The 110,379-nt window shown below is 63.2% G+C and carries 107 protein-coding genes, 1 other RNA gene and 4 pseudogenes (2 of these 112 running past the window's edge); 51 read left to right on the top strand and 61 right to left on the bottom strand.

Going from position 1 to position 110,379, the window contains the following annotated elements:
• The 3 genes from Q6A48_RS02280 to Q6A48_RS02270 form a co-directional block, all read left to right on the top strand.
• Nucleotides 1-20, top strand: partial view of a cell division protein ZapA gene (locus Q6A48_RS02280; protein WP_039590276.1) — the final stretch only. 298 nt of this gene lie to the left of the window's left edge; 20 of the gene's 318 nt are visible here — the last part of the coding sequence; its start codon lies beyond the left edge, outside the window; it ends in the stop codon at nt 18-20.
• Nucleotides 21-50: 30 nt separating this feature from the next.
• Nucleotides 51-230: non-coding RNA, 6S RNA (ssrS, locus tag Q6A48_RS02275), on the top strand.
• Between the two features lie 115 nt (nt 231-345).
• The gene (locus tag Q6A48_RS02270) at nt 346-951 is read left to right on the top strand and encodes a 5-formyltetrahydrofolate cyclo-ligase (RefSeq protein WP_304551639.1); all 606 of its coding nucleotides are present in this window, start codon (nt 346-348) and stop codon (nt 949-951) included.
• A 35-nt stretch (nt 952-986) separates the two neighbouring features.
• Here Q6A48_RS02270 and Q6A48_RS02265 read toward each other — a convergent pair whose 3' ends face one another.
• Nucleotides 987-1,133: a hypothetical protein gene (locus Q6A48_RS02265; protein WP_304551637.1), complete on the bottom strand. Its 147-nt coding sequence runs from the start codon at nt 1,131-1,133 to the stop codon at nt 987-989.
• Between the two features lie 195 nt (nt 1,134-1,328).
• On the opposite strand from Q6A48_RS02265, the gene Q6A48_RS02260 reads away from it, so the two are divergent.
• Nucleotides 1,329-1,781, top strand: a complete 453-nt coding sequence (locus Q6A48_RS02260; RefSeq protein WP_304551636.1) for an EVE domain-containing protein — start codon at nt 1,329-1,331, stop codon at nt 1,779-1,781.
• A gap of 123 nt (nt 1,782-1,904) precedes the next feature.
• On the opposite strand, the gene Q6A48_RS02255 is transcribed toward Q6A48_RS02260, so the two are convergent.
• Nucleotides 1,905-2,321 (bottom strand): flagellar basal body-associated protein FliL, encoded by a 417-nt coding sequence (locus Q6A48_RS02255; RefSeq protein ID WP_304551634.1) that lies wholly within the window; start codon nt 2,319-2,321, stop codon nt 1,905-1,907.
• 150 nt (nt 2,322-2,471) lie between these two features.
• Here Q6A48_RS02255 and Q6A48_RS02250 point away from each other — a divergent pair, with 150 nt between their 5' ends.
• Both Q6A48_RS02250 and glpT read left to right on the top strand, forming a co-directional pair.
• Nucleotides 2,472-3,449 (top strand): NADPH:quinone oxidoreductase family protein, encoded by a 978-nt coding sequence (locus Q6A48_RS02250; protein ID WP_304551632.1) that lies wholly within the window; start codon nt 2,472-2,474, stop codon nt 3,447-3,449.
• A gap of 259 nt (nt 3,450-3,708) precedes the next feature.
• Entirely contained in the window at nt 3,709-5,058 is a 1,350-nt protein-coding gene (gene glpT, locus Q6A48_RS02245; protein ID WP_304551631.1) for a glycerol-3-phosphate transporter, read from the top strand.
• Here the strand turns inward: glpT and Q6A48_RS02240 are convergent.
• From Q6A48_RS02240 to trxA, 6 genes are all read right to left on the bottom strand, one after another.
• The gene (locus Q6A48_RS02240) at nt 5,034-5,702 is read right to left on the bottom strand and encodes a gamma-glutamylcyclotransferase (protein ID WP_304551630.1); all 669 of its coding nucleotides are present in this window, start codon (nt 5,700-5,702) and stop codon (nt 5,034-5,036) included. The two genes, glpT and Q6A48_RS02240, sit on opposite strands and share 25 nt — an antisense overlap.
• A gap of 216 nt (nt 5,703-5,918) precedes the next feature.
• A complete protein-coding gene (locus Q6A48_RS02235; protein ID WP_304551628.1) occupies nt 5,919-6,887 on the bottom strand; it encodes a CDP-6-deoxy-delta-3,4-glucoseen reductase in 969 nt (322 codons plus the stop codon).
• Nucleotides 6,887-8,353, bottom strand: coding sequence for a 4-hydroxy-3-polyprenylbenzoate decarboxylase (gene ubiD / locus Q6A48_RS02230; RefSeq protein WP_304551627.1), 1,467 nt, complete (start codon nt 8,351-8,353; stop codon nt 6,887-6,889). The genes Q6A48_RS02235 and ubiD overlap by 1 nt, the downstream gene beginning before the upstream one ends.
• An 81-nt stretch (nt 8,354-8,434) precedes the next feature.
• Nucleotides 8,435-10,387, bottom strand: coding sequence for an acyltransferase family protein (locus Q6A48_RS02225; protein WP_304551626.1), 1,953 nt, complete (start codon nt 10,385-10,387; stop codon nt 8,435-8,437).
• Nucleotides 10,388-10,537: 150 nt separating this feature from the next.
• Complete coding sequence (gene rho / locus Q6A48_RS02220; protein WP_003206716.1) at nt 10,538-11,797, bottom strand: transcription termination factor Rho; 1,260 nt, start codon at nt 11,795-11,797, stop codon at nt 10,538-10,540.
• Between the two features lie 241 nt (nt 11,798-12,038).
• A complete protein-coding gene (trxA, locus tag Q6A48_RS02215) occupies nt 12,039-12,368 on the bottom strand; it encodes a thioredoxin TrxA (RefSeq protein WP_304551612.1) in 330 nt (109 codons plus the stop codon).
• 401 nt (nt 12,369-12,769) lie between these two features.
• Here trxA and Q6A48_RS02210 point away from each other — a divergent pair, with 401 nt between their 5' ends.
• From Q6A48_RS02210 to Q6A48_RS02195, 4 genes are read left to right on the top strand one after another with little or no spacing between them, the layout of a single operon-like run.
• Nucleotides 12,770-13,555, top strand: coding sequence for a transporter substrate-binding domain-containing protein (locus Q6A48_RS02210; protein WP_304551611.1), 786 nt, complete (start codon nt 12,770-12,772; stop codon nt 13,553-13,555).
• A 21-nt stretch (nt 13,556-13,576) separates the two neighbouring features.
• Nucleotides 13,577-14,248 (top strand): amino acid ABC transporter permease, encoded by a 672-nt coding sequence (locus tag Q6A48_RS02205; RefSeq protein WP_304551609.1) that lies wholly within the window; start codon nt 13,577-13,579, stop codon nt 14,246-14,248.
• Nucleotides 14,241-14,891 (top strand): amino acid ABC transporter permease, encoded by a 651-nt coding sequence (locus Q6A48_RS02200; protein WP_304551608.1) that lies wholly within the window; start codon nt 14,241-14,243, stop codon nt 14,889-14,891. Before Q6A48_RS02205 ends, Q6A48_RS02200 begins: the two co-directional genes overlap by 8 nt.
• Nucleotides 14,878-15,615, top strand: a complete 738-nt coding sequence (locus Q6A48_RS02195; protein WP_304551607.1) for an amino acid ABC transporter ATP-binding protein — start codon at nt 14,878-14,880, stop codon at nt 15,613-15,615. Before Q6A48_RS02200 ends, Q6A48_RS02195 begins: the two co-directional genes overlap by 14 nt.
• A gap of 3 nt (nt 15,616-15,618) precedes the next feature.
• Here the strand turns inward: Q6A48_RS02195 and Q6A48_RS02190 are convergent, their stop codons facing one another.
• From Q6A48_RS02190 to Q6A48_RS02170, 5 genes are all read right to left on the bottom strand, one after another.
• Nucleotides 15,619-16,143, bottom strand: a complete 525-nt coding sequence (locus tag Q6A48_RS02190; RefSeq protein ID WP_304551606.1) for a DUF1120 domain-containing protein — start codon at nt 16,141-16,143, stop codon at nt 15,619-15,621.
• Complete coding sequence (locus Q6A48_RS02185; protein WP_304551605.1) at nt 16,094-18,700, bottom strand: fimbria/pilus outer membrane usher protein; 2,607 nt, start codon at nt 18,698-18,700, stop codon at nt 16,094-16,096. The genes Q6A48_RS02190 and Q6A48_RS02185 overlap by 50 nt, the downstream gene beginning before the upstream one ends.
• On the bottom strand, nt 18,697-19,395 hold the full coding sequence (locus Q6A48_RS02180; protein WP_369811650.1) for a fimbria/pilus chaperone family protein: 699 nt from the start codon (nt 19,393-19,395) through the stop codon (nt 18,697-18,699). Before Q6A48_RS02180 ends, Q6A48_RS02185 begins: the two co-directional genes overlap by 4 nt.
• A 185-nt stretch (nt 19,396-19,580) precedes the next feature.
• Nucleotides 19,581-20,276 (bottom strand): DUF1120 domain-containing protein, encoded by a 696-nt coding sequence (locus tag Q6A48_RS02175; protein ID WP_304551604.1) that lies wholly within the window; start codon nt 20,274-20,276, stop codon nt 19,581-19,583.
• A gap of 390 nt (nt 20,277-20,666) precedes the next feature.
• Entirely contained in the window at nt 20,667-21,314 is a 648-nt protein-coding gene (locus tag Q6A48_RS02170) for a DUF1120 domain-containing protein (protein ID WP_304551603.1), read from the bottom strand.
• Between the two features lie 356 nt (nt 21,315-21,670).
• On the opposite strand from Q6A48_RS02170, the gene ppx reads away from it, so the two are divergent.
• Entirely contained in the window at nt 21,671-23,173 is a 1,503-nt protein-coding gene (gene ppx, locus Q6A48_RS02165; protein ID WP_304551601.1) for an exopolyphosphatase, read from the top strand.
• A 196-nt stretch (nt 23,174-23,369) separates the two neighbouring features.
• On the opposite strand, the gene ppk1 is transcribed toward ppx, so the two are convergent.
• On the bottom strand, nt 23,370-25,583 hold the full coding sequence (gene ppk1 / locus Q6A48_RS02160; protein ID WP_304551599.1) for a polyphosphate kinase 1: 2,214 nt from the start codon (nt 25,581-25,583) through the stop codon (nt 23,370-23,372).
• Between the two features lie 17 nt (nt 25,584-25,600).
• Nucleotides 25,601-26,614: a porphobilinogen synthase gene (hemB, locus tag Q6A48_RS02155; RefSeq protein ID WP_304551597.1), complete on the bottom strand. Its 1,014-nt coding sequence runs from the start codon at nt 26,612-26,614 to the stop codon at nt 25,601-25,603.
• A 203-nt stretch (nt 26,615-26,817) separates the two neighbouring features.
• On the opposite strand from hemB, the gene Q6A48_RS02150 reads away from it, so the two are divergent.
• A complete protein-coding gene (locus tag Q6A48_RS02150; protein WP_304551596.1) occupies nt 26,818-27,441 on the top strand; it encodes a DedA family protein in 624 nt (207 codons plus the stop codon).
• Here the strand turns inward: Q6A48_RS02150 and Q6A48_RS02145 are convergent.
• Nucleotides 27,422-28,657 carry a sterol desaturase family protein gene (locus Q6A48_RS02145; protein WP_304551594.1) on the bottom strand — a complete coding sequence of 412 codons (1,236 nt, stop codon included), beginning with the start codon at nt 28,655-28,657 and terminating at the stop codon, nt 27,422-27,424. The two genes, Q6A48_RS02150 and Q6A48_RS02145, sit on opposite strands and share 20 nt — an antisense overlap.
• Nucleotides 28,658-28,780: 123 nt before the next feature.
• Here Q6A48_RS02145 and elbB point away from each other — a divergent pair, with 123 nt between their 5' ends.
• Nucleotides 28,781-29,449: an isoprenoid biosynthesis glyoxalase ElbB gene (gene elbB, locus Q6A48_RS02140; protein WP_304551592.1), complete on the top strand. Its 669-nt coding sequence runs from the start codon at nt 28,781-28,783 to the stop codon at nt 29,447-29,449.
• A 115-nt stretch (nt 29,450-29,564) separates the two neighbouring features.
• On the opposite strand, the gene Q6A48_RS02135 is transcribed toward elbB, so the two are convergent.
• Both Q6A48_RS02135 and Q6A48_RS02130 read right to left on the bottom strand, forming a co-directional pair.
• The gene (locus tag Q6A48_RS02135) at nt 29,565-30,020 is read right to left on the bottom strand and encodes a YaiI/YqxD family protein (RefSeq protein ID WP_304551590.1); all 456 of its coding nucleotides are present in this window, start codon (nt 30,018-30,020) and stop codon (nt 29,565-29,567) included.
• Complete coding sequence (locus Q6A48_RS02130) at nt 30,020-31,918, bottom strand: cytochrome c/FTR1 family iron permease (RefSeq protein WP_304551588.1); 1,899 nt, start codon at nt 31,916-31,918, stop codon at nt 30,020-30,022. Before Q6A48_RS02130 ends, Q6A48_RS02135 begins: the two co-directional genes overlap by 1 nt.
• Nucleotides 31,919-32,234: 316 nt before the next feature.
• Here Q6A48_RS02130 and Q6A48_RS02125 point away from each other — a divergent pair, with 316 nt between their 5' ends.
• The 4 genes from Q6A48_RS02125 (at nt 32,235) to Q6A48_RS02110 (ending at nt 35,499) form a co-directional block, all read left to right on the top strand.
• Entirely contained in the window at nt 32,235-33,632 is a 1,398-nt protein-coding gene (locus Q6A48_RS02125; RefSeq protein ID WP_304551587.1) for a COG3014 family protein, read from the top strand.
• Nucleotides 33,633-33,651: 19 nt separating this feature from the next.
• Complete coding sequence (locus Q6A48_RS02120; protein WP_304551585.1) at nt 33,652-34,023, top strand: YcfL family putative periplasmic lipoprotein; 372 nt, start codon at nt 33,652-33,654, stop codon at nt 34,021-34,023.
• Nucleotides 34,024-34,164: 141 nt separating this feature from the next.
• The gene (gene lpoB, locus Q6A48_RS02115; protein WP_304551584.1) at nt 34,165-34,752 is read left to right on the top strand and encodes a penicillin-binding protein activator LpoB; all 588 of its coding nucleotides are present in this window, start codon (nt 34,165-34,167) and stop codon (nt 34,750-34,752) included.
• Between the two features lie 3 nt (nt 34,753-34,755).
• Complete coding sequence (locus Q6A48_RS02110) at nt 34,756-35,499, top strand: penicillin-binding protein activator LpoB (RefSeq protein WP_304551583.1); 744 nt, start codon at nt 34,756-34,758, stop codon at nt 35,497-35,499.
• Nucleotides 35,500-35,651: 152 nt separating this feature from the next.
• Here the strand turns inward: Q6A48_RS02110 and rhtB are convergent, their stop codons facing one another.
• The 3 genes from rhtB to abc-f form a co-directional block, all read right to left on the bottom strand.
• Complete coding sequence (gene rhtB, locus Q6A48_RS02105) at nt 35,652-36,284, bottom strand: homoserine/homoserine lactone efflux protein (protein WP_304551582.1); 633 nt, start codon at nt 36,282-36,284, stop codon at nt 35,652-35,654.
• Between the two features lie 102 nt (nt 36,285-36,386).
• Nucleotides 36,387-36,968 (bottom strand): mechanosensitive ion channel family protein, encoded by a 582-nt coding sequence (locus Q6A48_RS02100; protein WP_304551581.1) that lies wholly within the window; start codon nt 36,966-36,968, stop codon nt 36,387-36,389.
• Nucleotides 36,968-38,878: a ribosomal protection-like ABC-F family protein gene (gene abc-f, locus Q6A48_RS02095; protein WP_304551580.1), complete on the bottom strand. Its 1,911-nt coding sequence runs from the start codon at nt 38,876-38,878 to the stop codon at nt 36,968-36,970. The genes Q6A48_RS02100 and abc-f overlap by 1 nt, the downstream gene beginning before the upstream one ends.
• 50 nt (nt 38,879-38,928) lie before the next feature.
• Between abc-f and Q6A48_RS02090 the strand changes: the two genes are divergently transcribed.
• The gene (locus Q6A48_RS02090) at nt 38,929-39,393 is read left to right on the top strand and encodes a TIGR02444 family protein (protein ID WP_304551579.1); all 465 of its coding nucleotides are present in this window, start codon (nt 38,929-38,931) and stop codon (nt 39,391-39,393) included.
• Here the strand turns inward: Q6A48_RS02090 and Q6A48_RS02085 are convergent.
• A complete protein-coding gene (locus Q6A48_RS02085; RefSeq protein WP_304551578.1) occupies nt 39,390-40,550 on the bottom strand; it encodes an AlgP family protein in 1,161 nt (386 codons plus the stop codon). The genes Q6A48_RS02090 and Q6A48_RS02085 overlap by 4 nt on opposite strands.
• A 191-nt stretch (nt 40,551-40,741) precedes the next feature.
• On the opposite strand from Q6A48_RS02085, the gene Q6A48_RS02080 reads away from it, so the two are divergent.
• Nucleotides 40,742-41,407, top strand: coding sequence for an FKBP-type peptidyl-prolyl cis-trans isomerase (locus Q6A48_RS02080; protein ID WP_304551577.1), 666 nt, complete (start codon nt 40,742-40,744; stop codon nt 41,405-41,407).
• A gap of 60 nt (nt 41,408-41,467) precedes the next feature.
• On the opposite strand, the gene rsd is transcribed toward Q6A48_RS02080, so the two are convergent.
• The 8 genes and pseudogenes from rsd to Q6A48_RS02040 form a co-directional block, all read right to left on the bottom strand.
• On the bottom strand, nt 41,468-41,926 hold the full coding sequence (gene rsd / locus Q6A48_RS02075) for a sigma D regulator (RefSeq protein WP_245139466.1): 459 nt from the start codon (nt 41,924-41,926) through the stop codon (nt 41,468-41,470).
• A gap of 175 nt (nt 41,927-42,101) precedes the next feature.
• Entirely contained in the window at nt 42,102-42,644 is a 543-nt protein-coding gene (locus tag Q6A48_RS02070) for a disulfide bond formation protein B (protein WP_304551576.1), read from the bottom strand.
• A gap of 255 nt (nt 42,645-42,899) precedes the next feature.
• The gene (locus Q6A48_RS02065) at nt 42,900-44,147 is read right to left on the bottom strand and encodes a heme biosynthesis protein HemY (protein WP_304551575.1); all 1,248 of its coding nucleotides are present in this window, start codon (nt 44,145-44,147) and stop codon (nt 42,900-42,902) included.
• Nucleotides 44,144-45,277, bottom strand: a complete 1,134-nt coding sequence (locus tag Q6A48_RS02060; RefSeq protein WP_304551869.1) for a uroporphyrinogen-III C-methyltransferase — start codon at nt 45,275-45,277, stop codon at nt 44,144-44,146. Before Q6A48_RS02060 ends, Q6A48_RS02065 begins: the two co-directional genes overlap by 4 nt.
• 36 nt (nt 45,278-45,313) lie before the next feature.
• Nucleotides 45,314-46,060 (bottom strand): annotated as a pseudogene (locus tag Q6A48_RS02055) (uroporphyrinogen-III synthase); the annotation flags it as partial.
• Entirely contained in the window at nt 46,057-46,998 is a 942-nt protein-coding gene (gene hemC, locus Q6A48_RS02050; RefSeq protein WP_304551574.1) for a hydroxymethylbilane synthase, read from the bottom strand. The pseudogene Q6A48_RS02055 and the gene hemC, both read right to left, overlap by 4 nt.
• A 137-nt stretch (nt 46,999-47,135) precedes the next feature.
• The gene (locus Q6A48_RS02045; protein ID WP_304551573.1) at nt 47,136-47,882 is read right to left on the bottom strand and encodes a LytR/AlgR family response regulator transcription factor; all 747 of its coding nucleotides are present in this window, start codon (nt 47,880-47,882) and stop codon (nt 47,136-47,138) included.
• Nucleotides 47,879-48,073: pseudogene (locus Q6A48_RS02040) on the bottom strand (sensor histidine kinase); the annotation flags it as partial. The pseudogene Q6A48_RS02040 and the gene Q6A48_RS02045, both read right to left, overlap by 4 nt.
• Nucleotides 48,074-48,349: 276 nt before the next feature.
• Here Q6A48_RS02040 and argH point away from each other — a divergent pair.
• Nucleotides 48,350-49,744 carry an argininosuccinate lyase gene (gene argH, locus Q6A48_RS02035; RefSeq protein WP_304551572.1) on the top strand — a complete coding sequence of 465 codons (1,395 nt, stop codon included), beginning with the start codon at nt 48,350-48,352 and terminating at the stop codon, nt 49,742-49,744.
• Nucleotides 49,745-49,870: 126 nt separating this feature from the next.
• Here the strand turns inward: argH and Q6A48_RS02030 are convergent, their stop codons facing one another.
• Nucleotides 49,871-50,530, bottom strand: coding sequence for a glutathione S-transferase family protein (locus Q6A48_RS02030; RefSeq protein ID WP_304551571.1), 660 nt, complete (start codon nt 50,528-50,530; stop codon nt 49,871-49,873).
• Nucleotides 50,531-50,654: 124 nt separating this feature from the next.
• On the opposite strand from Q6A48_RS02030, the gene Q6A48_RS02025 reads away from it, so the two are divergent.
• The 3 genes from Q6A48_RS02025 (at nt 50,655) to Q6A48_RS02015 (ending at nt 54,482) form a co-directional block, all read left to right on the top strand.
• The gene (locus tag Q6A48_RS02025) at nt 50,655-50,939 is read left to right on the top strand and encodes a hypothetical protein (protein WP_304551570.1); all 285 of its coding nucleotides are present in this window, start codon (nt 50,655-50,657) and stop codon (nt 50,937-50,939) included.
• A gap of 280 nt (nt 50,940-51,219) precedes the next feature.
• Entirely contained in the window at nt 51,220-51,465 is a 246-nt protein-coding gene (locus Q6A48_RS02020) for a TIGR02647 family protein (protein WP_041022651.1), read from the top strand.
• Between the two features lie 173 nt (nt 51,466-51,638).
• A complete protein-coding gene (locus Q6A48_RS02015) occupies nt 51,639-54,482 on the top strand; it encodes a class I adenylate cyclase (RefSeq protein ID WP_304551569.1) in 2,844 nt (947 codons plus the stop codon).
• 13 nt (nt 54,483-54,495) lie between these two features.
• Here the strand turns inward: Q6A48_RS02015 and rnk are convergent, their stop codons facing one another.
• The 3 genes from rnk to cyaY form a co-directional block, all read right to left on the bottom strand.
• Nucleotides 54,496-54,906 carry a nucleoside diphosphate kinase regulator gene (rnk, locus tag Q6A48_RS02010; RefSeq protein WP_304551568.1) on the bottom strand — a complete coding sequence of 137 codons (411 nt, stop codon included), beginning with the start codon at nt 54,904-54,906 and terminating at the stop codon, nt 54,496-54,498.
• A gap of 301 nt (nt 54,907-55,207) precedes the next feature.
• On the bottom strand, nt 55,208-55,426 hold the full coding sequence (locus Q6A48_RS02005; protein ID WP_304551567.1) for a DUF1289 domain-containing protein: 219 nt from the start codon (nt 55,424-55,426) through the stop codon (nt 55,208-55,210).
• Between the two features lie 4 nt (nt 55,427-55,430).
• On the bottom strand, nt 55,431-55,763 hold the full coding sequence (cyaY, locus tag Q6A48_RS02000; RefSeq protein ID WP_304551566.1) for an iron donor protein CyaY: 333 nt from the start codon (nt 55,761-55,763) through the stop codon (nt 55,431-55,433).
• Between the two features lie 184 nt (nt 55,764-55,947).
• On the opposite strand from cyaY, the gene lptM reads away from it, so the two are divergent.
• Genes lptM through Q6A48_RS01970 form a run of 6 tightly spaced genes read left to right on the top strand, consistent with a single transcriptional unit; the run spans nt 55,948 to nt 60,556 of the window.
• Nucleotides 55,948-56,121: an LPS translocon maturation chaperone LptM gene (lptM, locus tag Q6A48_RS01995; RefSeq protein WP_304551565.1), complete on the top strand. Its 174-nt coding sequence runs from the start codon at nt 55,948-55,950 to the stop codon at nt 56,119-56,121.
• Between the two features lie 9 nt (nt 56,122-56,130).
• A complete protein-coding gene (gene lysA / locus Q6A48_RS01990) occupies nt 56,131-57,378 on the top strand; it encodes a diaminopimelate decarboxylase (protein ID WP_304551564.1) in 1,248 nt (415 codons plus the stop codon).
• Between the two features lie 4 nt (nt 57,379-57,382).
• A complete protein-coding gene (gene dapF / locus Q6A48_RS01985) occupies nt 57,383-58,213 on the top strand; it encodes a diaminopimelate epimerase (protein WP_304551563.1) in 831 nt (276 codons plus the stop codon).
• A 14-nt stretch (nt 58,214-58,227) separates the two neighbouring features.
• Nucleotides 58,228-58,953: a DUF484 family protein gene (locus Q6A48_RS01980; RefSeq protein ID WP_304551562.1), complete on the top strand. Its 726-nt coding sequence runs from the start codon at nt 58,228-58,230 to the stop codon at nt 58,951-58,953.
• A gap of 2 nt (nt 58,954-58,955) precedes the next feature.
• Nucleotides 58,956-59,855 carry a tyrosine recombinase XerC gene (gene xerC, locus Q6A48_RS01975; RefSeq protein WP_304551561.1) on the top strand — a complete coding sequence of 300 codons (900 nt, stop codon included), beginning with the start codon at nt 58,956-58,958 and terminating at the stop codon, nt 59,853-59,855.
• Nucleotides 59,852-60,556, top strand: a complete 705-nt coding sequence (locus tag Q6A48_RS01970) for an HAD family hydrolase (protein ID WP_304551560.1) — start codon at nt 59,852-59,854, stop codon at nt 60,554-60,556. Before xerC ends, Q6A48_RS01970 begins: the two co-directional genes overlap by 4 nt.
• Nucleotides 60,557-60,754: 198 nt before the next feature.
• On the opposite strand, the gene sutA is transcribed toward Q6A48_RS01970, so the two are convergent.
• The 4 genes from sutA to glnK all read right to left on the bottom strand — a co-directional run bounded on the left by sutA (nt 60,755) and on the right by glnK (nt 63,524).
• Entirely contained in the window at nt 60,755-61,078 is a 324-nt protein-coding gene (gene sutA, locus Q6A48_RS01965) for a dormancy-specific transcriptional regulator SutA (protein WP_304551559.1), read from the bottom strand.
• Between the two features lie 101 nt (nt 61,079-61,179).
• A complete protein-coding gene (locus Q6A48_RS01960; protein ID WP_304551558.1) occupies nt 61,180-61,605 on the bottom strand; it encodes a secondary thiamine-phosphate synthase enzyme YjbQ in 426 nt (141 codons plus the stop codon).
• 212 nt (nt 61,606-61,817) lie between these two features.
• Nucleotides 61,818-63,152 carry an ammonium transporter gene (locus Q6A48_RS01955; protein WP_304551557.1) on the bottom strand — a complete coding sequence of 445 codons (1,335 nt, stop codon included), beginning with the start codon at nt 63,150-63,152 and terminating at the stop codon, nt 61,818-61,820.
• A gap of 33 nt (nt 63,153-63,185) precedes the next feature.
• Complete coding sequence (gene glnK / locus Q6A48_RS01950; protein WP_002555808.1) at nt 63,186-63,524, bottom strand: P-II family nitrogen regulator; 339 nt, start codon at nt 63,522-63,524, stop codon at nt 63,186-63,188.
• Between the two features lie 413 nt (nt 63,525-63,937).
• Between glnK and Q6A48_RS01945 the strand changes: the two genes are divergently transcribed.
• Both Q6A48_RS01945 and Q6A48_RS01940 read left to right on the top strand, forming a co-directional pair.
• Nucleotides 63,938-64,198, top strand: a complete 261-nt coding sequence (locus Q6A48_RS01945) for an accessory factor UbiK family protein (RefSeq protein ID WP_304551556.1) — start codon at nt 63,938-63,940, stop codon at nt 64,196-64,198.
• A 355-nt stretch (nt 64,199-64,553) separates the two neighbouring features.
• Nucleotides 64,554-66,047, top strand: a complete 1,494-nt coding sequence (locus Q6A48_RS01940; RefSeq protein WP_304551555.1) for a YifB family Mg chelatase-like AAA ATPase — start codon at nt 64,554-64,556, stop codon at nt 66,045-66,047.
• A gap of 6 nt (nt 66,048-66,053) precedes the next feature.
• Here Q6A48_RS01940 and Q6A48_RS01935 read toward each other — a convergent pair whose 3' ends face one another.
• The 4 genes and pseudogenes from Q6A48_RS01935 to Q6A48_RS01925 form a co-directional block, all read right to left on the bottom strand.
• On the bottom strand, nt 66,054-67,268 hold the full coding sequence (locus Q6A48_RS01935; protein WP_304551554.1) for an aldose 1-epimerase family protein: 1,215 nt from the start codon (nt 67,266-67,268) through the stop codon (nt 66,054-66,056).
• Between the two features lie 443 nt (nt 67,269-67,711).
• On the bottom strand, nt 67,712-68,434 hold the full coding sequence (locus Q6A48_RS25940; protein ID WP_369811651.1) for a methyl-accepting chemotaxis protein: 723 nt from the start codon (nt 68,432-68,434) through the stop codon (nt 67,712-67,714).
• A gap of 180 nt (nt 68,435-68,614) precedes the next feature.
• Nucleotides 68,615-69,529 (bottom strand): annotated as a pseudogene (locus Q6A48_RS25935) (Cache 3/Cache 2 fusion domain-containing protein); the annotation flags it as partial.
• Nucleotides 69,530-69,875: 346 nt separating this feature from the next.
• Nucleotides 69,876-70,796 (bottom strand): LysR substrate-binding domain-containing protein, encoded by a 921-nt coding sequence (locus Q6A48_RS01925; RefSeq protein WP_304551552.1) that lies wholly within the window; start codon nt 70,794-70,796, stop codon nt 69,876-69,878.
• Nucleotides 70,797-70,945: 149 nt separating this feature from the next.
• Here Q6A48_RS01925 and Q6A48_RS01920 point away from each other — a divergent pair, with 149 nt between their 5' ends.
• On the top strand, nt 70,946-72,346 hold the full coding sequence (locus tag Q6A48_RS01920; RefSeq protein WP_304551551.1) for a NorM family multidrug efflux MATE transporter: 1,401 nt from the start codon (nt 70,946-70,948) through the stop codon (nt 72,344-72,346).
• Between the two features lie 109 nt (nt 72,347-72,455).
• On the opposite strand, the gene Q6A48_RS01915 is transcribed toward Q6A48_RS01920, so the two are convergent.
• A complete protein-coding gene (locus Q6A48_RS01915) occupies nt 72,456-74,126 on the bottom strand; it encodes a putative bifunctional diguanylate cyclase/phosphodiesterase (protein WP_304551550.1) in 1,671 nt (556 codons plus the stop codon).
• Between the two features lie 275 nt (nt 74,127-74,401).
• Here Q6A48_RS01915 and rep point away from each other — a divergent pair, with 275 nt between their 5' ends.
• On the top strand, nt 74,402-76,411 hold the full coding sequence (rep, locus tag Q6A48_RS01910) for a DNA helicase Rep (RefSeq protein ID WP_304551549.1): 2,010 nt from the start codon (nt 74,402-74,404) through the stop codon (nt 76,409-76,411).
• A 55-nt stretch (nt 76,412-76,466) separates the two neighbouring features.
• Nucleotides 76,467-77,039, top strand: coding sequence for a xanthine phosphoribosyltransferase (locus Q6A48_RS01905; RefSeq protein WP_122567547.1), 573 nt, complete (start codon nt 76,467-76,469; stop codon nt 77,037-77,039).
• A 210-nt stretch (nt 77,040-77,249) separates the two neighbouring features.
• On the opposite strand, the gene Q6A48_RS01900 is transcribed toward Q6A48_RS01905, so the two are convergent.
• The 7 genes from Q6A48_RS01900 to dadA form a co-directional block, all read right to left on the bottom strand.
• The gene (locus Q6A48_RS01900; protein WP_304551878.1) at nt 77,250-77,489 is read right to left on the bottom strand and encodes a hypothetical protein; all 240 of its coding nucleotides are present in this window, start codon (nt 77,487-77,489) and stop codon (nt 77,250-77,252) included.
• 273 nt (nt 77,490-77,762) lie between these two features.
• Nucleotides 77,763-79,697, bottom strand: a complete 1,935-nt coding sequence (locus tag Q6A48_RS01895) for an acetyl-CoA hydrolase/transferase C-terminal domain-containing protein (RefSeq protein WP_304551548.1) — start codon at nt 79,695-79,697, stop codon at nt 77,763-77,765.
• Between the two features lie 139 nt (nt 79,698-79,836).
• Entirely contained in the window at nt 79,837-80,250 is a 414-nt protein-coding gene (locus Q6A48_RS01890; RefSeq protein WP_304551868.1) for a c-type cytochrome, read from the bottom strand.
• 183 nt (nt 80,251-80,433) lie between these two features.
• A complete protein-coding gene (locus Q6A48_RS01885; RefSeq protein ID WP_106575843.1) occupies nt 80,434-80,982 on the bottom strand; it encodes a cupin domain-containing protein in 549 nt (182 codons plus the stop codon).
• 128 nt (nt 80,983-81,110) lie between these two features.
• Nucleotides 81,111-82,184, bottom strand: a complete 1,074-nt coding sequence (gene alr, locus Q6A48_RS01880; protein ID WP_304551545.1) for an alanine racemase — start codon at nt 82,182-82,184, stop codon at nt 81,111-81,113.
• A gap of 101 nt (nt 82,185-82,285) precedes the next feature.
• Nucleotides 82,286-82,639 (bottom strand): RidA family protein, encoded by a 354-nt coding sequence (locus Q6A48_RS01875; RefSeq protein WP_304551544.1) that lies wholly within the window; start codon nt 82,637-82,639, stop codon nt 82,286-82,288.
• Complete coding sequence (dadA, locus tag Q6A48_RS01870) at nt 82,611-83,915, bottom strand: D-amino acid dehydrogenase (protein WP_304551543.1); 1,305 nt, start codon at nt 83,913-83,915, stop codon at nt 82,611-82,613. Before dadA ends, Q6A48_RS01875 begins: the two co-directional genes overlap by 29 nt.
• A gap of 156 nt (nt 83,916-84,071) precedes the next feature.
• Here dadA and Q6A48_RS01865 point away from each other — a divergent pair, with 156 nt between their 5' ends.
• Nucleotides 84,072-84,560, top strand: coding sequence for an Lrp/AsnC ligand binding domain-containing protein (locus Q6A48_RS01865; RefSeq protein WP_003177284.1), 489 nt, complete (start codon nt 84,072-84,074; stop codon nt 84,558-84,560).
• A 63-nt stretch (nt 84,561-84,623) separates the two neighbouring features.
• Here the strand turns inward: Q6A48_RS01865 and Q6A48_RS01860 are convergent, their stop codons facing one another.
• Nucleotides 84,624-84,977, bottom strand: coding sequence for a YkgJ family cysteine cluster protein (locus Q6A48_RS01860; RefSeq protein ID WP_304551541.1), 354 nt, complete (start codon nt 84,975-84,977; stop codon nt 84,624-84,626).
• A gap of 146 nt (nt 84,978-85,123) precedes the next feature.
• On the opposite strand from Q6A48_RS01860, the gene Q6A48_RS01855 reads away from it, so the two are divergent.
• The gene (locus Q6A48_RS01855; protein ID WP_304551539.1) at nt 85,124-86,437 is read left to right on the top strand and encodes an NAD(P)/FAD-dependent oxidoreductase; all 1,314 of its coding nucleotides are present in this window, start codon (nt 85,124-85,126) and stop codon (nt 86,435-86,437) included.
• A gap of 112 nt (nt 86,438-86,549) precedes the next feature.
• Here Q6A48_RS01855 and Q6A48_RS01850 read toward each other — a convergent pair whose 3' ends face one another.
• On the bottom strand, nt 86,550-86,795 hold the full coding sequence (locus tag Q6A48_RS01850; RefSeq protein ID WP_304551537.1) for a DUF1127 domain-containing protein: 246 nt from the start codon (nt 86,793-86,795) through the stop codon (nt 86,550-86,552).
• A 179-nt stretch (nt 86,796-86,974) separates the two neighbouring features.
• Here Q6A48_RS01850 and Q6A48_RS01845 point away from each other — a divergent pair, with 179 nt between their 5' ends.
• Nucleotides 86,975-88,408, top strand: a complete 1,434-nt coding sequence (locus tag Q6A48_RS01845) for an aminotransferase-like domain-containing protein (RefSeq protein WP_304551535.1) — start codon at nt 86,975-86,977, stop codon at nt 88,406-88,408.
• Nucleotides 88,409-88,469: 61 nt separating this feature from the next.
• Nucleotides 88,470-90,035 (top strand): phospholipase D family protein, encoded by a 1,566-nt coding sequence (locus Q6A48_RS01840; protein WP_304551534.1) that lies wholly within the window; start codon nt 88,470-88,472, stop codon nt 90,033-90,035.
• A 24-nt stretch (nt 90,036-90,059) separates the two neighbouring features.
• Here the strand turns inward: Q6A48_RS01840 and Q6A48_RS01835 are convergent, their stop codons facing one another.
• Both Q6A48_RS01835 and Q6A48_RS01830 read right to left on the bottom strand, forming a co-directional pair.
• A complete protein-coding gene (locus Q6A48_RS01835; RefSeq protein ID WP_304551532.1) occupies nt 90,060-91,202 on the bottom strand; it encodes an MFS transporter in 1,143 nt (380 codons plus the stop codon).
• Nucleotides 91,203-91,351: 149 nt separating this feature from the next.
• Complete coding sequence (locus Q6A48_RS01830; protein ID WP_304551531.1) at nt 91,352-92,845, bottom strand: aldehyde dehydrogenase; 1,494 nt, start codon at nt 92,843-92,845, stop codon at nt 91,352-91,354.
• Between the two features lie 240 nt (nt 92,846-93,085).
• Here Q6A48_RS01830 and Q6A48_RS01825 point away from each other — a divergent pair, with 240 nt between their 5' ends.
• Entirely contained in the window at nt 93,086-93,448 is a 363-nt protein-coding gene (locus Q6A48_RS01825; RefSeq protein WP_042728985.1) for a cupin domain-containing protein, read from the top strand.
• 116 nt (nt 93,449-93,564) lie between these two features.
• On the opposite strand, the gene rpmG is transcribed toward Q6A48_RS01825, so the two are convergent.
• The gene (gene rpmG, locus Q6A48_RS01820) at nt 93,565-93,720 is read right to left on the bottom strand and encodes a 50S ribosomal protein L33 (RefSeq protein WP_003177274.1); all 156 of its coding nucleotides are present in this window, start codon (nt 93,718-93,720) and stop codon (nt 93,565-93,567) included.
• An 11-nt stretch (nt 93,721-93,731) separates the two neighbouring features.
• Entirely contained in the window at nt 93,732-93,965 is a 234-nt protein-coding gene (gene rpmB / locus Q6A48_RS01815) for a 50S ribosomal protein L28 (protein WP_007921114.1), read from the bottom strand.
• 436 nt (nt 93,966-94,401) lie between these two features.
• On the opposite strand from rpmB, the gene Q6A48_RS01810 reads away from it, so the two are divergent.
• Nucleotides 94,402-95,988: an ABC transporter substrate-binding protein gene (locus Q6A48_RS01810; protein WP_304551511.1), complete on the top strand. Its 1,587-nt coding sequence runs from the start codon at nt 94,402-94,404 to the stop codon at nt 95,986-95,988.
• Nucleotides 95,989-96,135: 147 nt separating this feature from the next.
• Here Q6A48_RS01810 and radC read toward each other — a convergent pair whose 3' ends face one another.
• Complete coding sequence (gene radC / locus Q6A48_RS01805) at nt 96,136-96,810, bottom strand: RadC family protein (protein WP_304551509.1); 675 nt, start codon at nt 96,808-96,810, stop codon at nt 96,136-96,138.
• Nucleotides 96,811-96,955: 145 nt separating this feature from the next.
• On the opposite strand from radC, the gene coaBC reads away from it, so the two are divergent.
• The 4 genes and pseudogenes from coaBC to argB all read left to right on the top strand — a co-directional run bounded on the left by coaBC (nt 96,956) and on the right by argB (nt 101,213).
• Nucleotides 96,956-98,164, top strand: a complete 1,209-nt coding sequence (gene coaBC / locus Q6A48_RS01800) for a bifunctional phosphopantothenoylcysteine decarboxylase/phosphopantothenate--cysteine ligase CoaBC (RefSeq protein WP_304551508.1) — start codon at nt 96,956-96,958, stop codon at nt 98,162-98,164.
• Nucleotides 98,165-98,170: 6 nt separating this feature from the next.
• Nucleotides 98,171-98,626 (top strand): dUTP diphosphatase, encoded by a 456-nt coding sequence (dut, locus tag Q6A48_RS01795; protein ID WP_304551507.1) that lies wholly within the window; start codon nt 98,171-98,173, stop codon nt 98,624-98,626.
• A 251-nt stretch (nt 98,627-98,877) separates the two neighbouring features.
• Nucleotides 98,878-100,281: pseudogene (locus Q6A48_RS01790) on the top strand (phosphomannomutase/phosphoglucomutase); the annotation flags it as partial.
• Between the two features lie 26 nt (nt 100,282-100,307).
• The gene (argB, locus tag Q6A48_RS01785; protein WP_053150277.1) at nt 100,308-101,213 is read left to right on the top strand and encodes an acetylglutamate kinase; all 906 of its coding nucleotides are present in this window, start codon (nt 100,308-100,310) and stop codon (nt 101,211-101,213) included.
• Nucleotides 101,214-101,381: 168 nt separating this feature from the next.
• Here argB and pyrE read toward each other — a convergent pair whose 3' ends face one another.
• Nucleotides 101,382-102,026, bottom strand: a complete 645-nt coding sequence (gene pyrE, locus Q6A48_RS01780; RefSeq protein WP_304551504.1) for an orotate phosphoribosyltransferase — start codon at nt 102,024-102,026, stop codon at nt 101,382-101,384.
• Nucleotides 102,027-102,108: 82 nt separating this feature from the next.
• Between pyrE and crc the strand changes: the two genes are divergently transcribed.
• Nucleotides 102,109-102,888, top strand: a complete 780-nt coding sequence (crc, locus tag Q6A48_RS01775; RefSeq protein WP_042731262.1) for a catabolite repression control protein Crc — start codon at nt 102,109-102,111, stop codon at nt 102,886-102,888.
• A gap of 92 nt (nt 102,889-102,980) precedes the next feature.
• On the opposite strand, the gene Q6A48_RS01770 is transcribed toward crc, so the two are convergent.
• Together Q6A48_RS01770 and rph are read right to left on the bottom strand one after the other, a co-directional pair.
• Nucleotides 102,981-103,349, bottom strand: coding sequence for a DUF4870 domain-containing protein (locus Q6A48_RS01770; protein WP_304551502.1), 369 nt, complete (start codon nt 103,347-103,349; stop codon nt 102,981-102,983).
• A gap of 30 nt (nt 103,350-103,379) precedes the next feature.
• The gene (gene rph / locus Q6A48_RS01765) at nt 103,380-104,102 is read right to left on the bottom strand and encodes a ribonuclease PH (protein WP_304551501.1); all 723 of its coding nucleotides are present in this window, start codon (nt 104,100-104,102) and stop codon (nt 103,380-103,382) included.
• A gap of 262 nt (nt 104,103-104,364) precedes the next feature.
• On the opposite strand from rph, the gene Q6A48_RS01760 reads away from it, so the two are divergent.
• The 6 genes from Q6A48_RS01760 (at nt 104,365) to Q6A48_RS01735 (ending at nt 109,658) form a co-directional block, all read left to right on the top strand.
• Nucleotides 104,365-105,228 (top strand): YicC/YloC family endoribonuclease, encoded by an 864-nt coding sequence (locus Q6A48_RS01760; protein WP_304551498.1) that lies wholly within the window; start codon nt 104,365-104,367, stop codon nt 105,226-105,228.
• 12 nt (nt 105,229-105,240) lie between these two features.
• A complete protein-coding gene (gmk, locus tag Q6A48_RS01755; RefSeq protein ID WP_047735756.1) occupies nt 105,241-105,861 on the top strand; it encodes a guanylate kinase in 621 nt (206 codons plus the stop codon).
• A gap of 166 nt (nt 105,862-106,027) precedes the next feature.
• Nucleotides 106,028-106,291: a DNA-directed RNA polymerase subunit omega gene (gene rpoZ, locus Q6A48_RS01750; RefSeq protein ID WP_003177259.1), complete on the top strand. Its 264-nt coding sequence runs from the start codon at nt 106,028-106,030 to the stop codon at nt 106,289-106,291.
• A gap of 60 nt (nt 106,292-106,351) precedes the next feature.
• The gene (spoT, locus tag Q6A48_RS01745) at nt 106,352-108,457 is read left to right on the top strand and encodes a bifunctional GTP diphosphokinase/guanosine-3',5'-bis pyrophosphate 3'-pyrophosphohydrolase (protein WP_304551491.1); all 2,106 of its coding nucleotides are present in this window, start codon (nt 106,352-106,354) and stop codon (nt 108,455-108,457) included.
• A gap of 24 nt (nt 108,458-108,481) precedes the next feature.
• On the top strand, nt 108,482-108,862 hold the full coding sequence (gene ridA / locus Q6A48_RS01740; protein ID WP_014340863.1) for a RidA family protein: 381 nt from the start codon (nt 108,482-108,484) through the stop codon (nt 108,860-108,862).
• A gap of 55 nt (nt 108,863-108,917) precedes the next feature.
• Nucleotides 108,918-109,658, top strand: a complete 741-nt coding sequence (locus Q6A48_RS01735) for a hypothetical protein (protein ID WP_304551485.1) — start codon at nt 108,918-108,920, stop codon at nt 109,656-109,658.
• Nucleotides 109,659-109,792: 134 nt separating this feature from the next.
• Here Q6A48_RS01735 and Q6A48_RS01730 read toward each other — a convergent pair whose 3' ends face one another.
• On the bottom strand, nt 109,793-110,379 hold the 3' portion of the coding sequence (locus tag Q6A48_RS01730; protein WP_304551484.1) for an NAD-dependent epimerase/dehydratase family protein. It continues 268 nt past the right edge of the window; only the last 587 of its 855 coding nucleotides appear in the window; the start codon falls outside the window, past its right edge; it ends in the stop codon at nt 109,793-109,795.

Here is a 110,379-nt window from a genome sequence, read left to right as displayed (position 1 = left end):
CGGACGTCAGCAAGGGCTGATTCGCGAGGCTGCCTGGGGTATACTCGCGTCACTCCCTGGGGTGCTTGCCAGTTGGTGATGTCCCTGAGCCGATACGCACAACCACGGGGGTTGCACGTTGGGGCCGGTGTGCATGTCCGCTTGACGGAAAGCCTTAACGCCTCCTGCAACTTCCACCTTGAACTTTCGGGTTCAAGGGCTAAGCCGACAGCGGTTCATCCGGGGAGCCTGATTCCAGACGATGCCAGTCCAAGCGGACTGGCATCGTCGTTTCCGGCCCGGGCATTTATGAGCGTGCCGCTTTGCGGTTACGCTGTGCCATCGCCGCCTCCGTGAACACTCGACATGACCGAACCCGCGCTGCTGCCCCGCCCGCAACTCCGACGCCTGCTGCGCCAGGCCCGTCGCGCCCTGACGCCCGCCCAGCAGCGCCAGGCGGCCCACGGGCTGTACAAGCAATTGGCCCAGCACCGGCTGTTTCGCCGTGCCCGGCACATCGCCCTGTACCTGCCCAACGACGGCGAGATCGATCCGCGCCTGCTGCTGCGCGCCGCCCAGCGCCGGGGCAAGGCCACCTACCTGCCGGTGCTCAGCCCGTGGCCGCGGACCAAGATGGTTTTCCAACGCATCCGCCCCGGCGAACAACTGCACCCCAATCGTTTTCGTATTCTCGAACCGCGGATCGACATGGCCCGGCAACGCAAGGTCTGGGCGCTGGACCTGGTGTTATTGCCGCTGGTGGGATTCGACGATGCCGGAGGACGGCTGGGCATGGGCGGCGGCTTCTATGACCGCAGCCTCGCTTACCTCTCGCGGCGCCGGCAGTGGCGCAAACCGACGCTGCTGGGGCTGGCCCATGAATGCCAGAAAGTCGAACGGTTGGCACAGGCAAGCTGGGACGTACCGCTACAGGGCACGGTCAGCGACAGGCGTTGGTATATTGCGCGATAGGCGCCGCGACAATCAGCGACGCCTGGGAGACGGGCTCAGCGCTTGAACGTGGGCGCGGGCTGGGTAATGTCCACCGGCGCCTCGGTCTTGTTGGCCCACAGGCTCTGTGCGTAACCCGTGGTCACGACACCCAGACCGAACAGAATGACCAGAATCCACAACAAATCCGGTTTGCGTTTCATCGATTGCCCCCCTCAAGGCATATCACACACGATGACAGCAGCGGTTTTCTTATTGGCCGTGCAGCAGCGTCAAGCTTGGAAGGCCGGCATTTTGCGGCAACCTGGATCGACACGCAAACTCTGGCGTCAACCGACTGTCGGTTTGTCATAAAATCGCTGAACTATTTTCATGCACACCGCCCAGGAGTAGAAATCATGGCCTATTGGCTGATGAAATCCGAGCCCGACGAGCTCTCCATCCAAGGCCTGGAAAAGCTCGGCCAGGCGCGCTGGGACGGGGTCCGCAACTACCAGGCGCGCAATTTCCTGCGAGCCATGGCCGTCGGCGATGGGTTTTTCTTCTACCACTCCAGTTGCCCGGAGCCTGGCATTGCCGGGATCGGGCGGATCGTCCGGGCGGCCTACCCCGACCCGACGGCACTGGAACCCGACAGCCACTACCATGACCCCAAGGCCAGCCCGGACAAGAACCCCTGGAGCGCCATCGACGTGGCGCACGTCGAGACATTCCCCCGGGTCCTGAAGCTCGACTACCTCAAGCAACAGAGCGCATTGGCCGAGATGCCGCTGGTGCAGAAAGGCTCGCGGCTGTCGGTGATGCCGGTAACGGCCGAGCAGTGGGCGGCGGTGGTTGCGCTCAAGCCTTGAGTGACTCACTGCCCCACAGGCCGTTTTCGCGAGCAGGCTCGCTCCCACGGGTGTCTTGTGATCGACGCAAATTCCCCGTGGGAGCGAGCCTGCTCGCCAATGGCTCGCCCGCATCTCCAGGCCTTACTGGATGATCAGGTTGTTGAACAACAGATCTTCCACCATCGGCTTGCCGGTCTCGTCGTTCAGCACTTGCTGGGTCTGCTTCAACGCTTCCTGGCGCAGCTTTTCCTTGGCTTCGAGGCTATTCATGGTCTCGACGCTCTGCTGGGCAAACAACGCCACCAACTGGTTGCGAATCAGCGGTTCATTCGCCTTCACCGCCGCCGCGGCGGCGTCGCCGGTGACCCGCAGCGCCACGTCGGCCTTGTAGACCTTCAGCTTCGCCGTACCATCCAGACCGTAGTTGCCCACGAAGGGCGGGCTGAGGGTGATGTAGCTGACCTTCGGCGCCTCGCCTTCCTTCGCTTCCTTGGCTTCTTCGGCCATCACTGCCGCAGGCAGCGACAGGGCCAGCATCCACACGATCCACGCTTTCACATTCGACTCCTCATCCGGTTTGCGGCCCAGCATACCGACCCGCCGCTCAAGCACAAGCTTATGGCCGGCTATCAGGGCGGGGCATGCTCGTTGACCCGTTGACTCTCACACCTACACTTATCGGCCATCACTCCCAAAGGAATAGCCCTGATGAAAGCCGTGCTGTGCAAAGAATTCGGCCCTGCCGAATCGCTGGTGCTGGAAGACGTCGCCAGCCCCGTTGCGAAGAAGAATGAAATCCTGCTGGACGTGCACGCCGCCGGGGTGAATTTCCCTGACACGCTGATCATCGAGGGCAAATATCAGTTCAAGCCGCCGTTCCCGTTTTCCCCGGGCGGCGAAGCGGCGGGCGTGGTCAGTGCCGTGGGCGAGAAGGTCAGCCACTTGAAGGTCGGTGACCGGGTGATGGCGCTGACCGGCTGGGGCAGCTTCGCCGAGCAGGTCGCGGTTGCCGGCTACAACGTGCTGCCGATTCCGCCGGCCATGGACTTCAACACCGCCGCCGCCTTCAGCATGACCTACGGCACTTCGATGCACGCCCTCAAGCAACGGGCCGACCTGCAACCGGGCGAGACCCTGCTGGTGCTGGGCGCCTCCGGTGGTGTCGGCCTGGCCGCAGTGGAAATTGGCAAGGCCATGGGCGCCCGGGTGATCGCCGCCGCCAGCAGCGCCGAGAAGCTCGCCGTGGCAAAGGCCGCCGGTGCCGACGAGTTGATCAACTACAGCGAAACCAGCCTGAAGGAAGAGATCAAGCGCCTCACCGACGGCCAGGGCGCCGACGTGATCTACGACCCGGTGGGCGGCGACCTGTTCGACCAGGCCATCCGCGCCATCGCCTGGAATGGCCGGCTGCTGGTGGTGGGCTTTGCCAGCGGACGCATACCCGAATTGCCGGTAAACCTGGCCCTGCTCAAGGGCGCCGCCGTCATGGGCGTATTCTGGGGCGCCTTCGCCCAGCGCCAGCCCCAGGACAACGCCGCCAACTTCCAGCAATTGTTTGGCTGGTTCACCGAAGGCAAGCTCAAGCCACTGGTCTCGCAGGTGTACCCACTGGACAACGCCGCCCAGGCCATCAATGACCTGGCGCAACGCAAGGCGGTCGGAAAGGTCGTCGTGCAGGTGCGTTGACGCTAACAAAACGATCCGGCCCGTGGTGCCGGATCGTCCCCCCTACCCCTACCCCCGCCCTTGCCCCGCCTGAATGCCAACACCTCCTCCATGGATGTTTCCTACAGCGCCCTTCGACTATGTCTGAGCGACATGTTCACTTAAGAACATTCAATATGGAAAATTTCCACTGTTTAAGTGATGAGAAGCAATGCTATTTTCGGTAACGAAACTGTAACATTCACATCCGCAGTCATAACAAGAATCCTGGAGCCCTTGAATGCTTGCTTTCTTTCGCCCTGCCGTACACCAGGCGTCCTTGCCTGAAGAAAAAATAGACAGCACTTATCGACGCCTTCGCTGGCAGATCTTCGCCGGGATTTTCATCGGCTATGCCGGCTACTACCTGCTGCGCAAGAACTTCTCCCTGGCCATGCCCTACCTGATCGACGAAGGCTACAGCCGAGGCGAACTGGGCCTGGCCATGTCGGCCATCGCCATAGCCTACGGCCTGTCCAAATTCCTGATGGGCCTGGTGTCCGACCGCTCCAACCCCCGCTATTTCCTGCCATTCGGCCTGTTGGTGTCGGCGGGGGTGATGTTCATCTTCGGTTTCGCACCCTGGGCGACATCCAGCGTGACCATGATGTTCATCCTGCTGTTCATCAACGGCTGGGCCCAGGGCATGGGCTGGCCGCCCAGCGGACGGACCATGGTGCACTGGTGGTCACAGAAAGAGCGTGGCGGCGTGGTGTCGGTGTGGAACGTGGCGCACAACGTCGGCGGCGGCCTGATCGGCCCGCTGTTCCTGCTGGGCATGGGCTGGTTCAATGACTGGCACGCGGCATTCTACGTACCTGCTGCCGTGGCGCTGGCCGTCGCTGTCTTTGCCTTCGTGACCATGCGCGACACCCCGCAATCGGTGGGCCTGCCGCCGATCGAGCAGTACAAGAACGACTACCCGGAAGGCTACGACGCCAGTCACGAGAACGAATTCAGCGCCAAGGAAATCTTCGTCAAGTACGTGCTGCGCAACAAGATGCTCTGGTACATCGCCATGGCCAACGTGTTCGTCTACCTGCTGCGTTATGGCGTGCTGGACTGGGCGCCGACGTACCTGAAGGAAGCCAAGGGCTTCACGGTGGACAAAAGCTCCTGGGCGTATTTCTTCTACGAGTGGGCGGGCATTCCCGGCACCCTGTTGTGCGGCTGGATGTCGGACAAGATCTTCCGCGGCAACCGCGGCCTGACAGGCATGGTGTTCATGGCCCTGGTGACCGTGGCCACGCTGGTGTACTGGCTGAACCCGGCCGGCAACCCGACCGTCGACATGATCGCCCTGGTCTCCATCGGCTTTCTGATCTACGGCCCGGTCATGCTGATCGGCCTGCAGGCCCTGGAACTGGCCCCCAAGAAAGCCGCCGGCACCGCCGCAGGCTTCACCGGCCTGTTTGGCTACCTGGGCGGCTCGGTCGCGGCCAGTGCCGCCATGGGCTACACCGTGGACCACTTTGGCTGGAACGGCGGCTTTGTGCTGTTGATCGGCGCGTGCCTGCTGGCGATGGCCTTCCTTGCGCCAACCCTGTGGCACAAGCAAGTCGCCAGTCAGAGTCGCGAAGCGGTCGCCTGATCCCGGGTTGATCCGCAGCGCTTGAGCCGCGCCTCCAAATTCCGGTCTGGCATGGCGTGGCTGCGCAGGGCGTGGACGGTCTGCTCGACGTAGTCCCGAGTGGTGCCGTAACGCCCACTGGCGCTTTCGAACACCTGGCTCAGCACATGGTCCGGCAGGTTGCCGGCGTAGCTGGGCAGGTGTCGCTCCAGCACGAACCCAAGGGCCTGCACACGACTGCCATCCTCGAGGCGGCAATTGAGCCAGTGGGGTCGATAGGACGGCACCGGCATCTCGCGCTGCCACAGGGCAAACAGCGAGTCCTCGAGATTCTCCTCCGGCAAGCGATACGCAAAACCGCTGCACGACCCGCCACGATCGAGGCCGAACACCAACCCGGGCAACTCCGGGGTGCCACGATGTTCGTGCGACCACAAGTACAAGCCGCGATGGTAACCATGGACCCGGCCACGGACCCGTTCCACCGCCGTGCATTCGGGTCGCCAGATCAACGAACCGTAGGCGAACAACCAGACCGGACCACCGCGATGGCGACTCATGGTCGATTGCATCGAGGCGAGCAATTGTTCGCGGGTCAGTTGCGCCCCCAGGTCAAGCCGTGGCGGGTAGAGGGCACAGGTAATGGCGGATTCGATCGCGGTCATGGCCGATAACGTCTTTCAAATAATGGGGCTGGCGCTCGTCATGGGGCTGACACTTGCTCGAAACGAGGCAAGTTGGATGCCATCCAGCGCTATATACGTTATCGGTATCCAGGGGCAAAGACTAAATATCGAAACGAAATATAGGGGGTAATAAAGCGGTCACGAGTTCGCCGTCGCGCCGTTCGGCGAGGGCAGGCCCCCTCGCCACGGGGAGGCTCAAGCCCGGGGGGCGTAGGCGAACACGTCGGCGCGCATCTGGTGGGCATCCATCCCGGCTTCCACCAGGGCGTCCAGCGTGGCGTAGATCATGGCCGGCGAGCCGCTGGCATAGACGTGCACGCCGGAAAGATCGCGGATGTCCTCGCACACCGCTTCGTGAAGCATCCCGCAGCGCCCTTCCCAACCGCAGAGGTCGCTGACGACCTTGTGCAGGAACAGGTTCGGCAATTGCTTCCATTCGTCCCAGTGCTCGATTTCATAGAAATCGTCCGGTCGCCGCACGCCCCAGTACAAGTGCACCGGGTGCTTGAAGCCCGTCGCCCGGCAATGCTCGATCAGGCTGTGCATTTGCGCCATGCCCGTCCCGGCGGCGATCAGCACCAGCGGGCCGTCCGGCAGCTCGGACAAGTGCGTGTCGCCAAAAGGCATTTCCACGGCCACGCTGGGATTGCGCTGCAGTTGTCCCAGCAGCGCCTGTGCACTGTTTTCACGCACCAGGACATGCAGTTGCAGATCGCGCCCCGAATGCGGCGCCGAGGCCAGGGAAAACGCCGACTTCTCGCCATTCTCCCGTTCGAGCAGCAGATACTGCCCCGCGTGATAGCGCGGTGGCTTGCCGGCCGGCGCGCGCAGGCGGACGCGCCAGACATCGCCGCCCACTTCGGCGCATTCGATCACCTGGCACACCAGCTTGCGTACCGGCAGCTCACCCGGCGACAACACGCCATCCCACAACACCACGCAATCCTCCAGCGGTTCGGCGATGCAGGTGAAGATCTCACCGTGATCGCGCACCTCGCCAGCCTGCGCCACCCGGCCTTCCACCAGCAACGCACCACAGACATGGCAGTTGCCGTTGCGGCAGCTTTGCGGACATTCGTAGCCCAGGCGCCGCGCGCCATCGAGAATCCGCTCGGCGGGCCGTATGTCCAGCACCGCTCCGGAAGGCTGCAAGGTTACACGCATCAATCTATTCCTAACTGATTCCAGAGGGCATCGATCCGTTGGGTAACGGCTTCATCCTTGACGATCACCCGGCCCCATTCACGATCGGTTTCACCGGGCCATTTGTGCGTGGCATCGAGCCCCATCTTCGAACCCAGGCCGGACACCGGCGAGGCGAAGTCGAGGTAGTCGATCGGCGTATTCTCGATCATCACCGTGTCGCGCTTAGGATCCATGCGCGTGGTGATGGCCCAGATCACGTCGTTCCAGTCCCGCGCGTTGATATCGTCGTCGGTGACGATAACGAACTTGGTGTACATGAACTGTCGCAAAAACGACCAGACCCCCAGCATCACGCGCTTGGCGTGCCCCGGATACGACTTTTTCATCGTCACCACGGCCATGCGGTACGAGCAGCCTTCCGGCGGCAGGTAGAAATCGGTGATTTCCGGGAACTGCTTCTGCAGGATCGGCACGAACACTTCATTGAGCGCCACGCCGAGGATGGCCGGCTCATCCGGCGGCCGGCCGGTGTAGGTGCTGTGGTAGATCGGCTTGATCCGATGGGTGATGCGCTCGACCGTGAAGACCGGGAAGCTGTCGACTTCGTTGTAGTAACCAGTGTGGTCGCCATACGGTCCTTCATCGGCCATTTCGCCGGGATGGATCACGCCTTCGAGGATGATCTCGGCGGTGGCCGGCACTTGCAGGTCGTTGCCCCGGCACTTCACCAGTTCCGTACGGTTGCCCCGCAACAGGCCGGCGAACGCGTATTCGGAGAGGCTGTCGGGCACCGGCGTCACGGCGCCGAGGATGGTCGCCGGATCGGCGCCCAGGGCCACCGCCACGGGAAATGGTTGGCCGGGGTGCTTTTCGCACCACTCACGGTAATCCAGCGCACCGCCGCGATGGCTCAACCAGCGCATGATGACCTTGTTGCGGCCGATCACCTGCTGGCGGTAGATACCCAGGTTCTGGCGGTCCTTGTTCGGGCCCTTGGTAACGGTCAGGCCCCAGGTGATCAGCGGTCCCACGTCGCCCGGCCAGCAGGTTTGCACCGGGAGCATGGCCAGGTCGACATCGTCGCCCTCGATCACCACTTCCTGGCAGATCGCGTCCTTGACGACTTTCGGCGCCATGGAAATGATCTTGCGGAAAATCGGCAATTTGGACCAGGCGTCCTTCAGGCCCTTGGGCGGCTCGGGGGCCTTGAGGAACGCCAGCAGCTTGCCGATCTCGCGCAGCTCGTCGACCGACTCGGCGCCCATGCCCATGGCCACGCGCTCCGGCGTGCCGAACAGGTTGCCCAGCACCGGGATGTCATAGCCCGTTGGGTTCTCGAACAATAACGCCGGGCCCTTGGCCCGCAGCGTGCGGTCGCAGACTTCCGTCATCTCCAGTACCGGAGAGATGGGAACCTGGATGCGTTTCAACTCGCCGCGCTGCTCAAGCTGCTGCACGAAATCCCGAAGATCCTTGAATTTCATTGAGATGCCACCCCGAAAATAGGCGTACATCCTACCTGCTCCAGCGCCCAAACAGCAGCCCGCGCGTGCGCACGGCGCTCATTAATCGGTCGTGCCCAGCAGCACGGGCGCGAACAACGGGCCCAGGCGGGCGCTGCCCATGTCAGACAGATGATCTTCATCCTTGTACTGGGAACGGCCATTGACCTCTATGCGACAGACCTCGTCCGGGCACATCAGCGGCGCCGGGTCGATGATATGCACGCCGGGGTCGGCGGCACTCATCGAGGCGAACAAGGCAGCCAGGGCTCGCTGGCGCGCCAGGTGTTCCTGGAGCGGGCGGCCCAGGCCCTCGGCCGAACGCCCGGTCCGCGCCAGGCTGGTCAACCGGCTGATCGTGCCCAGGCGCTGCAGGGGCACCTCCTTGAACAACCAGACCTGCGCGCCGGTGGCCCTGACCGCCGCCACACGGGCCCGGATCGCGGTCGCCATGCGCGCCTCGGCTGTGGCGCGGTCATCGCGAGGGTCGAGCATGTGCTTTTTGTCGCCGTCCTCGCGCCCGTAGATGTACAGGCTCCAATTGGCCGCCAGCACCACATTCTTGATGTTCAGGCGACGCACCTGCTCCATGGTCCGCTCATTGAAATCCCGACAGCGCGGCGAGACATCGGTACTCAGCACCGGCGGGCAACCGCTCATGCTGTAGAGCCATACCGGACGGCCATCGCGGGTCCCGCTGGTTTCAACCGCTGGCAACAGCGCCGCCGCATGGCTGTCGCCCCAGAACAACCGAGTGGCCGGAAGGTCTTTGTTCGCCCCCAGCAGGCAGGCCTTGTCCGGCTGGGTATCCTTGAAGCCCAGCATGCATTCCATCTGCCCGGCCCGCCAATCCCGCGCCTGTGCATAGTCCAGCGCCTTGCCCGTCAGGCGCTGTGGAAAGCCATCCGCCGAGCGCACCACCACACCGGCCACGGCCAGGACCACCATGGCCACGCCCGCCCCGAGCAACACCGACCGGCGCCCGGCCAGCCAGCGCTTCTCGCGAAACGGAAGCTCGACGAAGCGCCAGCTCAACCAGGCCAGGCCCAGCGCCAGCAGGATCCAGCCCAACGCTTCCCAAGGCTGGATCCCGTCGACGGAAATGGCATTGGCATAGACGTAGACCGGCCAATGCCACAGGTAGAAGGAATAGGACAGCAGGCCGACCCAGACCAGCAGCCGGGTACTCAGCACGCGCGCGGTCCAGGTCGGCCCCTGGGCGCCCGACCAGATCAGCGCCGTGGCGCCGAGCACCGGCAGCAGCGCGGCCCAGCCAGGGAACACCGTGGCTTTGTCGAAGGTGAACACCGCTGCCAGCACGGCGATCAACCCCGCCAGGCCGACCACCTGATAAACCCAGGGACGCACCGCGCGCCGAGGCGCCGGCAGGATGGCGAGCATCGCCCCGCACAACAGCTCCCAGGCCCGCGTGGGCAGCGAAAAGAATGCCAGGTCGGGCTTGCGCTCGACATAACCGACGTTCAGGGCGAACGACCCCAGCAATACGGCAAACAGCATCCAGCGCCAATGACGGACATGGCGCATCAACAGCACCATCAGCAGCGGGAAGAAAATGTAGTACTGCTCCTCGACCGCCAGGGACCAGGTGTGGAGCAACGGCTTGAGGTCCGAGGCCGGTTCGAAATAGCCGTCTTCGCGCATGAACAGGATGTTCGACATGAACATCGACTGATAGCGCACCGCCCTGCCCAACTGCGAAAAGTCCTTGGCTGCCAGCAACCACCCACCCAGGACCAGGGTGAAGAGCATGACCACGCTCAAGGCCGGAAGGATGCGCCGGGCACGCCTTGCCCAGAAATCGACGAAACTGAAACGCTGATTACTGATCTCGCGGAACAGGATGCCGGTGATCAGGAACCCGGAAATGACGAAGAAGACATCGACGCCGACGAAACCACCGCCGAAGGTGCCAAAGCCAAAGTGAAACAGCACGACCGGAATGACGGCCAGGGCCCTCAGCCCGTCGATGTCACGGCGGTTGCCAAATACGTGCATAACGATCCTTGTCGACGAGATACGCAGGTGATGATGGAAAAAGACACCTGCAACCGGCAAAAGTTATCCGCTTCGGTCAACGCGGTCCAGGTCGCGTGCCGCAAAAAAAAAGCGCCCTGTCCAGGGCGCCTTTTGCCAACGCATCGATGGTTACTTGCGCTTCATCGACAGGAAGAACTCATCGTTGGTCTTGGTCGTCTTGAGCTTGTCGACCAGGAACTCGATGGCAGCGACTTCATCCATAGGATGCAGCAGCTTGCGCAGGATCCACATGCGCTGCAGCTCGTCGTCGGCGGTCAGCAACTCTTCGCGGCGGGTGCCGGAACGGTTGATGTTGATGGCCGGGAAGACCCGCTTCTCGGCGATGCGACGGTCCAGGGGCAGTTCCATGTTGCCGGTGCCCTTGAATTCCTCGTAGATCACTTCGTCCATCTTCGAACCGGTTTCCACCAGCGCGGTGGCGATGATGGTCAGCGAGCCGCCTTCCTCGATGTTGCGCGCGGCACCGAAGAAACGCTTCGGTTTTTCCAGGGCGTGGGCATCGACACCACCGGTCAGCACCTTGCCGGAGCTCGGGATCACGGTGTTGTAGGCACGGGCCAGGCGGGTGATGGAGTCGAGCAGGATCACCACGTCCTTCTTGTGCTCGACCAGGCGCTTGGCCTTCTCGATCACCATCTCGGCAACCTGCACGTGGCGGGTCGGCGGCTCGTCGAACGTCGAGGCGACCACTTCGCCGCGCACGGTGCGCTGCATCTCGGTCACTTCTTCCGGACGCTCGTCGATCAGCAATACGATCAGGTGGACTTCGGGGTTGTTACGGGCGATGTTGGCCGCGATGTTCTGCAGCATGATCGTCTTGCCCGCTTTCGGCGGGGCCACGATCAGGCCGCGCTGGCCTTTGCCGATCGGCGCGCACAGGTCGATGACTCGGCCGGTGAGGTCTTCGGTGGAACCGTTGCCGGCTTCCATCTTCATGCGCACGGTCGGGAACAGTGGGGTCAGGTTTTCGAACAGAATCTTGTTCTTCGCGTTTTCCGGGCGGTCGAAGTTGATGGTGTCGACCTTGAGCAGCGCGAAATAACGCTCGCCTTCCTTCGGAGGGCGGATCTTGCCAACGATGGTGTCACCGGTGCGCAGGTTGAAACGACGGATCTGGCTCGGCGAGACGTAGATATCGTCTGGGCCGGCGAGATAGGAAGCATCTGCGGAGCGGAGGAAGCCGAAGCCGTCCTGGAGAATCTCCAGCACGCCATCACCGGAGATTTCCTCGCCGCTTTTAGCGTGCTTCTTGAGCAGGGAGAAAATCACGTCCTGCTTGCGCGAACGGGCCATATTTTCTATGCCCATCTGTTCGGCCAATTCGAGCAGTTCGGTAATCGGCTTTTGCTTGAGTTCAGTCAGATTCATATAGGAATGACGTAATCATTTATGGAGGGGGGAAATTAAGCTTTTGGCTTAATGAGGCCGCGCCGCGGAGAAGGCGACAGGATCGCGTACTTAATCGAAAGGAGAGCGTCGGCGACGGCTTGCAGGGGGCACAGGAGAAACCAGTGCGGGGCCGAATGTAACACCTGGGTTTGCGAGCGTCTAGCCCCGAACAACGAAAAAGCCCCGCGATTTGCGGGGCTTTTTCAACGGCATTCGGCGCTTAGATGTTGGCGTCGAGGAAAGCCGCCAATTGCGACTTCGACAGCGCGCCCACCTTGGTGGCCTCGACGCTGCCGTTCTTGAACAGCATCAGGGTCGGGATACCACGCACGCCGTGCTTGGCCGGAGTCTCCTGGTTTTCGTCGATGTTCAGCTTGGCAACGGTCAGCTTGCCTTTGTACGTCTCGGCAATTTCGTCCAGGACCGGGGCGATCATTTTGCACGGCCCGCACCACTCGGCCCAATAGTCGACCAGTACGGCGCCTTCGGCCTTGAGTACGTCAGCCTCGAAGCTAGCGTCGCTAACGTGTTTGATCAGATCGCTGCTCATGGAAATCTCCGGGGTAATCAGCAAAAAAACGTGGCCCATCATAGCGGCCCTTCCCGGGTTCAGGAAGCCGCAGTTGATTGAGTCTCGCTATGAGCAAAGACGTATTTGGGTATAACTCAAGCCGCACCGCGCCCCATCCGACGAAGCGATCCAGCCGCATCGCTGCGCCGAAATCCCCCAGCGCCCGGTGACGATGCCCGATAACGGTGCGAAACGCGCCCTTGCCTTGTGGGAGCGAGCTTGCTCGCAAAAACGCCCGTACGCCCTTCCCGAGGCCACTTTCGCGAGCAGCCTCGCTCCCACAAGGGGCTGCGTCGGGCCCGGTTTGGGTGCGTTGAAGCCGGCTTGGCATGGCCTGTGCTCTGTCCCCGCACCAATCACCCTTGATTGCGAGATTCGCCATGATCCAGCGTTGCAGCGCTCTGCTCACTGCCTTGTTTGCCAGCCTGATGTTCTGCCAGTTGCCCGCCCACGCCGATGGCCTGGAAGACGTGGTCAAGCGCGGCACCCTCAAGGTCGCCGTGCCCCAGGATTTCCCGCCGTTCGGTTCGGTGGGCCCGGACATGAAGCCCCGCGGCCTGGACATCGACACCGCGAAACTGCTGGCCGACCAGCTCAAGGTCAAGCTGGAACTGACCCCGGTCAACAGCACCAACCGCATTCCGTTCCTGACCACCGGCAAGGTCGACCTGGTGATTTCCAGCCTCGGCAAGAACCCGGAGCGGGAAAAGGTCATCGACTTCTCCAGCGCCTACGCGCCGTTCTACCTGGCGGTGTTCGGCCCACCCGACGCGGCGATCAATGGCCTGGACGACCTCAAGGGCAAGACCATCAGCGTCACCCGTGGCGCTATCGAAGACATCGAGCTGACCAAGGTCGCCCCGCAAGGCACCACCATCAAGCGCTTCGAGGACAACAATTCGACCATCGCCGCCTACCTGGCCGGCCAGGTGGACCTGATCGCCAGCGGCAACGTGGTGATGGTCGCCATCAGCGAACGCAACCCCAAGCGGGTCCCGGCGCTGAAGGTCAAGCTCAAGGACTCTCCGGTGTACGTGGGCGTGAACAAGAACGAGCCGGCGTTGCTGGACAAGGTCAACCAGATCCTCGCCACCGCCAAGGCCGATGGCAGCCTGGAGAAAAATGCCCAGGCCTGGCTCAAGCAGCCACTGCCGGCTGATCTCTGATCGTCGTCCGAGAGCGTGAGCATGGCTTATCAGTTCGATTTTCTGCCGGTGGTGCAAAACACCGAGTTGCTGGTGCGCGGCGCCCTGTTCACCCTGGAGCTGACGGCCATCGGTGCGTTGCTCGGGGTCGGCCTGGGCATCGTCGGGGCCGTGGTGCGGGCGTGGAATATCCGCCCATTCGCGGCGCTCTTCGGCGTGTACGTGGAGTTGATCCGCAATACGCCGTTCCTGGTGCAGTTGTTCTTCATTTTCTTCGGCCTTCCGTCCCTGGGCGTGCAGATTTCCGAATGGCAGGCGGCGGTGCTGGCGATGGTGATCAACCTTGGCGCCTATTCCACCGAGATCATTCGCGCCGGCATCCAGGCCATCCCCCGCGGGCAGCTGGAAGCCGCCGCGGCCCTGGCCATGAGCCGCTTCGAAGCGTTCCGGCACGTGGTGCTGCTGCCAGCCCTGGGCAAGGTCTGGCCGGCCCTGAGCAGCCAGATCATCATCGTGATGCTCGGCTCGGCGGTGTGTTCGCAGATCGCCACCGAAGAGCTGAGCTTCGCTGCCAACTTCATCCAGTCGCGCAACTTTCGCGCCTTCGAAACCTACGCCCTGACGACCCTGGTGTACTTGTGCATGGCACTGATGATCCGCCAGCTCCTGAACTGGGTGGGGCGACGCTACATTGCCAGGAGCACCCATGAGTGACTTCACGTTCTGGGACGTGGTGCGCAACTTGCTCACCGGCCTGCAATGGACCCTGGCGCTATCCCTGGTGGCGTTCATCGGCGGCGGCGTGGTCGGCTTGCTGGTGTTGGTGCTGCGCATCGCCAGGAATACCCTGGCACGAAATGTCGCCCGCACCTACATCGAGCTGTTCCAGGGCACGCCGCTGTTGATGCAACTGTTCCTGGTGTTCTTCGGCGTGGCCCTGGCGGGCGTCGAGATCTCGCCCTGGATGGCGGCGGCGATCGCCCTGACGCTGTTCACCAGTGCCTACCTGGCGGAGATCTGGCGCGGCTGCGTCGAGGCGATTCCCAACGGCCAATGGGAAGCCTCGGCAAGCCTGGCGCTCAACCCGCTGGAACAGTTGCGCCATGTGATCCTGCCCCAGGCCCTGCGCATTGCCGTGGCGCCGACCGTGGGCTTTTCCGTGCAAGTGGTCAAGGGCACGGCCGTGACCTCGATCATCGGCTTCACCGAGCTGACCAAGACCGGCGGCATGCTCGCCAATGCCACGTTCGAGCCGTTCATGGTGTATGGCCTGGTCGCCCTCGGTTATTTCCTGCTCTGCTACCCCCTGTCCCTCAGTGCGCGCTATCTGGAAAGGAGACTGCATGCCTCTGCTTAGAATCACCGCCCTGCATAAGTACTACGGCGATCACCACGTGCTCAAGGGCATCGACCTGAGCGTCGAGGAAGGCCAGGTGGTGGCGATCATCGGCCGCAGCGGCTCGGGCAAATCCACCTTGCTGCGCACCCTCAACGGCCTGGAATCGATCAACGACGGCGTGATCGAAGTGGACGGCGAATACCTCGATGCGGCCCGTGCCGACCTGCGCAGCCTGCGGCAGAAAGTCGGGATGGTGTTCCAGCAATTCAACCTGTTCCCACACCTGACGGTCGGCGAAAACGTGATGCTCGCGCCCCAGGTCGTGCAGAAAGTGCCCAAGGCCAAGGCAGCCGAACTGGCGCGGCAGATGCTCGAACGGGTCGGCCTTGGCGAGAAATTCGATGCCTTTCCGGAACGCCTGTCCGGCGGCCAGCAGCAACGGGTGGCGATCGCCCGCGCCCTGGCGATGTCACCGAAGGTGCTGCTGTGCGACGAGATCACCTCGGCCCTGGACCCGGAACTGGTCAACGAAGTGCTCGGCGTGGTACGCAAATTGGCCCGGGAAGGCATGACGTTGATCATGGTCACCCACGAGATGCGCTTCGCCCGGGAGGTCGGGGACAAACTGGTGTTCATGCACCAGGGCAAGGTGCATGAGGTGGGCGATCCCAAGGTGTTGTTCGCCGCCCCGCGGACAGCGGAGCTGGCGAATTTCATCGGCACCGTGGAACCGGCCGCCTGACCTTCAGGGGTGGGGCACCAGCTCGAAGCGCCCGCGCCCATCGATCACCGTCTCATCGCGGACCCGGGCCGCACTGGCTGGCAAGTAGGTCTCGACCTCGACCTGCGCGGAAAACATTCGCCCCTGGACAGCCGAGCCCCCCTGCCGGGCAACCAGTGTCTGGCCGGGCAACAAGCGGCTGCTGTGCTCCAGGGAACGCGCACGTCCCTGGAACAATTCCACAGCCTGCCCATCCAGCCGCGGCCGCTTGAGGCTCAAGGTGAAACGTCCCTGGGGGCCCAGGCCGAAGGCCTCGGCACCGGCGCCAGGGCCGTCGAAACGCAAGGCGATCGCGGTGGGCTCGGCACAGACCACATTCAGGTTCAAGGTCCGCTTGCCAAGCGTCAGCTCTGCCTGGCCTGGCTGGTCGACCAGCAGCTCGCCCTGATGCAGGCGGCCATAGTCGAGCCGGTCCTGGCTCAGCGACACATGGCATGGCTCAGCCTTCGCTGGGCTCGCCAGTAGCAGGGCCAGGCAACCCAGGCTCATCGGCAGACGCCATGGCCTCGTCGGCCGGGAAGTCGCGACAGACCGCCGAAGCGGTCTCATAAGGAAGATCTTCATCATTGTTTTCCATGAGTTCGAATTGGAGCTGGCACGTCCTGGCCCCCGACAACGCGACTTTCAGGGCCTGCTGCCCGTTGATATCGCTGAGAAAAATCATGCCTTCGCCGGCCACACTGGTGAGGAAATCGTCATTGGCCGTCAGCACCGAGACGCCTTGTGGCAGTGCCTCGCCGCTTTCGTCGCGAGCCTGGAGCAACAGCCTGCGGACGTTGAGCACCGAGAAATCGACGGCATTGAACGAGCCACGCCCGGCGCTCAGCACCTGGGTTCCGTTCTGGATATCGACACGCTTGGGCAGTGACCGGGTGTCCAGCTCGACACGACTGTTGTTATAGGCCGGCAGGCTGGCGATCACCGCACGGCCCTGGGAATCGGTCCACACCGGCCCCTGCGGCGTACTGATCCGCGCCCCGGGAACGCCCTCCACGGAGGCGATGCCGAACGTTTCCTGGACCCTGTACGGAGAAAAGGTCAGCCCCTGCCCATGGGCGACGACGCCTCCCCTGAGGTAGCCGTTGTACTGGGTACTGGAACGGTCCTGGCTGGCCCCGAGCCCGACCTGGGCGAAGCGCGGCAAGGCGTTGACGTTGGCGCGGGTCAGGGATTGCGGGTGGTTCAGCCCTCGCTCATGCCCCAGCTCATAGTTCAGGGCGTCGTTGACACGTTCGCTGTAGGCCGCCGCCAGGGTCGAACGACTGCCCTGGTGCGTCAGCGAAGAACGAGCGCGCCGGTCCCTGCCCAGCGGCACGCTGACCTGCAGGCGTACGGACACGCCCTCGTCGTACGCGCTTGAGGTGCCCATGGCCGAATCCACGTAGGCACCCACGTTCGCGTGCTTGAACGAACGGTTCCACGAGCCGTACAAGCGTGCATAGGTCTGGTTATCGAACTGCGACGACTGCGTGTAGCCCACCGAGAAACCGCCCAGCGCCGGATCGGACCAGCCGAGCCCGGCCGTGTATTGGCTCTTGAAGCGCGACGCGTAGAAATCCTCGCGGTCGAGCTCCTTGTCGACGTAGTGGATCTGCGAGACCTCCCGATAGCCCAGGGTCTGCCGGGTCACGCTGAATGACAGGTCGAGGTCGGCGGCCAGGGAAGTCCCCAGCGACAGACTGCTGCGCCCGCCCGACTGGCCGCTGGCCTTGTCATGGGAGACGTTGCCCCGCACGCCCACCGCGAGGTTGGCCAGGGGGCGGGTATCGAGCCCAAGGCCCGCGGCCTGGTAATTCTGGGCACCGACCAAACCGCTACTGAGCGCCGAGCTGCGCCCGATCCCCCAGGTTGCGCTCCCCATTGCCAGCAAGGGCTGTTCACCGTCGCGCTCTCCCGAGCCACGCGCCTGCCCCAGGGACAGGTAATAGCCGGCTTGAGCGGGTGCCATGCCGCGCAAAGACGCCGCCGGTACGACAAAGCGCTGCTCTGCGCCATTTTCTTCGATCACGCTGACCTCAAGATCGCTGGTGCCGTTGAGCAGCGGTAGATTGCCGAGTGTGAAGGGACCTTCCGGAACCAGCGTCGTATAAATCAACGCACCGGACTGGCGGACTTCCACCCGGGACTGGCTCAAGGCCAACCCCTCCACCATGGGCCCCCGCGCGCCATCCCCGCGCTTTACCCCATCGGGGAACAATTGGAGACCGGAAAACTGCACGCCACCGAACACCGGGCTGTTGCTGGAAAGCTGGCCGGCCTGGAAAGTCGATTGCAACGCCCGCACATCGCGCTGGGCATAGGCGTACAGATGCTCGCTGTCCTGCACGCCATTGATCGAGGTGTAGAGCTGGCGACTGCGCACGATCCAGTCCCCCAGGTTGACGCCGGCTTCCGTGGCCACGGACAGATACCGGTTGCCACCGCCCGAGCGCGATTGGCTGTCCAGGCCCAACACGTCGTAGTTGAGCAACCCTGCCAGGCCGCCCTGGGAAAACGCACCCTCGTTGAACTCCGGTTCTCGTAACGCCTCGCTCGGAACCACCAGCGCCACCTCCTCGCGATTGGGCAGCAGGCTGACGACGGTAGTGGGGAATCGCCCCAGGAAATCATGGCAGGCCTCGCCCTCCCCGCCTCCCGGGTCGGTGATCGCGGCGGGCACCTGTACACCGGCCTTTTCCAGCAGGCTTCGGGTGAAGCACAGCTCGCCGTCCCGATCGAACCGCGCCTCGGTCAAGCCCATGGGGTTGCCGTTGACCCGCAGGCTGACCACGCGCGAGCCCTCATGAAAACGCGGCGCAGTGCGAAAATAGTCGGAAACACCAGGGTCGATCCCCCGGGAAGAAAGAATCGAGGTATCGAACTGGGCAAACGAACGGTCGGCCTGCGCATGCGCCTGGGCGAACACCTGGCTGCCGACGCCACAGCAGATCGCTGCGGACAAGGCCCATTTGTGCGTCCAGGTGCGGCTCCCCATCCCGATGCCGACGCATCGACGGACACCACTGCGCAGGCCCGGATACAGCGCGGCATGAATGCGCTCGCTCATTGATTCACGACCGGCGCATCGAAGTTGCCAATCGCGAACCCATACAACGTCGCGGGCTGGATCGTCACCGACTTGACGGCGGACGCGGGCTCCTGGAGCTCGGCCGTCAGTGTCTCGCCCGGCAGGACGTAAGTGCGCGGCAAGGCCACCCAAGTGCTGGCCGGGTTCAACTGCACCCGCTCGGATAAGCGCACGACGTAGGGGCTGTCGTTCTGGACCGCCAGGTGTCCGTCCGCGACGGTCCACTTCAGCAATTGCCAGGGAGCCTGGTGCCGGGGCAGGCCCTTGGGATGGATGATCAGCGGCAAGTTGTGCCGGATGTTGATGCCGACGGTGGCCCCTCCCTCGGTTTTCTTCTGCGGGATCCCTTCGAAGGTGACACGTTTGTATCGCTGGGTTTTGAGCGGCTCCTTGAATGACCCGACCAAGCGGATCAACTGCGTTTGCCCGGCATCGACGCGCACCACCGGTTGCGTCACGATCACCGAGAGTTCGGGGTCTTCGGGTATGTGTTCGACTTTGGAATGGAGCAGCGTGGGGCCGGCATCCGTATTGGTGAGATTGATACTGGCCTGGCCATCCTCTTCATAGAAAATGACCACCGTGGTTTCCGGTTGCATGCCGGCGGCCAGGGTCGGGGCGCAAACGAAACAACCCAGGTACAGCACTGCGCGCAGGGCCGATCCAGGTTTCAATGAGAAATCCAACACACACGCTCTCCCACCACGAGTCGACGCTCGTGGAGTGACATAGGGTTTGAAATGATCGAGCTCGATGGGCTGCATCCTGACGCCTGGACGGGTCGTCAGCATTCATCGGCAGCACAGAGCCAGGATGCCCGGCAAGGAGCCAGCCCCTGGGTCGGGGCTGGCCGTGCCATTTAGATGTATCTCAACTCCAGCGTCGTGCTGCCATCGATTTGCAGGTCTTCCGTCACGACGAGTTCGGTGGTGTTGTTGATCGCCGCTTGGATCTCCAGCTCACCGGTGACGGTAGTCAAGAGATGCGGAGCAGTAGCGGTATCTGGAGACCACGACAGCATGTAACTGGATTGGCTACGCAGAAAATCTCCTGCGTTAATCCAACCACCCGACCCCACTGCGGACAAGATGGTCTTGAAATCCGTGCCCCCGTCTACAGAATAATTACGCAGATGCACGCTGTAGGCCCCGATCTTGTCGCCATTGGCGTTCGTGCCCAGCCCAAAGCTATTGAGTGGCGCGGCGAGTCCAGGATCGATTACCGCCATGGCCTCATGTTTTTTGCTGGCTGCCCGATTATCCATAGCGGTCAAGCCAACGAGCGTCGGGCCATCACAGGTGATATTGAACGCTGTATTCAGCTTGTTCAGTCCGGTGTAGTTGTCCGGGCTCAAGTCCTTGACGCTGATACGACCGTAGTCGACTGTCAAAGTAGGAATATTCAGCGAACAACTGCCTGGGACAATACTCCCCGTCACTTGCAGGTCAGCCGCCTGTACATGGGTGCCAGCCAAAACCAGAGCAGCGATTGCCGCCAATCCAAATTTGTTCTTCATTTTAGTTCCTTCAAATAGCATCAACTTGATGTCAGCCATGCAGCACCTGGAGAGCCGTCTACACCGACCGCATTAACTACAACTGCGGAACTTCGCCATAAATCTCAACAGGCACAGCGACTTACATCGCGGCAACATTGCCGGGCGAAAGTATCGAGAAAAAGAACCTAAAGATAAGCAGGAAAGATCATCATAAAATGTAGGAAAGTTCTAACGACTACAAAACAACAGAAGCTTTCCTACATAGTTTTCTTATAAAAATAGGTTGCCAACAGATATTCATGCACATCCGTTAACGGACCTGGAGATCGACGGAGTGGCCGCTGTCTGACTCAGGCCCTGTTACTAAGGTATCCATTTCAATCAAGCCAAACCTCCAACGCTCAGTAAGAACCAGCCCCGGGTCCGGGACCGGGACTGGCACCGGCATCAGATGTAGTTCATTACCAACGTAGCACTGCCATCGATCTGGAGATCCTCCCGCACGACAAGCTCTGTCGTGTCATTGATCACCGCTTCAACTTCAAGCTCACCCGTGACCGTAGTCAAGAGATGCGGATCATAGGTTCCAACAGCGCGCCAGGTTAGAGGTGTCAGGTCGTTACGCACGGTATCGTTAGCGCGCAGCCAGCTGTTCTGAATCTTGAGCACGGTTTCGAAATTGGTGTTTCCATCTACAGAATAATTGCGAACATGCATGCTGAACGCGCCGATTTTTGCGCCATCGGCGTTCGTGCCCAACCCGTAGCAATTGACCGGCAAGGCCAGCATGGGATCGACCACCGTCATGACTATGTGTTTCTTGCTGGCGACTCGATTATCCACAGCGGTTAATCCAACCAGCGTCGGGCCGTCGCAGGTAATGTTGAACGGCGTATTCAGCTTGCCCAGACTGGTGTAGCTATCAGGACTCAGGTCATTGACACTGATTCGCCCATAATCGACCGTCAAAGTAGGAATATTCAGCGAGCAACTGCCAGGAACGATACTGCCTGCCACTTGCAGATCAGCCGCCTGCACGTTGGCGCCCGCAAGAACGAGCGCACCGACTGCCATCCATCCAAGATTATTTCTCATTTCCACTTCCTTAAAACCGCATCAACTTGATGTCAATCCTGCAACATCTGGAATTTCCTTATTCCAACCACATTCAAAACACACGCGGCACTTCATCCTGAATTGAAAAGAGGCCACAACCGCATCACGGCGAAATTGCCGGGCGAAAGTATCGAAAAAAAATCCTTAAAAATAAGCAGGAAACATCATCGTAAATCGTAGGAAACCGCCACCCTCTATAAAACAGCAGACACTTTCCTACATAAGTTCCTTGCGAACCCCCGAGAACTGCCAGCGGGCGAAACCCGGCAACATCCGTTGGCGTGAGCGGTCGATCGTGGCAGGATGGCAAGGTTATCGACCGAGACTTTTTGCCCATGCCGCCATCCCAAGCCAAGAATCTGTCCCTGATCGCTGCCATCGACCTGGGCTCCAACAGCTTCCACATGGTCGTCGCCAAAGCCCAGAACGGGGAAATCCGCATTCTTGAGCGGCTCGGCGAGAAGGTCCAACTGGCCGCCGGCATCGACGAAGAGCGCAAGCTGAGCGAAGAATCCATCCAGCGCGGGCTCGATTGCCTCAAGCGCTTTGCCCAACTGATCAACGGCATGCCCCTGGGCGCGGTGCGGATCGTCGGCACCAACGCCCTGCGCGAGGCGCGCAACCGCGGCGAGTTCATCCGCCGCGCCGAAGCGATCCTCGGCCATCCGGTGGAGGTCATTTCCGGCCGGGAGGAAGCCCGCCTGATCTACCTGGGCGTTTCCCACACCCTCGCCGACACCCCGGGCAAGCGCCTGGTGGCCGACATCGGCGGTGGCAGCACTGAATTCATCATCGGCCAACGCTTCGAACCGCTGCTGCGCGAAAGCCTGCAGATGGGCTGCGTCAGCTACACCCAGCGTTATTTCCGCGACGGCAAGATCACCCCGGCCCGCTATGCCCAGGCCTACACGGCGGCGCGCCTGGAAATCATGAGCATCGAGCACGCCCTGCACCGCCTGGCCTGGGACGAGGCCATCGGCTCCTCGGGGACCATCCGCGCCATAGGCCTGGCCCTCAAGGCCGGCGGCCATGGCTCCGGCGAGGTCAATGCCGAAGGCCTGGCCTGGCTCAAGCGCAGGGTGTTCAAGCTCGGCGAGTCGGACAAGATCGATTTCGAAGGCATCAAGCCCGACCGCCGGGCGATTTTCCCGGCGGGCCTGGCGATCCTCGAAGCGATCTTCGACGCCCTCGAACTGCAACGCATGGACCACTGCGAAGGCGCGTTGCGCGAAGGCGTGCTCTACGACCTGCTGGGCCGGCATCATCATGAAGACGTCCGCGAGCGCACCCTGGGCTCGCTGATGGAACGCTACCACGTGGACCAGGAACAGGCCGTGCGGGTCGAGCGCAAGGCGTTGCACGCCTTCGACCAGGTGGCTGACGACTGGGACCTGAACGACGGCGTCTGGCGCGAGCTGCTGGGCTGGGCCGCCAAGGTCCATGAAGTGGGCCTGGACATCGCCCACTATCACTACCACAAGCACGGCGCCTACCTGATCGAGCACTCCGACCTGGCGGGCTTCTCGCGGGAAGACCAGCAGATGCTCGCACTGTTGGTGCGCGGGCACCGGCGCAACATTCCCAAGGATAAGTTCGCCGAATTCGGCGATGACGGCATCAAGCTGATTCGCCTGTGCGTGCTGCTGCGCTTCGCGATCCTGTTCCACCACATCCGTGGCACCCAGGCCATGCCCCAGGTGGCCCTGCGCGCCGATGGCGATCAACTGGACGTGATGTTCCCCGACGGTTGGCTGGAGGAAAACCAGCTGACCCAGGCCGACTTTGCCCAGGAAGCCGAGTGGCTGACGCGGGTGGGGATCGTGTTGAACATCCACTGATCGGCCCCACGAGCCCCGTTGTGGCGAGGGGATTTATCCCCGCCGGGGCGCGAAGCGGCCCCTATCAACTGTCTGACACACCGCAGTATCAGGGCTCTGTCTGAAATGTGTCTGCACTCGCCCATACTGCGTTGAACGGGCCGCTTTGCGACCCAACGGGGATAAATCCCCTCGCCACACCCGACTTGCCTGTTCCTCAACTCACCGTCAGTACCGGGCTGCTCAAGCGCTCCAGCAACGTCGCCTGGGCGCTGCGCGGGTTCTGGTTGCCGGTAGGCGTGTTGCGGATATAGCGGCCGTCCGACTGCAGGCTCCAGCTGTGGGTGTTGTCGGTGAGGTAGCTTTCCAGCTCCTTCTTGACCCGCAGGATGAGCTTCTTGCCTTCCACCGGGAAGCAGGTCTCGACCCGCTTGTCGAGGTTGCGTTCCATCCAGTCGGCGCTGGACAGGAACATCTGTTCCTCGCCGCCGTTGAGGAAGTAGAACACCCGCGTGTGCTCCAAAAAGCGCCCGATGATCGAGCGCACATGGATGTTGTGGGACACCCCCGGGATGCCCGGGCGCAGGCAGCACATGCCGCGCACCACCAGGTCGATGCGCACGCCCGACTGGCTGGCCTTGTACAGCGCGCGGATGATCTTCGGATCGGTCAGCGAGTTGAACTTGGCGATGATGTGGGCCGGCTTGCCGTCCAGGGCGAACTGGGTCTCCCGGGTGATCATGTCGAGCATGCCCTTCTTCAGGGTGAACGGCGCATGCAGCAACTTCTTCATGCGCAGCGTCTTGCCCATGCCGATCAATTGGCTGAACAGCTTGCCGACGTCCTCGCACAGGGCATCGTCAGAGGTCAGCAGGCTGTAGTCGGTGTACAGGCGGGCGTTGGCGGCGTGGTAGTTGCCGGTGCCCAGGTGGGCGTAACGCACGATCTCCCCGGCTTCGCGGCGCAGGATGAGCATCATCTTGGCGTGGGTCTTGAAGCCGACCACGCCGTAGATCACCACCGCGCCCGCCGCTTGCAGGCGGCTGGCCAATTGCAGGTTGGACTCTTCGTCGAACCGTGCGCGCAATTCGATCACCGCAGTGACCTCCTTGCCGTTTCGCGCCGCATCCACCAGGGCGTCGACGATTTCCGAGTTGGCGCCGCTGCGGTACAGGGTCTGGCGCACGGCCAGGACGTGGGGATCCTTGGCCGCCTGGCGCAGCAGGTCGACCACTGGCGTGAACGACTCGAAGGGGTGCAGCAAGAGGATGTCCTGCTTGCTGATCACGCTGAAAATGTTCTCGCTGTTCTGCAGCAGTTTCGGGATCTGCGGCGTGAACGGCAGGTATTGCAGTTCCGGGTGGCTGTCCAGGCCGGTGATGCTGAACAACCGGGTCAGGTTGACCGGACCGTTGACCTGGTACAACTCGGTCTCGTGCAGGTTGAACTGCTTGAGCAGGTAGTCGGACAGGTGTTTCGGGCAAGTGTCGGCCACCTCCAGGCGCACCGCATCGCCGTAGCGACGGGAGAACAGCTCGCCGCGCAGGGCGCGGGCCAGGTCTTCGACGTCTTCGGTGTCCACCGACAGGTCGGCGTTACGGGTCAGGCGGAACTGGTAGCAACCCTTTACCTTCATGCCCTGGAACAGGTCATCGGCGTGGGCATGGATCATCGACGACAGGAACACATAGTTGTCGCCGGTGCCGCCCACGTCTTCCGGCACGCGGATGATCCGCGGCAGCAGGCGCGGTGCGGGAATGATCGCCAGGCCGGAGTCGCGACCGAAGGCGTCGACGCCTTCGAGCTCGACGATGAAGTTCAGGCTCTTGTTCACCAGCAGCGGGAACGGGTGCGTCGGGTCGAGGCCGATCGGGGTGATGATCGGCGCGATCTCGTCGCGGAAATAGCGGCGCACCCAGGTCTTGATCTTGGTGTTCCAGTTGCGCCGACGGATGAAGCGGACCTGGTGCTTCTCCAGCTCCGGCAACAGGATGTCGTTGAGGATGGCGTACTGGCGGTCCACCTGGCCGTGGACCAGCTCGCTGATACGCGCCAGCGCCTGGTGCGGCTGCAAGCCGTCGGCGCCCGCCTGCTCGCGGGCGAAGGTGATCTGTTTCTTCAGGCCGGCGACACGAATCTCGAAGAACTCATCCAGGTTGCTGGAGAAGATCAGCAGGAACTTGAGCCGTTCCAGCAGCGGATAGGACTCGTCCAGCGCCTGCTCCAGCACGCGGATGTTGAACTGCAGTTGCGACAGCTCGCGGTGGATGTACAGGCTGCTGTCATCCAGGTTGGGGATGGCAATCGCCGGGGCCGGGGCGGGCTCGGCCGCCGCGGGAGCGGGCTCCACCTCCGGCGGCGTTTCGGCGATTTGCTCGATCACGGGTTGAGCGTCTTTTACGGCAACTTCGGAGAGTCCTTCGGTATTCATCGCAAGTTCCTGGGAGGCTATTTCTGCTCTCGTAGCAATTGGGCGGCGCGCACGGCGAAGTACGTCAGGATGCCATCGGCGCCTGCGCGCTTGAAGGCGGTCAGCGATTCGAGGATCACCCCTTCGCTCAACCAGCCGTTTTGGATGGCAGCCATGTGCATGGCGTACTCGCCGCTGACCTGGTAAACGAAGGTCGGCACTTTGAATTCGTCTTTGACCCGGCAAAGAATGTCGAGGTAGGGCATGCCTGGCTTGACCATGACCATGTCTGCCCCTTCTGACAAGTCGGCCGCGACTTCGTGCAGGGCTTCATGGCTGTTGGCCGGGTCCATCTGGTAAGAAGCCTTGTTGGCCTTGCCCAGGTTCAGGGCCGAGCCGACCGCATCGCGGAACGGCCCGTAGTAGGCGCTGGCGTATTTGGCCGAGTAGGCCATGATCCGCACGTTGACGTGACCGGCCACTTCGAGGGCTTCGCGAATCGCCTGGATGCGCCCGTCCATCATGTCCGACGGCGCGACCACCTGGGCACCGGCCTCGGCGTGGGACAACGCCTGCCGGACCAGCGCATCGACGGTGATGTCGTTCTGTACGTAGCCGTCTTCGTCGAGAATGCCATCCTGGCCGTGGGTGGTGAACGGGTCCAGCGCCACGTCGGTGATCACCCCCAGCTCGGGAAAACGCTCGCGCAAGGCGCGGGTCGCGCGCTGGGCGATGCCGTCCGGGTTCCACGCCTCGGCGGCGTCCAGGGACTTGAGGCCCGGCGGCGTGACCGGGAACAGTGCCAACGCCGGAATGCCCAGCTCGACCCAGGCGGCGGCTTCTTCGAGCAGCAAGTCGATGGTCAGGCGTTCCACGCCGGGCATCGACGCCACCGCTTCACGACGGTTCTCGCCGTCCAATACGAACACCGGCAGGATCAGGTCATCGGTGGTCAGCACGTTTTCACGCACCAGCCGACGAGAGAACTCATCACGGCGATTGCGACGCAGGCGGGTAGCAGGGAACAGACGATTGGCGGGGGTAAAGCTCACGGCAGACTCCTGAGCCCGCTGACGGGCGAGCGTGACAGTTATAAGCGGCCATTATGACGAACACATGACAGTTGTGCGCACCTGTGACCTGTCGTCGCAGTTATTGTCGTTGTAGGAAATGTTCACGTCGAGACACATTTCGATACTTTCCTGAATGTGCCCGAAGGGTTAGGCTGCGCGTTCATTTCGCCAGCACCCAGACAATGCTCCAGCAATTTCTACATGACTTCGGCTACCTGGCCCTGTTCATCGGCACGTTCTTCGAGGGTGAAACCATCCTTGTGCTCGCAGGTTTCCTGGCGTTCCGCGGCTACATGGACATCAACCTCGTGGTGGTCGTGGCGTTCTGTGGCAGCTACGCCGGCGACCAGCTCTGGTATTTCCTGGGCCGCAAGCACGGGCGCAAGCTGCTGGCGCGCAAGCCGCGCTGGCAATTGATGGGTGATCGCGCGCTGGAACATATCCGCCGGCACCCGGACATCTGGGTCCTGAGCTTCCGCTTCGTCTATGGCTTGCGCACGGTGATGCCGGTGGCGATCGGCCTGTCGGGCTACCCGCCGGGCCGCTACCTGTTGCTCAACGGCATCGGCGCGGCGATCTGGGCCACGGCATTGGCCGCCGCCGCGTATCACTTCGGCGCGGTGCTCGAAGGCATGCTGGGCAGCATCAAGAAGTACGAGTTGTGGGTACTGGGCGCGTTGCTGGTGCTGGGGTTGGGCTTGTGGCTGCGGCGCCGTATCAAGAATGCCCGGCTGGCGAAAAAGACCCTTGAAGCCGAACGCCTGGCGCAGCGCCAGTCCGGCGAACCTACGACGCCAGCCGAGTGAACCGGCTACGGCAGCAGTACAGGCCGATGCCGCTGAGCAGGCCATAGCTGAGCACGCCAACCCAGGCCAAGGGGCCGGCCGGCCATAACCCGGCCATCGGCGCCAACCACACCAGCGGCACGCCCGACGCCAGTCGCAGACACTCCAGCCGCAGCGCCCAGGGGCGATTCTCCAGGGTCGTGCCCAGCACGAACAACCCCAGCGCCACGGCGCTCCAGCCCAGCACCAGCGCGGTGACCGGCAGCTGGGTCTCCAGGTTCATCAAGTAACTGCCCAGGGCAATGTAGACGCAAAACTGCAGCGCCACGTACCACTGCTGGCGCCCGTCCAACGGCACCTCGAACTTCTCGAAGCGGCTCAAGTCCGGCTTGGCCAGCGGATACTTCGCCGCCACGTCCGCCGGCCGCCAACCGGTGGGCATGAACCAGATCCGCAGCTTGTCCCACCAGTGCCCGGCCCGCCGGGCGTCCGCCCACAACTGGGCATAGAACTGCAGGTTGGCCCACAGCGGATTCCAGCTGGCCAGCGGCGTGGTGACCCCAAAGATCACCGGCTCGTTGTCGTCTTCCTCCTGGAAGGTGCCAAACAGACGGTCCCAAATAATGAACACCCCGCCGTAGTTGCGATCCATGTAGAGAGGGTTCTGTGCATGGTGCGCACGATGATTGGACGGCGTGACGAAACACCACTCCAGCCAACCGAGCTTGGGAATGTGCTGGGTGTGGACCCAGAACTGGTACAGCAGATTCAGTGCCGCGACGCTGACGAACACCACCAGCGGCACCCCGACGACCGCCAGCGGCAGGTAGAAGATCCAGCTCAACAGGAAGCCGGTGCTGGTCTGGCGCAACGCGGTGGACAGGTTGTAGTCCTCGCTCTGGTGATGCACCGAATGGGCGGCCCAGAGGATATTGCGTTCATGGCCCATGCGGTGCAGCCAGTAATAGCACAAGTCGTAGAGCACGAAGGCCAGCACCCAGGTCCACGCCTGGTCGCCCGGCAACTGGAACACGGCGAGGTGGTTCAAGGCAAAGGCGTAGGTCACCAGCCCCAGGCCCTTGGTCAACAGCCCGGTGGTGGTGGACAGCACCCCGGTGCTCAGGCTGTTGATCGCGTCCGCGATGCGGTAGTGGCTGACCCCGCGCCAGCGATCGGCGAGCAGCTCGACGGCAATCAGGACGAAGAAGAACGGCACGGCATACAGAATGAAATTCATGATGCGACCCGGGCAAGCGAAGCAGGGAGATAGTCGGCAGATTAGGTGTAGCTGCCGGATAACCCTATGGCAACGAATGACAAATTAGTGGACATTTAACGCCATGAATCTGGAGAAAAACCCATGAGCAAAAAAATTGCAGTGATCCTTTCCGGCTGTGGCGTGTACGACGGCGCCGAAATCCACGAGAGCGTGATCACCTTGCTGCGCCTCGACCAGCGCGGTGCCCAGGTCCAATGTTTCGCCCCCGACATTGCCCAACTGCATGTGATCAACCACCTGACGGGCGAAGAGATGCCCGAGACTCGCAACGTGCTGGTGGAGTCGGCGCGCATCGCCCGGGGTGACGTCAAGGACCTGCGCGAAGCCAGGGCCGAGGATTTCGACGCGCTGATCGTGCCCGGCGGCTTTGGCGCGGCCAAGAACCTCTCCAATTTCGCCGTCGAGGGCGCCGGCTGCACGGTCCAGCCGCAGGTGCTGGCGCTGGCCGAAGCCTTTGCCGAAGCCGGCAAGCCGGTGGGCCTGATCTGCATCTCGCCGGCCCTGGCGGCGAAGATCTACGGCCCCGGCGTGCTCTGCACCATCGGCAACGACGCCGACACGGCAGCGGCCGTGACCCGGATGGGTGGCACCCACGAAGACTGCGCCGTTACCGACATCGTCGAGGACACCGCGCGTCGACTGGTCACCACCCCGGCCTACATGCTGGCCAAGTCCATCAGCGAAGCGGCCTCGGGCATCAACAAGCTGGTGGACCGGGTGCTGGAGCTGACCCACGAGAACGATGCCTGATCCAACCCCTCCTTGTGCGGGCTTGCTCGCGAAGGCGTCGTTTCAGTCGGCTTATTCTGCTGGCTGATACACCGCTTTCGCGAGCAGGCTCGCTCCCACCGGGGGCGGGCAAGGCTCAGGCGCTGCGTGCCAACTGCGTCAGGATCCGATCCAGTGCATTGGCAAACGCCTGCTTGTCCCGCTCGCTGTAGGCGGCCGGGCCACCGCCGACGTGGCCCTGTTCACGCAGGTCGGTGAACAGGTTACGCACCGCCAGCCGCTCGCCCATGTTCTGGGCATCGAATGCCTTGCCCCGGGGGTCCAGGGCCGCGACGCCCTTCTTCACCAATCGATCGGCCAGGGGCACGTCGCTGCAGATCACCAGTTCGCCCGGCTCGGCGTGCTCCACCAGGTAGTCATCTGCCGCGTCGGGGCCGCTGGGCACCACGATCAGTTTCACACACGCCAGGGCTGGCTTGATCTGCGGCTGACCGGCCACCAGCACCACCTCGAACCGGCGCTTCAAGGCGAACTTGACCACCAGTTCCTTCGCCGCCCGGGGGCAGGCGTCGGCGTCGATCCACACGCGCATCAGGAAACCTGCACCCTGCGCTTCTCCGCCACCCAGCTACGACCGTACAGCACGACGATCGCCAGGATCGCCACCACTTGGGCGGCCAGCGAGTAGGCGTCGGCATGAATACCCAGCCAGTCGAAGTCGAAGAACGCCACGGGACGGGTGCCAAAGATCCCGGCTTCCTGCAACGCCTTCACGCCATGGCCGGCGAACACCACCGACAAGGCACACAACAGCGCGGCGTTGATGCTGAAGAACAGGGCCAGCGGCAACTTCGCCGAACCGCGCAAGATCACCCAGGCCAACCCGACCAGCAACACCAGCGCCGTCGCGCCGCCAGCCAGAACCGCGTTATGCCCGGCAGGACCTGCCTGCAACCAGAGGGTTTCGTAGAACAGGATCACTTCGAACAGCTCGCGGTAGACCGAGAAGAACGCCAGGATCGCGAAACCGAACCGGCCGCCACCCCCCACCAGGCTGCTCTTGATGTAGTCCTGCCAGGCCGCGGCATGGCGACGGTCGTGCATCCACACGCCCAGCCACAGCACCATCACGCTGGCGAACAACGCCGTCGCGCCTTCGAGCAATTCGCGCTGGGCACCGCTGACATCGATCACATAGGCCGCCAGCCCCCAGGTCGCCAGGCCGGCCAGCAGCGCCAGGCCCCAGCCGATGTTGACGCTGCGCACCGCCGATTGCTGGCCGGTGTTGCGCAGGAACGCGAGGATCGCCGCCAGCACCAGGATCGCTTCCAACCCTTCGCGCAACAGGATCAACAACCCGGAGATGTAGCTGAGCGACCAGCTCAAGCCATCACCGCCCAACAGATCGGCGGACGCCTTGAGTTTCACCTTGGCCGCGTCCAGGCGCTGGGCAGCCTGGTCCACGGGCAAGCCGTCCTGCAGCGACTGACGGTAGGCCATCAGGGCCTTCTCGGTGTCCTTGCGCACGTTGGCGTCGACGTTGTCCAGCGAGCTCTCCACCAGCTCGAAACCTTCCAGGTAAGCCGCTACCGAGAGGTCGTAGGCCTGGTCATGGTCGCCAGCGCGATAGGCCGCGATGCTTTTGTCCAGGGTCGCTGCGGTGTAGTCGAGCAGTTGCGCCGGGCCACGCTGCACTTGCGGCGGCTGCGCGCGCTGGGCGCGGAAGGTGGCCGCCGCTGCCGGGCCCTGGGCGGCGAGGACTTCGGCTGGGGTCTGGCGCGCGAGATCGGCCAGGTTGTAGGTCTGCTCGCCCTTGGCGGCGGCCGGATCGGCGCTGAAGCTGGCAATGTAGGTGGCCAGGTCCCAGCGTTGACGGTCGTCGAGCTGATCGGCGAAGGCCGGCATGTCGGTGCCTTCGACGCCCATGCCGAGGGTGTTGTAGATCGCATAGAGGCTCAGGCGGTCCAGGCGCTGGCCGTCCCGCAGGTTGGCCGGTGGAGGTTCCAGGCCGACGCCGGCAGGGCCGTCGCCGGCGCCGTTGGCACCGTGGCACACCGAGCAGTTCTGGGCATACAGCGGCGCGCCACGGCTGGGATCCGGGGTGATGACGGGTGCCTGGCTGACTTCATAGGCCACCGCCAGGCGCGCGCCCAACTGCCGCGCCTGGCGGGCGACGTCGCCGCCTTCCTGGCGCTGGGTGATCGCACCGCGCAACGCGCCAATGCCCTCGGTCAGCTCGGCCTTCTCCGGCTTCGCCGGCAGGTCGGCGATGAGGCCCTCCAGCACTTTGACGAATTCCAGTTGCTCACGGTATTCGGCTTCGTCGATGACCTTGCCCGCCTCGACCGTCGCCGGATAATCCGCCCCGATGTAATCCAGCAGGTGCAGCGCCTGGGGGGCGCCTTCGACGGTGTCTGCCAGTAGGTAGGGGCTGCATAGCACCAGCAACGGCACTGCGAGCCAGGCCAGGAAACGAAGCGGGGCAATCATGAATGACTCTCAATTGGTAATAAGAAGTAACACATTGTTCACTTAGGATGGCTTTGACTCAAGGGCCGATGTACTCAAGAGCGCTATTTTCATCGGATTTTCACCTTTGGAGGTGATGTCACAAAAACTGCATTTCGAGATTGAAAAGCCATTACATAGCCGAGCGCCATGTCTATAATCCCGCCGCCTTCTTATTCTTCGACGGCATAAAAGCTCCTCATTCAATGAGGAACCGACAGCGTATCGACGCTCGTCCGTGGGATCGCTCCAGCCCGACCCGCCCCACCCCCGGCTGCTATTCAGGGAAGAAATGTTCATGGCATCCCGTGCCGTTTTCTCGGTCGCCCTCGGGGCGATGACCTTGTTGTCCGGCTGCTCGGCGTTTCGCAACTACGACAGCGAACTGGCCCAGACCAACCAGCAACTGGCTTCCGGCAATGTCGACGCAGCGCTGACCCTGCTGGAAAAAAACAACACCAGCCAGGATAAAGACCTGCTGTATTACTTCGAGAAAGGTGAATTGCTGCGCGCCAAGGGCGACCTGTCCGGCAGCCAGACCGCCTGGAACAGCGCCGACCAGCAGGTCGGCCAGTGGGAAGACGCGGTCAAGCTCGACACCGCCAAGTACGTGGCCCAGTTCGGCAGCTTCCTGGTCAACGACAAAGTCCGTCGCTATGAAGGCTACGATTACGAAAAGGTCATGCTCACCACGCAGATGGCGCTGAACCTGCTGGCCGTGAACGACTTCGATGGCGCGCGGACGCAGATCAAGAAAACCCACGAACGCGAAGCGGTGATCGCCGACCTGCGGGACAAGCAATACCTCAAGCGCGAGGAAGAAGCCGAGCAGCAAGGGGTCAAGACCGAGTACAAGGACCTCCAGGGTTACCCGGTGGCCAGCCTCGACGCCCCGGAAGTGGTCAGCCTGAAAAACAGTTACCAGAGCGCCTTCAGCCATTACCTGGCCGGTTTCGTCTACGAAGCCCTGGGGGAAAAGGACCTGGCCGCACCGGGTTATCGCAAGGCTGCCGAGCTGCGCCCGAACACGCCGTTGCTGGAGCAGGCCCTGCTCAACCTCGACAAGCCGGCCGCCAAGAACGATGACAGCGATATCCTGATCGTGGTGCAGAGCGGCCTGGCGCCGTCCCGGGATTCGGTGCGCATTCCCCTGCCCCTGCCGATCAGCGGCAACCTGGTGATCACACCGTTGTCATTCCCGGTGATCAAGGCGGACACCTCCACGGCCACGTTCAGCCAGATCGGCGTCGACGGTCGCCAGATGGACCTGACGCAACTCAACAGCACCACCGCCATGTCCCGCCGCGCCCTGCGCGACGACATGCCCGGCATCATTCTGCGCACCACCGTGCGTGCGATCACCAAGGGCGTGGCGCAAAAGCAGATCAACGACACCAACCCCCTGGCCGGCCTGGCCATGGGCATCACCTCGGCGGTTCTCGAAGGCGCGGACACCCGCACCTGGCGCACCCTGCCGGACTACACCCAGGTCGTGCGCCTGCGCCTGAAGAAGGGCGAGCACCAGGTCACCCTGCCTAGCGCGGTGGGTGGTTCGATGGTCAAGGTCAACGTGGACCAGCGCTACCAGGTCATCAGCCTGCGGGCGGTGGGCAACCAGGTCTTCACCGGCGGCCTGGCGGCCCAGGTGATCCCGAGTGCCACCCCAAGCGCGGTCGCCAGCCTCAAACAACCTTAAGAACGGAGTCTTTGTTCACATGCGTCTAAAACTGATCGCCGTCGGCGCCCTGGCCTTGCTGGCCGGTTGCGCCACCCCGCCGCCACCGGAGCCGGGCACCGCTGCCAGCAAGGTCGTGGCAATGGGCAAGACCAAGAACATCGTGGTCGGCGCCATGCGCGTGGCCCGGGAAAACGGCTACATGACCGTCAATGTGCAGCTGAGCAACACCAGCTACAACAACAAGACCCTGTACTACCGCTTCGCCTGGTTGGGCCCGGAAGGCTTCCCGATCGCCGAGGAAGAAACCTGGAAGACCCTGGCGATGTATGGCGAGCAGACCAAGTTCCTGCCGGCCATCGCACCGACGCCCAAGGCGGTGGACTTCCGCCTGGAAATCAATACGCCTTAAGACAGATGCACATCCCTGTGGCGAGGGGACTAATCCCCGCTGGGCTGTGTAGCAGCCCCAATTTTTAGCGAGCGCTGCGCACTCGAACGGGGATAAATCCCCTCGCCACAGATCCTTTATTCAGTTTTCGAGAGCCCCCACATGTTCGTACGCATTTCCTCCCTCGCCCTCGCCGTCCTGCTGGTCAGCGGCTGCGCCAACAACTCGCCGGTACTGGGCAACAAGCACATCAGCTATGGCGACACCAAGGCCGTGGAAACCGTCACCAACGAATTCGGTTCCACCGACCTGCAGATGATCGCCGAGTCCATGACCCGCTCCCTGGCCCAGTCCGGCGTGCTGCAGGGTCGCCCAGTGGTCCAGGTCTACGACGTTAAGAACAAGACCAGCGAGTACATCGACACGCGGGAAATCACCACCAGCATCAAGACCCAGCTGATGAAGACCGGGGCGGCGCGTTTCGCCAGCGACAACAACGCCATGGACAGCCAGGTCGACCAGCTCAAGCTGCAGAACCAGAGCGGCCTCTACAAGAAAAGCACCGTGGCCAAGACCGGCAACATGATCGCCGCCAAATACCGTATCGAGGGCTCCATCAGCTCGATCGTCAAGCGCAGCAGCGACTACAAGGACGTCTTCTACAAGTTCAGCCTGCAATTGATCGACGTCGAGAGCGGTCTGGCCGAGTGGATGGACGAGAAAGAAATCCGCAAGACCACGGAGCGTTAAGCCATGCGCACATGGATCGGCATCATGGCCCTGGCCTGCGCGCTCACCGCGCAGGCGGCCCCGAAGGTCGCGGTCACCGACCTGGCGTACCAGGAACGCGTGGAAGAGTACATCCACACCGTTTCGGCCCAGAGCAACTTCCAGGCGAACGCCTACAGCGCCAGCGCTTCGTCGAGCTACGACGAAATGGAAGCCACCAGCAGCTACATCGAGCAGGGTGAGTTGCGCAAATTCACCGGCGACATCAAGGGCGAGATCCTGCGCAGCGGGATGTTCCAACTGGTGCAGGGCACGCCCTACACCGCCTCGTCCAAGGGTGATGTCTACGACGTCATCAAGCGAATCAAGGCCGGGAACTTCAAGGGTGCCGACTACGTGTTGTTCGGCACGGTGTCGGACATCGACTTTACCCGCGACATCAACGAGCTGGCGAACACCAACAGCTACTCGGCGGTGCTGGCCTTGACCCTGGTGGCGGACTTCAGCCTGATCAACACCAAGACCTTCGAGATCACCTCGGCGTTCACCGCCATGGGCGAAGGCCAGGACACCAAGCTGTTGAACCACCGGGACGTGCACATCAGCCTCAATCGCCCGCGGGTGGTGCGTGACGTGTCCAAGGCCCTGGGCGAAGACGTGGCGCGGCAGATGAGCGAACAACTCGGCGGACCGAGCTACGAACAACCCCGCGAAACCGTGCAGCGCAACAACCTGCCGCGGGACACGGCGCCGGTGATTTTGCGTTGAGCCGTGCCACTCGATAAATGTTCAGAGGGTCCTGTGGCGAGGGGATTTATCCCCGCTGGGGTGCGAAGCAGCCCCAAGCATTTTGCGAGCGCTGCGCACTCGAACGGGGATAAATCCCCTCGCCACAGCAATACTCGCCACAGGTTTGACCTTTACACCGCCGCCCTGCGAATCGTCGCCAGCAAACCCGCCGCGCCAATGAACAGCCCGGCAAACGTGCGGTTCATTCGCCGCTGCTGTTTCGGCGTGCGCAGCAGGCGCAGGACTTTCGATGCCAGCCCGGTGTAGCCGGCCATGACGATCAGGTCGACGCAGATCATGGTCGCACCCAGGATCAGGTATTGCTTGACCAGGGGCGCGTGGGGGTCGATGAATTGCGGCAGCACCGCCAGCATGAACACCAGTGCCTTGGGGTTGCTGATGTTCACCAGGAACCCGCGAAACACCAGCGCCATGGGCTTGCCGATAGGCCGCACGGCCGCGTCATCGCTGATGTCGCCGGGAATGGCTCGCCACTGCTTGATGCCCAGGTAGACCAGGTAGGCCACGCCGAACCATTTGATCGCATAGAACGCCGTGGCCGAAGCGGTGAGGATCGCTCCCACGCCGGCCGCCACGATCGCAATCTGCAGCGCCAGGCCCAGTTGCAGGCCCAGGGCATTCCAGTAGCCGCGCCAGAAACCGTATTGCAGGCCGCTGGACATCGATGCAATCGCACCGGCGCCCGGCGAAAGACTGATCACCCAGCAGGCGGCGAAAAACGCCAGCCATGTTTCCAGCACCATTGCACACCTCGGCTCGTATTCGTCGAAACGACTACGCTAATGCGCCGCTGCGCGGTTGACCACTGTTTTTTTGTCCGGGCGGGCCACGCCGCAAAGGCTGCGTTATTCGACGAAACCGCCGACCGGGAATGCCTCGCTGCCACGCCAGCGCCGGACCGACCGCTGGAAGAACAGGCTGTTGGGCACTTGCACCATGGAACTGCCGGTGCCGAGCTCCTCGGGCTCGATCAACGTGGTGTAGAGCAGGTTGATCGCCACCACTCGCCCCTTGATGCCGGGCTTGTCGGTGGCTTCCACCAGCTCGACCACGTCCCCCAGGCGAAACGGGCCGACGGTGTAGATCAGCACGGCACACAGCAGGTTCGACAGCACGCTCCAGATGGCGAAGAAGGCCACCGCCGCCACCGCGACGAAGCCCGACAACGCGGTCCACAGCACCGTGGCCGAGACGCCCAGGCGCTCCAGCACGATCAATACCGCGCTGCCCATGATCAGCCAGCGCAGCACGCCCCGGGAGATGATCAATAACTGCGGCGGGAAGGGATAGCGCTCACCCAGGCGCGTGAGGGCGCGCGCCACGAAGCGCTGGGCGAAGTAACCGACCAGCAGGATCAGCAGCACTTGCACACCGAGCCAGATCGGTTCGATCCACATCACAGGGACAGGCAACGCCAGGGCTTCCATCAGGACAATGCCTCCAGCTCCGCTTGCAAGGTTTCCAGCAACTCCAGCGCTTGCATCCAGGCTTCCTCCAGCTCCGCTTCCCGAACTTTCAGCTTGGCCTGTTCGGCCAGCAGGTCACGCAACTCATCTTTGCGCGCCGCCTCGTAGAGACCGCTGTCGCCCAGGCGGGTTTCGATTTTCTGCAGCGTTTCATGCAGCTTGCCCAACTCGGCTTCGAGCTTGTCGGCCTCGCGCTTGTGGGGCGCCAATTGCTGGCGCAAGGCGGCAGCAGCCTGGCGCTGGGCCTTCTTGTCGGTCTTGTCCGGATTGACCGGCGTGGTGCTGACCGGCGCATTGCGTTGGCGATAGTCCACCAGCCAGCGTGCGTAATCCTCCAGATCGCCGTCGAATTCCTCGACCTTGCCGTCGGCCACCAGGAAGAAGTTATCCGTGGTGCTCTTGAGCAGGTGCCGATCGTGGGACACCACCAGCACCGCGCCACTGAATTCCTGCAAGGCCATGGTCAGGGCCAGGCGCATTTCCAGGTCCAGGTGGTTGGTCGGTTCATCGAGCAGCAGCAGGTTGGGTCGGCCCCAGGCGATCAACGCCAGCGCCAGTCGCGCCTTCTCGCCGCCGGAGAAGTTAAGGACCGGTTCGTCGATGCGCGCGCCACGGAAGTCGAAGCCACCGAGGAAGTCCCGCAGGGTCTGCTCGCGCTCGGTCGGCGCCAGGCGTTGCAGGTGCAACAACGGGCTGGCCTTGGCGTCGAGGGAGTCCAGCTGGTGCTGGGCGAAGTAGCCGACCACGGTGTTCTCGCCACGGGTCAGGCGCCCGCCCAAGGGCTGGAGTTCACCGGAGAGGTTCTTGATCAGGGTCGACTTGCCGGCGCCGTTAGGCCCCAGCAGACCGATCCGCGCACCGGGGGTTAGCTGCAACTTGACCTTCTCCAGCACGGTCTTGTCGCCGTAGCCCAGGCGTGCATCGGACAAGTCGATCAGCGGGCTGGAGATCTTGGTCGATTCACGGAAGACGAAATCGAACGGCGAATCGACGTGGGCCGCCGACAGTTCCTCCATCCGCTCCAGCGCCTTGATCCGGCTCTGGGCCTGGCGGGCCTTGGTGGCCTGGGCCTTGAAGCGGGCGATGTAGCTTTCCATGTGCGCACGCTGCGCCTGCTGCTTCTCGTAGGCCTGCTGTTGCTGGGCCAGGCGCTCGGCGCGGGCGCGCTCGAAGGCGCTGTAGCCGCCCCGGTACAAGGTCAGCTTGCGTTGATCGACATGGGCGACATGGTCGACCACGGCGTCGAGGAAATCGCGGTCGTGGGAAATCAGCAGCAGCGTGCCCGGGTAGCCCTTGAGCCAGTCTTCGAGCCAGATGATCGCATCGAGGTCCAAGTGGTTGGTCGGTTCATCGAGCAACAGCAGGTCCGACGGGCACATCAAGGCTTGCGCCAGGTTCAGGCGCATCCGCCAACCGCCGGAGAAATCGCCGACCTGGCGGTCCATCTGCTCGTTGGTAAACCCCAGGCCCGCGAGCAATTTGCGTGCGCGGGCGTCGGCGGTGTAGCCGTCGGCGCTGTCGAGTTCCGCGTGCAGGCGAGCCTGGGCGGCGCCGTCGTGGGCCGCTTCCGCCGCCGCCAGGTCGCGTTGGACCTGGCGCAGGCGCAGGTCACCGTCGAGCACGTAGTCCACCGCCAGGCGTTCGAGGGTATCGACCTCCTGGCGCATGTGGGCGATACGCCAATCGGCCGGCAGTTGGCAATCGCCCGAGTCCGGGTGCAGCTCGCCGCGCAACAAGGCGAACAGGCTCGATTTGCCGGCGCCATTGGCACCGATGAGGCCGGCTTTGTGGCCGGCGTGCAGGGTCAGCTCGGCGTCTTCTAGCAGACGTTGCGGGCCACGCTGTAAAGTCAGGTTCTGAAGTCGAATCATAATGGCGGCGGAGTCTACCAGCTTCGTTCGCAACTGGCGCGAGTAGCACGATGTCCCCTGATCTTTGGCGTTTCTCCCTGGACCTCTATGCCAAGCCCGGCGTGGAAGCCGCCTGCCTGGCATCGCAGGACGCCGGCCTCAATGTTTGCCTGCTGCTCTGCGGCCTGTGGCTGGACCAGCGCGGCGTGGGCTGCAGCGAACAGCGGCTGCATCGGCTTCGACAGTTGGCCGACGCCTGGGATGCCGAGGTGGTCAAGCCGTTGCGCAGCCTTCGCCGCCAATGGAAAAACGCGGCCCTGCAAGACCCGGAACTCGACACCCTGCGCGAACAGGTCAAGCGCCTGGAACTGGAGGCCGAGCGGCGGCTGTTGGAACGACTGGAAGCGGCGGCCAGGGATTGGCCCGAGGCACGTCACAGGGACTCAGCCCAATGGCTGCAAGCGCTGGCGGCGATTGCCGGACCCGCGAACCACGACGCGCTGCATCAGCTGCGCGTCGCGGTGTCCGGCACTTAGGAAGCGCTGGTTGGGGTGCTGCTTGGCGCCACGGAAGCGGACGGGCTGATTGCCGCGGCCGGGGTGCTGGCGGTTGGCGCAGGCGTCGCTGCCGGCGCAGGCGCTGCGGTGGCCGGCTTGGCAGCAGGCGTAGCAGACGGTTTTGCGGCAGCAGGTTTCTTCGCGACGGGCTTGGCCGCTGGCTTGGCCGCTGTTGGTTTTGCAGCAGCAGGCTTGGCAGCGGCCGGTTTGGCGCTGACTGGCTTGGCGGCAGGTTTTGCCGCAGCGGGTTTGGCCGCCGTTTTGGCGGGAGCCTTGGCAGGCGCTTTGCTCGCGGCAGGCTTGGCAGCGGCTTTTACCGCAGGCTTGGCCGCCGCGGTTTTGGTCGCGGCGGCCTGGGTGGCCGCAGGTTTGGCAGCAGCCGTTTTGGCAGCGGGTTTGGCAGCGGTCTTGGCGACCGGCTTGGCAGCGGGTTTAGCGGCGGCGGTTTTCGTCGCGGCGGGCTTGGCAGCAGCGGTTTTGGCAACCGGTTTGGCGGCAGTTCTTACCGCAGGCTTGGCGGCGGCCGGCTTGGCAGCGGCGGTTTTTACGGCGGGCTTGGCGACAGCTTTAGTGGCTGGTTTCTTGGCCGCGGGTTTGGCAGCGCTGGCGGCGACCGGCTTGCTCGCGGCCTTGGCCGGCGCCTTGGCAGCAGGCTTGGCCACTACCTTGGTCGGCGTTTTCGCCGCGGCAGGTTTAGCCGCTGGTTTCTTGGCCGATACAACAGCAGGCTTGGCAGCACGAAGCGACAGCGCCTTGCTCGCAGCCTCTTGCACACGACCGACACCCTGGGCCAGTTTCAGGCTTTCCTGGGCATCGCGCTTGAGTTGCAGGATGTAGGCGCGGGTCTCGGATTGACGGTCCTTCAAGGCATCGAGCAGGTCTTCGAGTTCTTTCACGCCGTCCTTGGCCTTGGCTTGTGCCTTGGCCTTGCCGGCGGTGGCGGCGTCTTGCAGTTTGGTGCGCGACTTGTGCAGTTTTTCCTGGGCCTTGCCGCGTTGTTTTTCCAGTTTGGCGAGCAGTTTTTCAGCATCAGCCATGGCTTGGGAGCAGGCGTTTTCCAGATGCTCGAGCAAGCTGCCCGAGAGTTGTTGGAGCAAGTGCAACGGAGTGTTTACGGGCTTCTTGGTGGCCGACATGGTTTACCTCCTGACTGACGTGAGTGCGGCTCATACTAGACCTCTGCTGCAACCGCCGCTAGGGCATGTTGACAGTACACAAGACGTTGCGTTGCAAGGCCCGAAAAATCTTCTTCATCGGCGTCAGGGCAATCCACCGCTACACCTGTCGGCACTGGCATAATCCCTCGATTCGAGGCCGGAGATCCCCCATGTTGCGTCACCTGTTTTTGTCCCTGTGCATGCTCTGCTCCATGGCCCAGGCCGCTGAAAAAACCAGCGCGAACGATGCCCATGACCTGGCCTACAGCCTGGGTGCGAGCCTGGGCGAACGCTTGCGCCAGGACGTGCCCGACCTGCAGATACAAGCCCTGGTCGAAGGCCTGCAACAGGCTTACCTGGGCAAGCCGCTGGCACTCCAGGATGAGCGTATCGAACAGATCCTGGCCACGCATCAAGCGCAACTGACGGCACAATCATTGCCGCCCGAGGACGCGAAGGCGTTGAAGACCGAGCGCAAATTCCTCGACGAAGAAAAGAACCGGCCCGGCGTCCAGCAACTCGCGGACGGCATCCTGCTGACCGAACTCAAGCCCGGCAAAGGCGCGAAGGCGAGTCCCCATGGCAAGGTCCAGGTGCTGTACACCGGCCGATTGCCGGACGGCACCGTATTCGACGCCAACCATCAGGCACAGTGGTTCAACCTCGACAGCGTGATTGACGGCTGGCGCAGTGCGTTGCCGCAAATGCCGGTCGGTGCGAAATGGCGACTGGTGATTCCTTCGACCCTGGCCTATGGCGCCGAAGGTGCCGGGGATGTGATCCCGCCGTACACGCCGCTGGTGTTTGAAATCGAGTTGTTGGGCGCGACAGGCTGACGCCAACCCAAACGAAAAACGGTGCGCCATGCGCACCGTTTTTTCATGACCGCGAAGCCCTCAGGCCTGGACCGCGGCTTCTTCCTTGTGGGCGTTGTGCAGCACTTCGATCAGGCAGTCTTCCAGTTCGAAACGCTCGTGCAGCAATCCGCCCAACTCCTTGAATTTTTCAGCGACGCACTTGCCTTCGTCGCACAGGTCGTTGAACGCCAGCAGCTTCTCGGTGATGACATCGATGCGCGGGTAGATCTGCTCGGCGAGCTCCAGGCCGCGCTTGTCATTGAAGGCCTTGGCCTCACCCGTCAGTTGCTCGTAGATCTCGAAATGACCGGCCGATACATAGTCGACCAGCACACCGCAGAACTCCTGCAAGGGCTTGCGACTTTCGCTCAGCGCTTCAGGCTTGTCGCCGAGGGCGTCATAGGACCGAACCAGTTCGTGGCGCTCCTGCAACCAGCGATCGATCAGCAGATGCACCCCACCCCAGCGTTCCTGAGCATTCTGACAACTTTCGAGCATGGTGATTTCTTCCCTTGTGAGTCATGCCCCTCGCAGCCTGCGTACACCTGGATGACCAGTGACAAGCCAGACACAACATGTTCGAGTGGCACGATTCCAATGACACGTGCGGGCCAGATTATGCCCGCACGACTACCGCTTCAAGGTACGCAGGCGATAAAGTTCATACAAGTGTTTAATCCAGCGCCCGGACCAACTGCGACGTATCGCCGCCGAGGGGTCGCGCCAGAGCAGTCCAGGCAAGGCGCAGCAGCAGGTAGGTCATCGCGGCGGACACGGCGAGAAAGAACAACAGGCTCCATTCGGGAATGCTCAGGTCGAACAGCGTCCAGGTGAAATTCGCGCAATCGATGTCGCCATCGAGAACACGACGCAACGCACACCACCAGGATTGCACCCCGGCGGACGGCACGACGCAATCAGCCGGAGACTGCAGCGAATGGCCCTGCAGCAAGACCTGATGCCACGCCAGCGCCATTCCCCCCGACGCGAACACCCACCCCGTCAATCCATAGAAGAAGCTGCCTGCTTGCCCCGGACCATGCACGCATGCCACGAGGCTGTTCACCAGGAACAGCACCAGGCACACCCGCTGCAAGACACACAGGCTGCATGGCGCCAGGCCGACCGAATATTCCAGGTAACTGGCGATGCCCAAAGCCAGGGCCGCGGCAATGGAAGCCATGAGAAACATGAAACGTGAGCAAGCCAAAAACATGGCAGTTCCGTAGCAGAAGAGACAAGTAGTTACGGTAGAGGAAAGCCCGCCGGCCTTTCAAGGCGGGGTCGCGCGGAGACTTCACCAGGGGTGTAGGGAATTCCCGACAGGGACGAGAGGATTTGTTACAGCTCGTTGTAGGACTTCGCCAAGAACGTTGGTGGAGGCCCTCAAGCGACGGCGGATCGTCGCCTGTCACACGCTAGAAACCGGGGCGAGGACCTGGTTCCCTCGCCCCGATGACTCTGGCCATCCTCAGGTCGGCAGGACCTGCGCCGAGACCGGCAGCGGCGCGGCCAGCAGGCGCTCGTCGAGCAGCCCCAACCCTTCCTGGAACAACTGATTGCTGCGCTCGGCATCGCCCAGCTGCGCCAGCAGCCGCGCCAACTCGGCGCAAGCTTCGGGATTGCGCTGGATCCGCAGGCTGCTTTCCAGGTAGTCCCGGGCCTTGCCCCACAAGCTGTTCTGCAGGCAGAGACGCCCCAGGGTCAACAGCAGGCCCGGATCGGCCGGGTGATCCTTGAGCCAGCCTTCGGCGGTTTGCAGCTGGCGCACCGGATCGCTGCCGCGAACCAGCCCGTACAGCCGCGCCAGATGGCTGTCGTAATGCCGCTTGAGGGCGATTCGCAACACCTCTTCGGCTTCGACCTGGGCCCCAAGCTGGCGCAACTGTTCGGCATACGCCAGCACCAGCGCCGGCTCCTGGCGCTGGGCCGAGGTCAATTGTTGCCAGGCCCGGTTCAGCGATTGCAGGCCGACGCTGCCGTCCTCTTCACGGTGGGCCGCCAGGGTGAGGTTCTCGCCCCATGCCCGGCGTTCCAGATCTGCCAGTTCAGCGGCGGGCAAGACCTTGTCCTTGCGCAGCTCGGGCAGCAGCCGGATCACTGCCGACCAGTCACCGCGCTGCTGATGCAGGCGTTGCAACTGGCGCAGGACCTGGGCGTTATGCGGATGGCGTTCGTGCATCGCTTGCAGGGTGTTCAACGCACCCTCGGTGTCGCCGCGGTCGGTCTGCAATTGGGCGTGGGACAGGGCGATGGCCAGCTCAGCCTGGGGCTGACGCTCCAGGGCGCGCTCCAGCAAACTGTCGCTCTGCTCGTACAGCCCTTGTTCATTCGCCGCACGGGCAGCGCCGAGGTAATAGAGCAAGGGCTGGCGCTCGGCTTCGGCGGCGCGATGCAGGTGGCGCTGGGCACTGGCCCAACGTCCTTCGGCCAGGTCCAGTTGGCCGTGCTCGATCGCCACTTGCACACGGCGACTGCGGTTGCGCCGCGACCACGGGTTGACCACGCCACCGGAGGTGGTGACCAGCCCGATCAAGGCCCTCACCGCACGCCACAACAGCCAGAGCACCGCCACCAGCGCCAGGGTGACCCAGAGGCCGGCTTCGTAACGAAAGTTCTTGTACGCCACCAGCACGTAACCCGAATGCTCCGCGATCGCCATGCCCAGCACTGCGGCAACGGCGATGACCACGAACAGAATCACGTAGAGACGCTTCATGGCGTGGCCTCCTGGTCGCCCGCCTTGGGCAGCGGCTTGATCGACTCTTCGGCATTCACGTTGCGCCGTTCAAGGTAGGCCTGGACGCTGCTCAGGGTGCCCGTCAGGTCCGGCGTGACCACCGTCACCGGCTGGCTGGACAGCTCGGCCACGCGCTCGAGCATGACCTTGATCTGCGGGTTGTCCTGGTTGAAGTTGTTCTTCAATACATCCCGCGCCTCGGTCAGCGCCTGGGTGTACACCGGCGCCTGCCCATTGAGGGCCGCCCACTGCGCCTGCTCCAGCGCCAGGCTCAAGGCCAGGCGCACCTGCATCAGGCTTTGCCCGGCGAGGAGCGGACGGACGTTCTCATCGGCGTTGAAGTCGATGCGGATGTAGCGCGAGATCTGGTCCCACCACTGCGCCCAGCGGCTGGCGCCATCGCCATCGGCCGTCAGGCCCAGCAGGGATTCACCGCGATCCTTGTATTCCGGCGCCAGCTCGCTGAGCTGCAACACCTGGTCACGCAGGGCGCCCAGTTGCAGGAACAGCCCGGTGCGATCCGGCTGCTCGGTGCTGCGCAGCGCGGCCAGGGTCTTGGCCAGTTGCTCGCGGGCGGCGAACGAACCGGGGTCGTCCTGCTCGCGCAGGATCTCGTCGGCGCCCTGCACCAGCGCCTGGGCGCTGTTGATGTCCTGCAGGGCGGAAAGACGCAGGCTGGCCAGGCGCAGCAGGTGCTCGGCTTCGGCCAGGCGCCAGTCCTTGCGGCTGGCACCGAGCACGGTTTCCAGGCGCTGGCTCAGGTGCTGCTGGTCACCTTGCAACTGGGCCACCAGGCGACGACGCTCCTCCAGTTCCTCGGCGGCGGGCAACTGGGCCAGCCGCTCGGTCAAGCGCTGCTCGTTGAGCTTGAGACTCTGGGCCTGGTCGTTCAACGCCTGGACCTGGGCGGACTGCTGCTGGTTGTTGGTTTGCAGGTGGCGCACCTGCCATACCCCCCAACCGCCAACCGCGACACCGGCGGCCCCGAGCAACAATGCAAAAATAGCCAGCCCATTGCCGCGACGCGGCGCCACCGGGGCCGGGGTTTCAACCGGCGCGTCGAGCACGGGCTGGTCTTGATCTGCTTTTGGCAAGGCTGTTTCGCTCACGTATCCATCCTTCGCATTAGAAAACGGCACGGAGTGTTCCCGTAACGCCGCCAGCAAAGCCGCGGCGCTGGCGCCACGACAATCCACAACTGTTCGGGCCCCGGCGGCACGCGCCATCTCGGCAACCCTCGGGCTTGGAACAAACAACGGCAACCGTGCCAGCGTCGGCCAGGCATCGCCGGCCAACCGCTGCAGATGCTCCAGGCCCTGCCCACTGCTGACCACCAGTGCGTTCAAGCGTTCCGCTTCGACCCGCGCCGGCAGTTCGCCATCGGCGTAGTGAGGGAGGTGGCGTCGGTACAACTCCAGGTAATCGACACTAGCACCTTGCTCGCGCAAACGCTCTGCCAGCAAGCCGCGCCCGCCTTCGCCGCGCACGATCAGGACCCGCGCATCAGGCCGGCTGACAGCCTGGCGCAACGCGGCGAGTTCGAGCAAGGCTTCGCTGTCGTCACCGTGGTCGGGATAGAAAACCGTGAGGCCGGCGTCGGCGAGGATCTGCCCGGTGGCCGCCCCCACGCTGAACCAAGGTTGATCGGGCGGTTCGGGCCAGAATGGGCGCAGCCGTTCGAGGCACAGGCGTGCGGCGGGCTTGCTGACCACGATCACCGCACGATATTGATCCAGGGCCTGGAGGGTCGCGCGCCCGGCATCCGACAGCGGAATTGGCTCGATCGCCAGCAACGGCAGGCTGCTGCTGAAAATGCCGGCATCGGCCAGGGTCGCCGCCAAGGCCGACGACTCATCCTCCGGCCGCGTGAGCAGCAGCCGCCAGCCCGTCACGCGTGGCCCGCCTCGCCGTAGACCGCCTTGAGAATGTCGGCGGCGCCCTGGCTCAGCAGATCCTCGGCAACCCGCACCCCCAGGGCCTCGGCATCGCGGCGCGGCGCCCGGGCCTCGGCACTGAGCAACCGGCCGCCATTGGGATCGCCCACCAGGCCACGCAACCAGACCTGTTCGCCTTCCAGCACGGCGTAACAGGCGATCGGCACCTGGCAACCGCCGTTCAAATGCTTGTTGAGGGCCCGCTCGGCGAACACCCGGGTGGCGGTGTCCTCGTGGTGCAACGGTGCGAGCAAGGCATGGATGTCGCTGTCGGCGCGGCGGCATTCGATGCCCACGGCACCTTGTCCACCCGCCGGCAGGCTGTCGTCGACGCTGATGGCCGAGGTGATGCGGTCTTCGAATCCCAGGCGGATCAGGCCGGCGGCGGCGAGGATGATCGCGTCGTACTCGCCGGCATCGAGCTTGGCCAGGCGCGTGTTCACGTTGCCCCGCAGGAAACGGATTTGCAGGTCCGGGCGGCGCGTCAGCAATTGCGCCTGGCGACGCAGGCTGGAAGTGCCCACCACGCTGCCGGCAGGCAGTGCCTCGAGGCTGGCGAATGTATTGGACACGAAGGCGTCGCGTGGGTCTTCCCGCTCGCAAATACAAAACAGGCCCAGGCCTTCGGGGAAGTCCATGGGCACGTCTTTCATCGAATGCACGGCGATGTCGGCTTCGTTGTCCAGCAACGCGGTTTCCAGTTCCTTGACGAACAGGCCCTTGCCGCCGATCTTCGACAGGGGTGAGTCGAGCAGCTTGTCGCCGCGACTGACCATGGGCACAAGGGTCACGACCAGCCCGGGATGAGCAGCTTGCAGACGGGCTTTGACGTATTCGGCCTGCCAGAGGGCCAGGGCACTTTTACGGGTGGCGATGCGGATCTCGCGAGGGGACATGGATCAATCCGTACTTAAAAGATACGGCAGATAATAACAGTTCAGTCAGAACCGCTTTGATTTGAATCACGACCCCAAGGCCTCCCTGGCCGCCAATGTCCTGGAAATGAAAGGTCTCGAACGCCCCACGTCCCGGGCTAAAGCTGCTGCATCATCTTGCGCACGCCGGCCACGTGTCGCCGGCTGACGATCAGCGCATCGCCGTTGAGGCCCTTGAGGAAGAGTTGGAAATGCCCCAGGGGGGTGCGTTGCAAGCGCTCGATCCGCTCGCGCGCCACCAGGGCGTTGCGGTGGATGCGGACAAAGCGCTCGCCGAACTCATCCTCGAGGGCCTTGAGCGGCTCGTCCAGCAACACCTCGCCACTTTCATGGCGCAAGGTCACGTACTTGTGGTCGGCAATGAAGTAGACCACCTGGTTCAACGGGATCAACTCGATGCCTTTGCGGGTTCGCGCACTGATGTGGCTGCGCGGGCCGCTGCCGCTTTCGGCGGCCGGCCGGGTCAGCGCCGCCAATTGCACGCGATTGGGTCGCTCGGCCTTGCGCAAGGCATCGGGCAAGGCCTCGGATGCCACCGGCTTGACCAGATGACCCACGGCACTGGCCTGCAGGACCTCGGGCGGGAAGTCCTCCCGGGCGGTACAGAACACCACCGCAGGCGGCGACTCTCGTTCGCACAACTTCGCCGCGACCTGCAGGCCATCCAGGCCAGGCATGCGGATGTCGAGCAGCACGATATCCGGCTTGTGGCTGTCGATAAGGGCCAATGCCTCTTCGCCATTGGTGGCGCTCGGCTCCAGGACACTGTAACCCTCGAGTTCGCCAACCATTCGGCTCAGGCGCTCGCGGGCCAGTGGTTCGTCATCAACGATCAGGACATTCATATTGCGCTGGATTCCTGCGTGAGTCTCGCACAAGGATAGCGTAGACAGGGGAAGTGACATCCGTCACCGCGATCCACGCTAAGACTCGCTCGAGGGCCAAAAAGTGCCGCGAGGCGGTTGCCTATCTTTACCAGCGCTTGCCTACCGATGCTCGAGGCCCGTTGTCGCACGGCGTCGCCGTAGGGATTGTTCGGTTTCGATCTGACCAATATGGAGCACCCCCTGTTTGATCCGGCCTAATCGCCATGCATGGATGAAGAAAAGCAAACACCTATCGTCCACTGTAGACGGTTGCCACGACGATATTGCTCAATCGGAAAATATCGTTGTGCAGAAAACCGCCCCGAGAGCCCGGTCCACGGGCGAAAAACCTGGCGACCAGTGCCAGCGCCAGCCCCGGCAACCCTGTTATCATCCGCCGCAGCCTTCAACCGTTACCTTTTCCACAGCCGATCACGAGCGAATTCATGAGCACTGACAAGACCAATCAGTCCTGGGGCGGCCGCTTCAGTGAACCCGTCGACGCCTTCGTCGCCCGCTTCACCGCCTCCGTCAACTTTGACCAGCGCCTGTATCGCCACGACATCATGGGCTCGATCGCCCACGCCACCATGCTGGCCAAGGTCGGCGTGCTGACCGATGCCGAGCGCGACAGCATCATCGACGGCCTCAAGACCATCCAGGCTGAAATCGAGGCCGGCCAGTTCGACTGGCGCGTCGACCTCGAAGACGTGCACATGAACATCGAAGCGCGCCTGACCGACCGCATCGGCGTGACCGGCAAGAAGCTGCACACCGGCCGCAGCCGCAACGACCAGGTCGCCACCGACATCCGCCTGTGGCTGCGCGACGAGATCGACCTGATCCTGGCCGAGATCACCCGCCTGCAAAAAGGCCTGCTGGAACAGGCCGAACGCGAGGCCGACAGCATCATGCCGGGCTTCACGCACCTGCAGACCGCGCAACCGGTGACCTTCGGGCACCACATGCTGGCCTGGTTCGAGATGCTCAGCCGCGATTACGAGCGCCTGGTCGACTGCCGCAAGCGCGCCAACCGCATGCCCCTGGGCAGCGCCGCGCTGGCCGGCACCACCTACCCGATCGACCGTGCCTACACCGCCCAGCTGCTGGGCTTCGACGCCGTGGGCGGCAACTCGCTGGACAACGTCTCGGACCGCGATTTCGCCATTGAATTCTGCGCCGCCGCGAGCATCGCGATGATGCACCTGTCGCGTTTCTCCGAAGAGCTGGTGCTGTGGACCAGCGCGCAATTCCAGTTCATCGACCTGCCGGATCGCTTCTGCACCGGCAGCTCGATCATGCCGCAAAAGAAGAACCCGGACGTCCCGGAGCTGGTGCGCGGCAAGAGCGGCCGGGTGTTCGGCGCGCTGATGGGCTTGCTGACCCTGATGAAAGGCCAGCCGCTGGCCTACAACAAGGACAACCAGGAAGACAAGGAACCGCTGTTCGACGCCGCCGACACCCTGCGCGACTCGCTGCGGGCCTTCGCCGACATGATCCCGGCCATCAAGCCCAAGCATGCGGTCATGCGCGAAGCGGCCCTGCGTGGCTTCTCGACCGCCACCGACCTGGCCGACTACCTGGTGCGCCGTGGCCTGCCTTTCCGCGACTGCCATGAAATCGTCGGGCACGCGGTCAAGTACGGCGTGGACAGCGGCAAGGACCTGGCGGAGATGAGCCTGGATGAACTGCGCCAGTTCAGCGACCAGATCGAGCAGGACGTGTTCGCGGTGCTGACCCTGGAAGGCTCGGTCAATGCCCGCGACCATATCGGCGGCACCGCGCCGGCTCAGGTCAAGGCGGCGGTCGTGCGCGGCCAGGCGTTGCTCGCCGGCCGCTAAAGCCAAAAGCATCGCGAGCAAGCTCGCTCCCACAGTGGATCTGCAATGGTCACAAGTTTTGTGAACACTGCAGATCCACTGTGGGAGCGAGCTTGCTCGCGATGGCTCACTTCAAACGCAAAAAACTCACTTCTTGGCAGCAATCATCGCCAAAAAGGTCGGCATCTCTGCCTCCCTGTCCGCCGCGATGCGCTGTACGTTGGCGTTCTGCCCCAGGCGCTCCATGAGCGCCCGCGCCGCCGGCATGTCCGCCAGCAAATCGATATCGAAGAGCTTCTTGCCCACTTGCAAGGCCAGCGAAACGCTGTAGTAGAAATACAGGTCGGCGATGCTCAGGCTGTCACCCGCCACAAAGGGCGAGAATTTTCCGTGCCGGCCCAGCGAGGCAAAGCCCAGCAACAATTCGGTCTTGCTCTTTTCCTTGATCGCATCGGGTACCGACTTGCCGAAGAAGGCCTCGGCGTAGCAGGCACGACCCGGCAATTCGATGTACAGCTCGATCTCCCTGCACAGCGCCAGCACCTGGGCGCGCTCGAACGGGTCGGCAGGCAACAGGGCCTTTCCCGGCTGGGTTTGCTCGATGTATTCGAGGATGACACTGGTCTCGTTGATAAAGCCCTGCTCGGTCTTCAGCACCGGCACTTTGCCGCGCGGGCTGATGGCCAGGGTTTCCGGAGTCTGGCTGCCAAAGAACGGCACCTCTTCGAAGGGCAGGCCTTTCTCCAGCAACGCCAGCTTGACCATGTTGTAGTAATTACTGACAGAGAAACCATAAAGCTTGAGCATTACAAAGCCTCCAGGCCGTGCGGGGTTGGCAGCCTAGCGTTATAGACTGCCGTGGTGTTTCTCGCCAGGCGCATCACGCTGCTGAATGCAGGTAGACTGGCAACCTTTCTCCCAGGAGCCGGCCATGAGCGAGCCAACCGATATCGATAACGACGAAGAAGAATTCGTCGAGAACACGCTGATCCAGGCCATCGAAAACCAGATCGAAAGTGATAACCCGCCAGCGGCCAAGGCCACGTTCAACAAATTGACCCTGGTGGGTTATGAGCGCGACGACATTCTCAACCTGATGGCCCACGTGCTGGCGGTGGAAATCGACGCGATCCTGGAAGAAGACCGCCCGTTCAACACCCAGTGGTACGAAGCCGCATTGCGCGCCTTGCCCGAGCTGCCGCCGGAAAAAAACTGAACGACGGGCAAAGTTGCTTCTGTGGCGAGGGGATTTAGCGAAACGTCGCTCCACCCCGCTGGACTGCGCAGCAGGCCCAAAATCGGAATGAGGCCAATTTTTAGGGCCGCTTCGCGCCCAGCGGGGATAAATCCCCTCGCCACAGGGTGTGTTGCCTGACAGAACACTGGCCCCCCTCACCCAAAACAAAAAAAGCATGACACTGAGACTGGACAGCTCGGCCGAGTGCGCTCACCTTAGTGACGCTGTCGACCCAATTCCTAGAAAGTCTGGAGTCCTTATGTCGCTTACCCCTGAGTTGGTTGCCGAACTGGAAATCCTTGCACTCTTCAACCTGGACAGTTCCCAGGAAGGCTTGAAAATCCATCAGACCGCTGCCCCCAAGGCGATTGCCGCCGCCCAACGCCTGTACGAAAAAGAGCTGATCACCCAGCCCGACGGTGGTTACCTGACCAGCCTGGGCCGGGACGCCGCGCAGAATGTCCAAACCGTCCTGACGATCCTCAGCGTTCAAGAAGCCGCCTGATCCCCTGTCGCCCACGGAAATCCGCCTCGTTGGATTTCCGCAGGCGCGGGCGCCTTGTGTGAAAATTCCGACACTCAAATCGACTTTCAGCTTAAGAATTCCCGCCGCCGGACGCTAAACTGCCATCACCCCTGATTTCCCACGTTCGACGCCGCGAGCCGGTTTGAGCCGACATGACCCGCAACCATGAAATACGCCCTGATCTGGACGAGGGAATCGACCGCAAGGTCCTGAGCCAGTTGCGCGCACGTTTTCTCAAGTTCAACAGCGTCCGCATGGAGCGCGCCCTGGAAGGCTTGTCCTCTCGCCAGCAAGGCGTGCTGACGCTGCTGCCGCTGTTCTTCCACGTCAATCATCCGCTGCTGCCCGGCTACGTGTCCGGCAGCACGCCGGCGGGGTTGTCGAACTACGAGCCCGACGCCAGCGTACTCGCCGAGGCCCAGCGGCTGACCCGCTCGTTTTCCTACAAGCCGCGCCATGGCAGCAACCCGCCGCGGCCGATTCTCGGCCTGTTCCTGATGGGCAGCCTCGGCACCCTCGCCCAGGCCGACCAGAGCGACATGGACGTGTGGGTTTGCCATGGGCCGGACCTGAGCGACGACGAACTGGCCGAGTTGCGCAAGAAATGCCAATTGCTCGAAGCCTGGGCGGCGACCCAGGGCGCCGAGGCGCATTTTTTCCTGATCGACCCGGTGCGTTTCGTGCGGGGCGAGCGCGACAACCAGCTCAGCTCCGACGATTGCGGCACGACCCAGCACTACCTGCTGTTGGACGAGTTCTACCGCACCGCGATCTGGCTGGCCGGGCGTACGCCCATCTGGTGGCTGGTGCCGGTCTACGAAGAAGACAACTATGAGCAATACACCCATACGTTGCTCTCCAAGCGTTTCATTCGTGCCGACGAGACACTCGACCTGGGTCATATGGCCTACATCCCGCCGGGCGAATTCATCGGCGCCGGGCTCTGGCAGTTGTTCAAAGGCATCGAATCGCCCTACAAGTCCGTGCTCAAGTTGCTGCTGACCGAGGTCTATGCCAGCGAACACCCGGATGTCCGCTGCCTGAGCCTGCGCTTCAAGCAGGCGGTGTTCGCCAATCGCCTGGACCTGGAAGAGCTGGACCCGTACATGGTGGTCTACCGCCGCCTCGAGGAATACCTCAATGCCCGTGGCGAACCGGAGCGCCTGGAACTGATCCGCCGGGCGCTGTACCTGAAGGTCAACCGCAAGCTCACCGGCCAGGTGCGCAGCGGCGGCTGGCAACGGGTGCTGCTCGAACGCCTGGCCCGGGAATGGGGCTGGGACCAGCGCCAATTGGCGCTGCTGGACAGCCGCAGCCAATGGAAAGTCCGGCAGGTCAGCCATGAGCGGCGGGCGTTGGTCAACGAACTGACCCACAGCTACCGCTTCCTGTCCCAGTTCGCCCGCACCGAGAAAACCGTCAGCCTGATCAACAAGCGTGACCTCAACGTTCTGGGGCGGCGGCTGTACGCGGCGTTCGAGCGCAAGGCCGACAAGGTCGAGTTCATCAACCCCGGCATCGCCCCGGACCTGGCCGAAGACACCCTGACCCTGGTCCAGTCGCCGAACAAGAAAGAGCCCGGGCAAAACCAGTGGGGGCTGTACAACGGCAGCCTCAACGCCCTGGAGTGGGAAAACTTCGCGCCGATCAAGCGCAGCCGCGAGCTGTTGGAACTGCTGACCTGGTGCCATCGCAACGGGGTGATCGACAGCAGCACGCGCCTGGCCCTGCACCCCGGTAGCAGCGACCTGAGCGAGTTCGAGCTGTTCAACCTGCTGGGCAGCCTGCAACAGACCATCGCCCTGCCCCTGGCCACGGTGGATGAAGAGCAGCTCCTGCGCGCCGCCGTACCCAGCGAGGTGCTGATCCTGGTGAACGTCGGTGTCGATCCGCTCAAGCATCACCGCGACCTGAATATCCTCATGACCACCGAGCGCACCGATTCCCTGAGCTACGCCGGGGTCCGGGAAAACCTGGTGCTGACCCTCGACCAGGTCACCCTCAACAGCTGGAATGAAGTGCTGGTCAACCGCTTCGACGGCGAGCACGCGCTGCTCGATTGCCTGCGCGACTACCTCAACGACCTGCCCCTGGCGCGAAGCCAGCCACGCTTGCAGGTGCGCTGCTTCTGCCACAACCGCGCTCAGTTCATCGCACGGCGGGTCGAAGAAGTCTTCGAAACCGCCCAGGCCCTGCTGCTGAGCAGGCTCAACTACCGTTACCTGCTCCAGGTCCAGCAGCATTATCACGTGCTCGAACTGCTGCCCGGCCAGGTCAATCACGTGGCGTTGGCCAGCCAATCGGCGCTGATGGATTACCTGGGCGAAGAACTGAGCGCCTACAGCCCGCTGCACCTGGACCCGATGGCCCTGGAAGACCACGACCTGGCGCTGGTCCTGCCCATGGGGCAGCCCGAATGCATCCAGGTGTTCTACCGGGTCAACGAAGACGATGCCGACCTGTACGTGCTCGATGAGCTCAACGCCCTCTGGCAACAACGCTTGCCATACCACGACGAACACAGCCTGCTGGTGCCGTTGCAGCGTTTCCTGCAATCGGTGCTGTACCGCCGCGACGCCCTGCTGCCGATAGATGCCGCCCAGCCGTTGCCCCTGGAAACCCTGTATTACCAACTCCTGCCGTCAGGCCCTGGCCGGGCGCGGCGGATCGAGTCGCGACAAGCGCCGCAGACACCGCAGAACAAGCCGTTCTATGACGTGCAGGCGATCATCGGCAAGGCCACCCACGGACAGGTGCACGTCACGCTGTACTGCGACCAGCAGGAGTTTTCCGAATTGGAGCATGGCGACCAGCTGTTCCGTGTGGTCGCCAGGGAGATCGTCGAACAGCGTCGCGAAGCCCAGCGCTATCGTTGCTACATCACCGACCTGGACCTCTCGGGGCTGGTGGGTGACGGCGCCTGCTCAAGCAACCTGTACTTGCGCTACAAGGCCGACCTCGAGCGCGCCCTGAACGAGGCGCTGGCCCTGGTCTGACGCGCCCGGGCACTCAGAGGTGGAAATCACCACCGGCCTCGGGCTGGTATTCGACATCCAGCAAGGTCAACTTCAGCGTCTTGCCGCCCGGCGCCGGCCAGTCGATGTGCTGGCCGACCTTCAGGCCCAGCAGGGCGCTGCCCACTGGTGCCAGGATCGAGATCTTGCCTTCGTCGGCATTGGCGTCCTGCGGGTAGACCAGCGTCAGGCGATAGTCCTTGCCGCTGCTTTCTTCACGGCAGTGCACCCGCGAATTCATGGTCACGACATCGGCCGGCACTTCATCGTGGCCCACCAGGGCCTCGGCGCGATCCAGTTCGGTCTGCAGCGCGATGACGCCCGGCAAGGTTTCATCGAGGCTGTCGATCAGGCGCTCCAGACGCTGTACGTCCAGGCGGGTCAGGGTGATGGAAGGTGCGGTCATGATTCAGGCAGACTCCTTTCTTCTGCACGAAAAAAGCAAAACCCCGCCACAGGAAGACGGGGTTTTCACGGGCCTCGAATGAGGTGAGGCATTGCCGGACACTACCACAGCTCAATAAATAAACAAGTCGGGGCGGATATACCCAGGTCTTGGATAGGGCATGCCCTGTGGCGAGGGGATTTATCCCCGCCGGGCCACGAAGCGGCCCTAGAACCTGCTCTCCTGCCTGACAGGCTGATCGTATTCAACGCCTCTTGAGACTGCTTCGCAGTCCGACGGGGATAAATCCCCTCGCCACAAACTATCCTGCAGACTTGCGCCTGAGCGCCTCGGCACAGATCACCCGCCGACGCGCGTCATCGGCCGAGCGCCATTCACGGATGTCTTCCACGTGACGGAAACAGCCGCGACAGACCTTCTGCTCGTCCAGCTTGCACACGCCGGTGCACGGCGACGGCACAGCCGGGCTGACGTTGCTGTAGAGCGGCTTGGGCGGACGGGCCGCGGCGGTCTGGCTCACGCTGTCACAGGCCTTCGAAATCGAGCTTCACGCCGGCCTGCACCTCGACAATGCGCACGAGCATCTCGCCCAGTTGCTCCTCGCTCTTGTCGCAAAGCCAGCGCTCGCTTTCCTGGTCGTAGTCGAAGTGGAAGCCGCCGGACACCGCCGCCAGCCACAACTGGCGCAGCGGCTCCTGGCGGCTGAAGATCAACTGGCTGCCGTTCTCGAACTTGACGGTGAGCACGCCGCCGGAGGTTTCCAGGTCGACGTCCAGCTCACTGTCGTCGAACACATCTTCCAGCGTTTGCTGGGTCGCATCGACCAGATCGTGGAAACGGGCTTCACTCAAACTCATTGCGGCAACCTCGAAAATGTCAGCTCATGCTCAAGCGCCGCAAGATACGGGCGCTGCCTGATGATTGCAAAGGATAACCCATCGCCGACCACCAGCGCCGCCGGACGGGCGCCCCGTTGCATAGGCAAGGCGCCGGGTGGCCGGTATACTCCGGCGCAATTAATGCATTTTCAAGGATTTCGCCATGAAGCGCCTGATCTCTTCCCTTGCTGCGCTCGTCGCGGTTGCCTGCCTTGTAACGGCCTGTGGTCAGAAAGGTCCGCTGTACCTGCCCGACGACAGCAAGTCCCCCGAAGAGCAGGCCAAGTCGTCGCAATCCAAGGCCCACGCGCACGACACCCACACCACCACTTACTAAGGGAACGCCATGGACGCTTTTAACTACCGTGGCGGGGAGCTGTTCGCGGAAGGGGTTGCCCTGTCCGCGATCGCCGAGCGCTTCGGCACGCCGACCTATGTGTATTCCCGTGCCCATATCGAAGCCCAGTACCGGACGTTCGCCGACGCCCTCGCCGGCATGCCGCACCTGGTGTGTTTCGCCGTCAAGGCCAACTCCAACCTGGGCGTACTCAACGTCCTGGCGCGCCTGGGCGCCGGTTTCGACATCGTTTCCGGCGGCGAACTCGAACGCGTACTGGCCGCGGGCGGCAGCGCCGACAAGATCGTCTTCTCCGGCGTCGGCAAGACCCGCGAAGACATGCGCCGCGCCCTGGAAGTGGGGGTGCACTGCTTCAACATCGAATCCACCGACGAACTCGAACGCCTGCAGGTCGTGGCCGCCGAGCTGGGCGTCCGCGCGCCGATCTCCCTGCGCGTGAACCCGGACGTCGACGCCGGCACCCATCCGTACATTTCCACCGGCCTCAAGGAAAACAAGTTCGGCATCGCCATCGCCGACGCCGAGGACGTCTACGTGCGCGCCGCCCAGCTGCCGAACCTGGAAGTGCTGGGCGTCGATTGCCACATCGGCTCTCAACTGACCACCCTGGAGCCCTTCCTCGACGCCCTCGACCGCCTGCTGGCGCTGGTCGACCGCCTCGGCGACTGCGGCATCTACCTGCGCCACATCGACCTCGGTGGCGGTGTCGGCGTGCGCTATCGCGACGAAGAGCCGCCCCAGGTGGCCGACTACATCAAGACCGTGCGCGAGCGCCTCGAAGGCCGTGACCTGGCGCTGATGTTCGAGCCAGGCCGCTACATCGTGGCCAACGCCGGGGTGCTGCTGACCGAGGTCGAATACCTCAAGCACACCGAGCACAAGGATTTCGCCATCGTCGACGCGGCCATGAACGACCTGATCCGCCCGGCGCTGTACCAGGCCTGGATGGACGTGACGGCCGTGCGCCCGCGCGACGGTGCGACCCGCCACTACGACATCGTCGGGCCGATCTGCGAAACCGGTGACTTCCTGGCCAAGGGCCGGGAGCTCGCGCTGGCCGAAGGCGACCTGCTGGCCGTGCATTCGGCCGGCGCCTACGGGTTTGTCATGAGTTCCAACTACAACACCCGCGGCCGCTGTGCCGAGGTGCTGGTGGACGGTGAGCAGGCCTTCGAAGTGCGTCGCCGCGAGACGGTAGCCGAGTTGTTTGCCGGCGAAAGCCTGCTGCCGGAGTAAAACCATGCTGCTGCGTTTTACCAAGATGCACGGCCTGGGCAACGACTTCATGGTCCTCGACCTGGTCAGCCAGCACGCGCACATTTTGCCCAAGCATGCCAAGCAATGGGGCGACCGGCACACCGGTATCGGCTTCGACCAGTTGCTGATCGTCGAGGCGCCGACCAATCCGGACGTGGACTTCCGCTACCGGATCTTCAACGCCGATGGCTCGGAAGTGGAGCAATGCGGCAACGGCGCGCGCTGCTTCGCCCGCTTCGTGCTGGACAAGCGCCTGACCGCCAAGCGGCAGATCCGCGTCGAGACCAAGGGCGGCATCATCGAGCTGGATGTGCGCAACGACGGCCAGATCAGCGTCAACATGGGCGCCCCGCGCCTGGTGCCGGCGGACATTCCGTTCCAGGCACCGACCCAGGCGCTGAGTTACCCGGTGGACGTCGACGGCACCACGGTGGAACTGGCCGCGGTGTCCATGGGCAACCCCCATGCGGTGCTGCGCGTGACCGATATCAACAACGCACCGGTGCATGACCTGGGGCCGAAGATCGAACACCATCCGCGCTTTCCCGCGCGGGTGAACGTCGGGTTCCTGCAAGTCATCGACCGTCACCGCGCGCAATTGCGCGTGTGGGAACGCGGCGTCGGGGAAACCCAGGCCTGCGGCACCGGGGCCTGTGCAGCCGCCGTTGCGGCGATCAGCCAGGGGTGGATGGATTCGCCGTTGCTGATCGACCTGCCTGGCGGACGCCTGTCCATCGAATGGGCGGGCCCTGGCCAGCCGGTGATGATGACCGGCCCGGCAGTGCGCGTATACGAAGGACAAGTTCGTCTTTGAGTGAGCCAACCCCCATGACCGACAAGCCACAGGTTCCAGCCACGCCGCCCACCGATGCGCCGAGCCAGCTCCCGGAAGCCGCGGCGGTGGCCGCCTACCTGGAGGCCCATCCGGACTTCTTCGTCGGGCACGAAGAGTTGCTGGCGACGATGCGCATCCCTCACCGGCGCGGCGACACCGTCTCGCTGGTGGAGCACCAGATGAAGATCCTGCGCGAGCGCAACATCGAAATGCGCCACCGTCTTTCCCACCTGATGGACGTCGCCCGGGACAACGACCGGCTGTTCGACAAGACCCGTCGGCTGATCCTCGCGCTGATGGACGCCAACACCCTCGAAGACCTGGTCATGAGCGTCGAAGACAACTTGCGCCAGGATTTCCAGGTGCCCTTCGTCAGCCTGATCCTGTTCGGCGACAACGCCATGCCAGTGGGTCGCTGGGTGACCCACGCCGAAGCGCAGACCGCCATTGGCGGCCTGCTCACGGAAAACAAGAGTGTCAGTGGCAGCCTGCGCGAACATGAGCTGGACTTCCTGTTCGGCGAAGAGCAGCGCAAGCAGATCGGCTCCACCGCCGTCGTCGCCATCGCCCACCAGGGCGTCCACGGCGTGCTGGCCATCGCCAGCCGCGACCCGCAGCACTACAAGAGCTCGGTGGGCACGCTGTTTTTGAGCTACATCGCCGAAGTCACCGGCCGCGTGCTGCCACGGGTCGCCGGTTCGCTGCGCTCGGTACGCTGACCATGGAACGGCAACTGGACGCCTACTGCGAGCACCTGCGCAGTGAGCGCCAGGTGTCGCCCCACACGCTGGCGGCCTATCGCCGCGACCTGGACAAAGTGCTGGGCTGGTGCCAGAAGCAGAACATCGGCAGCTGGTCTGCGCTGGACATCCAGCGCCTGCGCAGCCTGGTCGCGCGCCTGCATCAACAAGGTCAATCCTCCCGCAGCCTGGCGCGCCTGTTGTCGGCGGTGCGCGGCCTGTACCAGTACCTCAACCGCGAAGGCCTCTGCGATCACGACCCCGCCACCGGCCTGGCGCCGCCCAAGGGCGAACGTCGGCTGCCCAAGACCCTCGACACCGATCGCACCCTGCAATTGCTCGAAGGCGCCGTCGAGGATGACTTCCTGGCGCGGCGGGACCAGGCGATCCTCGAACTGTTCTATTCTTCCGGGCTCAGGCTTTCGGAACTGACCGGGCTGAACCTGGACCAGTTGGACCTCGCCGATGGCATGGTCCAAGTGCTCGGCAAAGGCAGCAAGACCCGCCTGTTGCCCATCGGTCGCAAGGCCCGTGAGGCACTGGAGCAGTGGCTGCCGCTGCGGGCGCTGACCAACCCCGCCGACGACGCGGTATTCGTCAGCCAGCGGGGCCGGCGCCTCGGCCCCCGGGCGATCCAGTTGCGGGTCAAGGCCGCCGGCGAGCGCGAGCTGGGGCAGAACCTGCACCCGCACATGCTCAGGCATTCCTTCGCCAGCCACCTGCTGGAGTCCTCCCAGGACTTGCGTGCCGTCCAGGAACTGCTCGGCCATTCGGACATCAAGACCACACAGATCTATACCCACCTGGACTTCCAGCACCTGGCGACGGTCTATGACAGTGCCCACCCCCGGGCCAAACGCATCAAGGGCGACGAATCATGACCATCAAGCTCATCACTTTCGACCTGGACGACACCCTGTGGGACACCGCCCCGGTGATCGCCAGCGCCGAGGCCGTCCTGCGCCAATGGCTGACCGACCACGCGCCGAGCCTGGGGGGCGTACCGGTGGAGCATCTCTGGGCGATTCGCGAGCAGGTACTGCGTGAAGAACCAGACCTGAAACACCGCATCAGTGCATTGCGCCGGCGGGTGTTGTTCCGTGCGTTGCAGGAAGCCGGGTATGACCAGTGGCAAGCCTCGGAACTGGCGGACCAGGGGTTCGAGACGTTCCTGCACGCCCGCCATCAATTGGAGATCTTTCCCGAGGTGGCGCCCACCCTGGAAATCCTCGCCAATCAGTTCGCCCTCGGCGTGGTCACCAATGGCAATGCCGACGTGCGCCGCCTGGGGCTGGCGGACTACTTCACGTTTGCCCTGTGCGCCGAGGACATCGGCATCGCCAAGCCCGACGCCCGGCTGTTCCACGAAGCCCTGCAACGCGGCGGCGCCACCGCGCAGACCGCCGTGCACGTCGGCGACCACCCCGGCGACGACATCGCCGGCGCCCAACAGGCCGGCCTGCGTGCGGTGTGGTTCAACCCGACAGGCAAGGCTTGGGAGGCCGACCACGCACCGGACGCCGAGATCCGCAGCCTGGGCGAATTGCCAGGGTTGTTGGCGGGCTGGCATGGCCAACGCTGAACCTGCGGGCTCACGGCCGCCTGTGGGAGCAAGCCTGCCCGCGAAGGCGGTTTCATATTCAACAAATGGGCTGACTGATACACCGCCTTCGCGGGCCAGCCCGCTCCCACAAGGGAGGCGCCTGGCCTGAAGACTTTATCGCGCCCATGAAAAAGCCCGCAGCGACGGCGGGCTTTTTCAGCAAGCAAGAAGCAGAACTCAAATAGGGCGGCTGCCGTATTTGTTGTCGGGTTTCTTGGGCGGATCGGCGACCACGTTGGCCTCCACTTCCTGCACCTTTCCACCCCGGGCCAGGAATTCCTCCATGGCCTTGGCGAGTGCGTCACGCTCCTTGTTCTTGGCCTCTACGCTGGGCAACTCGTCGACCGACACCGCGGCCTTGGCCTTGCCTTTGGCGGTTGGGGCCGGGACGTCGACGCCATCGTCATCGGCAACGTCTTCAGCTGCCGCTTCCAGGCCTTCTTCGGTCTCGTCTTCGTCGCCTACTTCGAGGTCGTCGTTTTCCAGATCATCGTCGCTCATGTTCTACCTCATGACTTGCGAAAAGCAGATTAGTTATAGCCCAGCTTTACCCTCTGTTCGAAGGCTGCCAGAAAAAATTCAACATCGCCGTCAACCAGCGGTCATGCCCCTTCACCGTATAGCGTGGCGAGGACTTTACGAGCACCGCCATGATCACGGTGCTCGCCCAGATAAACACCTTGCCAGGTCCCCAGCGCCAGCCGTCCCGCCGTCACCGGCAGGGTGAGCTGGCACCCGAGCACGCTCGCCTTGAAGTGCGCCGGGAGGTCGTCCAGGCCTTCGTCGTTGTGCTCGTAACCGGCGGCTCCTTGTGGGATCAGCCGATTGAAAAATCGTTCGAAGTCTCGACGTACCGCCGGATCGGCGTTCTCGTTGATCGTCAACGAGGCCGAGGTGTGCTGCAGCCACAGATGCAACAGACCGACACGACATGCCTGGAGTTCAGGCAGGCCGGCGAGCAACTCGTCCGTCACCAGGTGAAAGCCCCGGGGCCTGGCCCGCAGGGTAATCAGCGTCTGTTGCCACATACACTTCTCCGCACGCTCGGCGCGCATTCTAGCGCGCTCTGGAAAAAAACAAAGGGCCTAATATTCTTGCCGCTACGTAAGCCTTTGGCGGTAGAAAAATCATGTCGCCTATACAACAAAAGGCGTCGGAAAAACCGGCCGGCCTTATGGGCAATGACAAACGCCAGGCAAAAAAATGCCCGGCGAACCGGGCATTTTTTAACGCGTGTCGCTTACAGGTTGTAGCCACGCTCGTTGTGCTGGGCCAGGTCCAGGCCCACTGCCTCTTCTTCCTCGGAGACACGCAGGCCCATGACGGCGTCCAGGACCTTGAGGATGATGAAGGTGACGATCGCGGTGTAGATCACCGTGAAGCCCACGCCTTTGACTTGAATCCACACTTGCGCGGCAATGTCGGTCACGGTGCCGAAGCCACCCAGGGCCGGGGCGGCGAATACACCGGTCAGGATCGCGCCGAGGATACCGCCGATGCCGTGCACGCCGAAGGCGTCCAGGGAGTCGTCATAGCCGAGCTTGCGCTTGAGGGTGGTGGCGCAGAAGAAGCACAACACGCCCGCCGCCAGGCCGATGACCAGGGCGCCCATCGGGCCCACGGTACCGGCAGCTGGCGTGATCGCCACCAGGCCAGCGACCACGCCCGAGGCGATGCCCAGTGCGCTTGGCTTGCCGTGGGTGATCCACTCGGCAAACATCCAGCCCAGTGCCGCGGCGGCGGTGGCGATCTGGGTGACCAGCATCGCCATGCCGGCGGTGCCGTTGGCGGCGACGGCGGAACCGGCGTTGAAACCGAACCAGCCGACCCACAGCATTGCCGCACCCATCAGGGTGTAACCCAGGTTATGCGGTGCCATCGGCGTGGTCGGGAAGCCTTTGCGCTTGCCCAGTACCAGGCACGCCACCAGGCCCGCGATACCGGCGTTGATGTGCACCACGGTGCCGCCGGCGAAGTCCAGCACGCCCCAGTCCCACAACAGGCCGCCGTTACCGGACCAGACCATGTGCGCGATCGGCGCATAGACCAGGGTGAACCAGATGCCCATGAAGACCAGCATGGCGGAGAACTTCATGCGCTCGGCGAAGGCACCGACGATCAGGGCCGGGGTGATGATGGCGAACGTCATCTGGAAGGTGATGAACACCGCTTCGGGGAACAGCGCCGTCGGACCGGTGATGCTCGCCGGGGTCACGCCCGCCAGGAACGCCTTGCCGAAGCCGCCGACGAAGGAATTGAAGTTGACGACGCCCTGCTCCATGCCGGTGGTGTCGAACGCGATGCTGTAGCCGTAGATGACCCACAACACGCTGATCAGGCCGGTAATGGCAAAGCACTGCATCATCACGGAAAGCAGGTTCTTCGACCGGACCATGCCGCCGTAGAACAGCGCCAGGCCGGGAATGGTCATGAACAGTACAAGAATGGTGGCCGTCAGCATCCAGGCGGTGTCGCCAGAATTGAGGACAGGGGCTGCCGCTTCTTCCGCCATGGCCAGGCCAGGCATTACGAAGGACAACAGGGCTCCTAGCCCTGCGAATTTACGCAGAGTCATATTGTTTTCTCCTGGGGCGTTGGGTTTGGCGGCTTAGATGGCGTCGGTATCGGTTTCGCCGGTACGGATGCGAATAGCCTGTTCCAGATTGACCACGAAGATCTTGCCGTCACCGATCTTGCCGGTGTTGGCGGCCTTGGTGATCGCCTCGATCACTCGGTCCAGGTCCTTGTCGTCAATGGCGACGTCGATCTTCACCTTGGGCAGGAAATCGACCACGTATTCCGCGCCGCGATACAGCTCGGTGTGACCCTTCTGCCGACCGAAGCCTTTGACCTCAGTAACGGTAATGCCCTGCACGCCGATCTCGGACAACGACTCGCGCACGTCGTCCAACTTGAACGGCTTGATGATGGCAGTGACTAGCTTCATGAAACTTTCTCCCGAATTGGTGGACTTGCCCCAGGAAAACAAACCCGACTCAAGTCTAAGCGCAGTGCCTGGCTTTGTAACGCGCCGTCGGCCCAAGTTGCCCGACAGGTGCCAGCTAACCGATCCTGGCGAAGCTCCCCGCTTCGCCTGTTGCACTGCATTCGTCACAGCGACTGCATCAGTGCATGGGTCATCAGCCTCTAAGCAGAAACCTTGCCATCTGTGCGCAAACCCTCTGATTTCAATCCCTTACTCGCCATGCCCGGCGGCGCCAGGTGCCAAACCCCAGCGATACGCACAACAACAGTGCGAAGGTGCCCGTCCTCGTGCGCGAAAAGCGTGCAGCCCGGCCCGGGAAATGACCATGAACACTGCGTGGTACACTGCCCGCCATCGTTTCCAGGACACTTGCCATGCTTGCGCCAAAAGACCTCCTCGACGCCCTGAGCGGCCATGCCGCCCGTCTCATGAGCGGCGACACGCCATTGCCCAAGGGCGAAATCGAAAGCCAGTTCAGGGCCTTGTTGCAAAGCGGGTTCAGCAAACTGGACCTGGTGAGCCGGGAAGAATTCGACAGCCAGATGGTGGTGCTGGCCCGCACCCGGGCACGCCTGGAAAGCCTGGAGGCAAAGGTCGCCGAGCTGGAAGCGCGGTTGACACCGACGCCGGAGTGAATCGCACCGGGCGCAAGCTCGGGCATGCCTGGCTCCCGGCCGGAGTCTGAGACGAAAGCGGCTGACCAGCGTCTTGAAGGAGAGTGCCAGGCTGGACAGCGCCTGGCTCGAGGCATTGGTCTGGTTCGCCCCCGCCGCCATCATTGCCACGTATTGCCAACAATGGACGGCAGCGCATGAGCGTATGGATTTTTCAACGCTCGCGGGTCGAGCCCATGGCCTGCCTTGGGAGACTCATCGTTCTGCAACATCCAGCCAAGATTTACCCTTTCAACAGCCACACCGAAGCGCAGCGACACGACTAGTCTTCAAGGGCCGCAGGAGGCGGCTTCCCTATTCACTCAAGGAACGATTCATGTCGCTCGCCATCGTCCACAGCCGCGCCCAGGTGGGGGTGGCCGCCCCCGCCGTTACCGTTGAAGTTCATCTGGCCAACGGCCTGCCGTCGTTGACGATGGTCGGCCTGCCTGAAGCGGCGGTGAAGGAAAGCAAGGACCGGGTCCGTAGCGCGATCATCAATTCGGGGCTGAATTTCCCGGCCCGGCGCATCACCCTGAACCTGGCCCCGGCAGACCTGCCGAAGGATGGCGGGCGCTTCGACCTGGCCATTGCCCTGGGCATCCTGGCGGCCAGCGTGCAAGTTCCGACGCTGACCCTGGACGATGTGGAATGCCTGGGCGAGCTGGCGCTGTCCGGCGCGGTGCGTCCAGTGCGCGGGGTATTGCCAGCGGCGCTGGCAGCGCGCACGGCCGGACGCACGCTGATGGTGCCCCGGGCGAACGCCGAGGAAGCCTGCCTGGCATCGGGGTTGAAGGTGATCGCCGTGGATCACCTGCTGGAAGCCGTGGCCCACTTCAATGGCCACACCCCGGTGGCGCCTTATGTGTCCAACGGGTTGCTCTCAGCCAGCAAGCCGTATCCCGACCTGAATGAAGTACAAGGCCAGGCCGGGGCCAAGCGCGCCCTGTTGATCGCCGCCGCCGGGGCTCACAACCTGCTGTTCAGCGGGCCACCGGGAACCGGCAAGACCTTGCTCGCGAGCCGCCTGCCCGGCCTGCTGCCGCCGCTGGCCGAGAGCGAAGCCCTGGAAGTCGCGGCGATCCAGTCGGTGGCCAGTTGCGTGCCATTGAGTCATTGGCCGCAGCGCCCGTTTCGCCAGCCCCATCACTCCGCTTCCGGCCCGGCGCTGGTGGGTGGCGGGTCCAAGCCGCAACCCGGGGAAATCACCCTCGCCCACCACGGCGTGCTGTTCCTCGATGAGTTGCCGGAGTTCGACCGCAAGGTCCTGGAGGTCTTGAGGGAGCCGCTGGAGTCAGGGCATATCGTGGTGTCCCGCGCCCGTGACCGGGTGCGCTTTCCCGCGCGTTTCCAATTGGTGGCGGCGATGAATCCCTGCCCCTGCGGCTACCTGGGCGAGCCCAGCGGGCGTTGCGCCTGCACGCCGGACATGGTGCAGCGCTACCGCAACAAGCTCTCCGGCCCGTTGCTGGACCGCATCGACCTGCACCTGACCGTCGCCCGGGAAGCCACGGCCCTGAACCCCAAGCGCGAGTCCGCCGACGACACCGCCAGCGTCGCCCGGCAGGTGGCCCAGGCCCGCGAGCATCAGCACCAGCGCCAAGGTTGTGCGAACGCCTTCCTCGACCTGCCGGCCCTGCGCCGCCATTGCCAGTTATCCAGCACCGATGAAGCCTGGCTGGAAACCGCCTGCGAACGGCTGACCCTGTCGCTGCGGGCTGCCCACCGTTTGCTCAAGGTCGCCCGGACGCTGGCGGATCTTGAACAAGCGGGGAGCATTCGCCGTGAGCACCTGGCCGAAGCCTTGCAATACCGGCCCACGACGGCGTGAACGACCTCAGGACTTGGTCAGATCCACCAGCGGCGTCTCACGCACTTCGGTCTTCTGGCCGTTCTGGATGGCATCGACGCGCTTGAGGGCCTTGTCCACGGCCCCCTTGTCCGCCAGCAGGCTGTAGTGGATCTGGAACTGCCGGTGTTCCTTGGGCCCGATGGTCGGCACCAGGCCCAAGGGGCGTTGATAGTGGCGGTTATAGGAGAAGCTGGTGCCCGGCTCCAACCCGGTCACGTAGCCCTGGCCCTGGGTGTCGGTGTTTTTCCACAGGGAGAATACCGGGAGCGTGGCGGTGTTGAAGCCGACCGAGACACCGAGGCTGCCGGCCTTGTTGTGCAGCACGGTGAGCGTGTCGCCCTTGGCGTCGGCGTAGGGCACGACGTTGTAGACGGTTTCATCGTAATCCTTGGTGGGCGCGCGGTAGGTCTGCCAATCGGCCAGGTCACCCTTGGCCTTGTCGTTGAAGGGCGAGACCTGCTTGACCGGGGCCGCGAACCGCGCGCCCTGCTCCAGGAACGGCGTGCTGAAGTTGCTGTGGTACAGGGCCTGGTATTCCTTCGGATAATCGCCGTTGTTGGTGAGCGTGTCGCTGAGCGCGAACGTCACGCTGCCAGGCTCGGTCACCAGTTCGGTGTGCACCGAGAAGTCGACCTTCTTGAACGCCTGCTCCTTCAACTCACCCCGCAGGGTGATGGCGTAGGGAGGCTTTTCATCGATGTGCAGCGTGACCTTGTTGGCCGGGATGTTGGCGGCACGGCCGTGCAGGGTCAGCAGCTCGCCGTTATCCATGCCGGGATGGCCGACCCATTCGTAGCCACAGCGAGTGACCAACTCGTTGAACCCTTCGAGCCAACCCAGGCCACCGCGGCCATTGAGTTCGATGAACGCAGGGTTGACGACTTCCTTCACGGGCGAATCCCAGCCCATGCGCACATTCCCCACCGAAGCCTGCAGCACGTTCATGCCGCGGGTCGGCACGACCGAGAGCTTCAGGGTGCCGTTGTCGATATCGACCACGCTGACGCCTTCCTGACGACCACCGTGCAGGGTACGCATTGTCACGGAGAAGGGTTTGTCGGTCTTCACACCGAGCTGCTGGCTGGTGACTTGCCAGGGCTGAGCGGCTTTATCGGTGTCCAACAGGACGTAGTCCCACGCCATGGCGTGGGAGGCAGCGCCCAGGGCGCCGAGGGTCGCAAGCAGTTTGAGCGGAGTCATGGACTTGGCCTTTTATTGGAGTTGTGCCGTTTTTATAGACTTGAAGAAACGTTTCAGCAAGCTCAAAAGAGTCAATAATCTAAAAAAAGGAAGCATGCGATGTCGGTTGCCGGACTGGCGCCTTCGCGAGCAAGCTCGCTCCCACAGGGGCCTTTGAGTTGACCGGGAAACAGTGTTTGCCCCGATCTTGTGTGGGAGCGAGCCTGCTCGCGAAAGCGGTGGGTCGGCCGGCGGGAGGTTGGCAGGGATGGCGCCTTCGCGAGCAAGCTCGCTCCCACAGGGGCCTTTGGGTTGATCAGGAAACAGTGTTTGCCCCGATCCTGTGTGGGAGCGAGTCTGCTCGTGAAGCGGTGGGTCGGCTGGCGGAGGTTAGCAGGGATGGCGCCTTCGCGAGCAAGCTCGCTCCCACAGGGGAACGGACCTGCTCGCGACAGTCGTGGGTTTCAGCGGAACCGGTCGACTTCCTGGCGCAGGTCCTGGGCCAGTTTTTCCAATTCCTTGGCGGTGAGGGCCAGGTTGGAGACGACCTGGCGTTGCTCGCTGTTGGCCATGGCGATGCTCTGCAAGTTGCTGCTGAGCAAGGTCGCGGTGCTGCTTTGTTCCTGGGTGGCGGTGGTGATGGCAGCGAATTGCTGGCCGGCCGAGCGGCTCTGTTCATCGATGCGCGCCAAGGCCGAGGCCACATTGGCGTTGCGCGACAGGCCTTCCTGCATCAGCAGGTTGCCTTGTTCCATGGTACTGATGGCGTTGCCGGTTTCCTGCTGGATGCTGTTGATCATCCCGGAAATCTCGTCCGTGGCCTGACGGGTGCGTGACGCCAGGCTGCGGACCTCATCCGCCACAACGGCAAACCCGCGCCCTTGCTCGCCGGCACGGGCGGCTTCGATGGCGGCGTTCAAGGCCAGCAGGTTGGTCTGCTCGGCGATCGAGGTAATCACGCCCACGATGCCGCCGATTTCCTGGGAACGCTGGCCCAGGGTATTGATGACCGTGGCCGTGCTGTTCAGCGCACCGGCGATCTGTTCCAGGGACGACGAGGCTTCATCCATCGAGGTCCGGCCGATCCGCGTCTGCTGGGCGTTTTCCTGGGCCAGGCGCTCGGTATTGCCCATGTTGTCGGCGATGTTCAACGACGTCGCGCTGAACTCTTCCACCGCACCGGCCATGCTGGTGATCTCGCCGGACTGCTGCTCCATCCCCTCATACGCACCGCTGGACAACCCCGACAGGGCCTGGGCACGGCTGTTGACCTCCTCCGCAGCCTTGCGAATGTGCTCGACCATGGTCGACAAGGCCTGGCTCATCTGGTTGAACGCCCGGGCCAGTTGGCCGATTTCGTCATGGCTCGACACGTTCAGGCGCACGCTCAGGTCGCCAGCACCCAGGGCTTCGGCCTGGCGCACCAGGTCACCCAGGGGCGCCAGCTTGCTGCGCAGCAGCCACATCGCCGCGCCAACCGCCAGCAACATCGCCAGCAGGCTGCCGATGGCCAGTTGCGTACCGACGCTCCAGGTCACCTCGCGAATCTCGGCTTTCGGCATGCTCGCCACCACCGCCCACGGCCCGCCCTCGAACGGCACCGCGACGCTGTAGAAGTCTTCGGCGGTGTCGCTCCAGAACACACCCTTGCCCGGCGTTTTCACCAAGCCCACGGCGGTCGTCACGGCGGAATCGAGCGCCTGGACGCCCGCCGGTGGCACCAGCCATTTGTTTTGCTCATCCAGCAGGGCCAGCGAGCCGGTCTTGCCGATGCGGAAACGCCCGAGGTTGTCGAACTGCGCGTTCTGCGCGTCGGTGTAGTCGAAACCCACGTACAGCGCGGCGATGATCTTGCCGCTGCTGTCACGCACCGGGCTGTACTGGGTCATGTAGTAGCGGCCGAACAGCAGGACGCGGCCGATATAGCTTTGCCCACTCATCAAGCGAGCGTAGGCCGGGCTGGCATGGTCGAGCACGGTACCAATGGCCCGCGAACCGTCCTGCTTGGCCACCGAGGTGCTGACGCGGATGAAGTCATCGCCGCTGCGCACGAATATCGTCGCGGTGCCGGCGGTCATCTGCTTGAACTCGTCGACTTCCTTGAAGTTGTTGTTCAGCATTTCGCCGCCCAGGCTCAAGCCCGGCGTCTGCACGCCTGCCACAGCCACCGGTTGGTCCGGGTGCACGTTCAAGCCCGCGCTGAAGCGCTTTTCGAACAGGCCGGCCAAACGCTGCGTGCTCTCGCGCAACGTACCGTGGAACGTATTGAGCTGGTCGGCCATCAGGCGCGCTTCACTGGCCAGGTGTTCTTCACGGGTGGCAAGGTTGGCGCTGTCGAGCGAGCGCAAGGCGAAGACGGTACTGCCGGAGATCACGATCGCCAGTATCACGGCGAGGGCGAGGCCTAGCTGTGAGGCGATCCGGGCATGGGGTTGGGACATGACGGCTCCTGGCCGAGACACTGGATCATCCTGATCAAGTCGCACGCTCGGCATTTATTCGAGAAATAAGGTAGGTGTTTGCCCTTTCTGAACGAGGGTTCCATGTCACGGATTCGGCAGCGCCACCGAATACTTGAGCGGCATGGAAGGAATAATGCCAAGTAGCTATTACTTGGCGTGCATCGTTTCAGCCGAGCCGCTCCACCGCAGGCAATTGCATGGCCTTGACCTCGCCCTGGAGAAAGTCACTGAGCCGGCGCAAACGTTCACCTCCCGGACGGGTTTTCGGCCACACCAGGTAATAGTGCTCGCCGCTGGCGACGGCGGTCGGCCAGGGCAGGCTCAAGCGCCCCTGGGCGACATCCTCGGCCACCATCAGCAGGTCGCCCATGGAGACACCGTACCCGCGCGCCGCGGCAATCATGCCCAGCTCCAGGGTGTCGAACACTTGTCCGCCCTTGAGCGACACCTTGTCGGACAACCCCATGCGCTCCAGCCAACTGCGCCAGTCGCGGCGGTCCGGCGTGGGGTGCAGCAGTTCGGCGTTGGCCAGGCGCTGCACATCCCAGGGCTGATCGTTCAGCAGGTTCGGCGCGCCTACCGGAATCAGTTCCTCGGGAAACAACAAGCTGGCCTCCCAATCCCCGGGGAAATGCCCGTTGCCCAACAACACCGCGCAATCGAACGGCTCGGTGTTGAAGTCCACCGAATCGATGTCCATCCAGGCGCTGGTCAGTTGCACCTCATTGCCGGGCTGCAAATGCCGGAAGCGACTCAAGCGCGCCAACAACCAGCGCATGGTCAGGGTCGAAGGCGCCTTCATCCGCAGGATGCCATCTTCGCCGTGCAAGGTATGGCAAGCCCGCTCCAAGGCCATGAAGCCATCGCGCACGCCCGGCAACAGCAGTCGCGCCGCTTCGGTCAGTTGCAGGTTGCGCCCGCTGCGATGAAACAACCGACAGGCGAAATGCTCTTCCAGCGTACGAATATGCCGGCTGACCGCACTCTGGGTAATCGACAGTTCTTCGGCGGCCCGGGTGAACGAGCTGTACCGCGCCGCCGCTTCGAATGCCCGTAGTGCATAAAGAGGGGGAAGACGACGAGACAAGGGAAACCTCCTGGGGCGATAGGCAAACCCTAGCAGATCTCCGGCCGCATGAGTTTTAATCATGTCAGCGATCGTTTTTATCCTTTTGTGCCGACCGCCGTGAACGCCGAGAATCGTCGCTCTACTGCCTCATTCGAACAAGGAGCGTGATGATCATGCGGCATCCAGTGCGTACCGAACTCGGGGCCATCCTGCGGTTGGCCGGGCCGCTGATTGCCTCGCAGTTGGCGCACATGCTGATGGTGCTCACCGACACCGTGATGATGGCGCGCCTGAGCCCTGAAGCCCTGGCGGGTGGCGGCCTCGGGGCGGCCAGTTATTCGTTCGTGTCGATTTTCTGCATTGGCGTGATCGCAGCGGTGGGGACATTGGTGGCGATCCGCCAAGGCGCGGGCGACATCGAGGGCGCCACCCGCCTGACCCAGGCCGGGCTGTGGCTGGCCTGGCTGATGGCCCTGGTGGCGGGCTTGTTGCTGTGGAACCTCAAGCCGGTGTTGCTGCTGTTCGGCCAGACTGAAACCAACGTGGCGTCCGCCGGCCAGTTCCTGCTGGCGCTGCCGTTCGCCCTGCCCGGCTACCTGAGTTTCATGACCTTGCGCGGTTTCACCAGCGCCATTGGCCGGGCCACGCCGGTCATGGTGATCAGCCTGGGCGGCACGGTGGCCAATTTCCTGCTCAACTATGCCCTCATCACCGGCCTGTTCGGCTTGCCGAAACTGGGCCTGATGGGCATCGGCCTGGTCACGGCGATCGTCGCCAACGGCATGGCCCTGGTATTGGCCTGGCACATCCATCGGCACCCGGCCTATCGCGCCTACCCCCTGCTGGAAGGCCTGTCGCGCCCCAACCGTCATTACCTCAAGGAACTGTGGCGCCTGGGCCTGCCGATCGGCGGCACCTACGCCGTGGAAGTCGGGCTTTTCGCGTTCGCCGCGCTGTGCATGGGTACCATGGGCAGCACGCCGCTGGCCGCCCACCAGATCGCCCTGCAGATCGTCTCGGTGGCGTTCATGGTCCCGGCGGGGATGTCCTACGCGATCACCATGCGTATCGGCCAGCACTACGGCGCCGGGCAGTTGCCCATGGCGCGCCTGGCCGGGCGAGTCGGAATCGGCTTCGGCGCAGCGGTGATGCTGGCGTTCGCCATGGTGTTCTGGCTGCTGCCCAACGCCTTGATCGGCCTGTTCCTGGACCACAACGACCCGGCGTTCGCCGAGGTGATCAACCTGGCGGTGAGCCTGCTGGCCGTGGCGGCGTGGTTCGAGTTGTTCGACGGCACGCAAACCATCGCCATGGGCTGCATTCGCGGGCTCAAGGATGCCAAGACGACCTTCCTGGTCGGCCTGGGCTGCTATTGGCTGATCGGCGCGCCGGCGGCGTGGTGGATGGCCTTCCACCTGCACTGGGGTGCGACCGGTGTCTGGTGGGGCCTGGCACTCGGCCTGGCCTGTGCGGCCGTGAGCCTGACGCTGGCGTTCGAGTGGAAGATGGAGCGGATGATCAAGCGCGAGCCCGGGCAGGGGCGTTTCGAGGTCGTTCAGACTGAATGAGCTTCCCTTGTTGGAGCGAGCCTGCTCGCAAAGGCGATGAGTCAGTCGATGTGTTGCTGGCTGACACACCGCTTTCGCGAGCAAGCCCGCTCCCACACATGGATTTGTGTCAGCTGATTTCCAGTGTGGACCGCTGATCACCTTCGAACGTCAGGTAGTCAACCAGCTCGGGCAGCGGCAACGGCTTGCTGATCAGGAAGCCCTGCACCTGATCGCAGCCAAAGCCCCGGAGCAAATCCAGTTGTTCGCGGGTTTCCACCCCTTCGGCCACCACTTCGAGCTTGAGGTTGTGGGCCAGGTTGATCATGGCGTGGACCAGCTTGCGGTTCTCCTCGCGTTGCTCCATCCCGCCGACGAAACTCTTGTCGATCTTGAGCAAGGCGATGGGCAGGCTGTTGAGGTGCACGAACGAGGAAAAACCGGTGCCGAAGTCGTCCAGGGAGAAGCGCACCCCCAACCGCCCCAGGGCATCCATGGTCTGCTTGACCAGTTCGCTGCGACGCATCACGGCGGTTTCGGTCAGTTCGAATTCCAGCCATTGGGCCTCGACACCCCGTTCGGCGATCAACCGGCTCAGGGTCGGCAGCAACTGGCTGTCCTGGAACTGCCGGAAGGACAGGTTGACCGCCATGTGCAACGGCGCCAGCCCGCGCTCGCGCAGCGCCTGCATATCCCGCAATGCCCGGGAGATCACCCAATAGCCCAGTGGCACGATCAGGCCGCTCTGCTCGGCCAGCGGCACGAACTCGCTCGGCGGCAGCAGGCCACGTTCGCCGTGGCGCCAGCGCACCAGGGCCTCGAGACCGACGATGGTGCCGTCCTCCAGGTTCAGCCGGGGTTGGTAATGCAATTCCAGCTCGTCGCGACGCAATGCCCGGCGCAATTCGCTTTCCAGGTCGGCCAGGCTGCGGGCATTGCGGTTGATTCGCTCGTTGAAGATATGAAAGGTGCAGCCCTGGGTACTCTTGGCCTGCTGCATGGCGATGTGGGCGTGCCACATCAGCGGGTCGGCGCCAGCCTGGGCCCGGGCGTGGGCGATGCCCAGGCTGCAGCCGATCAGCAGGCTTTCACCGTCCACCCAATACGGTTCGGCCATGGCTTCGGTGATGCGCTCGGCCATCCACTCGGCCCGCTGCGGCGCGCGACGGGTGTCGATCAGCAGGGCGAATTCGTCGCTACCCAACCGCGCCAGCCGGTCACCGGCTTCGAGCGCGCCCTTGAGCCGCGACACCACCTGCAGGATCAAGCGGTCGCCGGCCTGGTGGCCGAGGGCGTCGTTGGCGTGGCGAAAGTTGTCCAGGTCCAGGTGCCCGAGGGCCAGGCCACGCCCGTCGTTCTCGGCCAGGCGCGCCGCCAGCAGGGTCTGGAACCCCTGGCGGTTGGCGATGCCGGTCAACGGATCCTGCTCGGCGAGGCGTTGCAGGGTATTTTCCAACACCCCGCGCTCACGCACGTGGCGCAGGCAACGGCGCAGGGTCGCGGTGTCGAGGGCATCGAGCACCAGCCAGTCACTGACGCCGTCGGGGGTGGTCGCGGGCTCATGCTCGAGCAGCAGGACGGTCGGCAGGCGGCAACGACCCGGCGCCGGCTGCAACGGGGCAATCGTCAACAGCACGGCGTTGCGGTTGTCTTCGAACAGGCTGCTGACGGACTCCCAGCTCGGTGCGCTGATCAAGACGACCGAGGGCCCCAGGGGTGCCAGGCACTCGCGCAAGACCGCTGACCACTCAGGCGTTTCGGCCAATAACAGCAAACGCAAGGGTTCGACAGGCGTTGACAAGCTGACTCCCTAGACTCTGCAAGGTGGTTGGCGCGGGGCATTATGACCTGCCAACGGGCAATGACCAATGCTACGGGTTCTCAATGACGCGCCTTTCGTAGAATTTCTTCTACGCGAAGGCGAACGTTAGACGCAAATTCGCCCCATATCCTGCGTGAAAGTGGCAAAAGCGGCAAATGACAATGCTCAGTGCGTCACAAGTCGGACAGAGCAGCACAATTCTCCGAGCCTGTTAAAATGCCGGCCCATTTTGCAAACGACTCCCTGACCCTGTCATGTCCCGACTCAACCCCCGGCAGCAAGAAGCCGTGAACTACGTCGGCGGCCCTCTTTTGGTGCTCGCCGGTGCAGGCTCCGGCAAGACCAGCGTGATCACCCGCAAGATCGCCCACCTGATCCAGAACTGTGGCATCCGCGCCCAGTACATCGTCGCCATGACTTTCACCAACAAGGCCGCCCGGGAAATGAAGGAGCGGGTCGGCACCCTGCTGCGCGCCGGCGAAGGCCGTGGCCTGACGGTCTGCACGTTCCACAACCTGGGCCTGAACATCATCCGCAAGGAACACGCGCGGCTGGGCTACAAGCCGGGCTTCTCGATCTTCGACGAGACCGACGTCAAGGCCCTGATGACCGACATCATGCAGAAGGAATACTCGGGCGACGACGGCGTCGACGAGATCAAGAACATGATCGGCGGCTGGAAGAACGACCTGGTGTTGCCGCCCGAGGCCCTGGAAAACGCCCGCAACCCCAAGGAACAGACCGCCGCCATCGTCTACGCCCACTACCAGCGCACGCTCAAGGCATTCAACGCGGTGGACTTCGACGATCTGATCCTGCTGCCGGTCAAGCTGTTCCAGGACCACGCCGACATCCTCGAGAAATGGCAGAACAAGGTCCGCTACCTGCTGGTGGACGAGTACCAGGACACCAACGCCAGCCAGTACCTGCTGGTGAAGCTGCTGATCGGCAAGCGCAACCAGTTCACCGTGGTGGGCGACGATGACCAGTCGATCTATGCCTGGCGCGGCGCCCGCCCGGAAAACCTGATGCTGCTCAAGGAGGACTACCCGTCGCTCAAGGTGGTGATGCTGGAGCAGAACTACCGTTCCACCAGCCGCATCCTGCGCTGCGCCAACGTGCTGATTTCCAACAACCCCCACGCGTTCGAAAAACAACTGTGGAGCGAGATGGGCCACGGTGACGAAATCCGCGTGATCCGTTGCCGCAACGAAGACGCCGAGGCCGAGCGCGTGGCCATGGAGATCCTCAGCCTGCACCTGCGCACCGACCGGCCGTACAGCGACTTCGCGATCCTCTATCGCGGCAACTACCAGGCCAAGCTGATCGAGCTGAAGCTGCAGCACCACCAGATCCCGTATCGCCTGTCGGGGGGCAACAGCTTCTTCGGCCGCCAGGAGGTGAAGGACCTGATGGCCTACTTCCGCCTGATCGTGAACCCGGACGACGACAACGCCTTCCTGCGGGTGATCAACGTGCCACGCCGGGAAATCGGTTCGACCACCCTGGAGAAACTCGGCAACTACGCCACCGAGCGCAAGATCTCGATGTACGCCGCCACGGACGAGATCGGCCTGGGCGAGCACCTGGACAGCCGTTTCACCGATCGCCTGGCGCGCTTCAAGCGCTTCATGGACAAGGTCCGCGAACAGTGCGCCGGCGAAGACCCGATCTCGGCGCTGCGCAGCATGGTCATGGACATCGACTACGAGAACTGGCTGCGCACCAACAGCTCCAGCGACAAGGCCGCCGACTACCGCATGAGCAACGTCTGGTTCCTGATCGAGGCGCTGAAGAACACCCTGGAAAAGGACGAGGACGGCGACATGACCGTCGAGGACGCCATCGGCAAACTCGTGCTGCGGGACATGCTCGAACGCCAGCAGGAAGAGGAAGAAGGCGCCGAAGGCGTGCAGATGATGACCCTGCATGCGTCCAAGGGGCTGGAATTCCCCTACGTGTTCATCATGGGCATGGAAGAAGAGATCCTGCCCCACCGCTCCAGCATCGAAGCCGACACCATCGAAGAAGAACGGCGCCTGGCCTACGTCGGCATCACCCGTGCCCGCCAGACCCTGGCCTTCACCTTCGCCGCCAAGCGCAAGCAATATGGCGAAGTCATCGACTGCGCGCCAAGCCGCTTCCTCGATGAGCTGCCGCCGGACGACCTGGCCTGGGAAGGCAACGACGACACGCCGACGGAAGTCAAAGTAGTGCGTGGCAACAGTGCCCTGGCCGATATACGTGCGATGTTGAAGCGTTAGAATCGACTACTTTTTACTGACCCCAGGCGCCGACGGCGCCACCAGAGGAGGCTTCATGGAAGCCCTGCACCAGAAAATCCGCGAGCAAGGCATCGTGCTGTCCGACCAGGTCCTGAAAGTCGATGCGTTCCTGAACCACCAGATCGACCCGCAGTTGATGAAACTGATCGGCGACGAGTTCGCGGCGCTGTTCAAGGATTCGGGCATCACCAAGATCGTCACCATCGAGGCCTCGGGCATTGCCCCGGCGATCATGACCGGCCTGAACCTTGGCGTGCCGGTGATCTTCGCCCGCAAGCAGCAATCCCTGACCCTGACGGAAAACCTGCTGTCGGCCACCGTGTATTCGTTCACCAAGAAGACCGAAAGCACCGTTGCCATCAGCCCCCGTCACCTGACCAGCAGCGACCGGGTGCTGATCATCGATGACTTCCTGGCCAACGGCAAAGCGTCCCAGGCACTGATCTCCATCATCAAGCAGGCCGGCGCCACGGTGGCCGGGCTGGGGATCGTGATCGAGAAGTCCTTCCAGGGCGGCCGCGCGGAACTGGATGCCCAGGGGTATCGCGTCGAATCCCTCGCCCGGGTGAAATCGTTGGCCGACGGGGTCGTGACCTTCATCGACTGACCCCAGATGCCTGTGGTCATGCTATCCACTTGAGAAAGTAGATGAACCTGTGGGAGCGAGCTTGCTCGCGATAGCGGTGTACCTGTTACATAAGTAGGTCTGACAGGTCGCTATCGCGAGCAAGCTCGCTCCCACAGTGGTTCGGTGGTGAGCGCGAACTTCGCGTCCCATTCGCCCGGTGGGAGCGAGCTTGCTCGCGATAGCAATGTGTCAAGCGACTTTGATGCAAGCTGTACCGACGCCTTCGCGAGCAAGCCCGCTCCCACAATGGATGATGTACACCAGCAAAAGCCAGCCACCCCAAACGCCACCTTGCTTTTGCTTTGCTTTGCTTTGCTTTGGCTTTGCTTTGTTTTTGATCTTCAGCGCCCCATCAACCACGCTGGCCGAACGCCGGCGTTGCGTAGTGGGCATCCCGGCATGGATGCCGGGATAGCCGCGCTGGGCCATGGATGGCCCTTCGCGGCGGGCCCACGGAGCAATGCCGGCGTTCGGGAACACCGAGCCGCAGGCGAGGTGCCGAGTGGTGGGGCGAAGACCTTTTGGTTACTTTTGGGGCGTTTGCCAAAAGTGACCCGCCGTAAGGGCGGAACCGCCAGCCGCCGCCCCACAATAATGGATATGTCCCCAATCCAAAACTGCCATCGCGAGCAAGCTCGCTCCCACAGAGAACCAGGTACCACTGCAAGAATGCGGTCGCTGTCAGGCTCGCACACAGGGGTCCTAGGTGGATCGCTCGGGCGCAGTGGCCTTGAGCCCCGCCAGCAACAACCGCTGGTACAGATCCTCCTTCAGCCCGTCAGTGTCGGCCAATTGCATCCGCTCCAGGTGCTCGGCGAACGCCGAAGGCTCCGGTGCGTCCAGCGCCGCCTTGCCCAGTTCCAGCATCTCGCTGAGCTTGAATTTGCTCTTGAGCCAGTTCAGCGCGCGCAACAGGTCCCGCTCGATGGGGTCGAAGTCGCAGCCCAGCGGGTATTCGGGGAACAGGTTCGGGTGGCGCGCCTGGATCGCCTGCAAACGCTCCGACGTGTTGTCGGCAAACCGTGGGTCGAGGCGAAAGTCCTTCGGCAATTTACCGGCGTTCTGGGCTTGTTCGATCAGGCCCGGCTGGAAGCGTGAATCACTGATATTCAGCAGGGCCTCGATCACCGCCGCATCGGTCTTGCCGCGCAGGTCGGCGATGCCGTACTCGGTCACCACGATGTCCCGCAGGTGCCGGGGAATCGTGCAATGGCCGTACTCCCAGACGATGTTCGAGCTGATCTCCCCGCCCGCCTCGCGCCAGCTGCGCAACAGCAGGACCGAACGCGCGCCCTCCAGTGCATGGCCCTGGGCGACGAAGTTGTACTGCCCGCCCACACCGCTGAGCACCCGCCCGTCCTCCAACTGATCGGCCACCCCGGCGCCCAGCAGGGTCATGGTGAAGACCGTGTTGATGAAGCGTGCGTCGAGTCGCTGCAGGCGCTTGAGCGGTTCCTGGCCGTACAACTCGTTGATGTAGCTGATGCGGGTCATGTTGAATTCGAGGCGCCGGGCCTGGGGCAACTCATGCAGGCGCTCATAGAAACTGCGCGGGCCGAGGAAGAAACCGCCGTGTATGCAGACGCCATCGGGTTGCGCGGCTTCATCGAGGGTGCCGGCGTTGGCCTGTTCCTGGGTGGCTTCGTCCGGGTAGACCTTGCGCCGGATGATCCCGGCCTCCGCCAGCACCAGCAAGCCATTGACGAACATCTCGCTGCAGCCGTACAGGCCTTTGGCGAACGGCTGCACGCCACCCTCGCGCTCGATCAACTGGGCCCACTGGCTGAGGTTCACCTCCGCCAGCAACGCCTGGTAGCCGGCATTGTCGGCCTGGCGCGCCAACAGCGCGGCCGTCAATGCATCGCCCATGGAGCCGATGCCGATCTGCAACGTCCCGCCGTCGCGCACCAGGGTGCTGGCGTGCAGGCCGATCAGGTGATCCTGGAACCCCACTGGCATGTTTGGCGTGGAAAACAGCGTGTGGTTGTCCTTCTCGTCGATCAGCAGGTCGAAACCGTCGATGCCGATTTCCGCGTCGCCCGGCATGTAGGGCAAGTCGCTGTGGACCTGGCCGACCAGCAGGATGGTCTCGCCGGCGGCCCGGCGCTTGGCGATCATGGGCAACAGGTCCAGGGTGATGTCCGGGTTGCAGCTCAGGCTCAGGCGATCCGGGTGTTGCGGATCGCTTGCCACTAGCTGCGCCACCAGGTTCAACCCGGCGGCGTTGATGTCCCGTGCGGCATGGCTGTAGTTGCTGCTGACGTAGTCCTGCTGGGCCGGCGCACTGTTCAACAGGCTGCCGGGCTGCATGAAGAACTGCTCGACGCGGATATTGGCCGGCAGGCTGCCCTGTTGCAGGTCCGTGAGGTAATCCAGCTCCGGGTAGTCGCCGAAGACCCGCTCGATGAAGGGCTCGAGGAAGCGCTTCTGCAACCCGTCGCCCAGGTTAGGTCGCCCCAGGCTCAGGGCCGTGTAGATCGTCAGCTGGCGCTCGGGCAGTTGGGCGATGCGCCGGTACAACGCGTTGGCAAACAGGTTGGGCTTGCCCAGCCCCAGCGGCATGCCGAGGTGGATATGCGCCGGCAGACGCTCAAGCACGTCCTCCACCGCCTGCTCGATTGAACACAACTGCACCATCCGACCCTCCGGGACCTTCCGTTGAATGTGGGTTGGACCGAGCTTGCCCGCTCTTGGTTGCGCCGAACAGCCCGCAAGGGTTATCTACAGGCACAAAAAAGCCGCTCGCAAGCGGCTTTTTTTGGCAGATGACGGCGAATCAGAGGCCGGACATCTCTTTGATGGCGCCCTTGAGGTCGTCATCGGTGCAATCGGCGCAGGTCCCTTTCGGCGGCATGGAGTTGATGCCGGTGATCGCCTTGGCGAGGATGCCGTCGAGGCCGCCCTGGTGATCGGCGCGCTCTTTCCACGCCGCCTTGTCACCGATTTTCGGCGCGCCCAGCAGGCCGGTACCGTGGCAAGCGTTGCAATGCTTGGCAATCACGTCTTTCGGTGCCTTGGCACCACCACCGCCACCGGCGGCAGTGGCCACTTCCATCCCCTTGCATTCCTGCCCCTGAACGCAGACCTGGCCAACCGGTTCAAGGCGCTTGGCGATTTCGTCGTTGGTCGCCGCTTGGGCGCTGACTGCCCATAGGGCCAATGCGGTTGCTGGTACGGCCAGCATTTTCATAATTAGGTTCACGCGTACACCCTCAATGGTGGCTAGTCACGCCTGCGGCCACGGTTTGCAGGCGGGCGCAAGTATAGCGGTAAGCCCGTCACACTGAAACAACCCTAAAGTCACAAGGGTCTTGTTCGTGGTGACTACTCACCCCGTGGACGCCTGTGCCCCGTGGGCCCGGCGCCTCTTTCCCTAGAAATTGGCCGGCGTGGCTGCGCTGATCAGTCGCGCCGGGACATCGAACGGATTACGAAAACGGTGCGGCTTGGTGCTTTCGAAATAGTAGCTGTCGCCCGCTTCGAGCACGAATGTTTCGAGCCCGACCACCAGCTCCAGCCGCCCTTCCACCAGGATCCCGGTTTCCTCGCCCTCGTGGGTGAGCATTTCTTCACCGGTGTCGGCGCCAGGCGGGTAGATTTCGTTGAGGAAGGCGATCGCCCGGCTCGGGTGCGCCCGGCCCACCAGCTTCATGGTCACGGCGCCGTCGGAGATGTCGATCAGTTCATTGGCTTTGTAGACGACCTGGGTCGGTTTCTCCTGAAGGATCTCTTCGGAAAAAAACTCGACCATGGACATGGGAATCCCGCCAAGGACCTTGCGCAGCGAGCTGATCGAGGGGCTGACGCTGTTCTTCTCGATCATCGAAATAGTGCTGTTGGTGACGCCCGCACGCTTGGCGAGTTCACGCTGGGAAAGGCCTTTGAGTTTACGAATGGATTGCAGTCGTTCACCGACGTCCAATGCTGGAGCCTCCAGGGAATCAGGTTGTGTGGAAAGTGAGCGTTATCATGGCGACAGCGTTCAGTATTTACAACACTTTGACCCGAATCCTGTGCGGTGAAGCGACTTCCGGTAGGGGGCGCCCTGCATCAGTGCCCGGAATAGAGCCGTGGCACGCGTCGCAGGTTGCAGAAAATCTGGTAAGGAATCGTGTCGGCGGCTTTCGCCACGTCGCTGGCGAGCACGTTCCGGCCCCAGAGCTCCACGGTCGAACCAAGGCCGGCATGGGGCACATGGGTCAAGTCGACACACAACATGTCCATCGACACCCGCCCGACCAATTGGCTGCGCTGGCCGGCCACCAGTACCGGCGTACCGGTGGGCGCCTGGCGCGGATAGCCGTCGGCATAGCCCATGGCGACCACGCCGACCCGGGTCGGTTGCGTCGTCACGAAGCGGGCGCCATAGCCCACCGGCTCGCCGGCCGGCAGTTCGCGCACGCTGATGATCTTCGATTCCAGGGTCATCACCGGTTGCAGGCGCGAAGCGACCGCGTTGGGCTCCTCGAAAGGGGTGGCGCCGTAGAGCATGATGCCGGGCCGTACCCAGTCGCTCGGCATCTGCGGCCAACCGAGCACGGCGGGGGAATTGCGCAGGCTGATCTCGGCCGCCAGGCCCTGGCGAGCCGCTTCGAACACCGCCAATTGGTGGGTGCTGGCGGGATCGTGCAGCTCATCGGCCCGGGCGAAATGGCTCATCAGGACAATCTTCGCCACGTTGCCGCTGGCCAGCAGGCGACGATAGCCGGCCTGGTAATCCGCCGGGTGCAAGCCCACCCGGTGCATGCCGGAATCGAGCTTGAGCCAGACCGTGATCGGCTTGCCCAGCCGTGCCTTTTCGAGTGCTTCAAGCTGCCACAGTGAATGGACCACGCACCAGAAATCATGCTCGACGATCAGGGACAGCTCATCAGCCTCGAAAAAGCCCTCCAGCAACAGGATCGGCCCGCGGATGCCGCCGGCGCGCAGTTCCAGGGCCTCCTCGATACACGCCACGGCAAACCCATCCGCCGAGTCCTGCAGCGCCTCGGCGCAGCGCACCGCACCGTGCCCGTAGGCATCGGCCTTGATCACCGCGAGGGCCTTGGCCCCGGTGACTTCGCGAGCCAATTGGTAGTTGTGACGCAGGGCTTGAAGGTCGATCAGGGCACGGGCAGGACGCATGGCGGCAGGCTTCTAGGCGGTCATGAATAAAAAACCGGTGCTGGCCGAGGGTGCGAACCACCGACAGCACCGGGAGAGGGATCTTTTGCCAGCTCAAGGCTTCAAGGCAGGGCGGCCACCACCGACAGCTCCACCAGGATGCCCGGCTCGCACAGCTTGGCTTCTACCGTGGCGCGGGCCGGCGCGACGCCCTTGGGCAACCATTTGTCCCAGACGGCGTTCATGCCGGCGAAATGGGCCTCGATGTCCTTCAGGTAGATCGTCACCGACAGCAGGCGGCTCTTGTCGGTCCCGGCCAGGTCGAGCAGACGCTCGATATTGGCCAGGGTCTCGCGCGTCTGCTGTTCGATCCCGGCGCTCATGTCGTCGCCAACCTGGCCTGCCAGGTAAACGGTGCCGTTGTGCACGACCACCTGGCTCATGCGGTCATTGGTGAGCTGGCGCTGGATTGACATGTTTCGCAGACTCCTTTTTCTGGCTGCCATAACGGGAAATATCGAGGCCTTCGGCGCTGATCTGCGGCTTTTTCTTCGCCATCAGGTCGGCCAGCAGGCGCCCGGAACCGCAGGCCATGGTCCATCCGAGGGTGCCATGGCCGGTGTTCAGGAACAGATTCTTGAAAGGGGTGGCTCCCACGATCGGCGTGCCGTCCGGGGTGGTCGGGCGCAGGCCGGTCCAGAAACTGGCCTGGGCCAGATCGCCGCCTTGAGGATAAAGGTCGTTGACGATCATCTCCAGGGTTTCACGTCGGCGCGGGTTCAGGGACAGGTCGAAACCGGCGATTTCGGCCATGCCGCCCACGCGAATGCGGTTGTCGAAACGGGTGATCGCGACCTTGTAGGTCTCGTCGAGAATGGTCGAGGTCGGTGCCATCGACGGGTTGGTGATCGGCACGGTCAGGGAATAACCCTTGAGCGGATACACCGGCGCCCGGATCCCCAGGGGCTTAAGCAACTGCGGCGAATAGCTGCCGAGGGCGAGCACGTAGCGGTCGGCGGTTTCCAGCTTGCCGTCGATCCACACGCCGTTGACGCGATCACCGGCGAAGTCCAGGCGCTGGATGTCCTGGCCGAAGCGGAACTGCACGCCGAGCTTGACGGCCATTTCCGCCAGGCGCGTGGTAAACATCTGGCAGTCGCCGGTCTGGTCATTGGGCAGGCGCAGGGCGCCGGCCAGGATGTCGGTGACATTGGCCAGGGCCGGTTCGACCCGGGCGATGCCTTCGCGGTCGAGCACTTCGAACGGCACGCCCGACTCCTTCAGCACCGCGATGTCTTTTGCCGCGCCATCGAGTTGCGCCTGGGTGCGGAACAGCTGTGTCGTTCCCAGGCTCCGGCCTTCGTAGGCAATGCCGGTTTCGGCGCGCAGCTCGTCGAGGCAGTCGCGGCTGTACTCGGAGAGGCGGACCATGCGCTCCTTGTTGACGGCATAACGGCTGGCGGTGCAATTGCGCAGCATCTGCGCCATCCACAGGTATTGGTCCATGTCGGCCGTGGCCTTGATGGCCAGCGGCGCATGACGTTGCAGCAGCCACTTGATGGCCTTGAGCGGCACACCCGGCGCGGCCCACGGCGAGGCATAGCCCGGCGACACTTGCCCGGCGTTGGCGAAGCTGGTTTCCATGGCCGGCGCAGGCTGACGGTCGACCACCACCACTTCAAACCCGGCTCGCGCCAAGTAGTAAGCACTGACGGTACCGATGACGCCGCTACCCAAGACCAGAACGCGCATGTTGTTGCCCTCATCGCGGATAACCGCTGACGTTTTGTTGTACAAACCCTCGATGGGCGCAGTGTAAAAAAGATTAGCCAGTGCTTTTCACTATATAACTGCCTATATTTGGCGAGAATTCTCGGCAAAAACCCTTTTCACGGAGGCGCATCACCTGTGCGTACCAACACCCAGACCAAGCGCGAGCTGGACAAGATCGACCGCAACATCCTGCGCATCCTCCAGGCGGACGGGCGGATCTCCTTCACGGAATTAGGCGAGAAGGTCGGCCTGTCCACCACGCCCTGCACCGAGCGGGTGCGGCGCCTGGAACGCGAAGGCATCATCATGGGCTACAACGCCCGGCTCAATCCGCAACACCTGAAGGGCAGCCTGCTGGTGTTCGTCGAGATCAGCCTCGACTACAAGTCCGGCGATACGTTTGAAGAATTCCGACGCGCCGTGCTGAAACTGCCCCACGTGCTGGAATGCCACTTGGTATCGGGGGACTTCGACTACCTGGTCAAGGCGCGGATTTCCGAAATGGCCTCCTACCGCAAGCTACTGGGGGACATCCTGCTCAAGCTGCCCCATGTGCGCGAATCCAAGAGCTACATCGTGATGGAAGAAGTGAAGGAAAGCCTGAGCCTGCCGATTCCGGACTGAGCGCTGTCGTGGCGGCGAGCCTGCGCGCGAAGGCGCTCCCCTTCAGTGCGGATCAAGCGCTCCTCAGACCAGCACCTGGCGATTGGATGCCATGTATTCATGAATCTGCCGTTCGACCCGCGGGTGGATCAACTCCACCGGTCGCCGTCCGTTGGGGCATGGCAAGGTCGCCGTCGTACCGAACAACCGGCAGATCAGCGGTCGCTCGTCATACACGGTGCAACCGCCGGGGCCCAGGTGCACGCAGTCGAGCGCTTCCAGGGCCGCATCCTGCTCTGCACGGGACTTGCGCGGCAGACGGGCCATTTCCTCCGGCGAGGTGGTCACCGGGCCGCAGCAGTCGTGGCAGCCGGGGACGCACTCGAACGAGGGAATCTGCTGGCGCAGCGTGCGGATTTTCTGACTGTTGCAACTCATGGAAACGACTACCCAGGTGGAACGATGCCCGATTCTGCCTTAAAAGCCTCGTCCCAGACACCGCCAGCCGACCGCTGTTGCCCGGGGACGAATCCACGGCTTATGCTCCGTCAAATTTCTCAAACACAACAATCAGGATTACGCACATGAACGCCCGTGTTCAGCAACCGGTCCCGAACCACGCGCACGCCGCCTCCTACTACGCCGCCAGCAGCTTGCCGCAACCGGACCATCCGCTGCTGCAGGGCGAGTGCGTGGCGGATGTGTGCGTGGTGGGCGGCGGGTTTTCCGGGCTGAACACCGCCATCGAATTGGCTGAACGCGGCCTGAGCGTCGTGCTGCTGGAAGCCCACAGGATCGGCTGGGGCGCCAGCGGCCGTAACGGTGGCCAATTGATCCGGGGGGTCGGCCATGGCCTTGACCAGTTCGCCCCGGTCATTGGTGCCGACGGTGTCCGTGAGATGAAACTCATGGGCCTCGAGGCCGTGGAAATCGTCCGACAGCGCGTCGAGCGGTTCCAGATCCCCTGCGACCTCACTTGGGGTTACTGCGACCTCGCCAACAAACCCAGTGACCTGGAAGGCTTCGCCGAAGACGCCGAGCAATTGCGCAGCCTGGGTTATCGTCACCAGACCCGGCTGTTGCAAGCCCACGAAATGCACAGTGTCGTGGGGTCGGACCGCTACGTTGGCGGCCTGATCGACATGGGCTCGGGCCACTTGCATCCACTGAACCTGGCCTTGGGCGAAGCCGCCGCCGCGCAACACCTTGGGGTCAGGTTGTTCGAACAGTCGGCGGTCACCCGCATCGATTACGGCGCCGAAGTAAAAGTGCACACCCGGCAGGGCTCGGTTCGCGCCAAGACACTGGTGCTTGGCTGCAACGCCTACCTCAACGGCCTCAACCCGGAACTCAGCGGCAAGGTATTACCCGCCGGCAGCTACATCATCGCCACCGAACCCCTGAGCCACGCCCAGGCCCAGGCCGTGTTGCCGCAGAACATGGCGGTGTGTGACCAACGGGTGGCGCTGGACTATTACCGGCTCTCGGCGGATCGACGCTTGCTGTTCGGCGGCGCCTGCCACTATTCAGGCCGCGACCCGCAGGACATCGCCGCGTACATGCGGCCGAAAATGCTCAAGGTGTTCCCGCAACTGGCGCAGGTGAAGATCGACTATCAATGGGGCGGGATGATCGGGATCGGCGCCAACCGCTTGCCACAGATCGGCCGGCTCAAGGACCAACCCAACGTGTACTACGCCCAGGCCTATTCCGGTCATGGGGTGAATGCCACGCACCTGGCCGGCAAATTGTTGGCCGAAGCGATCTGTGGACAACAGAGCCGGGGCTTCGACCTGTTCGCCCAGGTCCCGCACATGACTTTCCCCGGCGGCAAGCACCTGCGCTCGCCGCTGTTGGCACTGGGGATGTTGTGGCATCGGTTGAAAGAGTTGGTTTAAGCGCTTCGCCACGACTGACGACGCTTTCGCGGGCAAGCCTTGTTCCCACAGGCCATTTCAATCTGTGGGAGCAAGGCTTGCCCGCGATAGCCGTCTCGGGGCCGGCACCCCTTCAAAGCCGCCAGAACGGCTTGAGCCCCTCCTCCCGTGCCTGCTCCCGGCTCAACCCGATGTCACGCAACTGTTCGGGTGTCAGTTCCAGCAAGGCTTTGCGTGTATGCAAGCGATGCCAGAACAGGTCCCAGCGGCTCAGGCTGGCCGGTGCATTGCGCGACATCGCGTTGCGCAGCCCCTTTTCCTGCCCTGCCGCCAGTTCCTGACTGTGTAACGCCAGCCGCACATCGCTCAAGCCGTTCATTTTTTTCGCTCCTGTTTACTTGGGTCGCCAGAGGTTTCATGATGTGCGAACGACCAAAAGCGATACAGATTCAATCGATTTGTTTTATTTCCATACAGATCGGGCGTTTCTTGCACTGAATCGTGATTTTCCGATTCAACTGTATTGGTCGTCGTTATCCAGCCCATCGGGAATGCGCCATGACCCTCTACGTGAACCTCGCCGAACTGCTCGGCACCCGCATCGAACAAGGCTTCTATCGCCCGGGCGACCGACTGCCTTCTGTACGGGCATTGAGCACCGAGCACGGGGTCAGCCTGAGTACGGTGCAGCAGGCCTATCGCATGCTGGAGGACAGCGGCTTGGCGATGCCGAAAGCCAAGTCCGGCTATTTCGTACCGGTCAGTCGCGAATTGCCGGACCTGCCGGCGGTGGGCCGTCCGGCCCAACGGCCGGTGGACATTTCCCAGTGGGACCAGGTGCTCGAATTGATTCGCGCGGTACCGCGCAAGGATGTGGTGCAGTTGGGCCGGGGCATGCCGGACATCAATTCGCCGACCATGAAACCGCTGCTGCGCAGCCTGGCGCAGATCAGTCGCCGGCAAGACATGCCCGGGCTGTATTACGACAACATCCACGGCAACCTGGCGTTGCGCGAACAGATCGCCCGCCTGCTCCTGGATTCGGGTTGCCAGCTGGGCGCCAACGACCTGATTGTCACCACCGGCTGCCACGAAGCGTTGTCGGTGAGCATCCGCGCCACCTGCGAACAGGGCGACATCGTCGCGGTGGACTCCCCCAGCTTCCATGGCGCCATGCAAACCCTCAAGGGCCTGGGCATGAAGGCCCTGGAAATCCCCACCGACCCACTCACCGGTATCAGCCTGGACGCCCTCGAACTGGCCCTGGAGCAATGGCCGATCAAGGCCATACAGTTGACCCCCAGTTGCAACAACCCGCTGGGCTACATCATGCCGGAAGCCAACAAACGGGCCCTGCTGACCCTGGCACAGCGCTTCGACGTGGCGATCATCGAAGACGACGTGTATGGAGAATTGGCCTACACCTACCCGCGCCCTCGTACGATCAAATCCTTCGACGACGATGGCCGGGTCCTGCTCTGCAGTTCCTTTTCCAAGACCCTGGCGCCCGGCTTGCGCGTGGGTTGGGTCGCGCCCGGCCGGTACCTCGAACGGGCCCTGCACATGAAGTACATCAGCACCGGCTCCACCGCGCCGCAGCCGCAGATTGCCGTGGCGGAATTTCTCAAGGCCGGGCATTTCGAACCGCACTTGCGCCGGATGCGTGCGCAATACCAGCGCAATCGCGACGTCATGATCGACTGGGTCAGCCGCTATTTCCCGCCGGGCACCCGCGCCAGCCGGCCCCGGGGCAGCTTCATGCTGTGGGTCGAACTGCCGGAAGGCTTCGACACCCTGAAGCTCAACCGGGTCCTGCACGACCAGGGCGTACAGGTCGCCGTCGGCAGCATCTTTTCCGCCTCGGGCAAGTACCGCAACTGCCTGCGGATGAACTACGCTGCCAAGCCAACGGCGCAGATCGAAGAGGCCGTGCGCAGGGTGGGCGCCGCCGCGATCGAGCTGTTGAACGAAACCCGGCGCGACGTCGTCTGAACTGTACGCCGGGAAGCGGCACCCAACTGCCAATCAACGCAATCGAGCGGAACGATCCTACGTGAGATCCAGACCGATCCTGCCTGCGCTACTGCTAGTCGCCTCGCTGCTGGGCGGCTGCGCCAGTCTTGATGTCACCCGCGAGCCCTCCCAGGCGCTGCCGGCCAGCGAGTCCTCGTTCGGTCGTTCGGTCCAGGCCCAGGCGACGCCCCACGATGGGCAATCGGGCTTTCGCCTGCTGCCGGACAGCACCGACGCCTTCATCGCCCGGGCCGAGCTGATCCGCCATGCCCAGAGCAGCCTGGACTTGCAGTACTACATCGTCCACGACGGTATCAGCACGCGGATGCTGGTGGATGAACTGCTCAAGGCCGCCGACCGGGGTGTGCGGGTGCGGATCCTGCTGGACGACACCGCCAGCGACGGCCAGGAAGAAACGATCGCGACCCTCGCCGCCCACCCGCAGATCCAGGTCCGCCTGTTCAACCCGCTGCACCTGGGCCGGGCCACTGGCGTGACCCGCAGCCTTGGACGCCTGTTCAACCTGTCGTTGCAACACCGGCGCATGCACAACAAATTGTGGCTGGCAGACAACAGCATGGCCATCGTGGGTGGACGCAACCTGGGGGACGAATATTTCGATGCCGAGCCCAACCTGAACTTCACCGACATCGACCTGCTCGGCGTCGGACCGGTGGCCGAACAACTGGGGCACAGCTTTGACCAGTACTGGAACAGCGCCCTGAGCAAACCCATCGAACAATTCCTGTCCCATCGCCCCACCGACAAGGACCTGGCCGACAGTCGGGTGCGCCTGCAAGCGTCCCTCGAGCAGACCCACAAGGAAAACCACGCGCTCTATCAACAGTTGACCACCTACAAGACCCAGCCGCGCCTGGACACCTGGCGCAACCAATTGATCTGGGCCTGGAACAAGGCGATGTGGGACGCGCCGAGCAAGGTGCTGTCCAAGGACGAGCCGGATCCGCAGTTGCTGTTGACCACGCAACTGGCGCCGGAGCTGACAGGCGTCAGCAAAGAATTGATCATGATTTCCGCCTACTTCGTCCCTGGCCAACCGGGCTTGGTCTACCTGACCAGCCGCGCCGATGCCGGGGTGTCGGTGAGCCTGCTGACCAATTCCCTGGAAGCCACCGACGTGCCGGCGGTGCATGGTGGCTACGCACCGTATCGCAAAGCGCTGCTGGAACATGGGGTACGCCTGTTCGAACTGCGCCGGCAACCGGGCGAAACCGGCGGCCGCCCCCATCTGTTCTACAGCAAGTCCTACGGTGAATCGGACTCGAGCCTGCACAGCAAGGCGATCATTTTTGACCGACAGAAAGCCTTCATCGGCTCGTTCAATTTCGACCCGCGCTCAGTGCTGTGGAACACCGAGGTCGGCGTCCTGGTGGACAGCGAGGCGCTCGCCGGCCAAGTGCGGGAGCTGGCCCTGCAAGGCATGGCACCGGCCCTGAGCTATCAGGCGCGACTGAAGGACGACACCCTGGTCTGGACCACCGAAGATAACGGCCAGCTGCATGACCTGGAACGCGAACCGGGCAGCTGGTGGCGCCGGTTCAACGCCTGGTTCGCCAAGACCGTCGGCCTGGAACGGATGTTGTAGGCGCGGCTCATAGGGGCATGGCGATCATGCGGCTTGCGTGGCCCCCAACGCCCCTTGGCGCAACAACAGGATCACCAGGCCGAAGGCGCCCGCCGCCATGAACAACGGCAGCGCATGCCCACTGATCCACTGGCTGCCCGCGCCCGCCGCCAACGGGCCGACCAGGCAACCGATCCCCCACAACTGGGCGACATGGGCATTGGCTCGCACCAGCGCATCGTCACGGAAACGCTCGCCGATCAAAATCAGCGACAAGGTGAACAAGCCACCCGCGCTGGCGCCGAACAGCACCCAAAGCGGCCAGATCAAAGGCGTATCGATCAGTGCCGGCACCGCCAGGCTGGAGACCATCAACAACACCGCGCAGCCGGTGAACAACGTCCGGCGCGACATGGAGTCGGCCAGGGCGCCGATGGGCAATTGCAACAGGGCATCACCCACCACCACGGTGCTGACCATCGCCAATGCCACCTCGGCGCTGAAACCCTGGCGCAAGCAGTAGACCGGCAGCAACGTCAGGATCATCGCCTCGAAGGCGGCGAACAATGACACCGCCCAGGCAATCGCCGGCAAGCCTCGGCAGAACGCCCACAGGTCGCCCAACGTGACACTGCCGGCTTCGCTGCTAGGCGCGCCGCTACGCCCCAGCAACAGCAGCGGTGCGACCGACAGCAGGCCGACGCCCACCCAGAAGCCGTAATCGTGGTCGGTCCCCAGCACGCCGAGCAGCAACGGGCCGGACAGTTGGCTCAAGGCATAGCTGCTGCCATACAGCGCCACCAGCCGCCCTCGCCATTTCTCGATGACCAGTTGATTGATCCAGCTTTCGCCGAGGATGAAGACCAGGGTCAGGACCACGCCAATCACCAGGCGCAGCACCAGCCAGACCGGATAGCTGGGCATCAGCGCCAGCAACCCGATCGACAGCGCCCCACCCCACAGGCACAGGCGCATCAACGCCGCCGTGCCAACGCGTGCAGCCAGCCGGCTCGACACCTTGGCCCCCAGCAACACACCAACGGCAGGCATGGCCGCCATCACGCCAATGGCGAACGAACCGTAGCCCCACCCTTCCAGGCGCAGCGACACCAGTGGCATGCTGACGCCCAGGGCCAGGCCCACGCTCAGGACAGACGCCAGCACGGCGAAATAAGTCGCCCAACGCATTTCCACGCTCCTGTGGCCAGTGATCGCCTCAAAACACTGTGGGAGCGAACCGGCTCGCGAAGGCGGGGCAACATTCGACAAAGTCGTCGACTGTCATACCGCTTTCGCGAGCCGGCTCGCTCCCACAGGGAATCGGCGCTGCTCGTGTGTCAGAGCTTGATCCAGGTCGCCTTGAGCTCAGTGTACTTGTCGAACGCATGCAGCGATTTATCGCGGCCGTTGCCCGACTGCTTGAAGCCGCCGAACGGCGCGGTCATGTCGCCGCCATCGTACTGGTTGATCCAGACGCTGCCGGCGCGCAGCGCCTTGGCGGTCAGGTGGGCCTTGGAAATATCCTTGGTCCACACCGCCGCCGCCAGGCCGTAGGGCGTGTCGTTGGCAATCCGGATGGCTTCTTCGGCGCTGTCGAAGGCGATGACCGACAGCACGGGGCCGAAGATCTCTTCCTGGGCAATCTTCATGGCATTGCTCACACCATCGAAAATCGTCGGCTCGACGTAGGTGCCGCCGGTTTCCTCGAGGATCCGCTTGCCGCCCGCCACCAGCTTGGCGCCGTCGCTGTGACCGGCTTCGATGTAGGACAGCACGGTGTTCATCTGCTGGGTATCCACCAGGGCACCGACGTTGGTGGCCGGGTCCAGTGGATTGCCGGGCTTCCAGCCCTTGAGGGCCTCGATCACCAGCGGCAGGAAGGTGTCCTTGATGGAACGTTCCACCAGCAGGCGCGAACCGGCGGTGCAGACTTCACCCTGGTTGAAGGCAATGGCGCTGGCGGCGGATTCGGCGGCGGCCTGCAGGTCGGGGGCGTCGGCGAACACGATGTTCGGGCTCTTGCCACCGGCTTCCAGCCAGATGCGCTTCATGTTGGATTCGCCGGAGTAGACCATCAACTGCTTGGCGATCTTGGTCGACCCGGTGAACACCAGCGTATCGACATCCATGTGCAGGGCCAGGGCCTTGCCGACGGTATGACCGTAGCCAGGCAGCACGTTCAGCACGCCTTTCGGGATGCCGGCCTCGATCGCCAGGGCCGCGATACGGAGGGCGGTCAGCGGGGATTTTTCCGACGGCTTGAGCACCACCGAGTTACCGGTGGACAGTGCCGGGCCGAGCTTCCAGCAAGCCATCATCAACGGGAAGTTCCACGGCACGATAGCGCCCACGACCCCTACCGGCTCGCGAGTCACAAGGCCCAGTTGATCGTGGGGCGTCGCCGCCACTTCGTCATACAGCTTGTCGATGGCCTCGCCGCTCCAGCTCAACGCCTGGGCCGCGCCCGGCACGTCGATGTTCAGCGAATCGCTGATCGGCTTGCCCATGTCCAGGGTTTCAAGCAGGGCCAACTCTTCGGCATTCTGCTTGAGCAGGCCGGCAAAGCGAATCATGGCAGCCTTGCGCTTGCTGGGTGCCAGGCGCGACCAGACACCGGAATCGAAGGTTGCGCGAGCGTTTTCCACCGCGCGCTGGGCGTCGGCCACATCGCATGCGGCGACCTTGCCCAGCAGGCGACCATCGACCGGGCTGAGGCAATCAAAGGTTTCGCCGGACACCGCATCCGTGTATTCACCGTTGATGAAGGCGCGGCCTTCGATCTTCAGGTCGCGGGCGCGTTGTTCCCAGTCGGCACGAGTCAGGGTGGTCATGCGTGTGTCCTCCTCTTATTTGGGTAAGAACGCCGCGCAACGCAGCGCTCGAAGAATTCTGCCCGGCCAGCCTGTTTCGGCACTGCTTTTGGCAGGGGCACCCGCCACCCTAAACCAGCGGCCGGTGAAGTTTCAATATATTTGACACGACGGCGGCAAACGGCCTTGCGATGTTCGTTTTAATAAACATAGACTTTGGCTCTTCCAGCCATCCGCGCCGTCATTCACGGGGTTTACCGCATGAGCATCCAGGACATCGTCGATTTCAGCCACGCCACCACTGCCGCCGATCGCTACCGCCCGGATCCGGCCAAGGTCCTCAAGGGCGACCCCGAGCAGGCGGTGTACAACCACTACAACAGCCCGTGCGGACAAATGAACGCCGGCGTCTGGGAAGGCGCCGTGGGCCAGTGGACCGTCAACTACACCGAACATGAGTACTGCGAGATCGTCCAGGGCGTCTCCGTGTTGCGGGACAACGACGGTAATGCCAAGACGTTGCGCGCTGGCGATCGCTTCGTGATCCCGGCGGGGTTCAAGGGCACCTGGGAAGTGCTGGAGCCGTGCCGCAAGATCTACGTGGTGTTCGAACAGAAGGCCTGACGGGTACTTTCGTGGGAGCGAGCCCGCTCGCGAAGAGACCGGACAGACAAAAAGCAGCCCACAAAAAAGGCCCGTATCTCGCGATACGGGCCTTTTTTGTGGGAGGGAAAAATCAATTACTTGATTTTGCCTTCCTTGTAGATCACGTGCTTGCGAACAACCGGATCATATTTCTTGATCTCGATTTTGTCCGGGGTAGTACGCTTGTTCTTGTCGGTAGTGTAGAAGTGACCAGTACCGGCGCTCGAGATCAAACGAATCAATTCACGCATGATTAGCTCCCTTAAACCTTGCCATCGCGGCGAAGTTCGGCCAGCACGACATCAATGCCGCGCTTGTCGATGATACGCATGCCTTTGGCAGATACGCGCAGACGTACAAAACGTTTCTCGGACTCAACCCAGAAGCGGTGATGCTGCAGGTTCGGCAGGAAACGACGACGGGTTTTGTTGTTTGCGTGGGAAATGTTATTCCCAGTCACCGGACCCTTACCGGTAACTTGACAGACTCTCGACATGCCTCAGCCCTCTAAAACCACATGCCCAACCCGGCATGGGTTGGCCGCTTAATCTCTCAGTCATTTGGCGCCAGGCGCCGCGTTTCTTTAAGGGTCTTACCGGCTACACCTACAGTGAAGGAACCGGGCCCCTAGAAAAGAGCGCTGCTTTATACCAGAAAGACCACGGTGCAACAACAACCGATGTGATTTGTCTTTGCCCAAGCGCACCGCCCGACCGTCCCGAACGGCTGGGGCAAAGGCCGGCACAGCCGGTGACCGCTCGTCGCTACGCGCCGGTTTTTTTCACTTGCGCCAGGTTCGAGCCCGCCCCGCGCCGCCACAGGGTGCCGGAAAATGCAAAAAGGGGATAGTCATTTACCAGCGAGCCCACTAGGGTAGGCCTTTTCCAGACTGCACTCGCAGATGGGCCTTCGACCTGACAAGGAAACCGATCATGCGCCTCGCTGCCCTATCCCTGTTGTTAGTCCCTCTGCTGGCCAGCCCGCTGGCCCGGGCCGCCGCCCTGAGTGTCTGTACCGAGGCCAGCCCGGAAGGGTTCGATGTCGTCCAGTACAACTCGCTGACGACCACCAACGCCTCTGCCGATGTGCTGATGAACCGCCTGGTGGATTTCGACACCGCCAGCGGCAAGGTGGTCCCCAGTCTCGCCAAGAGCTGGGAGATCTCCACCGACGGGCTGACCTACGTGTTCAAGCTGCGCCCACAGGTCAAGTTCCACCGCACCGACTATTTCACGCCCCGCCGCGACCTGACCGCCGAGGACGTGAAGTTCAGCTTCGAACGCATGCTCGACCCGGCCAACTCCTGGCACAAGGTGGCCCAAAGCGGCTTCCCCCACGCCCAGTCCATGCAACTGCCCACGCTGATCAAGAAAATCGACGCGCTGGACCCGTTGACCGTGCGCTTCACCCTCGACCATGCCGACTCGACGTTCCTGGCAACACTGAGCATGGGCTTTGCCTCCATCTATTCGGCCGAGTACGCCGAGCAGTTGATGAAGGCCGGCACACCGGAAAAACTCAACGCCCAGCCGATCGGCACCGGCCCGTTCATTTTCAATCGGTTCCAGAAGGACGCCTCGATCCGCTACAAGGCCAACGACGCCTACTTCGATGGCAAGCCCCAGGTGGACCCGCTGATCTTCGCCATCACGCCGGACGCCAACGTGCGCTTGCAGAAACTGCGCCGCAATGAATGCCAGATCGCCCTCTCGCCCAAGCCACTGGACGTGCAGGCCGCTCGCCAGGAACCGACGCTTGGCGTGGCCCAGACCGACGCCTTCATGACCGCCTTCGTGGCGATCAACAGCCAGCATCCGCCGCTGGACAAGCCCGAGGTGCGCCAGGCCATCAACCTCGCCTTCGACAAGGCCAGCTACCTCAAGACCGTCTTCGAAGGCACCGCGGCGGCGGCCAACGGGCCTTATCCGCCCAACACCTGGAGCTACGCCAAGAGCCTGCCAGGCTATGCCCACGACCCCGCCAAGGCCCGCGAACTGCTGACCAAGGCCGGCTTGAAGGAAGGCTTCCAGACCACCATCTGGACCCGTCCTTCCGGCAGCCTGCTGAACCCGAACCCGAGCCTAGGCGCGCAACTGCTGCAATCCGACCTGGCGGAAATCGGCATCCAGGCCGAAATCCGGGTGATCGAATGGGGCGAGCTGATCCGTCGTGCCAAGGCCGGCGAGCATGACCTGCTGTTCATGGGCTGGGCTGGCGACAACGGCGACCCGGACAACTTCCTCACACCGCAGTTTTCCTGCGCGGCGGTCAAGTCCGGCACCAACTTCGCTCGCTACTGCAACCCGGACCTGGACAAGCTGATCAGCGCCGGCAAGACCACCGGCGAGCAAGGCGTGCGCGCCAAGCTCTACGAACAGGCCCAGGCACAGATCCAGCAACAGGCCCTCTGGCTACCCCTGGCCCACCCGACCGCCTTCGCCCTCACCCGCAAGGACGTACAGGGTTATGCCGTCAGCCCGTTTGGCCGGCAGGATTACTCCAAGGTCAGCCTCAAATAATCCCGGCTCCAGAGTCCCGCCGGAGGCGCCTGTGGGAGCAAAGCTTGCTCGCGATGACGTCATCACATACAGCCCTTGTGATGGCTGTAAAACCGCTATCGCGAGCAAGCTTTGCTCCCACAAAGGATTATTCAAGCCTGACCGCGCCTACATCCACCCATACTCGACCATCGACAGCGGCTCCCCATCGCCGACGATGAAATGGTCGAGCACCCGCACGTCGATCAGCTCCAGCGCTTCCTGGAGGCGCTCGGTGAGCACCCGGTCGGCCTGGCTCGGCTCGGTGTTGCCGGAGGGATGGTTGTGACACAGGATCAGCGCGGCGGCGTTGTACGCCAGGGCGCGCTTGACCACTTGCCGGGGATGGACGCTGGCGTTGTCGATGGAACCGCGAAACAGCACCTCGAAGCCCAGCACCTGATGCCTGGAATTGAGAAACAGGCAGCCGAACACTTCATGGGGTTCGTGGCGGAGCATCGACTTCAGGTACTCGCGGACGATCCCCGGGCTTTCCAGCGTGGTGCGTTGCCGGGCTCGTTCGGCCAAGTGACGACGGCTCATCTCCTGGGCCGCCTGCAACTGCGCGAACTTGGCCGGCCCCAAGCCCAACTGGCTGCTGAAGGTGATCTGGTCGGCCTCTAGCAGCGCACGCAGGCTGCCAAATTGCGTCAACAATTGTCGCGCCAGGTCCACCGCGCTTTTGCCGGACACGCCGGTGCGCAAGAAAATCGCCAGCAATTCGGCGTCCGAAAGACTGCCCGCCCCCGACACCAGCAACCGCTCCCGTGGCCGCTCAGCCACGGGCCAATCGCGAATACTCATAGCCTCTCCCTGATTGTTGGCACCGCTGTTCCGTAGCGGTCGCTGTGATATCGTAGCCCATCTTTTTTGCAGGCGATTTGCACCCTGGCAGGCTGTTGCCGGAGGGTTCGCACTGCACTGACCACTGAAATCGAAAGGCAGGCCTATGCAGCGGCTGTATCGGAAACGCATCGTTCTGGGCGTCGGCGGCGGCATTGCCGCCTACAAGAGCGCCGAGCTGGTTCGCCGACTCATCGACCAGGGCGCCGAAGTGCGGGTCGTGATGACCCGCGGCGGCAGTGAGTTCATCACTCCGCTGACCATGCAGGCACTGTCCGGGCACCCGGTTCACCTGGACCTGCTCGACCCGGCGGCCGAGGCCGCCATGGGCCATATCGAACTGGCCAAGTGGGCCGACCTGGTGCTGATCGCCCCGGCGACCGCCGACCTGATCGCCCGCCTCGCCCAGGGGATCGCCGACGACCTGCTGACCACCCTGGTGCTTGCCACCGACGCGGTGGTGGCCGTCGCCCCGGCCATGAACCAGGCCATGTGGCGCGACCCGGCCACCCAGGCCAACCTGCAACTGCTCGAAAGCCGCGACCTGAAGGTCTTCGGCCCGGCCTCCGGCAGCCAGGCCTGCGGCGATGTCGGCATGGGCCGCATGCTCGAAGCCACCGACCTGGCCCAGTGCGCCGCCGACTGTTTCCAGCGCCAGGCCCTGACCGGCAAGCACGTGCTGATCACCGCCGGCCCGACCCAGGAAAACATCGACCCGGTGCGCTACATCACCAACCACAGCTCCGGGAAAATGGGCTTCGCCCTGGCCGAAGCCGCCGTGGAAGCCGGCGCCCGGGTGACCTTGATCACCGGCCCGGTGCACTTGCCCACCCCGGACCGGGTCACCCGCATCGACGTGGTCAGCGCCCGGGACATGCTCGCGGCGTGCGAGGCCGCCATCCCCTGCGACCTGTTCATCGCCTCCGCAGCGGTCGCGGACTACCGCCCCGAAGTCGTTGCCCCGCAAAAATTGAAGAAAGACCCTACGAGCGGTGACGGCCTGCTCCTGCAAATGGTGCGCAACCCGGACATCCTGGCCAGCATCGCCACCCGCCCCGACCGTCCGTTCAGTGTCGGCTTCGCCGCCGAGACCGAACACCTGCTCGACTACGCCGCGCGCAAGCTCAAGGACAAGAACCTGGACTTGATCGTCGCCAACGACGTCGCCAACCCGAGCATCGGCTTCAACAGCGAGGAAAACGCCTGCAGCGTGATCGATCGCCAGTTGCACGCCACACTTTTCGCCCAGACCAGCAAGGGCAAGATCGCCCGCCAGCTGATCACCTTCATCGCCGAACGGCTGAACCAGGTTTAAATCTCCATGCACGCTCTACAAGCCAAGATCCTCGATCCACGCATCGGCAACGAATTCCCATTGCCGCAATACGCCACGCCCGGCTCCGCCGGCCTTGACCTGCGGGCCATGCTCCAGCAGGACACGCTCCTGGAACCGGGCCAGACCCTGCTGATCCCGACCGGCCTGTCGGTGTACATCGGCGACCCGAACCTGGCCGCGCTGATCCTGCCGCGCTCGGGCCTGGGCCACAAGCACGGCATCGTGCTGGGCAACCTGGTGGGCCTGATCGATTCCGACTACCAGGGCGAACTGATGGTGTCGTGCTGGAACCGTGGCCAGACAGCCTTCAACATCGCCGTGGGCGAACGCATTGCGCAGTTGGTGCTGGTGCCGGTGGTGCAGGCTCATTTCGAACTGGTGACGGAATTCGACGAAAGCCAGCGTGGCTCCGGCGGCTTCGGCCACTCCGGCAGCCACTGATCCCGCGGTGCGTGGCCGGGCGTCCTGCCCGGCCCGTTTATTAAGCTTCTGTTTCAGGGCGAAAAATGCGCAATGGCTTCCTGCTAGGTTTCCCATCCGGAATCAATGTATTAGGCGAGCGAGGTCGGGGTAACGCTGTCTCATGGCATTTTCCCACCACGAACTCTCTGTCAAAAACGCCGTCATACCCTTCAGCTTGAGCCTGCCGACGCCCCTCGTCGGCCTGTCCAGTCACCTTCTGATAGAGCGCCCCGCCCATGAACACCCCAGCCGCAATCGCCCCGATCTTCCCTGACAGCATCTTCCGCGCCTACGACATCCGTGGCGTGGTACCGGAAACCCTCACCGCGGAAACCGCCTACTGGATCGGCCGCGCCATTGGCTCCCAGAGCCTGGCCCAGGGCGAGCCGAACGTGTGCGTCGGCCGCGACGGCCGCTTGTCCGGCCCGGAGCTGGTCGCGCAACTGATCAAGGGCATCGCCGACAGCGGCTGCCACGTCAGCGACGTGGGCCTGGTGCCGACGCCGGCGCTGTACTACGCGGCCAACGTGCTCGCCGGCAAATCCGGCGTGATGCTCACCGGCAGCCACAACCCGTCGAACTACAACGGCTTCAAGATCGTCATCGCCGGCGACACCCTGGCCAACGAGCAGATCCAGGCCCTGCACACCCGCCTCAAGACCAATGACCTGAGCAGCGGCCAGGGCAGCGTGACCCAGGTCGACATTCTCGAGCGCTACAACGACGAGATCGTCAAGGACGTGAAGCTCGCTCGTCGCCTGAAAGTGGTGGTCGACTGCGGCAACGGCGCCGCCGGCGTGATTGCCCCACAACTGATCGAAGCCCTGAACTGCGAAGTCATCCCGCTGTTCTGCGAGGTGGATGGCAACTTCCCCAACCACCACCCGGATCCGGGCAAGCTGGAAAACCTGCAAGACCTGATTGCCAAGGTCAAGGAAACCAACGCTGACCTGGGCCTGGCCTTCGACGGCGACGGCGACCGCGTGGGCGTGGTGACCAACACCGGCAGCGTCGTGTTCCCGGACCGCCTGCTGATGCTGTTCGCCAAGGACGTGGTGGCGCGCAACCCGGATGCCGAGATCATTTTCGACGTCAAATGCACCCGTCGCCTGGTGCCACTGATCAAGGAATATGGCGGTCGTCCACTGATGTGGAAAACCGGTCATTCGTTGATCAAGAAGAAAATGAAACAAAGCGGCGCCCTGTTGGCCGGCGAAATGAGCGGCCACATCTTCTTCAAGGAGCGCTGGTTCGGTTTCGACGACGGCATCTACAGCGCCGCGCGCCTGCTGGAAATCCTCAGCAAGGAAAAATCCCCGGCCGAAGAGCTGTTCGCAACCTTCCCGAACGATATTTCCACGCCGGAAATCAATATCCATGTGACCGAAGAGAGCAAATTCAGCATCATTGATGCACTGCACGACGCTCAATGGGGCGAAGGCGCCGAACTGACCACCATCGACGGTGTGCGGGTCGACTATCCCCAGGGTTGGGGCCTGGTGCGCGCGTCCAACACCACGCCGGTGCTGGTCCTGCGCTTCGAGGCCGACAACGAGGCCGAACTGCAGCGCATCAAGGATGTGTTCCACACCCAACTCAAACGTGTTGCACCTGATCTTCAACTACCGTTCTGATTTTTGAAGTACCACCGGAGCCCTGAATGACCCTCGAACGCGAAGCCGCCGCCAATACCGCCAAGGTCCTGTCCGAAGCGTTGCCTTACATCCGACGCTATGTCGGCAAGACCCTGGTGATCAAGTACGGCGGCAACGCGATGGAAAGCGAGGAGCTGAAGACCGGCTTCGCCCGCGACATCGTGCTGATGAAGGCCGTGGGCATCAACCCGGTGGTGGTGCACGGCGGCGGCCCGCAGATCGGCGACCTGCTCAAGCGCCTGGCGATCGAAAGCCACTTCATCGATGGCATGCGCGTCACCGACGCACAGACCATGGATGTGGTGGAAATGGTCCTGGGCGGCCAGGTCAACAAGGACATCGTCAACCTGATCAACCGCCATGGCGGCAGCGCCATCGGCCTGACCGGCAAGGACGCCGAGCTGATCCGGGCGAAGAAGCTCACCGTGACCCGCCAGACACCGGAGATGACCCAGCCGGAAATCATCGACATCGGCCAGGTGGGCGAAGTGGTGGGCATCAACACCGACCTGCTGAACCTGTTGGTCAAGGGCGACTTCATCCCGGTCATCGCGCCGATCGGCGTGGGCGCCAACGGGGAGTCGTACAACATCAACGCCGACCTGGTGGCCGGCAAGGTGGCCGAGGCATTGAAGGCCGAGAAGCTGATGCTGCTGACCAACATCGCCGGCCTGATGGACAAGTCAGGCAAGGTCCTGACCGGGCTGTCCACGCAACAGGTCGACGACCTCATCGCCGACGGCACCATCTACGGCGGCATGCTGCCGAAGATCCGCTGCGCGCTGGAAGCGGTACAGGGCGGCGTCGGCAGCTCGCTGATCATCGATGGTCGGGTGCCAAACGCCATTCTGCTGGAGATCTTCACCGACACTGGCGTGGGTACGTTGATCAGCAATCGCAAGCGCTCTTAAGCGGTACCGAAAAAAAAGACCCCGCTCAACCTGGTTGGGCGGGGTCTTTTTTTTCCACTTCTTGTGGGAGCGAGCTTGCTCGTGATTGCGAAAGGTCAGTCGACATTGATGTCGGAAGTAAACCGTCATCGCGAGCAAGCTCGCTCCCACAGGGTATGACGCAAGCCTTTACACGCCAAACTGCGCCCGATAAGCCTCGACCGCCGGCAAATGCTGCTTGAGTTGCGGGTCGTCGGCCAGAAATTCCAGGACCTGGTTCAGCGACACGATGCTGATCACCGGGATCCCGAAGTCGCGCTCCACTTCCTGGATCGCCGACAGCTCGCCGTTGCCACGCTCCTGGCGATTCAGGGCGATCAATACGCCGGCGGCCTTGGCGCCGTCCTGGGAGCCGATGATCTGCATCACTTCGCGAATGGCGGTGCCGGCGGTGATCACGTCATCGATGATCAGCACGTCGCCGGTCAGCGGCGCGCCCACCAGGCTGCCGCCTTCACCGTGGGCCTTGGCTTCCTTGCGGTTGAAGCACCAGGGCAGGTCGCGGTCGTGGTGCTCGGCCAGGGCGACGGCCGTGGCGGCGGCCAGCGGGATGCCTTTATAGGCCGGGCCGAACAGGACGTCGAACGCAATACCGCTCTCGACAATGGCCGCCGCGTAGAAACGACCCAGCTGCGCCAGGGCCGAACCGCTGTTGAACAGGCCGGCATTGAAGAAGTACGGGCTGGTACGCCCGGACTTGAGGGTGAACTCACCGAAGCGCAGAACGCCGCGATCGATGGCAAAACGAATGAAATCGCGTTGATACGCCTGCATGAAAAAAGCCTCAGATACCGCGGATTTAGCTAAATAGGTACACGCCGTGTATCATACACGCACGTGATTTTTGGGGCCATTTATGCGGATCATCAGTGTGAACGTCAATGGTATTCAGGCTGCAGTGGAGCGTGGTTTGCTCAGTTGGCTGCAAGCACAGAATGCCGACGTCATCTGCCTGCAGGACACCCGCGCCTCCGCCTTTGAACTGGACGATGCAGCCTTCCAACTGGATGGTTACTTCCTTTATGCCTGCGATGCCGAAGTCCCCGCCCAGGGTGGCGTGGCTTTGTACTCGCGGCTGCAACCGAAGGCTGTCATCAACGGTCTCGGTTTCGAGACGGCGGACCGCTACGGGCGCTACCTGCAAGCCGATTTCGACAAGGTCAGCATCGCGACCTTACTGCTCCCTTCGGGACAGAACGGCGATGAAGATTTGAATCAGAAATTCAAGTTGATGGACGACTTCGCCCGTTACCTTGATAAACAGCGGCGCAAACGTCGCGAGTACATCTATTGTGGCTCGCTGTACGTGGCGCAACAGAAGCTGGATATCAAGAACTGGCGCGACAGCCAGCAATCCCCGGGCTTCCTGGCGCCGGAACGGGCCTGGATGGACGAGATCATTGGCAACATGGGCTATGTCGATGCCCTGCGCGAAGTCAGCCGCGAAGGCGACCAGTACAGCTGGTGGCCGGACAGCGAACAGGCCGAGATGCTCAACCTCGGCTGGCGTTTCGACTACCAGTTGCTGACGCCTGGCCTGCGCCGCTTCGTACGCAGCGCCCGCCTGCCGCGCCAGCCTCGGTTCTCGCAACACGCACCGCTGATCGTGGACTACGACTGGACGCTGACGATCTGAACACCGTTGCGCAGCCACAAAAAAACCGACAGCGATGTCGGTTTTTTTGTGGGCAACCCTTTCCACTGTGGGAGCAAGCTCGCTCCCACAAGTTATTTAACCAGCCGCCAGGTGAACGGGTACCGATACGGCTGCCCTTCATTGGCCTTGACCCCGGCAACGATGGTCAGCACCAGCGCGCCAATGGCGATCAGCCCGAACAGGAAGAAACCGATCACCACGATCATCAGCAGCAGGCTGATCGCCGAGGCGATCGCCACGGTGATCTGGAAGTTCAGCGCTTCCTTGCCCTGGGCGTCGATGAAGGGATCGGTCTCGCGCTTGAGCTGCCACAGCACCAGCGGCCCGATCAGCGTGCCGAAGGGAATCCAGATCCCCAGCAAGGCGGACAGGTGACAGAACATTGCCCATTGACGCGCCTCTTTGCTCGGCTGGGGCAGCAGGATTGGCTCATCACTCATGTCGCTCTCCTTGTCTGAAGCGTGAATCGATCAATCAGCCAGTGCGGCCTTTTGCAATTCGAAGATCTGGCTCATGCCGTTCTTCGCCAACTCCAGCATAGCGTTCAATTCTTCTGGCTGGAACGGCGCACCTTCGGCGGTGCCCTGGACTTCAATGAAGCCGCCGGCGCTGGTCATGACCACGTTCAGGTCGGTCTCGGCAGCGGAGTCTTCCAGATAGTCCAGGTCCAGGACCGGCTCACCCTGGTACATGCCCACGGACACCGCGGCGATCATCTGCTTGAGCGGGTCGCCCGCCTTGAGGCCGCCACGCTTCTTGATCACTTTCAAGGCATCGACCAGCGCGACCATGGCACCGGTGATGGACGCGGTGCGCGTGCCGCCGTCAGCCTGGATCACGTCGCAATCGACATACAAGGTCACGTCGCCCAGCTTGGACATGTCCAGCGCGGCGCGCAGCGAACGGCCGATCAGGCGCTGGATCTCCAGGGTACGCCCGCCTTGCTTGCCACGGCTGGCTTCGCGCTGGTTCCGCTCACCGGTGGCCCGCGGCAACATGCCGTATTCGGCGGTCAGCCAACCCTGGCCCTGGCCCTTGAGGAACCGCGGCACGCCGTTCTCGACGCTGACGGTGCAGATCACCTTGGTATCACCGAATTCGACCAGTACAGAGCCCTCGGCGTGTTTGGTGTAGTTGCGGGTAATGCGGATCGAGCGGAGCTGATCGGCAGCGCGACCACTTGGACGTTTCATAGGGAACACCTGTACAGAGGACGGAAAACTGCCGGCATTATAGAGCCGTGCGCCGCGCGAGGGCAGTTCTAAAAAGCCGGTGCGACGAGCGCCGCCCCTCAAGCGCCCGGCCGACGGGCTGCAGCGCTTTGTCACAGGCACGGTTTGGGGGCATGCGCCTCACTGCGCTACAATCCTGCGCCTTTGCTGCCCTTGGGCTTCAATCCACAGATTCTCAGGCGCCACGATCTCGGTCGGGCCGCCTGCATTGCGAGGAACCTCCATGGTGCACAGCATGACCGCCTTCGCCCGCGTCGAAAAAGCCGGGGCCCAGGGCACGCTGAGCTGGGAACTGCGCTCGGTCAACAGCCGCTACCTGGAACCGCACCTGCGCCTGCCCGAATCCTTCCGCGACCTGGAAGGCGGGGTGCGCGAAGCACTGCGCCAGGGCCTGTCCCGGGGCAAGCTGGAGTGCACCCTGCGCTTCACCGAGGAAAGCACCGGCAAGGCGCTGCAAGTGGACCGCGAGCGCGCCGCGCAACTGGTGACCGCCGCCGAAACCGTTGCCAGCCTGATCAAGCACCCCGCTGCCTTGAACCCGCTGGAAGTCCTGGCCTGGCCCGGCGTGCTGGTGGGCGACGCCAGCGACCCGCAAGCCCTGAACGCCGAGGCCCTGGCGCTGTTCGACCAGGGCTTGAAGGAACTCAAGGCTGGCCGCGAGCGCGAAGGCGCCGAGCTGGCCCGGCTGATCAACGAGCGCCTGGGCGCAATCGAAGTCGACGTCGCCACCCTGCGCGAGCTGGTCCCGCAGATGCTCGCCACCCAGCGCCAGAAAGTCCTCGATCGTTTCGCCGACATGAAGGCCGAGCTGGACCCGCAACGCCTGGAACAGGAAATGGTCATCCTCGCGCAGAAAAGCGACGTGGCCGAAGAGCTGGATCGCCTGAGCACCCACATCATCGAAGTGCGCCGGGTGCTCAAGTCCGGTGGCGCGGCCGGTCGCCGCCTGGACTTCCTGATGCAGGAACTCAACCGCGAGGCCAACACATTGGGCTCCAAGGCCTTCGACCCGCGCAGCACCCAGGCTGCGGTCAACCTCAAGGTGTTGATCGAGCAGATGCGCGAACAAGTACAGAACATTGAGTAAGGCTAACCCGACATGACCCACAGCACCGGCACCCTGTACATCATTTCCGCGCCTTCGGGCGCCGGCAAGACCAGCCTGGTCAAGGCCCTGATCGACGCCGAGCCGCAGATCCGCGTCTCCGTCTCCCACACCACCCGCGCCATGCGCCCGGGCGAAGTGAACGGGGTGAACTACCACTTCGTCGACCGCGAAGAGTTCGTGAGGATGGCCGAGCACGGCGACTTCCTCGAACGCGCCGAAGTCTTCGGCAACCTGTACGGCACCTCGCAAAGCTACCTGCAGCAGACCCTGGACGAAGGCCACGACCTGATCCTGGAAATCGACTGGCAAGGCGCCGAGCAGGTGCGCAAGCTGATGCCCCAGGCCCGTTCGATCTTCATCCTGCCGCCGAGCCAGCAGGCCCTGCGCCAGCGCCTGACCAACCGTGGCCAGGACAGCGACGAGATCATCGAGGGGCGGATGCGTGAGGCGGTCAGCGAAATGAGCCACTACGTCGACTACGATTACCTGATCATCAACGACGATTTCGCCCACGCGCTGGACGACCTGAAGGCGATTTTCCGCGCCAGCCAGCTGCAGCAGAAACGCCAGCAGCAACGTTTCGGCAAATTATTGGCTGAACTGCTGGGCTGAGCAGCCCTTCCCAAAACCGCTGCGAGGGCTTTACATTGGTACTCGCAGCGCGCCAAGGATTTGCCCGAAAAATCAGCGCTTCCCTAAACGCTGGTGTTTTTTTAAACTGTCGAGTCCGCTCGCCCACCCGGGCAGCGCGCATATTGCATTCGCTCCGAGGAATACCATGGCCCGCGTAACCGTTGAAGACTGCCTAGAACACGTGGAAAACCGCTTTGAGCTGGTCATGCTCTCTACCAAGCGTGCCCGTCAACTGGCCACCGGCGGCAAAGAGCCATTGGTCCAGTGGGAAAACGACAAGCCTACCGTGGTAGCGCTGCGTGAAATCGCCGAAGGCCTGATGAGCTACGAGTTCATCGCCAACGCTGAAATCGTCGAGGACGAACCGCTGTTCGCAGCGTTCGAGGACGAGTCCAACGAGGCGGTCTAAGCCTATGCCTGGTCGACGTAGCACGGCGCGGGGTCACAGCAGACGGCAGGAGACATCATCATGCCGAGCATAGACGCCCTCGCCGATCGCTTATCGGCCTACCTCGGCACGGACCAGGTCAACCTGGTCCGCCGAGCCTATTTCTACGCCGAACAAGCCCACGACGGCCAGCGCCGCCGCAGCGGCGAGGCGTATGTCACGCACCCCCTTGCCGTGGCGAACATCCTGGCCGACATGCACATGGACCATCAGAGCCTGATGGCGGCCATGCTCCATGACGTGATCGAAGATACCGGCATCGCCAAGGAAGCGCTGCAGGCGCAGTTCGGCGAAACCGTGGCCGAGTTGGTCGACGGGGTCAGCAAGCTGACCCAGATGAACTTCGAGACCAAGGCCGAGGCCCAGGCCGAGAACTTCCAGAAGATGGCCATGGCCATGGCCCGCGACATCCGCGTGATCCTGGTCAAGCTCGCCGACCGCCTGCATAACATGCGCACCCTGGAAGTGCTGTCCGGCGAAAAACGCCGGCGCATCGCCAAGGAAACCCTGGAGATCTACGCACCGATCGCCAATCGCCTGGGCATGCACGCCATTCGCATCGAATTCGAAGACCTCGGCTTCAAGGCCATGCACCCGATGCGTTCGGCGCGGATCAACCAGGCCGTCAAGCGCGCCCGGGGCAACCGCAAGGAAATCGTCAACAAGATCGAAGAGTCCCTGAGCCACTGCCTGGCGATCGATGGCATCGAAGGCGACGTCAGCGGGCGGCAGAAGCACCTCTACGGCATCTACAAGAAAATGCGCGGCAAGCGCCGGGCCTTCAACGAGATCATGGACGTCTATGCGTTCCGGATCATCGTCGACAAGGTCGACACCTGCTATCGCGTATTGGGCGCCGTGCACAACCTGTACAAGCCGCTGCCGGGCCGCTTCAAGGACTACATCGCGATTCCCAAGGCCAACGGCTACCAGTCGCTGCACACCACGCTGTTCGGCATGCACGGCGTACCGATCGAGATCCAGATCCGCACCCGTGAAATGGAAGAGATGGCCAACAACGGCATCGCCGCCCACTGGCTGTACAAATCCAGCGGTGACGAACAGCCCAAGAGCACCCACGCCCGGGCCCGGCAATGGGTCAAGGGCGTGCTGGAAATGCAGCAGCGAGCCGGCAACTCCCTGGAATTCATCGAAAGCGTCAAGATCGACCTGTTCCCCGACGAGGTCTACGTCTTCACGCCCAAGGGCCGGATCATGGAGCTGCCCAAGGGCTCCACGGCCGTGGACTTTGCCTACGCCGTGCACACCGACGTCGGCAACAGCTGCATCGCCTGCCGCATCAACCGCCGCCTGGCACCGCTGTCCGAACCGCTGCAAAGCGGCTCCACGGTGGAAATCGTCAGCGCCCCCGGCGCCCGGCCGAACCCGGCGTGGCTCAATTTCGTCGTCACCGGCAAGGCCCGCACGCACATTCGCCACGCGCTGAAGCTGCAACGCCGCTCCGAGTCGATCAACCTCGGTGAACGCCTGCTGAACAAGGTCCTGAACGGGTTCGACAGCGCGCTGGACAAGATCCCGACCGAGCGCGTACAGGTGATGCTCCACGAGTATCGCCTCGAACTGATCGAAGACCTGCTCGAAGACATCGGCCTGGGCAATCGCATGGCCTACGTCGTCGCCCGCCGCCTGCTCGGCGAAGGCGAACAGTTGCCCAGCCCCGAGGGCCCGCTGGCGATTCGCGGTACCGAGGGCCTGGTGCTCAGCTACGCCAAGTGCTGCACGCCGATCCCGGGCGACCCGATCGTCGGCCACTTGTCCGCCGGCAAGGGGATGGTGGTGCACCTGGACAACTGCCGCAACATCAGCGAAATCCGTCATAACCCGGAAAAATGCATCCAGCTCTCCTGGGCCAAGGATGTCACCGGCGAATTCAACGTCGAGCTGCGGGTCGAGCTGGAGCACCAGCGCGGCCTGATCGCCCTGCTGGCCAGCAGCGTCAACGCCGCCGACGGCAATATCGAGAAAATCAGCATGGACGAGCGCGATGGCCGCATCAGCGTCGTCCAACTGGTGGTCAGCGTCCACGACCGCGTGCACCTGGCCCGCGTGATCAAGAAACTGCGCGCCCTGACCGGTGTCATCCGCATCACCCGGATGCGCGCGTAGCCTGTTCATTACAAGGAGTCATTCATGACCAAGACCGTTATCACCAGCGACAAGGCCCCGGCCGCCATCGGCACCTATTCCCAGGCGATCAAGGCGGGCAACACCGTGTACATGTCGGGCCAGATCCCGCTGGACCCGAAGACCATGGAGCTGGTGGAAGGCTTCGAAGCCCAGACCGTGCAGGTCTTCGAGAACCTCAAGGCGGTAGCCGAAGCCGCTGGCGGTTCCTTCAAGGACATCGTCAAGCTGAACATCTTCCTCACCGACCTGAGCCACTTCGCCAAGGTCAACGAGATCATGGGCAAGTACTTCGACCAGCCGTACCCTGCCCGCGCCGCCATCGGCGTGGCCGCCCTGCCGAAGGGCGCCCAGGTCGAGATGGACGCGATCCTGGTCATCGAGTAATCAGGCCGGCGCAGCGTCCCCCGCTGCGCCGTTTTCGTCTTGAAAGGATTCCACCATGCGCAAAGCGCTTGCTCTCCCGCTGCTCGCCCTCCTCCTGGCCGGCTGCGCCAGCGACCCCGTCGACCGTGACATCAGCGGCACCTGGATCAACCAGGCGGCCATCGATGCTGCCGCCAAGGGCGGTCCGCTGCGCGAAGCGCTGCAAGCCTACGGCCCGAACCTGGAATGGGACGTCAACACCCGGGCCGGCCAGGCGCGCTACACCAACGGTTTCGAAAATGTCGAAGGCAAGCTGCTGGCCGAAGACGACGGCGTGTGGAAAGTCGACATCTACGGCAGCTCCGCCAGCGAACTCAAGCGCGACGGCGACCAACTGAACCAGGCCGCCACCGAGAACGAGCCACAGCAGTTGTTCGACCGCGCACAAGCCCAGGTACCGGAAGGCGCCCCCATCGGCGCCAGTTTCGAGCGAGCGCTCTACGCCGCCTACCTGAGTGGCACCTGGAACATCGTCAACGGCCCCGGCCAAGGCGCCACCGTCCAATTCCAACCCGACGGCCAGGTCAGCGGCCTACCGGGCGCCGACCGCTACGCCCTGTGCCTGGCAGGCGACTGCGCCACCATGAGCAATGGCAACGACACCATCTGGCTGCAACAAAAAGGCCATGGCAACACCTGGATCTTCGTTCGCAACGGCAAGCAACTGGAAATCTTCCAGACCGTGAATGCCTCGCTGGCGGATGAAATACCGTCGTTCACGCCGGGTGATCGTAAGTGGGTGTTGGAGAAACAATAATTCGCCCGGAGGCCTGTGGGAGCAAAGCTTGCTCGCGATGGCGTCGTCACAGACAACGCCTCTGCTGGCTGTAAAACCGCTATCGTGAGCAAGCTTTGCTCCCACAGGCTCGCTCCCACAGTGTGTTTCGGGGATCAGCAACGCCCTTCCAGGATCGCCGCATACCCTTCGCGAAAACTCGGATAATGCGGCGTCCAGCCCAGCGCCTTCGCCCGGGCATTGCTGCAGCGCTTGCTGCCCGCGCGACGCACGCTGGCGTCTTCGGCCCACTCGGTCACCCCCATGTACTCACGCAACCAGCCCACCACCTCGGCGAGCGGCGCGGGTGCGTCGTCGACACCGATATAGCAGTCATCCAGCCTCTTGCCCTGGCGATCCGCCTCCAGCAGAAACGCCAGCAAGCCCGCCGCATCGTCGGCGTGGATACGGTTGGCGTACAGCGGTGGGTCGACGACAACGCGATAGCCCTGGCGCACCTGGCTCAACAACCACTCACGGCCCGGGCCGTAGATGCCGGTCAGGCGCACGCGGCTGGCCGGGATGCCGCTGTCCAGCGCGACTTGCTCGGCTTCGAGCATCAACCGGCCGGAATACCCGCCCGCCTCGGTGGGCGAGCTTTCGTCGACCCACTCACCCTTCTGCTGGCCGTAGACGCTGCTGCTGGAGACAAAAAGCAGGCGCCGTGGCTGCTGGCCGTGCTGCTTCAGCCAACCCAGCACAT

The organism is Pseudomonas citrullilanati, from assembly GCF_030580855.1.
GTDB classification, from domain to species: domain Bacteria; phylum Pseudomonadota; class Gammaproteobacteria; order Pseudomonadales; family Pseudomonadaceae; genus Aquipseudomonas; species Aquipseudomonas citrulli.
The sequence above is the reverse complement of the archived record's forward strand: the minus strand, read 5'-3'. Positions and strand labels throughout refer to the sequence as shown.

What these genes read in the sequence shown, in the direction of transcription:
- cyaY (WP_304551566.1), bottom strand. Translation starts at nt 55,763, where the DNA reads ATGAGTTTGAGTGAAGCCCGTTTCCACGATCTGGTCGATGCGACCCAG.
- glpT (WP_304551631.1), top strand. Translation starts at nt 3,709, where the DNA reads ATGCTTGCTTTCTTTCGCCCTGCCGTACACCAGGCGTCCTTGCCTGAA.
- Q6A48_RS25940 (WP_369811651.1), bottom strand. Translation starts at nt 68,434, where the DNA reads ATGGCCGGTGCGGTGGAAGAGTTCAGCGCGACGTCGTTGAACATCGCC.
- sutA (WP_304551559.1), bottom strand. Translation starts at nt 61,078, where the DNA reads ATGAGCGACGATGATCTGGAAAACGACGACCTCGAAGTAGGCGACGAA.
- rhtB (WP_304551582.1), bottom strand. Translation starts at nt 36,284, where the DNA reads ATGGTGCTGGAAACATGGCTGGCGTTTTTCGCCGCCTGCTGGGTGATC.
- Q6A48_RS01835 (WP_304551532.1), bottom strand. Translation starts at nt 91,202, where the DNA reads ATGCGTTGGGCGACTTATTTCGCCGTGCTGGCGTCTGTCCTGAGCGTG.
- dadA (WP_304551543.1), bottom strand. Translation starts at nt 83,915, where the DNA reads ATGCGCGTTCTGGTCTTGGGTAGCGGCGTCATCGGTACCGTCAGTGCT.
- Q6A48_RS02195 (WP_304551607.1), top strand. Translation starts at nt 14,878, where the DNA reads ATGCCTCTGCTTAGAATCACCGCCCTGCATAAGTACTACGGCGATCAC.
- Q6A48_RS02200 (WP_304551608.1), top strand. Translation starts at nt 14,241, where the DNA reads ATGAGTGACTTCACGTTCTGGGACGTGGTGCGCAACTTGCTCACCGGC.
- pyrE (WP_304551504.1), bottom strand. Translation starts at nt 102,026, where the DNA reads ATGCAGGCGTATCAACGCGATTTCATTCGTTTTGCCATCGATCGCGGC.
- rph (WP_304551501.1), bottom strand. Translation starts at nt 104,102, where the DNA reads ATGAAACGTCCAAGTGGTCGCGCTGCCGATCAGCTCCGCTCGATCCGC.
- Q6A48_RS01970 (WP_304551560.1), top strand. Translation starts at nt 59,852, where the DNA reads ATGACCATCAAGCTCATCACTTTCGACCTGGACGACACCCTGTGGGAC.
- Q6A48_RS02185 (WP_304551605.1), bottom strand. Translation starts at nt 18,700, where the DNA reads ATGAGCGAGCGCATTCATGCCGCGCTGTATCCGGGCCTGCGCAGTGGT.
- rpmG (WP_003177274.1), bottom strand. Translation starts at nt 93,720, where the DNA reads ATGCGTGAATTGATTCGTTTGATCTCGAGCGCCGGTACTGGTCACTTC.
- Q6A48_RS02260 (WP_304551636.1), top strand. Translation starts at nt 1,329, where the DNA reads ATGGCCTATTGGCTGATGAAATCCGAGCCCGACGAGCTCTCCATCCAA.
- radC (WP_304551509.1), bottom strand. Translation starts at nt 96,810, where the DNA reads ATGAGTATTCGCGATTGGCCCGTGGCTGAGCGGCCACGGGAGCGGTTG.
- xerC (WP_304551561.1), top strand. Translation starts at nt 58,956, where the DNA reads ATGGAACGGCAACTGGACGCCTACTGCGAGCACCTGCGCAGTGAGCGC.
- ppk1 (WP_304551599.1), bottom strand. Translation starts at nt 25,583, where the DNA reads ATGAATACCGAAGGACTCTCCGAAGTTGCCGTAAAAGACGCTCAACCC.
- Q6A48_RS01770 (WP_304551502.1), bottom strand. Translation starts at nt 103,349, where the DNA reads ATGAGTGATGAGCCAATCCTGCTGCCCCAGCCGAGCAAAGAGGCGCGT.
- Q6A48_RS01920 (WP_304551551.1), top strand. Translation starts at nt 70,946, where the DNA reads ATGATCATGCGGCATCCAGTGCGTACCGAACTCGGGGCCATCCTGCGG.
- trxA (WP_304551612.1), bottom strand. Translation starts at nt 12,368, where the DNA reads ATGAGCAGCGATCTGATCAAACACGTTAGCGACGCTAGCTTCGAGGCT.
- Q6A48_RS02225 (WP_304551626.1), bottom strand. Translation starts at nt 10,387, where the DNA reads ATGCACGTATTTGGCAACCGCCGTGACATCGACGGGCTGAGGGCCCTG.
- rho (WP_003206716.1), bottom strand. Translation starts at nt 11,797, where the DNA reads ATGAATCTGACTGAACTCAAGCAAAAGCCGATTACCGAACTGCTCGAA.
- ridA (WP_014340863.1), top strand. Translation starts at nt 108,482, where the DNA reads ATGACCAAGACCGTTATCACCAGCGACAAGGCCCCGGCCGCCATCGGC.
- Q6A48_RS02265 (WP_304551637.1), bottom strand. Translation starts at nt 1,133, where the DNA reads ATGAAACGCAAACCGGATTTGTTGTGGATTCTGGTCATTCTGTTCGGT.
- Q6A48_RS02235 (WP_304551628.1), bottom strand. Translation starts at nt 6,887, where the DNA reads ATGCGTGTAACCTTGCAGCCTTCCGGAGCGGTGCTGGACATACGGCCC.
- dut (WP_304551507.1), top strand. Translation starts at nt 98,171, where the DNA reads ATGCACGCTCTACAAGCCAAGATCCTCGATCCACGCATCGGCAACGAA.
- spoT (WP_304551491.1), top strand. Translation starts at nt 106,352, where the DNA reads ATGCCGAGCATAGACGCCCTCGCCGATCGCTTATCGGCCTACCTCGGC.
- Q6A48_RS01850 (WP_304551537.1), bottom strand. Translation starts at nt 86,795, where the DNA reads ATGAACGGCTTGAGCGATGTGCGGCTGGCGTTACACAGTCAGGAACTG.
- gmk (WP_047735756.1), top strand. Translation starts at nt 105,241, where the DNA reads ATGACCCACAGCACCGGCACCCTGTACATCATTTCCGCGCCTTCGGGC.
- argB (WP_053150277.1), top strand. Translation starts at nt 100,308, where the DNA reads ATGACCCTCGAACGCGAAGCCGCCGCCAATACCGCCAAGGTCCTGTCC.
- ppx (WP_304551601.1), top strand. Translation starts at nt 21,671, where the DNA reads ATGCCGCCATCCCAAGCCAAGAATCTGTCCCTGATCGCTGCCATCGAC.
- rpoZ (WP_003177259.1), top strand. Translation starts at nt 106,028, where the DNA reads ATGGCCCGCGTAACCGTTGAAGACTGCCTAGAACACGTGGAAAACCGC.
- Q6A48_RS02070 (WP_304551576.1), bottom strand. Translation starts at nt 42,644, where the DNA reads ATGTTTTTGGCTTGCTCACGTTTCATGTTTCTCATGGCTTCCATTGCC.
- Q6A48_RS02205 (WP_304551609.1), top strand. Translation starts at nt 13,577, where the DNA reads ATGGCTTATCAGTTCGATTTTCTGCCGGTGGTGCAAAACACCGAGTTG.
- Q6A48_RS02170 (WP_304551603.1), bottom strand. Translation starts at nt 21,314, where the DNA reads ATGAGAAATAATCTTGGATGGATGGCAGTCGGTGCGCTCGTTCTTGCG.
- abc-f (WP_304551580.1), bottom strand. Translation starts at nt 38,878, where the DNA reads ATGATTCGACTTCAGAACCTGACTTTACAGCGTGGCCCGCAACGTCTG.
- lysA (WP_304551564.1), top strand. Translation starts at nt 56,131, where the DNA reads ATGGACGCTTTTAACTACCGTGGCGGGGAGCTGTTCGCGGAAGGGGTT.
- Q6A48_RS01980 (WP_304551562.1), top strand. Translation starts at nt 58,228, where the DNA reads ATGACCGACAAGCCACAGGTTCCAGCCACGCCGCCCACCGATGCGCCG.
- Q6A48_RS02125 (WP_304551587.1), top strand. Translation starts at nt 32,235, where the DNA reads ATGGCATCCCGTGCCGTTTTCTCGGTCGCCCTCGGGGCGATGACCTTG.
- Q6A48_RS02150 (WP_304551596.1), top strand. Translation starts at nt 26,818, where the DNA reads ATGCTCCAGCAATTTCTACATGACTTCGGCTACCTGGCCCTGTTCATC.
- Q6A48_RS01945 (WP_304551556.1), top strand. Translation starts at nt 63,938, where the DNA reads ATGCTTGCGCCAAAAGACCTCCTCGACGCCCTGAGCGGCCATGCCGCC.
- Q6A48_RS01860 (WP_304551541.1), bottom strand. Translation starts at nt 84,977, where the DNA reads ATGAGTTGCAACAGTCAGAAAATCCGCACGCTGCGCCAGCAGATTCCC.
- hemC (WP_304551574.1), bottom strand. Translation starts at nt 46,998, where the DNA reads ATGTCCCCTCGCGAGATCCGCATCGCCACCCGTAAAAGTGCCCTGGCC.
- lptM (WP_304551565.1), top strand. Translation starts at nt 55,948, where the DNA reads ATGAAGCGCCTGATCTCTTCCCTTGCTGCGCTCGTCGCGGTTGCCTGC.
- Q6A48_RS01810 (WP_304551511.1), top strand. Translation starts at nt 94,402, where the DNA reads ATGCGCCTCGCTGCCCTATCCCTGTTGTTAGTCCCTCTGCTGGCCAGC.
- ubiD (WP_304551627.1), bottom strand. Translation starts at nt 8,353, where the DNA reads ATGAAATTCAAGGATCTTCGGGATTTCGTGCAGCAGCTTGAGCAGCGC.
- Q6A48_RS01935 (WP_304551554.1), bottom strand. Translation starts at nt 67,268, where the DNA reads ATGACTCCGCTCAAACTGCTTGCGACCCTCGGCGCCCTGGGCGCTGCC.
- Q6A48_RS01855 (WP_304551539.1), top strand. Translation starts at nt 85,124, where the DNA reads ATGAACGCCCGTGTTCAGCAACCGGTCCCGAACCACGCGCACGCCGCC.
- rpmB (WP_007921114.1), bottom strand. Translation starts at nt 93,965, where the DNA reads ATGTCGAGAGTCTGTCAAGTTACCGGTAAGGGTCCGGTGACTGGGAAT.
- glnK (WP_002555808.1), bottom strand. Translation starts at nt 63,524, where the DNA reads ATGAAGCTAGTCACTGCCATCATCAAGCCGTTCAAGTTGGACGACGTG.
- argH (WP_304551572.1), top strand. Translation starts at nt 48,350, where the DNA reads ATGAGCACTGACAAGACCAATCAGTCCTGGGGCGGCCGCTTCAGTGAA.
- Q6A48_RS02085 (WP_304551578.1), bottom strand. Translation starts at nt 40,550, where the DNA reads ATGTCGGCCACCAAGAAGCCCGTAAACACTCCGTTGCACTTGCTCCAA.
- Q6A48_RS02130 (WP_304551588.1), bottom strand. Translation starts at nt 31,918, where the DNA reads ATGATTGCCCCGCTTCGTTTCCTGGCCTGGCTCGCAGTGCCGTTGCTG.
- Q6A48_RS02145 (WP_304551594.1), bottom strand. Translation starts at nt 28,657, where the DNA reads ATGAATTTCATTCTGTATGCCGTGCCGTTCTTCTTCGTCCTGATTGCC.
- crc (WP_042731262.1), top strand. Translation starts at nt 102,109, where the DNA reads ATGCGGATCATCAGTGTGAACGTCAATGGTATTCAGGCTGCAGTGGAG.
- Q6A48_RS02210 (WP_304551611.1), top strand. Translation starts at nt 12,770, where the DNA reads ATGATCCAGCGTTGCAGCGCTCTGCTCACTGCCTTGTTTGCCAGCCTG.
- Q6A48_RS02015 (WP_304551569.1), top strand. Translation starts at nt 51,639, where the DNA reads ATGACCCGCAACCATGAAATACGCCCTGATCTGGACGAGGGAATCGAC.
- Q6A48_RS01895 (WP_304551548.1), bottom strand. Translation starts at nt 79,697, where the DNA reads ATGGTGCAGTTGTGTTCAATCGAGCAGGCGGTGGAGGACGTGCTTGAG.
- Q6A48_RS02020 (WP_041022651.1), top strand. Translation starts at nt 51,220, where the DNA reads ATGTCGCTTACCCCTGAGTTGGTTGCCGAACTGGAAATCCTTGCACTC.
- Q6A48_RS02270 (WP_304551639.1), top strand. Translation starts at nt 346, where the DNA reads ATGACCGAACCCGCGCTGCTGCCCCGCCCGCAACTCCGACGCCTGCTG.
- Q6A48_RS02250 (WP_304551632.1), top strand. Translation starts at nt 2,472, where the DNA reads ATGAAAGCCGTGCTGTGCAAAGAATTCGGCCCTGCCGAATCGCTGGTG.
- Q6A48_RS02175 (WP_304551604.1), bottom strand. Translation starts at nt 20,276, where the DNA reads ATGGCTGACATCAAGTTGATGCTATTTGAAGGAACTAAAATGAAGAAC.
- Q6A48_RS01905 (WP_122567547.1), top strand. Translation starts at nt 76,467, where the DNA reads ATGGAAGCCCTGCACCAGAAAATCCGCGAGCAAGGCATCGTGCTGTCC.
- Q6A48_RS01735 (WP_304551485.1), top strand. Translation starts at nt 108,918, where the DNA reads ATGCGCAAAGCGCTTGCTCTCCCGCTGCTCGCCCTCCTCCTGGCCGGC.
- alr (WP_304551545.1), bottom strand. Translation starts at nt 82,184, where the DNA reads ATGCGTCCTGCCCGTGCCCTGATCGACCTTCAAGCCCTGCGTCACAAC.
- Q6A48_RS01890 (WP_304551868.1), bottom strand. Translation starts at nt 80,250, where the DNA reads ATGAAAATGCTGGCCGTACCAGCAACCGCATTGGCCCTATGGGCAGTC.
- Q6A48_RS01760 (WP_304551498.1), top strand. Translation starts at nt 104,365, where the DNA reads ATGGTGCACAGCATGACCGCCTTCGCCCGCGTCGAAAAAGCCGGGGCC.
- elbB (WP_304551592.1), top strand. Translation starts at nt 28,781, where the DNA reads ATGAGCAAAAAAATTGCAGTGATCCTTTCCGGCTGTGGCGTGTACGAC.
- Q6A48_RS01875 (WP_304551544.1), bottom strand. Translation starts at nt 82,639, where the DNA reads ATGTCAATCCAGCGCCAGCTCACCAATGACCGCATGAGCCAGGTGGTC.
- coaBC (WP_304551508.1), top strand. Translation starts at nt 96,956, where the DNA reads ATGCAGCGGCTGTATCGGAAACGCATCGTTCTGGGCGTCGGCGGCGGC.
- Q6A48_RS02025 (WP_304551570.1), top strand. Translation starts at nt 50,655, where the DNA reads ATGAGCGAGCCAACCGATATCGATAACGACGAAGAAGAATTCGTCGAG.
- Q6A48_RS02110 (WP_304551583.1), top strand. Translation starts at nt 34,756, where the DNA reads ATGCGCACATGGATCGGCATCATGGCCCTGGCCTGCGCGCTCACCGCG.
- Q6A48_RS02120 (WP_304551585.1), top strand. Translation starts at nt 33,652, where the DNA reads ATGCGTCTAAAACTGATCGCCGTCGGCGCCCTGGCCTTGCTGGCCGGT.
- Q6A48_RS02045 (WP_304551573.1), bottom strand. Translation starts at nt 47,882, where the DNA reads ATGAATGTCCTGATCGTTGATGACGAACCACTGGCCCGCGAGCGCCTG.
- Q6A48_RS02090 (WP_304551579.1), top strand. Translation starts at nt 38,929, where the DNA reads ATGTCCCCTGATCTTTGGCGTTTCTCCCTGGACCTCTATGCCAAGCCC.
- Q6A48_RS01900 (WP_304551878.1), bottom strand. Translation starts at nt 77,489, where the DNA reads ATGGCCCAGCGCGGCTATCCCGGCATCCATGCCGGGATGCCCACTACG.
- dapF (WP_304551563.1), top strand. Translation starts at nt 57,383, where the DNA reads ATGCTGCTGCGTTTTACCAAGATGCACGGCCTGGGCAACGACTTCATG.
- Q6A48_RS02080 (WP_304551577.1), top strand. Translation starts at nt 40,742, where the DNA reads ATGTTGCGTCACCTGTTTTTGTCCCTGTGCATGCTCTGCTCCATGGCC.
- Q6A48_RS02240 (WP_304551630.1), bottom strand. Translation starts at nt 5,702, where the DNA reads ATGACCGCGATCGAATCCGCCATTACCTGTGCCCTCTACCCGCCACGG.
- lpoB (WP_304551584.1), top strand. Translation starts at nt 34,165, where the DNA reads ATGTTCGTACGCATTTCCTCCCTCGCCCTCGCCGTCCTGCTGGTCAGC.
- Q6A48_RS01955 (WP_304551557.1), bottom strand. Translation starts at nt 63,152, where the DNA reads ATGACTCTGCGTAAATTCGCAGGGCTAGGAGCCCTGTTGTCCTTCGTA.
- Q6A48_RS01960 (WP_304551558.1), bottom strand. Translation starts at nt 61,605, where the DNA reads ATGTGGCAACAGACGCTGATTACCCTGCGGGCCAGGCCCCGGGGCTTT.
- Q6A48_RS02135 (WP_304551590.1), bottom strand. Translation starts at nt 30,020, where the DNA reads ATGCGCGTGTGGATCGACGCCGACGCCTGCCCCCGGGCGGCGAAGGAA.
- Q6A48_RS02030 (WP_304551571.1), bottom strand. Translation starts at nt 50,530, where the DNA reads ATGCTCAAGCTTTATGGTTTCTCTGTCAGTAATTACTACAACATGGTC.
- rsd (WP_245139466.1), bottom strand. Translation starts at nt 41,926, where the DNA reads ATGCTCGAAAGTTGTCAGAATGCTCAGGAACGCTGGGGTGGGGTGCAT.
- Q6A48_RS01830 (WP_304551531.1), bottom strand. Translation starts at nt 92,845, where the DNA reads ATGACCACCCTGACTCGTGCCGACTGGGAACAACGCGCCCGCGACCTG.
- rnk (WP_304551568.1), bottom strand. Translation starts at nt 54,906, where the DNA reads ATGACCGCACCTTCCATCACCCTGACCCGCCTGGACGTACAGCGTCTG.
- Q6A48_RS01845 (WP_304551535.1), top strand. Translation starts at nt 86,975, where the DNA reads ATGACCCTCTACGTGAACCTCGCCGAACTGCTCGGCACCCGCATCGAA.
- Q6A48_RS02065 (WP_304551575.1), bottom strand. Translation starts at nt 44,147, where the DNA reads ATGAAGCGTCTCTACGTGATTCTGTTCGTGGTCATCGCCGTTGCCGCA.
- Q6A48_RS02100 (WP_304551581.1), bottom strand. Translation starts at nt 36,968, where the DNA reads ATGGAAGCCCTGGCGTTGCCTGTCCCTGTGATGTGGATCGAACCGATC.
- Q6A48_RS01825 (WP_042728985.1), top strand. Translation starts at nt 93,086, where the DNA reads ATGAGCATCCAGGACATCGTCGATTTCAGCCACGCCACCACTGCCGCC.
- rep (WP_304551549.1), top strand. Translation starts at nt 74,402, where the DNA reads ATGTCCCGACTCAACCCCCGGCAGCAAGAAGCCGTGAACTACGTCGGC.
- Q6A48_RS01940 (WP_304551555.1), top strand. Translation starts at nt 64,554, where the DNA reads ATGTCGCTCGCCATCGTCCACAGCCGCGCCCAGGTGGGGGTGGCCGCC.
- Q6A48_RS02190 (WP_304551606.1), bottom strand. Translation starts at nt 16,143, where the DNA reads ATGAGCCTGGGTTGCCTGGCCCTGCTACTGGCGAGCCCAGCGAAGGCT.